Below are 98,377 nucleotides of genomic sequence, written 5' to 3'. Positions count from 1 at the left end.
CGTCCACAGATGGGAGTAGACTGAAACCGCGCGCACGCGCATGTTCACAGGCGAGTGCGTTTACAGAACCTCGGCTACGCGGTGACCGCTTACCGGGCTCAGGGCATCACGACCGACACCGCGCATGCAGTCATCGAGGCTGGAACGACGCGCGAGAACCTGTACGTCGCGATGACGCGGGGGAGAGCGTCGAATACTGCCTACGTGGTCACATCTCGTCCCGACGACAATCACTCCGCGCGTCATCCCGGCAATCGCGAGGATGCGACGGCCCGCGACGTCCTCATGGGCGTGCTTGGTCATGTGGGAGCCGAACTGTCGGCTCACGAGACGCTCGCCAGCGAGCAGGAGAGCTGGGGGTCGATAGCGCAACTCGCTGCCGAGTACGAGACGATCGCTTCGGCCGCACAACGGCCACGGTGGACGAACCTCGTCCACGCATGTGGACTTCCAGACGCATTGGCCGAGGCCGCGATCGCTTCGGACGCGTTCGGTGCACTGACTGCCGGCCTTCGACGCGCCGAAGCGCTCGGGCACAACGTCGACGCGTTGCTCCCACGCATCGCTTCTGCGCGCGGGTTCGAGGATGCTCAGGATGCCGCGGCCGTGCTCCACGAACGTCTCGAGCGAGTCCTCGCTCAGCCGTCGAGTGGCAGCTCGCGGGGGAGCGGACGCCGGTTGATCGCCGGTCTCATCCCTGCAGCGATGGGCGAGATGGATGCCGAGACGCGGCGTGCCCTCGACGAACGCGCACATCTCATCGAGCAGCGCGCGTCGAAGCTGGTCGAGGCCGCACTTGCGTCGCGAGAGAATTGGATCGCCTCGCTCGGGCGCATACCCGTCGACGCGGCGAGCGCGGGCGCTTGGCGTCGGCAAGCGAGCATCGTCGCGGCCTATCGTGACCGGTACGGCGTTTTCGAGGATGACGTGCTCGGTGCGCCCGCTACATTGTCAAACCAGCGAATGGAAGCTGCGGCCGCAGCAGCGGCGCGTGATCGCGCGCGCTGGCTATCGCGTGGTGCCCCTCCTGCACAGCCTCAGCCGACGCCAGGCCGCTCGCGACCCGTCCACAGCCTGTAGTCAAGGGTTCTATCCGCGCACCAAGATGCGGGCGTACCCTAAGCGCAGCACCAGCCCCACGCCTGAAGGAGAGGCCTGGACCATGTTCCAACTGCTCATCGCATTCGTGAGTCGCATCTACGCGTTCTTTCAGCAGAGCATGCCGACGAACATCCTGATCCGCGCCACACACACGCGCCGCGGGCTCAAATGGGGCGTGCCCGCGATGCTACTTGCCGTCGTCTACATCGTGATCGCCGCCGCACTCGCGCAGTGGGTGGCCGGCGGCGCACCGGGATGGATCAACCTGCTCGTGCTGCTGTGCCTCTGGAACGCGCTCAAGTTCTTCGTGAATGGGCCGATCGCCGCCGTCCGGCTGGCGCGCGTCCGTGCGCGCGAACGGCGCCACCGGAACGAGAGGCTCGCGGCGCAGCCTCCGGCGATGTCAGTGCACTCTAGAGCGGGGGCGTCAGAGGCGGGCTGAACAAGCCGGCGCTCGATTCAGAGACGGTAGTCGGGCATTGGTGCGTGCCGGTCACTGAGCATCACGGGCTGGACCATCGGCCCATCATGGCGATCGGCTCGGTGCGCCGCGAGGCGCGCGGGGAGGACCGTCTTGCGGGCGGTTACCGCGTCGTCCCCTGCGCGGCCCCGCGGCGGTCGCCGCGACACGACGGAGATGACTGCCGTGCCAACCTCAGACTGACCGTGGGCGTCGCCCAAATCAGCCGGTCCGCAGCGGTCGAGGCCAGCGACGCACCGTGACCCCTACCGATTCACGCGCCGCTTTGGGCTGGCTATGCCGCACCGCCAGATCGCTCTAGCCGGAGCGATCGTGCTTTTCCTCACTTCGTGCATTTCTGAGACTTCGACCGGAGAGCTCAACTAGGGGTAGAAGTCTCCGTCTGCGTGGACGATGTGCTTGAAGTTGGCGACCGCTTCGACCGCGTCGTTGAGGACACGAGCCCCCGCCGGATCTCCGTTGCGCACGAGCACAAGCCCGCGTTCAATCTCGTCGCCGAGGTCGCTGCGCGTCGACGGGAGGAAGCGAACGGTCTCCGCGCGGGCGATCAGTTCGCGATCACCTGCAGCGAGGCGCCCGAAGCCGCCAGAGGAGGATTGGTCATCGGTGTCGGCGGTCATGCGGGTGACGCCCCTTCGTCGAGTCCAGCCCACCGTATCCGCATCCGCACGCGGCCGGTGACGCAGCTCCTCATCATGGAGACGGAGAATTGATCAACCCAATCAGTCGAGGCGACTGGGCCCTCTCCCTGAGTCGTAGCAACGGATCGAACGCGCTCGCTGAGGGATCCGCTCGTGCGTGGGTGGGGTGCCGGTCGCGGTAGTGCGGCTCGCCGCCTCCGGAGTCGCTTTCGCCTCGTTGTGCTCCCTGCTGGACTGGGCGTCGTTTGGTCGGTCCAACTTCTTCGGTCCGAAGCAGCGACAACTCGCCGTCCCACTCGAGTTGTAGTCATTTAGTCGACGGTTCAGACACCTCGAGATTGCTCGAGGGCTCTCCAGAACCTTCGAACGCCGATCACGTATGCTGGAGATCACCACCGCTGGAGTGAGGCCGAAGGGCATATTCCCGGGTGTTTTGGGTACACGCGAGACCAAACGGGCCTGTGGCGCAGCTGGTAGCGCACCTGCATGGCATGCAGGGGGTCAGGGGTTCGAGTCCCCTCAGGTCCACCACGTGAAAGCCGCGAGAGATCGCGGCTTTTCGCGTTCCTGCGAGGCTCTTGACCACGATGCATCGCCGGGTGAGGCTGGAGACCCCGACGCTCGAGGAGCCCGCCATGACCGAGGTCACCCCATTCCTGTGGTTCGACAGCGGCGCCGAGGAGGCGATCCGGTTCTACGCAGCGCTGATCCCGGATTCCGGCATCCTGTCGATGTCGCACTATCCGGACGGCGTGCCGAACATGAGCGGCAAGGTCATGCACGCGCAGTTCCGCCTCGCGGGGCGGGAGTACTACGCGATGGATGCCGGGCCCCAGTTCCCCTTCACCGAGGCGATCTCGCTCTACGTCTCGTGCGCGGACCAGGCCGAGGTCGATCGATACTGGGCGGCGCTCACCGACGGCGGCGAGGAGCAGCCCTGCGGCTGGCTCAAGGATCGCTGGGGCCTCTCGTGGCAGGTCATCCCCGACCGCCTCATCGAACTCATCCGCGATCCCGATCCCGAGCGCGCACATCGCGCCGTGCAGGCGATGCTCCGCATGCGCAAGATCGACATCGCGGCGGTCGAGGCGGCGGCGGCCGCGGAGTGAAGCTCGCCAAGGCGTCCGCAGCGGTCGTGCTGGCGATGCTGATGACGGGATGCGCCGCCCAGGCGCCTCGCGATCCCGTCCCGACCTCGGCGGCGCCGTCCGCCTCGACCGATGCCGGAACCACGCGCAGTGGTGCGTGGTCGATCGGGGGAGAGCCGACCACGCTCGCGCGCCGGCTCGCCGCGCCGTGGTCGGTCGTTCCCCTCGACGGCGGGGGAGCCCTCGTCTCGGAACGCGACAGCGGGCTCATCCGCGAGCTCACCCCGAACGGGGCACTCCGCGAAGCGGGGGTCGTCCCCGGTGTCGTGTCCGGTGGCGAGTCGGGGCTGCATGGACTCGCACGTCACGACGAGTGGCTGTACGCCTACCTCGGCGCCGAGTCGGACAACCGGGTCGTCCGGATGCCGCTCACCGGCGAGGCGGGCTCGATCTCGCTGGGTGAGCCGGAAGTGATCCTCTCCGGGATCCCGCGCAACAGGACGCACAACGGCGGACGCATCGCGTTCGGCCCGGACGGCTTCCTCTACATCGCGACGGGCGACGCGCAGGACCGGGATGCCGCGCAGGATCCGGCATCCCTCGGCGGGAAGATCCTGCGTGTCACCGCGGAAGGCGATCCCGCGCCGGACAACCCCTTCGAGTCGGCCGTGTACTCGCTCGGCCATCGCAATGTGCAAGGGCTCGCGTGGACGGCCGACGGTGAGCTGTGGGCCAGCGAGTTCGGCCAGGACACGTGGGACGAGCTCAATCGGATCGAGCCGGGCGGCAACTACGGCTGGCCGATCGTCGAGGGGCAGGTGAACGACGAGCGCTATCTGGATCCGCTCCTCCAATGGTCGCCGTCCGAAGCGAGCCCGAGCGGCATCGCGGCCGTCGGCGACACGGTGTTCGTCGCGGGTCTGCGCGGCGAACGGCTGTGGGCCGTCGACACCGCCACGGGCGCGGCGGTCGTCGCGTTCGCGGGTCAGGGACGGTTGCGGGATGCCCTGGCCGCGCCGGATGGGAGCCTCTGGGTCCTGACGAACAACACCGACGGCCGCGGAGCGCCGCGCGAAGGCGACGACGTCCTGCTGCGGCTTCCTCTCGCTCCCGCGTGAGGTCGGGAGCGCTACGGTGAGACCGTGAGCTCTCAGCCCCGCTGCCCGCACTGTCGCGCGTTCGTCTATCTCGACGCCCTGATCTGCCCGAACTGCACCGCAGAGCTGGGCTACCACATCCTGACACGGCAGTTCCACGGCATCCGGAACGGCCGTGTCGTCATCGACGGCCAGAACTGGTACACCTGCTCGAACCGCGAATGGGACTGCAACTGGCTGGTCTGGGAGGACGCACCCGCAGGCAGATGCTTCTCGTGCCGGCTCACCCGCACGCGGCCGGCGTCGAACGACACCGTGGCGCTCGAGAAGCTGGTGAAGGTGGAAGAGGCGAAGCGACGGCTGCTCCTGCAGCTCGGCGACCTGGGTCTGCCCATCGTGGGGTGGGACGTGAGGAAGGGCGGACTCGGGTTCGACCTCATCTCGAGTCTCTCCGAGGGCAAGCCGGTCATGATCGGCCATGCCAGCGGCATCATCACGATCGATCTCGCCGAGAGCCTGGACGATCGACGGGAGGCGCTCCGGGTCAAGCTCGGCGAGCCGTACCGCACGATCCTCGGCCATCTGCGGCACGAGGTCGGGCACTACTACCAGAACGTGCTGCTCACCGACGACGAGATGTGGGCGCGCTGTCGCGAGATCTTCGGCGACGAGCGCACCAGCTACAAGGACGCGCTCGCGCGTCACTACAAGTTCGGCGCGCCGGAAGGATGGCATCAGAGCTTCATCTCGGAGTACGCGACGATGCATCCCTGGGAGGACTTCGCCGAGACGTTCGCCCACTACCTGCACATCACCGGGACACTGCAGACCGCGGCGGCCATCGGCATCCATCTCGATGCCGCCGTCACCAGCATGCGCGACACCGACGTGATCCCGCGCGAGTCCTACGAGAACGAGCCGATCCAGCGACTGCTCACCGACTGGGGATGGATGTCGCAGGCCTTCAACCGCATCAACCGCGCCATGGGGTTCGGCGACCTGTACCCGTTCGACCTCGTCGAGCCCGTGCGGCGCAAGCTCGCGTTCATGCACGACATCGTCACGAAGGCGCCTCTCACGATCGACGAGCAGTATGCCCTCGCCCTGGCCGTTCAGGAGGAGCCGACATGATCGGGCGCGGTCAGCGCGTCATCGGCGCGTCGACGCACTACGTCGAGAATCAGCCCCCCTGGCGTCGTGACATCGACGAGTTCGGACTCAATACGCCGCTCGTCGGCGCCGTCGACGCCTTCGGAGCACCGTGGGCGCGGGGCGATCTGCACGAGGTCGGCGCTCTCGTCGGCTCGGATGCGTTCCAGCGCGACGCCGTACTCGCGAACACGCACGCGCCCGTCGCGTGGCCCCACGATCGATGGGGATTCCGGCTCGACGAAGTCGAATACGACCCGTCCTACCACCGCATCCTCGGCGCGGCCGTCGCGCACGGTGCGCACACGTCGGCGTGGGCCGACCCGCGGCCCGGCGCGGGCGTCGCACGGGCGGCCACCTTCATGCTCTTCTCACAGGTCGAGCCCGGGCATGCATGCCCCATCTCGATGACCCACGCGGCGGTGGCGTCGATCCAGGACGCCCCGCGGGTGGCGGACGAATGGATGCCCCGGCTGCTGTCACGGGAGTACGAGCCGCGGCTGCTGCCGAATGAGGAGAAGCGCAGCGCGCTCATCGGCATGGCGATGACCGAGAAGCAGGGCGGCTCCGACGTGCGCGCCGGCACGACCGTGGGCGTGCACATGGGCGGGCACACGTATCAGATCACGGGGCACAAGTGGTTTTGCTCCGCGCCGATGTCCGACGGCTTCCTCGTGCTGGCGCACACCCGGCGCGGAGCCGTCGACGAGGGACTCACCTGCCTTTTCGTCCCGCGCATGCTCGCACGCGGGATGCGGAACGTGTTCCGCATCCAGAAGCTGAAGGACAAGCTCGGCAACCGCTCGAACGCGTCGGCCGAGGTCGAGTTCGACGGCACCGTCGGGTTCCTCGTCGGCGAGCCCGGCCGCGGTGTCCCCGCCATCATCGAGATGGTGCAGCGCACGCGGCTCGACTGCGTACTGGGCAGCGCGGCGGGGATGCGACAGTCCGTCGCCGAGGCGGTGTGGCACGCGCGGGGCCGCGCGGCGTTCGAGGATCTCCTCGTCGACCAGCCGGCGATGACCGCGGTGCTCGCCGATCTCGCTCTCGAGTCCGAAGCGGCGATGCTGACCGGCCTGCGCCTGGCACAGCTCTTCGAAGCCGAGGCATCGGATCGCGACATCGCATTGCGACGACTCGCGACGCCGGTGTCGAAGTACTGGGTCACCAAGCGCGGCCCGCACCACGCGTACGAAGCGCTCGAGTGCCTCGGCGGCAACGGCTACACCGAGACCTTCCCGCTCGCGCGGCGCTATCGCGAGCAGCCGGTCATGGCGATCTGGGAGGGCTCGGGCAACGTCATCGCGCTCGATGTGATCCGCGCGCTGACGAAGGACACCGCGTCCGCCGATGCCTTCGCCGACGAACTCGCGACGACGACGGGGGCCTCCGCCGTGCTGGATCGCCACGTCGAGCGCACGTTCGCGCTGCTGGGCACCCTGAGCTCCGACCCGGAGCCGCAGTCGCAGGCCCGGCGGGTCAGCGAGGCTCTCGCGCTCGGGTTCGAGGCATCCCTCATGCTGCGGTTCGCGCCCACGATCGATGCCGAAGCCTTCATCGCGGCGCGTCTCGGCGAGGACCGTGCTGCGCAGTACGGTGTGCTGCCGACGGGGACGGATGCGGCAGCCATCGTCGCGCGTCACTGAACTCCGTAGGCTGGGGGAGTGCGAACACCGTTCCGCTGGACGATCGCGGGTGTCATCGGCGTCGCCCTGATCGTAGGCGCCGCGGCACCGGCGACCGCTGAGCCCGCCGATGCACCCGAGCCGCAGGGAACGGTCGTCGTGCAGGCGGCCGCAGACGAGGCATTCGCAGCCGAGGCGTCCCGCCGCGTCGCGGCGATGTCGACTCGGGAGCGTGCGGCGACCGTCGTGATGGGCCACGTTCCGACCGCGGATCCCGCTGCTCTTTCCGGTTACATGCAGGCGACGGGCATCGGGGGGTTCATCCTCATGGGCGCCAACGTGCCGGGCTCGGAGGACGCACTGCGCGCTGTCACCGCGGCTCTCACCACCGATCCCGCGCTGCCGCCGCTCATCGCGATCGACCAGGAGGGCGGCGATGTCTCGCGCCTGCCGTGGGATGCGTTCCCGTCGGCGGTGACGCTCAAGGGGCAACCCGCGGCCGCAGCACAGGAGGCCTTCGCGGGCCGCGCGGCTCTCGTGCAGCGGGCCGGGATCGGCGTGAATTTCGGCGTCGTCGCCGACACGACCTCCGACCCCTCGATGTTCATCTACCGTCGTGCGCTGGGCACGAGTCCCGACGCCGCGGCCGAGCGGGTGTCCGCCGCCGTCGCCGGCGAGGGATCCGAGGCCGCCTCGACGCTCAAGCACTTCCCGGGGCACGGCTCGGCGCCCGGCGACTCGCATGCGGGCATCCCGGTGTCATCCCTCACGCTCGACGCGTGGGCGGCGACGGATGCCGCGCCCTTCGCCGCCGGGATCGACGCGGGCGCACCGCTCCTGATGTTCGGCCACCTGTCGTTCCCCGCGGTCGACGCGGCTCCGGCGACGCTCTCGGCCGAATGGCATCGGATCGCACGCGAAGAGCTCGGGTTCACCGGGGTGAGCGTCACCGACGACCTCGGCATGCTGCAGGCATCCGGGAATCCCGCGTACGCGGATCCGACCGCGAACGCGGTGGCCGCCATCGCCGCGGGGAGCGACATGGTGCTGGCCGTCGTCTATTCCAGCGCCGAGACGGCGCCGCGCATGGTCGACGGCATCGCGGCGGCGGCCGATGCCGGGACCATCCCCCCGGAGCGGCTCGAAGAGGCGGCGACACGGGTCATGGCCCTGCGTCTGCAGCTCGCGGCCGACGGCCGGGGACTCGTTCCCTGCGCTGACTGCGCCCCGGTGGGCTGAGCTACTCGGCCGGCTCGATCAGCTCGGGGGAGTTGTTGCGCACATTGCCGACGGCCCTCGACACGACATGGTCTTCCAGCGTCTCGGCGACCAAGGGGGCCGCGTCGATCGCGGCGTCCAGTACATCCCGCACATTCTCGGTCGTGGGGTCGAGCCACGCGTCGGCGTGATCGGCATCGACGAACAGCGGCATGCGATCGTGGATCGAGCCCAGCCTGCCGATCGAGTCGCGGGTGAGGATCGTGAAGCTCAGGAGCCATCTGTCGTCGGCGTCCTCGGGCTTCGAGGGATCCTTCCACCATTCGTAGAGCCCCGCGAAGAAGAGCGGCGCGTCATCGGCGGAGTGGATGTAGTGCGGGATCTTGCCGTCATCCGTCGTCTTCCACTCGTAGTAGCCGGATGCCGGCACGACCGCTCGTCTCTTCTGCAGCGCGCCGCGGAACATGGGCTTGTCTTCGAGCTCTTCGGATCGGGCATTGAACGCCCGCGCGCCGATCTTGGGGTCTTTCGCCCAGGCGGGGACGAGACCCCAGCGGGCGGGCTCGAGCCGTCGCGTCGGGGGCTCGGACTTCGCGGAGTCGAGCACGATCGCGACCCGGCTCGTGGGCGCGATGTTGTACGACGGCTCGGGCAGGTCATCGCCCTCGACGTCGACCCTCAGCACGCCGACGAGATCGGATCCGGCACTGGCCACGACGAAGCGTCCGCACATGCGGCCAGCCTACGCGCGGCCTCCGACGTCGGCGGTGATGACCCCGACGGCCTCGAGCCGCTCGAGGAGCGCCGCGCCGTCGTCACCGGTGACCCACGGGACCTCGGCGGCGGAGTGGTCGTTCACGGCCGTGCGTCCGCCGGCGAGGACCGCCTCAGTGGGGGAGAGCCGGCGGATCGCGACGGCGGTGACATTGCCCGGGTGCTCGCTCGTGAAGGTCGTGTACAGCTCGTCGTCGTGCTGACCGTCGTCGCCGATCAGGAGCCATTTGACGTCGGGGAACTCGCGCGCGAGTCGGCGCAGATTCTCGGCCTTGTGCGCTTTGCCGCTGCGGAACCACCGATCGTGGGTCGGACCCCAGTCGGTGAGCAGCATCGCGCCCGGCGGGAAGAGGTGACGGCGCAGGAAGCGGTTGAGTGTCGGGGCGATGTTCCAGGCGCCCGTCGAGAGGTAGACGAGGGGCGACCCGGGGTTGTCGCGGATGAGTCGTTCGGTCAGCACAGCCATGCCCGGCACGGGCTGACGCGCGTGCTCATCGATGACGAATGAGTTCCAGGCCGCGATGAGTGGGCGGGGCAGCGCCGTCACCATGACCGTGTCGTCGACGTCCGACACGACGCCGAACCGGACGTCGGGTCCGACGACGAAGACGCGGGACTCGACGGGCTCGCTGTGCTCGACCGACATCGTGAACGTCTGCCATCCCGGTTCGAGCGCCGCGGGGATCACCGCGTCGATGACGCCGCCGCGATCGGAGACGACGTCGTGCGTCACCTCGCCGATCGTGATCCGCACCTGCGCGTAGCCGACGGGTACCGAGGCGAAGCTGCGCCACCCGCGCACCGAGGCGTATTCACCCGTGCCGCGGAGCTTGACGGGCGGCACGATCATCGCGCGGCCGAGTACCCGCACCCAGTCGGTCCCGGCGTAGCCGGGGAAGGGAGTGACGGTCGGCTTGAGCCCGCGGGCCCGAGCGCGTCGCTCGCGCCATGTGTGGAAGCGGTATTCGAGTCGCGCGAGCCACAGCACCTTCGTGCGCGCAGGAGCAGCGGTGGTCTCGGGCATCGGATCCAGTCTTACACGTCCGAGGGAGTGGTACCGGCCTCGTGCTCCGCGGCGTCGAGATGCTTGCGCTCCGACCGCTCGATGAGCTTCTTCGCCACGAAGACGCCGACGAGGAACAGGACGATGATGGCGACGAAGATGTACGCGGCGTAGTGCAGCTGATCGGCCAGCTCGCGGTACGTGCCGGCGGCGAGGGCCGAGACGCTGATGTACAGCGCGGCCCACACGACGCACGCGGGAGTCGTCCATGCGAGGAATCTCCGGTACGAGTAGTTGCTCATGCCGACGGTGAGGGGAACGAGCGAGTGCAGCACGGGCAGGAACCGCGAGAGGAAGATGGCCGGTCCGCCCCGACGCTGCAGGTAACGTTCGGCGCGATCCCAGTTCGGGCGTCCGAGTCTGCGTCCGAGACGCGAATCGCGGATGCGGGGCCCGAGCACCCGACCGAGCCAGAAGCCGATGCTCTCCCCGATGAGCGCGCCGATCACGACGGCGACGCCCAGGAGCACACCCTCGAGCGGCGAGGCGACCGCCGTGCCGGCGACGATGACGATCGTGTCGCCGGGAACGACGAGGCCGACCAGCACGCTGGTCTCGAGCATCATCGCGAGGCCCGCCACGAGCGTGCGCACGAGCGGGTCGACGCTCTGGACGGTGTCCAGCAGCCACGACAGGATCTCGTTCACGCTCCGAGCCTAGAGGGGCTTCCTCCGCTCTAGCCTGGAACCATGTCCGAGTCCCTCGTCTGCGTCGCCCTCGACGCGTGGCGGGATCCGGCATCCGTCCACGATGTCTTCGCTGCGCGCAGCGAAGACAGCTTCTGGCTCGACGCAGGCCCCGACGCAGAGACGGGCTGGAGCTGGGTCGGCGAAGGCCGCGTCGAGCACGACCCGGCACGCGTGCGAGCTGTGCGCTGCGCGACGGGCTCGACTGGTCTCGAGGGCGGACGATTCCGAGGCGGGTGGGTCGGATGGCTCGGGTACGAGGACGCCGCGGCCCGCGCCGGTGCGCCGACGGTCCCTGCAGACGCGGCCGCGCCGCAGGTCGCCTGGCTGCGGGCACTGCGCTTCGTCGCCTTCGACCACGCCGCGCAGGTCGCGTGGGCGTTCGCACCGCCGCACGAGATCGAGGACTTCCGCGCCGATGTGCACGAGGCTGCGGCCGCGCTCGCGGCTCCGCCCGCGGAGGCACGGGGGGACGCCGTCGCCCGGCACCGTCCCGCGGAGTACGCCGCGCTCATCGAGCGCTGTCGGGACGCCATCCGGGAAGGTGATGCCTACCAGCTCTGTCTCACGACGCGCTTCGAGGTGAACGGGCCGATCGACGCAGGGGACGCCTATCGGCGCCTGCGCCGAGCGACGCCCGCACACCACGGGGGGATCGTCCGCAGGGAGGGCGTCGCACTCGCGAGCGCGAGCCCGGAGCGCTTCCTCGAGGTCGAGGGAGGCGTCGTGCGCACCCGACCCATCAAGGGCACGCGACCGAGGGGGCGGGAGGCGGCCGATGATGCGGCGCTCGCGCGCGAGCTGCGCGAGAACGAGAAGGAGCGCGCCGAGAACGTCATGATCGTCGATCTCATGCGCAACGACCTGTCGCGCGTGTGCGTGCCCGGATCGGTCTGCGTCGACGCTCTTCTGCAGGTCGAGTCGTACCCCGCCGTGCACCAGCTCGTCTCGACCGTGTCGGGCGCGATCGTGCCGGGCACGACGGTGGGGCAGCTCCTCGATGCCACCTTCCCGGCGGGCAGCATGACGGGGGCTCCCAAGCTGTCGGCCATGACGATCCTGCAGCGGCTCGAACGCGGGCCGCGCGGGGTGTTCGCGGGATGCTTCGGCTGGGTCGGCGACGACGGCGCACTGGACCTCGCGATGGTGATCCGATCCATCGTCGTGCACCCCGGAGGCGCCTACGTCGGAGCGGGCGGCGGGATCACGTGGAGATCGGATGCCGCGGCCGAGGTCAGAGAGGTCGGGGTCAAGGCTCGCGGTCCGCTCGCAGCCCTGGGAGCCACGCTGCCCCACGGCTGGTGAGGCGCCGGTCCGGTAACCTGGAAGGCGGTGCCCGCTTCGCCCGACCGGCGATGGGCGGCGCCCCCGCCATTCCACGATTGGTCCTTCCCCGTGAGTCAGACTTCTTCGCCCGACACCGCTGTGCCCGCTGACGGCTACGACGCGTACGCCATCCAGCAGAAGTGGCAGGCGCGCTGGGCGCAGGACGACCCTTTCCGCGCCGGCGGCGACGACGACACGCGCCCGCGCAAGTACGTGCTCGGCATGTTCCCCTATCCCTCCGGCGATCTGCACATGGGCCACGCCGAGAACTACGCTTACGTCGACATCGTGGCCCGGTTCTGGCGGCACCGCGGCTACAACGTGCTCAACCCGATCGGGTGGGACTCGTTCGGCCTGCCGGCCGAGAACGCCGCGATCCAGCGCGGGGCGGACCCGCGTGAATGGACCTACGCGAACATCGAGAAGCACAAGAAGAGCTTCCGCGAGTACGGCTCGTCGTACGACTGGTCCCGCATCCTGCACACGAGCGATCCCGAGTACTATCGCTGGAACCAGTGGCTGTTCCAGCGGCTGCTCGAGCGCGGCCTCGCGTACCGCAAGGCGAGCCCCGTCAACTGGTGCCCGAACGACCAGACGGTCCTCGCGAACGAGCAGGTCGTCGACGGCCACTGCGAGCGCTGCGGCGCCGAGGTGACGAAGAAGAACCTGACGCAGTGGTACTTCAAGATCACGGAGTACGCCGACCGCCTGCTCGACGACCTCAACCAGCTCGAGGGCTTCTGGCCGCAGAAGGTCATCCGGATGCAGCGCAACTGGATCGGCCGCTCCATCGGCGCCGACATCGACTTCGAGATCGAAGGCCGTGACGAGAAGGTCACCGTCTTCTCGACGCGGCCCGACACGCTGCACGGCGCGACGTTCTTCGTCGTCGCGCCCGACAGCGACCTGGCCGCCGAGCTCGTCGCGGGGTCGGACGCCGAAGTCCGGATGCGCTTCCAGGCGTACCTCGAGCAGGTCCGCAAGGAGTCCGACATCGAGCGCCAGAGCACCGACCGCCCGAAGACGGGCGTGTTCCTCGGTCGCTACGCCATCAACCCGGTCAACGGCGACCGCCTGCCGATCTGGGCCGCCGACTACGTCCTCGCCGACTACGGGCACGGCGCCGTCATGGCGGTCCCGGCGCACGACCAGCGCGACCTCGACTTCGCCCGCGCGTTCGATCTGCCGGTCAAGGTGGTCGTCGACACGACGGCGCCGATCACGGGTGCGATCCCCGTCATCGAGCTCGACGAGCAGGGCGTTCCCATCGATCCGGGTGCGGACGAGGCATCCATCCACGACCTCGAGCCGTCGAAGACGGGCGTCGCCCTCACGGGCGAGGGGCGCATGATCAACTCCGGCGCGCTCGACGGCCTGTCCAAGCGCAATGCCATAGCCCGGATGATCGAGCAGCTCACGGCGGCCGGCACGGGCCGCGCGGCGAAGTCGTTCCGCCTGCGCGACTGGCTCATCTCGCGCCAGCGGTTCTGGGGTACGCCGATCCCCGTCGTCCACACCGAGGACGGCCGCATCGTTCCCGTGCCCGACGATCAGCTGCCGCTCGAGCTCCCCGACGCCGTGGGCCTCGACCTCAAGCCGAAGGGCACGTCGCCCCTCGGCGGGGCGACCGAGTGGATGCAGACCGTCGACCCCGAGACGGGCGACCCCGCGCTGCGCGACCCCGACACGATGGACACGTTCGTCGACAGCTCGTGGTACTTCCTGCGGTTCCTCAACCCGGGTGACCCGACCAAGGCGTTCTCGACGCGCGAGGCCGACCGGTGGGCTCCCGTCGATTCGTACATCGGCGGCGTCGAGCACGCGATCCTGCACCTGCTGTATGCGCGCTTCATCACGAAGGTGCTCTTCGACATGGGCCTCATCGAGTTCACCGAGCCCTTCTCCAGCCTCATCAACCAGGGGATGGTGCTGCTGGGCGGCTCCAAGATGTCCAAGAGCAAGGGCAACCTCGTCGAGTTCGAGGCGAGCATGAAGGATCCGGGGGCGGATGCATCGCGGGTCGCGATCACGTTCGCCGGACCGGTCGAGGACGACATCAACTGGGAGGACGTCTCGACGACGGGTGCCCAGAAGTTCCTCGCCCGCGCCTGGCGTGTCGCGAGCGACGTCACGAGCGATCCCGACGTGATCTGGGCCGAGGGGGACATCGCCCTGCGTCGCGTGACGCACCGTCTGCTCGCGGACGTCTCGGGTCTCATCGAGCAGAACAAGTTCAACGTCGTCGTCGCGCGCCTCATGGAGCTCGTCAACGCCACGCGCAAGGTCATCGACACGGGTGCGGGAGCAGCCGATCCCGCTGTGCGCGAAGCCGCCGAGGTGACGGCGATGGTGCTCGACCTCTTCGCGCCGCACACCGCCGAGGAGATGTGGGAGATCCTCGGGTACGACGGATTCGTCGGTCTCGTGCCATGGCGTCAGGCCGATCCGATGCTCCTCGTCGAGGAGTCGGTGACGGCCGTCGTGCAGATCGACGGCAAGGTGCGCGCCACCCTCGACGTGCCCGCGCGCATCGGGTCGGACGAGCTCGAGAAGCTCGCACGCACGGACGAGCGCGTGCTGCGCTCGCTCGCAGACCGAGAGATCGTGCGGGCGATCGTCCGAGCTCCGAAGGTGGTGAGCTTCAGCACCCGCTGAGTCTCCTCCCCAGCGTCGCCCGGCGTCGCGTCATCCCCGGGCTGGTCATCGCACGGCATCCCGCGTTCCCCGCGCTCGTAGCGTGGGCGCGTGACACCGGACGAACCCGCTGAGCGCCCCGCCTCGCCCCTTCGACGCCTCGGTCTCGGCGCCGCGGTCGTCGCGGTTCTCGTCGTGCTGGCGGTGACGGTCGGAATCGGCGTGCTGCGGGGTGCGACGACGCCCGTCGAGGCGGTCACGGTCGACGCGGGCCCCGCGGAGCCTACCTCTGCAGGGCTCCACGTGCACGTGGCCGGCGCGGTCGCGGCGCCCGGGCTGTACGTGCTGGGCGCCGATGCACGCGTCGTCGATGCGATCGCGGCGGCGGGCGGGCTGCTCGACGGAGCCGCACGCGATGCCGTGAACCTCGCGCGACCGCTGAGCGACGGCGAGCAGCTGCTCGTGCCCGTCGCCGGTGAGGCACCGCCCGCGGGTCCGGCCGCAGCCTCGGACGGACGCGTGAATCTGAACACCGCGGATGCCGCGGCCCTCGACACACTCCCTCGGATCGGCCCGGCCCTTGCGCAGCGCATCATCGACTGGCGTGACGAGAACGGCCGCTTCACGAGTGTCGAGGATCTTCTCGCCGTGCCCGGCATCGGCGACAAGATGCTCGACGGGCTGCGCGAGCTCGTGACGATCTGATGTTCCGGCGCGGCCTCCATCTCGTGCCCGTCGTCGCGGTGGCGTGGGCGACGGCGTTCTTCGCGACGCAAGCCCCCGATGCCGCACCCGGTCTCGCCGCAGGTGGCTGGGCGCTCGCACTGTGCGGGCTGGCGGCGACGGCCGTACCCCGGTGGCGACGTCCGGCGCTGCTGCGAGCGGTCGTCGTCGTCGCGCTGGCCTGCGCCGCGGGCGGGGCCGCGGCATCCCACGTCGCCTTCGCGCAGCCCGCTCGCGTGCAGGCGTCGTCCCTCGGCGTCGACGGCGGTCGCGCGATCGAGGCCATCGTGAGCGTCGTCGGCAAGATCGAGCAGCGCTCCGACGGCTCGATCGGATTCGATGCGATCGCGTCGCGGTTCACGACCGGATCGCATGCGACGGCCGTGCGCGTCGAGGTGACGGTCGTGGTCGACCCGGCGCGCGTCGAGGCGCCGCCGGGAGCGCTCGACGTCGGTTCGACCGTGGTGGTCCGGGGCACCGCGGCGCCGGGCTGGCCGGGCGACCGCGCCGTGCTCGCGCTGCGCGCGTCGCGCGGGATCACGGTCGATGCCGCGCCCACCGGTGTGCTCGCCGTCACGGCGGGACTGCGTCAGGGGCTGGTGGCTGCGATCGACGGACTCCCCGGGCCGGGTGCCGGCCTCGTCCCCGGGCTCGCGGTCGGCGACACCTCGGCCGTGGATCCGGCACTGGATGCCGCGATGAAGCGCTCGTCGCTGTCGCACCTGACGGCCGTCTCGGGTGCCAACTGCGCGCTCGTGGTCGGCCTCGCCTTCGCGGGCGCGGCCGCGATGGGCGCCGGTCGGCGGCTGCGCGTCGTGGTCGGGCTCGCGGCTCTCGCGGGGTTCGTGCTGCTCGTGACCCCCGAGCCGAGCGTCGTGCGGGCGGGCGCGATGGCCGCGATCGCCATGGGCGGGCTCCTGCTCGGGCGCCCGGGCATCGGCACGGCGGTGCTCTGCCTCGCCGTCGCAGCGCTGCTGATCGCCGATCCTTGGCTCGCCGGGTCCCTCGGCTTCGCGCTCTCCGCCGCCGCGACCGCGTCCCTCCTGCTGTTCGCACGCCCACTGGCCGACGGTCTCGCACGCCGGCTGCCGCGCGCGCTCGCACTCGGGCTGTCGATTCCGCTGGCCGCCCAACTCGCCTGCGGGCCGCTGCTCATCCTCATCGAGCCGTCCGTGCCGGTCTACGGCGTGGTGGCGAATCTGCTGGCCGCCCCCGCTGCCCCGCTCGCGACCGTGATCGGGCTCGCCGCCTGTCTCGCGGCGCCCGTGCCCGTGCTCCAGGCCGGTCTGGCGGGCCTCGCCTGGGTACCGGCATCCTGGATCGCCACGACGGCGACGACCGTCACCCACCTGCCGGGGGACCTCGTGCCATGGGTCGACGGCTGGCCGGGATTCGCACTGCTCGCTGCCGTCGGGATCGCGATCGGCCTGCTCGTGGCGCTGCCCCGGCGGCGTACGACGGCGCGGGTCGTGTCGGGGCTCGTCGTGGCGGTCACGATCGGGGTGGTCGGCGGTGGTGCCGCGTTGGCCGGCGTCGCCGGTCGGTGGACGATCCCCGGAGAGTGGAGCATCATCGCGTGCGACGTCGGGCAGGGGGATGCCGTCCTCCTTCGATCGGAGGGTGCGGTCGCGCTCGTCGACACCGGGCCGTCGGCGGCGCCGCTGAGAGCGTGCCTCGATCGCGTGGGCGTGGACCGCATCCAGCTTCTCGTGCTGACGCATTTCGATCTGGACCATGTGGGCGGACTCGACGCCGTCCGGGGCCGCGTCGACGTCGTGATGCACGGGCCCACGGCATCGCGAGCAGACGAGCTGCTCCTCGCGCCGTTCTCCGCGGACGGAGCCCGCGTCGTCGCGGCCGAAGAGGGCATGCAGGGCGCGCTGGGCGAAGCGCACTGGCGCGTGCTCTGGCCCCGGGGGCGGAGCCGCGCGTTCCCGAGCGGCAACGACGCCAGCGTCGTGTTGGACGTCCGCGGTGGAGGGATCCCGCCCACGCTGCTCCTGGGAGATCTCTCGGCGTCGCCGCAGGCGGTGCTGACAGCATCCATCGCCCCTCCGTACGCCGTCGTAAAGGTGGCGCACCACGGGAGCGCGGATCAGGATGCCGCGCTGTACGAGACGGTTCGGCCGGCGCTCGCGCTCGTGACGGTGGGCGCCGACAACGACCACGGCCACCCGCGCGACGAGATCCTCGAGGTCCTCACCTCGCTCGGCGCCACGATCGCACGGACGGATGCGGACGGTCTCATCGCGATCTCGACGAGGTCCGACGCCCTCACGGTCTGGCGCGAGCGGGGCCCGCCCGTCGGCGCCGCTCGGTAGGCTGAGAGCATGGCACCGGCTGCGCGACGACCCGCTCGAGGATCGTCCGCGGCCTCCGCTCGCACGGCGATCCCGCAGCTGTCCTGGCGTGACCCGCAGCCGGCCCCCGTCGTTCTCGTGTCCGGCCCAGAAGAGGTCTGCGCGGAGCGCGCGATGTCGGCGCTGCGCGACTATCTGCGCGCCGAGGACGCGAGTCTCGAGGTCTCCGACATCCGTGCTGACGACTACGCCGCGGGCAAGCTCCTGGCCGTCACGTCGCCGTCGCTCTTCGGCGAGCCGCGGCTCGTGCGGGTGTCGGGCGTCGAGAAGTGCTCCGACGCGTTCCTGTCCGAGGCTCTGTCGTATCTCGAGAACCCGCAGGACGGGGCGACGGTCGTCCTGCGGCACACGGGAGCCACCGTGCGCGGGAAGAAGCTGCTCGATGCCGTCAGGTCGGGCACGGGCGGGGGAGTCGAGGTCCCGTGCGCGGCGATCAAGCGCGACTCCGACAAGTTCGACTTCGCGGCGGGGGAGTTCCGCGCGGCGCAGAAGCGCATCGCGCCGACCGCGCTGCGCACGCTCGTCTCGGCGTTCTCCGACGATGTGACCGAGCTCGCCGCCGCGTGCCAGCAGCTCATCGCCGACGTGCCGGGCGACGTGACCGATCAGGTCGTCGAGCGCTACTACGGCGGGCGTGTCGAGACTTCTGCCTTCACCGTCGCCGACACCGCGATCGCGGGTCGCTACGGTGACGCGCTGGTCGCGCTGCGTCACACCCTCGCATCGGGCACCGATCCGGTGCCGCTCGTCGCGGCGATCGCGATGAAGCTGCGCACCATGGCACGTGTCGCGGGCAGCCGCGAATCCCGCACCGCACTCGCGTCGCGACTGGGGCTCAAGGACTGGCAGGTCGACATCGCCCGTCGCGACCTCTCGGGCTGGAACGAGACGTCGCTGGGCATGGCGATCCAGGCGGCCGCCCAGGCGGATGTCGACGTCAAGGGCGGTTCCCGCGATTCCGTCTTCGCGCTCGAGCGACTCATCACCGTCATCGCGACACGCGCTCCGTACGGCGCCTGACGCGCCGGGCACGCGCGGGGATCGCGGCACCGCGGGTGCCCGGCTCGACGTTCGGTCGCGCTCTCGCGCGCCTTCGTCGTCCGGTCGGCGGTGCGGATCGAGGGTGCAGGAGCGGGCCGAGGCTCGGGCGGTGACGGGCTGGGTGGGGAAGCCACGCACCCAGTCGGGAGGCATGGCCGGCTAGGGGAGGGTGGGCGGATCGGGCCCAGTCGGCGGCGCCGCGTGTTCGGTCGGAGGATCGGCCTTCGGTAGGAGGATCGGGCGCTAATCGTCCGACCGAACGGCGATTCTCCGACGGTGAGCCGGCGCAAAGCGTCACCACGACGCGAGCGCGTCGCGATCGTGGCGCGGCCGCAGCGCTGCGTGTTCGGTCGGAGAATCGGCCTTCGGTCGGAGGATCGGGCGCGAATCGTCCGACCGAACGGCGATTCTCCGACGGAAACGCATGCGCAGAGCGCGACGCTGACCGCTCCCGCGCGCACTCGCGCGCGCGCCTGAGTTGGAGCCCCGCGTCGTGGCTCAGCGCTTGGCGCCCGACACGTCAGGCGGGCAAAGCGGAAGCCCGCCCCCTCGGGAGGGGACGGGCTTCAGCGGAAAGCGATGCGGCTCAGAGAGCGGCGACCTGCTTGGCGATGGCCGACTTGCGGTTCGCGGCCTGGTTCTCGTGGATGACGCCCTTGCTCACGGCCTTGTCGAGCTTCTTGGTCGCGGTCGCGAGCGCCTTCTCGGCAGCTGCCTTGTCGCCGGCGGCGACGGCCTCGCGGGTGCGACGGATCTCGGTCTTGAGCTGGCTCTTCACGGCCTTGTTGCGCTCGTGCGCCTTCTCGTTGGTCTTGTTGCGCTTGATCTGCGACTTGATGTTGGCCACGCTGAATGGTCCTTCGTATGAGTGTTGATGTGGATTTGTCGCGTTACGGGTAGAGGGGCCGCTCGCGACGTCGTGCGGAGGTGGGACCCCACACGCAAGCCAAACACCGAGTCTACCAGTTACCGTCGGGCGCCCGAGAATCGAGCGTCGCGATCGCGACGTCGAGCAGGGCGTTGAAGACGCGCGGCCGCATCGCCGTCACGAGATGCGTCGTCCGGGGGACCACGATCAGCTCCGCATGCTGCGCGACCCGCAGGAACAGTCTCTCGTTGACGCGCAGCTGGTCGTACTGGCCGTTGATGAACCACAGCGGCACGTCGATCCGGTGGAGTGCCGCGAGCAGGTCGAGCACCGACAGGCTCTTGAGTGCGATGTCCTGTGTGTCGAACGCGTAGCCGCCCGCGCCGAAGTCGGCCCGCGTCTCGGGCGGGAGCGTCGCGTCGAGCACGCGGTTCGTCAGCCACATGCCTCGGTCGGGCAGCGCATCGAACCGCCGGGCGAGGGCTCGATACGTCGCGAGTCCGATGCCGCGCGGAACAGCGGTGCAGGATGCCGCGATGAAGCCCGCCACCGGCGGCGGGTCGGTCGCGCCGACGTAGTCGATGCAGACGAGGCCGCCCATCGAGTGGCCGGACAGCAGCACGGGGCCGCGGGTCGCGGCATCCCGCACCGCCCCGTCGATCGTCTCGAGCGCGCCGGCGAGGGTGAATTCCTCGCTCATGCGCGAGCCGTGGCCCGGCAGATCGACCGCGGTCACGCCGATGCCGCGCGCTTCGAGATGCGCCACCTGCGCGCGCCACATCGTCGCAGACGTGCGGATGCCGTGCACGAGCACGACCTGCACGACCATGCCTCCAAACTACCCAGCGCGGCCGACGTAGCATCGACGCATGCCCGAGATCGCCGCCCACGTCGAACGGATGCCGGGGTCCGGTGTGCGGCACATCCTCGAGCGCGCGCTCCGGCGGCCGGGCACGATCATCCTCGCGGTCGGCGAGCCGGGCGAGGTCGCCGGCGCCGAGACCCGCGCAGCCGGCGCCGATGCATGGACGGCGGGCGACATCCGGTACGCGCCCAACGGCTGCATCCTTCCCCTTCGCGAGGCGATCGCGACGAAGCTCGCGCGCGAGAACGACCTGCACGTGGACGTCGAGCAGGTGTGGGTCACGGTCGGGGCGACCCAGGCGCTGCACATGGCGCTCGCTCTCACGCTCGCGCGCGGCGACGAGGTGCTGGTGCCCGATCCGGGCTACACGACCTTCACGATGAACGCTCATCTGCTGCAGGCGACGCCGGTGCCGTACACGCTTCGTCCGGAGCGAGGGTTCCAGCCCGACATCGAGGAACTCGAGGCGCTCATCACTCGCCGCACTCGAGTCCTCATCGTCAACACGCCCTCGAACCCGCTCGGGTCCACCTTCGATCGCGCGACCGTCGAGGCGCTGCTCGACGTGGCCCGCCGGCACGACCTGTGGGTCGTCAGCGACGAGGTGTACGAGCGCTTCACCTATGGCACGCCGCACGCGAGCCCGGCCGCGCTGGACCGCGACAACCGCGTGCTGAGCGTCTTCTCGATGTCGAAGACGTACGCGATGACGGGAGCCCGAGTCGGCTGGCTCGTCGTGCCGCCGGGATGGCGTCCGACGATGCTCCGCGTGCAGGAGTCGCTCGTCAGCTGCATCGACCCGCCGGCCCAGCGCGCCGCCCTCGCGGCCCTCACGGGGGACCAGGCCACTGTCGAACAGGCGAAGCGCCACTACCGCGACAACCTGTCGGCGGCGACGGCGGAACTCGACGCGCGCGGCATCCGGTACCTCCCGCCGACCGGCGCCTTCTACCTGTGGCTCGACGTCTCGCACGTGTCGGGCGGGGACGTCGGAGCGTGGTGCGAGTCCTTCCTGGACGAGCAGGGCGTCGCCGTCGCGCCCGGCACGGCTTTCGGCGCCTCGGGCGAGGGATGGATCCGCGTCTGCGTCGCGAGCGATCGGGAGTCGCTCCTCGAGGGCCTCCGGCGGATTCCCGCACCCCGACGCCGGTAGACTCGAGAGGATATGTCACCGCGCGCCCTGAAGCCTCTCGAGCCGTCGGCCACCCCGCCCGAGCTGATCCGCAACTTCTGCATCATCGCCCACATCGACCACGGCAAGTCGACGCTGGCCGACCGCATGCTCCAGATCACCGGCGTCGTCGCCGACCGCGACATGCGCGCGCAGTACCTCGACCGCATGGATATCGAGCGCGAGCGCGGCATCACGATCAAGTCGCAGGCCGTGCGCATGCCGTGGGCGACGGATGCCACGACTTTCGCGCTCAACATGATCGACACGCCCGGGCACGTCGACTTCACGTACGAGGTGTCGCGCTCGCTCGCCGCGTGCGAAGGCGCGATCCTGCTCGTGGACGCCGCGCAGGGCATCGAGGCGCAGACCCTCGCGAACCTCTACCTCGCGCTCGAGAACGACCTGCACATCATCCCGGTCCTCAACAAGATCGACCTGCCGGCCGCGGACCCCGACCGCTTCGCGAAGGAGCTCGCCAACCTCATCGGCGGCGATCCCGATGACGTGCTCCGCGTGAGCGGCAAGACGGGCGTCGGCGTCGAGGAGCTGCTCGACCGCATCGTCGAGCAGATCCCGCCTCCCAAGGGGGACGCGGATGCTCCGGCCCGCGCGATGATCTTCGACTCGGTCTACGACTCGTACCGCGGTGTGGTCACCTACGTCCGCATGGTCGACGGCAAGCTCGAGCCGCGCGAGCGCATCCAGATGATGTCGACGAAGGCGACGCACGAGCTCCTCGAGATCGGCGTGTCGAGCCCGGAGCCCGTGCCCACGAAGGGCCTCGGCGTGGGCGAGGTGGGCTATCTCATCACGGGCGTCAAGGACGTGCGCCAGTCCAAGGTCGGCGACACGATCACGAACTCCCGCAAGCCCGCCTCCGACGCCCTCGCCGGGTACACCGACCCGAAGCCCATGGTCTTCTCGGGGGTCTACCCGATCGACGGCAGCGACTTCAGCGTCCTGCGCGAAGCCCTCGACAAGCTCAAGCTGTCCGACGCCTCTCTGCAGTACGAGCCCGAGACCTCCGTCGCGCTCGGCTTCGGCTTCCGGTGCGGCTTCCTCGGGCTGCTGCACCTCGAGATCATCACGGAGCGTCTCGCGCGCGAGTTCGACCTCGACCTCATCACGACGGCGCCGTCGGTCATCTACGAAGTGCTGACCGACACGGGCCAGCAGATCACCGTCACGAACCCGAGCGAGTACCCCGACGGGCGCGTCGCGTCGGTGACGGAGCCCATGGTCAAGGCCGCGATCCTGCTGCCGAAGGACTACGTCGGCACCGTCATGGAACTCTGCCAGGGGCGCCGCGGGCAGCTGCTCGGCATGGAGTACTTCAGCGAGGAGCGCGTCGAGCTGCGCTACAACATGCCGCTCGGCGAGATCGTCTTCGACTTCTTCGATCAGCTGAAGTCGCGCACGCAGGGCTACGCGAGCCTCGACTACGAGCCCAGCGGGCAGCAGGAGGCCGATCTCGTGAAGGTCGACATCCTGCTGCAGGGGGACAAGGTGGATGCCTTCAGCTCGATCGTCCACCGCGACAAGGCCTACGCGTACGGCCAGATGATGACCGAGCGCCTGCGCAAGCTCATCCCGCGCCAGCAGTTCGAGGTGCCGATCCAGGCCGCGATCGGCGCGCGGATCATCGCGCGCGAGTCGATCCGGGCGATGCGCAAGGACGTCCTGGCGAAGTGCTACGGCGGTGACATCACGCGCAAGCGCAAGCTGCTCGAGAAGCAGAAGGAGGGCAAGAAGCGCATGAAGATGGTCGGACGCGTGGAAGTCCCTCAGGAAGCCTTCATCGCGGCGCTCTCGGGCGACGTCGAGGGCAAGGGCGCCAAGTAGGCTGGTCGCCATGCGGCGTGGAACCTTTCGGGACGGGACTGTCGACTACGCCGCCGTGGGCGCGACGCAGGCCCCCGATCTCATGCAGTATCCGCCCGAGCGCAGCGCGCCGGCCGAGGAGTCGTGGCGCATCGGCAGCGGTGAGGCCCGTTTCGCGGGAGCGGGCGAGGCACTGCTGTCCTGGGCCGCGCAGCGCGGCGCGGGGCTCTCGCTGAAGGATGTGCGTCCGGCATCCGGCCCCATGTACTCGGGCGTGAGCTTCGACGCCGAGGGCAATCCGGTCGCGCCGAGCCGCACCGAGGCCGACCAGCGCTTCGACGGCGACGGAACCCCGTTCGTCGCCGGCGGCACGACGATCACGCTCGAGGGCCGCGTGGCGGGTCTGAACGCGGGCGGCGAGCTGCGTGTCATCTTCGCGGTCGAGGAACCGCGTCGGGTCGGTTTCGCGCTCGGCACGATGGGCGGCTCGGTGGTCAGCGGCGAAGAGTCCTTCATGCTCGATTGGCGCGACAACGACGAGGTGTGGTTCACGGTGCGCGCCTTCGATGCGCCGGTCGCCGTGCTGTACCGGATGCTGCCGGCACTCGTGAGGCGCCGTCGCCGCGAACTCTTCACGCGCTACCTGCGCGCGATCTCGCCGCTGTACACGACGCCGGCGTAGCGGATGGGCTCCGCACTGCCGAGCGGCGAGTCCGTGCCGGCGGACGGATCGCTGCCGTCCGGGACGGTCGTCGACGACGCGACGGATTTCGGGGTCTATCTGCACGTGCCGTTCTGCCGCGTGCGGTGCGGCTACTGCGACTTCAACACGTACACCTCGTCGGAGCTCCGCGGCGCGCGCCAGGACGAGTACACCGACACGCTGCTGCGCGAGGTCGCCTTCGCCGAGCGGGTGCTGAGCGGACTCGGACCTCTGCGGCCCGCGAGCACGGTCTTCTTCGGCGGCGGCACGCCGACGCTCCTGCCGCCCGGCGATCTCGCGCGCATGCTCGACGGCGTGCGCGGCGCCTTCGGTGTCCACGACGGCGCCGAGATCACGGTCGAGGCGAATCCCGACACGGTGACGGACGCCGTCGCGTCGGAGCTCGCGGCATCCGGCGTCACACGCCTGTCGATCGGCATGCAGTCGGCTGTCCCGCACGTGCTCGCGGCGCTCGATCGCACGCACGCGCCCGAGAACGTCGCCACCGCCGTCGCGGCCGCCCGGAGCGCAGGGCTCGACGTCAGCGTCGACCTCATCTACGGCGCACCGGGGGAGTCGCTGGACGACTGGCGGGCATCGCTCGAGCAGGCGGTCGCGCTCGAGTCCGATCACGTGAGCGCCTACGCGCTCATCATCGAGGACGGCACGAAGCTCGCGCGGCAGATCCGTCGCGGCGAGGTCCCCGCGCCCGACGACGATCTCCAGGCCGACATGTACGAGCTCGCCGACGATCTGCTCGGTGCGGCCGGGCTCGACTGGTACGAGGTGTCGAACTGGTCGCGGGGCGCGGAGCATCGCTCGCGCCACAACCTCGCGTACTGGACGGGCACCGACTGGTGGGGTTTCGGTCCCGGTGCGCACAGCCACATCGCGGGCACGCGCTTCTGGAACGTCAAGCACCCTGCGGCCTACGCGCAGCGGCTTGCGAGCGGCGAGACGCCCGCGGCGGGGCGCGAGACCCCGGATGCCGCAGCCCGCGCGCTCGAGAGCGTGCTGCTGCGCACACGCATCCGCGAGGGGCTCCCCGTCGCAGAGCTGCTGGGCGAGGGACGGCACGCCGTCGCAGCGCTCATCGCCGACGGGCTGGTCGAGGGCGGGGACGCGGTGCGCGGTCGCATCGTGCTCACTCGCAAGGGGCGGCTGCTGGCGGATGCCGTGGTCCGCGCGCTCACCGAGTGAATCCGGATCCCGCGGGTCGGCATCGGATAGAATTGGCACTCCGGTCCGACGAGTGCCAGAGGCGGGTGACATGGTCAGCGAACGAGGTCTGCAGGTGCTGCGGGCGATCGTGCAGGACTACGTCGACACGCGCGAGCCCGTCGGCAGCAAGACGATCGTCGAACGCCACGCGTTCGGCGTGTCCGCCGCGACCATCCGCAACGACATGGCGCTGCTCGAGGATGAAGAGCTCATCGTGGCTCCGCACACCTCGTCGGGCCGTGTCCCCACCGACAAGGGCTACCGCGTCTTCGTCGACCATCTGGCCGAGCTCCGACCGCTGAGCGTCGCACAGCGGTCGGCCATCTCGTCGTTCCTCGACGGCCCCGGCGATCTCGACGACACGCTGGTGCGCACGGTACGGGCGCTCACTCAGCTCACGGGACAGGTCGCCATCGTCCAGTACCCCTCGTTCGCGCGGGCCAATGTGACGCATGTGGAGCTCGTGCAGCTCGGCGGCGGACGCATGCTGGTCATCGTCGTGACCGACACCGGCCGCGTCTCGCAGCGCATGGCATGGGTGCGTGCCGAGTTCGACGACCCCGAGGTCGCGCGCATGCGCGCCGAGCTCGGCGACCTGCTGGTCGGGCGATCGGTGCGCGAAGGACTGCAGCGCATCGACGAACGGCTGGCGGGCGACGCGGCACGGCCCCCGGCGGATGCGGCGGCCGGCGCGGCCGTCAGCGCGATCGTGCGCGTCATCGCGGAGGAGCTCGAGGAGTTCCGTCAGGATCGTCTCGTCATGGCGGGCACGGCCAACCTCGCGCGGAGCGAGGCCGACTTCCGCGGCAGCATCTATCCGCTTCTCGAGGCGATCGAGGAGCAGGTGACCCTGCTGCGGCTCATGAGCGAGATGGCGACCGACGAGCAGGGCCTCGCGGCGAGCATCGGGCGCGAGAACGAGCAGTTCGGGCTGGCCGAGGCATCCATCGTCGCCAGCGAGTACGACGCGACGGGCGCTCGCGCGCGGGTGGGCGTCATGGGGCCGATGCGGATGGACTACGCGACGAATCTCGGTGCCGTGCGTGCCGTCGCCCGCTATCTCACGCGGCTGCTCGACGAAGACGAGGCGGGCCGTTCGCACGGGGCGCCGGATGACGCGGGTCGTGCAGGCGGCGCGCAGGACGAGGCCGCGCGCTGAGGCGGCCGATGAGACGAGGTGGGGCGCTTAGGCGCCCCGGAGGCATGACGCCGATCGCGCAGGCGAAGACGGCAACGGAAGATCCCCGTGCGAGGCACGGGCGGAAAGGCGATTGTGGCTGACCACTACGAGGTCCTCGGGGTCTCGCGCGACGCGAGCGTCGATGAGATCAAGAAGGCGTATCGGCGTCTCGCGCGAGAGCTCCACCCCGACGTGAATCCGGGCGAGGAGGCGTCGGAGCGCTTCAAGGAGGTCACGCACGCCTACGACGTCCTGAGCGACCCCAAGCAGCGCGAGCGCTACGACCTCGGCGACTCGCCGTTCGGCGGCGGCGGAGGTGCAGCCGGGGGCTTCGGCGGATTCGGGGACATCTTCGAGACGTTCTTCGGCGCCGCCGGCGGCGGGCGCGGTGGCAGACCGCGATCGCGGCGCGAGCGGGGGCAGGACGCCCTCGTGCGCGTCAGCCTCGATCTCGGCGACGTGGTCTTCGGAGTGCACCGCGACCTCGAGGTCGACACCGCCATCCTCTGCGACACCTGCCAGGGTTCGTGCTGCCAGCCCGGCACCTCGCCCGTCACGTGCGACATCTGCCACGGGTCGGGCCAGATCCAGCGCCAGGTGCGCAGCCTCCTCGGCAACGTCATGACGAGCGTCCCGTGCAACGTGTGCCAGGGGTACGGCACGACCATCCCGTATCCGTGCGCGACGTGCCAGGGCCAGGGCCGGGTGCGCGCCCGCCGCACGGTCTCGCTCGACATGCCGGCGGGCGTCGAGACGGGCCTGCGTCTGCAGATGCCCGGGTCGGGCGAGGTCGGTCCGGGAGGCGGCGCGAACGGCGATCTCTACATCGAGGTGAACGTCAACCCGCATCCGATCTTCAGCCGCGACGGCGACGACCTGCTCGCGACGATCGACGTCTCGATGCCCGACGCGATCCTGGGCACGACGACGACGATCGAGTCGCTCGACGGGCCGGTGGAGCTCGAGCTGCGCCCCGGTGTGCAGGCCGGCGACATCCTCACGATCAAGGGCCGCGGGATCATGCCCTTGCGCGGCACGCAGCGCGGCGACCTCAAGGTCGGTGTGCATGTCGTGACACCGACGCGCCTCGACGGCAAGGAGCGCGCGATGATCGAGGAGTTCGCGAAGCGCACGAAGGCACCCGAGCCCAAGCTCGCCGAGTTCCATCAGGGGCTCTTCTCGAAGCTGCGGGATCGATTCCGGAACGGATGACGGATGCCGCTGCACTTCCTCGTCGATGAGCCGGTCGCTGCCGGGGTGGGCGACGACGTCGTCCTGACGGGCGCGGAGGCGCACCACGCCGCGACGGTGCGCCGCGTGCGCGCCGGCGAGGAGGTCACGATCGGCGACGGGCGCGGGGCCTGGCTGACGGGCGAGTGCGTCTCGGTCGCGCCCCGCGAGGTCGTCGTGCGGGTGACGGACCGATGGGAGACTGCGGCGCCGTCCCCACGACTCGTCCTCGTGCAGGCGCTGGCGAAGGGCGACCGCGACGAACTCGCGGTTCAGGCGGCGACCGAGCTCGGCGTCGACGAGATCGTCCCGTGGCAGGCGGCGCGCAGCGTGTCGCGGTGGGACGCGGCGAAGGCGGAGAAGGGTCGGGCTCGTTGGGCGACGATCGTGCGGGAGGCCGCGAAGCAGGCTCACCGCGCGTGGGTGCCGGACGTCTCCGCGCTCGCGAGCACGAAGCAGCTCGTGGCGCGGGCCGCGGCATCCCGCATCCTCGTCCTCGAGCCCAGCGCGTCGCAGAAGCTGTCGGACGTCGATCTCGAGGGTGACGCCGACGTCGTGCTGGTGGTCGGCCCCGAAGGCGGGATCGCCGCGGAGGAGCTCGCGGCACTCGAATCCGCCGGCGCCGCCCTCGTGCGTCTCGGCCACACGGTGCTGCGCACGTCGACGGCCGGGCCTGCGGCGCTCTCCGTCGTCTCGGTCGCCCTCGGCCGCTGGTGACGACGGCGCGCGGCGAACGGCGCCCCGACCCGGCGGGAACGCCGCTGGATAGACTGGACGCATGAGCGAGAAGTCGATCTTCACCCGCATCTACGAGGGTGAGATCCCCAGCGAGATCATCGCCGAGACCGACAACGCCTTCGCCATCCGCGACATCGCCCCCAAGGCTCCCGTGCACCTGCTCGTGATCCCCAAGAGCGGCACGTACCGCAACGTCGTCGAGCTCGCGGCGGGTGATCCCGACCTGCTCGCCGAGATGATCGGCCTCGCGAACTCGCTGGCCGCCGAGCACGCCGACGGCGACTTCCGCCTCGTGTTCAACACGGGCGAGGGCGCGGGCCAGACCGTCTTCCACGTGCACGCGCACGTCCTCGCCGGAACAATGACAGAAGAGAGCATCGGTGCCTGACGATACGAATGACGACCGCACGGTCGACCGCGTCTACGCGGACGGTGTGGCGATGGTGCAGCTCCTCGGTCCGCAGGATCGCCTGCTGAGGGTCGTCGAGAAGGAGCATCCGGGCGTCGACGTGCACGTGCGCGGCAACGAGATCACCCTGACGGGCGAAGCGGATGCCGTGGCTGCGGCGCGTTCGCTCGTCGACGAGCTGCTGGTCATGGCGCGCGCAGGTCAAGGACTCGACCCTGCAGATGTGTCGTCGTCCAACCGCATCCTCCGCTCGGAGGGCGGCCCTCGGCCCTCCGAAGTGCTCGGCGAGGCGATCCTTCAGTCGCGCGGCAAGATCATCCGCCCCAAGACCCTCGGCCAGAAGGCCTACGTCGACGCGATCGAAGAGAACACGATCGTCTTCGGCATCGGTCCGGCGGGTACGGGCAAGACCTACCTCGCGATGGCCAAGGCCGTTCAGGCGCTCCAGCGCAAAGAAGTGGACCGCATCATCCTGACGCGTCCGGCCGTCGAGGCGGGGGAGCGGCTCGGATTCCTGCCGGGCACGCTGACCGACAAGATCGATCCGTACCTGCGCCCGCTCTACGACGCACTCAACGAGATGATGGATCCCGAGATCGTGCCCAAGCTCATGGCGTCGGGGACGATCGAGGTCGCACCGCTCGCGTACATGCGCGGTCGCACGCTCAACAACTCGTTCATCGTCCTCGACGAGGCCCAGAACACGACGCCCGAGCAGATGAAGATGTTCCTCACCCGACTCGGCTTCGGCACGCAGATGGTCGTGACGGGCGATATCACCCAGGTCGATCTGCCGCAGGGCTCGTCGGGCCTGCGGCTCGTGACGCGCGTGCTCAAGGACATCGACGACATCCACTTCGCCTACCTCACGAGCGCCGACGTCGTGCGCCACACGCTCGTCGGACGCATCGTCGACGCCTACACCGAGTACGACGAGCATCGCATCGCCGCGCGCCGTGAGCGTGACGAGGCATCCGAGTTCGCCAACCGTGCCGATCGCCGGACGGGCATCCCCCGCCAGGGGCCGCGCGACCATCTCCCCAAGCGAGGACGCTCATGACGATCGAGATCGGCAACGAATCCGGCTTCCCCATCGATGAGACCGTTCTCCTGCGGCTGATGGAGCACAATCTCGGGCAGCTGCACGTGAGCCCCGACGCCGATGTCGCGATCCTCCTCGTCGACGAGGGCGCGATGGAGACTCTCCACCTGCAGTGGATGGATGAGCCGGGGCCGACCGATGTCCTGAGCTTCCCGATGGACGAACTGCGCCCCGGCACCGAGGACCAGCCGACGCCAGCGGGGCTCCTCGGCGACATCGTGCTGTGCCCGCAGGTCGCCGAGTCCCAGGCGGTGACGGCGAAGCACTCGACGATGGACGAGCTGGTGATGCTGACCACCCATGGACTGCTGCACCTGCTGGGCTTCGACCACGCCGAGCCCGAGGACGAACGCGAGATGTTCGGCCTCCAGAAGGAGCTCATCCTGAGCTTCCAGACGGCTGAGCGCCGTCGCCGAGCATGACCGCGGCACTGCTCCTTCTCGCGGCGGTCGTGCTGATCGCCTTCGGCGGTCTGATGGCCGCGATCGATGCCGCTCTCAGCGTCACTTCGCGGGCCGATCTGGCCGAACTCGCGGCGTCGGGGCGAAACGCGACCTCCCTGCGCAGGATCGCCGACGACCCGGAGGCCCACGCGACGGCGGTGGTCTTCATCCGCGTGCTGTCCGAGACCTCCGCCGCCGTCCTCGTGACGGTCGCCTTCGTGGACCTCTTCAACAGCATCTGGTGGGCGATGCTCGCCGCCGCCGTCCTCATGACGGGCATCTCGTTCGTCGTGGTGGGCGCGAGTCCGCGCACGTGGGGCCGCCAGCACTCCACGCCTCTGCTGCGGGGCTTCGCCCCAGTCGTGCGCGGCGTGCGGCTGATCCTCGGACCGCTCGCGCACGGTCTCGTGGCGTTCGGCATGCGAGTGACCCCGGGGGTGAGCCGCAACGCGTCGTTCGCGTCCGAGGAGCAGCTGCTCAGCATCATCGACGAAGCCGCCGAGAACGAGCTCATCGAAGAGGACGACCGAGAGCTCATCCACTCGGTGTTCGAGTTCACCGACACGTTCGTGCGGGCCGTCATGGTTCCGCGCAACGACATGGTGACGGTGGATGCGACGGCCTCGACCCGCGAGGCGATGTCGATCTTCCTCGAGAAGGGGGTCTCGCGCATCCCGATCGTGGACGACGACGCCGACGATGTCGTGGGCGTGCTGTACCTCAAGGACCTCGTGCAGTTCGGCTTCCGCGATGAGGCGGGATGGCGGGATGCCCCGATCAGCCGCATCGCGCGTGCCGCCGTCTTCGTGCCCGAGTCGATGAAGGCCGAGTCCCTGCTGCAGCAGATGAAGCGCGACGCCGTGCATGTCTGCCTCGTGATCGACGAGTACGGCGGGGTATCGGGGCTCGTCACCCTCGAGGACCTCATCGAGGAACTCGTGGGCGAGATCGCCGACGAGTACGACCCGCGCGCAGACGAGGTCACGGAGCTCGAACCCGGCCGTTATCGCGTGAGCGCACGTCTGGGGCTCGACGAGGTCGGCGACCTGTTCGGCGTCGAGCTGGAGGACGAGGACGTCGACTCCATCGGCGGGCTGCTCGGCAAGGCCCTCGGCCGCGTTCCCCAGCCCGGATCGACGGCCGAACTCAACGGACTCGTCATGACCGGCGGTGCCTCGCGCGGTCGCGGACGCGGTATCTCCACCGTCTTCGTCGAGCGCAGCGACTCGCTCGAGGCGGCAGACGACGCGTTCAGCAGTCGTCACCCGCAGACGGGGGAGATCCGCCTGCCGAAGACAGGTGAGGTCAAGATCGTCAAGGACGGTCGTGCCTCGAAGACCCCGGCCAAGCCCGCCAAGAGCGCGGCCAAGAAGGGCGCGAGAGCATGACCGACGACAGCCGCTCCGGGTTCGTGACGTTCGTGGGCAGACCGAACGTCGGCAAGTCCACCCTCACGAATGCGCTCGTCGGGGAGAAGGTCGCCATCACGAGCGACAAGCCTCAGACGACGCGCCGCGCGATCCGCGGCATCCTGAACCGTCCCGCAGGTCAGCTCGTGATCGTCGACACCCCCGGCATCCACAAACCCCGCACGCTCCTCGGCGAGCGTCTGAACAGCCTCGTCGAGCAGGTGCTGGGCGATGTCGACGTCATCGGGTTCTGCGTCCCGGCGACCGAGAAGGTCGGCCCCGGCGATCGACGGATCGCCGAGTCGCTCGACGGGTATCCGCGCGCCAAGAAGGTCGCCATCGTCACCAAGACGGATGCTGCGTCCCGCGACCAGATCGGTGAGCGGCTGCTCGAGGTCGACGGCCTCCGCGAGGACTGGGCCGCCGTCATCCCGCTGTCCGCGCTCACGCGCGAGCAGCTCGGCGTCCTCACGGACGAGCTGCTCGCCCTCATGCCCGTCGGGCCGCAGCTCTACCCCGACGACGTCGTGACCGATGAGTCGACCGAGGATCGCGTCGCCGAGATCATCCGCGAAGCCGCGCTCGAGGGCGTGCGCGACGAGCTGCCCCACTCGATCGCCGTCACGATCGAGGACATGGCTCCTCGCGAGGACTCGGATCTCACGGACATCTACGCGAACATCATCGTCGAGCGCGACAGCCAGAAGGCGATCATCATCGGCCACAAGGGCTCGCGCCTGGCCGACGTCGGCAAGCGTGCACGCGCGCAGATCGAACCGCTCGTCGGCACGCGCGTCTTCCTCTCGCTGCGGGTGCGCGTCGCCAAGGAGTGGCAGCGCGACCCCAAGCAGCTGGGTCGGCTCGGGTTCTAGGTCCTCGACGTCGACAGCGCCGCGTTCCACGCGAGCCAGACGAGTTCGTCGTGCGCGAGGTCGTTGTGCGCCCCGGCGGCACCCTGCAGCTCGTCGATGACGTTGCGGGCGTCGATGTTGTAGAGCGTGCCGGGCAGGAACTCGATACCCTCCGATCGGGAACCCGGGGCGAGCGGACCGAGCTCGACCGCGCCCGGCACGCCCTGGGCGCCGAACGTCCCGATCCCGCCGTACTTGGGATAGTCGTCGAGCAGGTACTGGCTCGCGAGCTTGACCGCGAGCGGATAGAACTTGCCGACGGCGTAATCCCATTTCGACCTGGTCACGACGATCGGGCCCGACACGAATGCCGGGGTCGCGACATCCGCGAAGTACCCTCGCCCGCCGCCGAAGCGAGGCGGCGCGGCCGGAGCGAAGGCCCAGAGCGACACGGCGCCCTGCACGAGGAACAGCGAGGAGACGGGTCGCGGCGGGGGCGTCGGCGTCTGTCCCGGACCGCGCACGGCCGCCGAGACGACGATCGTCCCGAAGCTGTGCCCGATGAGGTGCACACGCGCGGGGCTCGCCTTCATGATCGCGCGCACGAGCTGCGCACCGCCGCGTTCGCCGAACTCGCGCGCCTGGTTCTTGCCGTGCCAGAACGTCAGCTGCCGCAGGGGGGTGAGCACCGCCTCCCGGAGCTTGCGGAACCACCCGTCGCCGAGGAGTCCTCCGCGTCCTTCGTCGGTCGTGGAGGCGACGAAGACCGCATCAGGGTCCCATCCGCCGCCGAGAAGCGCTTCGTCCCCGGAACCGGCGGCACCGACGCGCGCGGCGATCACGCGGTACGCATCGGCGACCTCGGACGGCAGCTCGTCGCCCTCCTCGGCGTCCTGATCGGCATCGACGCGCGCCGCGTACGACAGGATCTCCGTCAGTGCAGCGCGGGTCTCGGGGGAGTCGTCGGCGAGCTGCGTCGCGTACTCGCCCACGGCGTCGTCGACCGTCATCTCATCGGGCGCGGCATCCACCCCACCGCTCAGCAGTCCGGAGGATCCGCTCTTGAGCTCGCGATCGCTCCAGGCCTTGCTCGGCCAGTGCACGCCGATGATGAACGGACGGATGCCGTCGCCCACGGCGTCGGGGTTCGCCGCGCCGATCCACCGGTCGTACTGGCTGATCGCATCGTCGTAGTCGCCCTGCCACCCGTGGCTGATGATGAAGACGTCGGTCACATCCGCCCCGGGTGCTCCGAGGTCGGCCAGGGCGGCTTCCGACGCCGAGGTGCCGTCGGCGTCCGGCACCTCCTCGCCCTTCCTGTCGTAGGCGATGAGGTGGTACTGCTGATCCGTGCCGGGGATGCGGCGCAGCGACATGACGGCTCTCCTTCGAGTCAGGCCAGAGCGGGGGTGACGACGGTGTCGACGTCGCATTGGACGCCGTAGAGCAGCCCGTAGGGATTGCGGTGCTGCTCGAGGAAGCGGCGGCGGAGCTCGAGGACGACGGTCCCCAGCGTCTTGCCCGCGAACAACTCGTCGAAGAACGCCTTCGCCCATTCGCTGGCGAAGAGACCCGGCGTCTTGCACTCCGTGCCGATGACGCCACGGGCGCCCTTCGCGAGGAAGTACGGCACGAAGCCGGCGTAGAAGTTCGCCGACAGCTCGCCCGATTCGCATGCGTTGAGGAAGACGAGCGGATGACTGGGCAAGCGGTCCTGCGGTGACGCGAAGACGCGCAGCTGTCCGAGCGTGATCGACTGCTCGCCGCTGAGGATGAGGTGCGAGTCGAGGGGATCCTTCTTCGCGACCGCGTGGCAGTACAGGTACAGCACCTTGTCGGTCGACGTCGGGGCGAGCGCGGCGCTCTTGAGTTCGTCGACCGTCGTGCCCTCGGTGAGCGCGACGCCTCGGCCCTCCCAGTAGGTGCGCTGCGCGGCGACGGGATGCGACGGCATCTGGGCGTCGATCCCGTCGTTGTAGAGCGCACGTACGGCGAGATCGGGTGCCGAGGCGATCGTGGGTGCCGGCGGTGTCTGATCGAACCATTCGAGCGGGATCTGCTCGACGACGTGACGCATGCCGATGAAGTTGTCCCAGGACAGGGGAGCCGCGTCGAACCGCTCAGCGAGGTACATGAGCGGCCACGGCACGGGGAAGCCCTTCGAGACGACCTGGAGGGTGGCGACGTCCGCGCTCAGCTCGTCGCGCAGCCAGGCGGCGACCTTCGCGAGCTCGGGCGACGGCGTCGAGCCCACGAAGATCGACTCGTAGAGCAGGAACCCCTCGAACGCGAGCTCCTTCAGGAGGGCGTCTCGCTCCGCCTCGGTGAGATCGAGGTTGAAGGCGTTCTCCTCCTTCGACACGGATGCGAGGAGCACAGCGCGCACTCCTTCGATGCGCGCCTCGAGCTCATCGGGGGTGATCCAGATCATGACGGGTTCGCTCGTCACCTGGGGTGCGAAGAGCAGGTATCCGCCCGCGACGGGTTTGAACTGCAGCGTCGCATCGCGCTTCTCGAGCACCTCGGCGGCGCCGGCGGGCCGTCCGAACTGCTCGACGGCGGGTTCGGCGACGGTGCCGACGTCGAAGGTCATGTCGAGGCGCTGCAGGAAGTTGCCCTTCACGTTCACGACGACGCTCAGCAGCGACGCGCCCTCGTGCAGCGGCGTGATCTCGAAGATCGCCCGGTTGACGGATGCGCCGTCGCGGGCCAGACGCAGGATCTGCGGCACGGGCGGCACGGTGAAGTCCGCGCTCAGCAGCTGCACCTCGAGGTCGATCGTCTGCTGTGACGCGGCGATCGGCACGCCCACGCCGATGGAGGCCACCGCGGCCCCGCTCGCGCTCTCGTCGAAGAAGACCGAGAGCTGTCGCTTCTCGCCCGTCGTCAGACGCGTGCGGTCGCCATCGAGCTCCGCGTTGAGGACGGTCGCGATCGTGTCGCCGGATGCTGACGGAGCCGCGGCATCCGGAACAGCCGGCGGAACAGCCGGGGCGGGCGGGGCGACGACCGGTGGTGGCGGGGGACCGGCTTCTCCTCCGACGGTGGGCGGCATCTGCGGCTCCCACGGCCTGACCGGCTCTTCGCCGCCGAGCAGCCCGTCGGAGGCGCCGCCTCCCGCCATGCCCAGGCCGTCGCTGCCGTACGAGGGGTCGTCCGGACCGGCGGACTCCGCGAGGTCCTGCGTCGGAAGATCGATGTGCCGGGCGGGCCTGTCGCCGAGCATCCGGGTCACCTCCGCCATCGCGGCATCCATCTCGGCGTCCTCGCCGTCGCCGAAACCCATCTCTCCCGCGTCGACCGAGGCCTGGTACGCGGCGGCGAGGTCGTCGTTCTCGTTCAGGACGTCGTCGACGACGAGTGCGGCTTCGGCGAGGGTGGCCGCCTTGTCCCATCGGGGGTCGGCGACCACGGCGTCGTACAGGGCGAGGACGGAAGGCGGGAAGTACTCCGCGATGTCTGCGCGCGCGTTCTCCCGCCGGAAGCTCATCGCCAGCACGACGACTTCGAATGCCCGCTCTTCCGTGCTCATCGCACCCCTTCGACGACACCTTCGCTCACCGTACCGAGAGGGCGCGGGTCGCCGCCAGATACCGGGTCGTGCGCGAACGGACGGGCGGAGCACCTGGATCCCGCGGGCGGGGGACCCTCGTCCCGTTGCCCTCCGCTGTGACGCCCGTCTCGTCGACTCAGCCCTCGACTGCCCGCAGAGCCGACCGCACGATCACGACGTCGTCGCCGTAGACGGCGTCCGCGACGTCCTGTCGCGTGCCGTCGTCCCAGACGACATCGATGAAGAGCCAGCCGTCCTGCACGGATGAGCTCAGGAGGTCGTCGCCGAGCAGATCGGGCAGCTCGTCCTGGATCGCGGCGAGTTCGTCCTCGGAGCCCTGACCAGGCTTGCCGTCCGTCGGGTCGGGAACCATCATCGGGTCGTACAGGGCGAGCATGATCGGCGGCTGCGTGTTCGTGAAGGTCTCGCCGTCGTACGTTCCCTGCACCGCATAGGCGCCCCACGTCACGTCGCCCGCACTCTCGGAGCCTTCGACGCCCTCCCACGACCAGCCGTCGAGAGGGATGCCCGTGCATTGCGGCGGATACGACTCCGCGATCGCGCCGAGGCAGAGCTCGATCTCGCCGCCGACATCCATCACCGTGCCCTGCGCGATCACCTCGCCTTCGGGAGGATTCGGCCACACGTCGCCGAGCCCGACTGTGCCGATCGGCGCGACGTCGCCGCCGGCACCGGTCGCGCACCCGGTGAGAAGAAGGGCGGATGCCGTCAGGAGCACGGCGGCGGTGCGGTGTCTGAGCCTCATGCCTTCGAAGTGTCGGCGGTGCGGGGATCGTCTCACGTCAGCCGGCGAGACCGCCGGAGGAGAGCGGCGCCCGCGAGCATGATGAGGGCGCCCGCAGCGGCGAGACCGCCGGCGGCGTCACTCGCGCCCGAATTGGCGAGCTCGCCCGAACCGGTGCGGACGAAGCCGTAGTCGAGCGTCAGGTCGGAGCTGTCGGCCACCGTGAGGTCGAGGACCGTGTCGGCGGATGCCTCGGCGGCGCTGGAATCATCCGCGCTCGTGCCACGACCGCTGAGGGTGACGGCGAACAGTCTCAGCGCCGGCTGGTCGAGATCGATCGTCGTGCGGTAACGCTCGCCGGGCAGGAGGACCGGGAGTCCGCAGAACCGATAGAGGCCGCTCGCGTCGGTCGTCTGCGTCACGGGTGCACCGGCCGCGGTGACCGGGGTGACTGTGCCGTCGGCGGCGATGTCGTCGAGCCCGATGACGACCCCGGGGACGCCCGGCTCTCCGGCATCCTGGATTCCGTCCCTGTCGAGGTCCTCCCACACGAGGTCGCCGATGCATACGGTGCCCGGCAGGGGCTCGTCGGCCTCGACGGTGCCGCCCGCGTCGTCGCGACGGATCTCGGCCGGCTCGACCTGCGGGGCACCGTTGAGCGCGGGCCACAGGAACGACGCGGTGTTGTCGAACGACGTACGGGTCTGGTCCGTGATCGCAACAGGGACGAGAAGCGTGTAGAACGTCCCGGCGGGGATCGAGTCCAGCTCCATCGTCAGAGCCGAGTCGCCGCAGGTGAACGTCGCTCCCGCGATCGTGTCCGGCGCCACGTACGTCTCGGCGCCGCTGGGGAAGCCGCCGACATCGATGCGCATTCGGGTCGCACCGCAGTCGAAGGTGTATCCCGCTTCGGCGGGCGGAACATCCGTCACCGTGACGGGACCGTCGAGGGCGGCGGCCGTGGATGCCGGGAAGTTGAGCACCCACGTGAACCGCAGCTGCTCGCTCGTGGCCCAGCCGCCGTACTTCGACGCGTCTCGATTCTGCAGGGCGGGACCTGCGGCGCCCTTCGTGATGGGGGGCAGCACGACTCCGCCCAGCTCGAGGTCGTTGAAGGTCGCTGCCGGCGATCCCGTGACGTCGTGATCCCACCGCACGTAGAAGAAGCCGGTCCCGTGCACACCCGTGCGCGTCGTGACGTAGGACTGGAAGGTGAATGTCGCAGTCTTGTCGGCCCAGGTGCCGCGGACGGCGAGCTCGCTCGTTCCGGCATCGACCAGATCGACCGCCCTGGTGCTCACCGGCTCGAGCTGGTCGGGGAGGGTTATGGCGAAGGTGTCCCCGGCGGCAGCGCCCGTCGGGGCCACCCACGTGAAGTCGACGCGGGCGGTGCCGGAGTGCGCGATCGTGGTCGGCTCGATCGTGACCGCGGTGATCGGCGTCGCTCCGAAGTCGACGGCGGCAGCCCGACCCGTCGGCGCCATGAGCGCGAGGACGAAACCGAGCGTGACGGCCACCACGACGAGTGCGGACGTCGTGGTGCGACGCGCGGACGACAGTGGAGACACTGAAGAACCCCCCAGTTCAGTGCAAAGGAAAGCGCCCTGCCAGTGGGCGCTGCTCACGACACTGTAGGGGGAGGCGTCGCTTCAGCGCCACCTCGGCGACCCGGGATGACGCGACATCCTGCTACCATCGCGGTATGCGCGTCGGCACGCTCCTTCTTAGTCGCCGCGGCGAGTCCTCGATCTAGGGCCTTCCTCGCCGCGGAGATTGTCGTCGGCCCGCCTCATCTGCGAGAGCCTGCTCCGCGAAACAAGAAGAAGCGACAAGATCATGGACAACACCCAGAAGCCTTCGGGCATGCCGACTCACAGGTACCGGCCCTATCACGAGCAGTTCGGCGTCCGCCTGCCCGATCGCACGTGGCCCGACGCGGTCATCACGAAGGCGCCGCGCTGGTGCGCGGTCGACCTGCGCGACGGCAACCAGGCGCTCATCGATCCGATGAGCCCCGAGCGCAAGCGCATCATGTTCGACCTGCTGGTCAAGATGGGCTACAAGGAGATCGAGGTCGGGTTCCCGAGCGCGAGCCAGACCGACTTCGACTTCGTGCGTCACCTCATCGAAGAGGACGTCATCCCCGACGACGTCACGATCCAGGTGCTGACGCAGGCGCGCGAGCACCTCATCGAGCGCACCTACGAGTCGATCGCCGGCGCCAAGCAGGCGATCGTCCACCTCTACAACTCGACCAGCACTCTTCAGCGCGAAGTCGTGTTCCGCACCGACCAGCAGGGCATCATCGACATCGCGCTCGAGGGCGCGCGCCTGTGCCGCGAGTTCGAGAAGCGCATCCCCGAGACGAAGGTCTTCTACGAGTACTCGCCCGAGAGCTACACGGGCACCGAGCTCGAGTTCGCCGTCGACATCTGCAACCAGGTCATCGAGATCTTCGAGCCGACGCCCGACCGCAAGGTCATCATCAACCTGCCGGCGACGGTCGAGATGGCGACGCCGAACGTCTACGCCGACTCGATCGAGTGGATGTCCCGCCGCCTCGCCCACCGCGAGAACGTGATCCTCTCGCTGCACCCCCACAACGACCGCGGCACCGCGATCGCGGCCGCCGAGCTGGGCTACATGGCCGGAGCCGACCGCATCGAGGGCTGCCTCTTCGGCAACGGAGAGCGCACGGGCAACGTCGACATCGTTGCGCTGGGCATCAACCTGCTGACGCAGGGGATCGACCCGCAGATCGACTTCAGCGACATCGACGACGTCAAGCGCACCGCCGAGTACTGCAACCAGCTGCCCGTGCACGAGCGCAGCCCCTGGGCGGGCGACCTGGTCTTCACCGCCTTCAGCGGATCGCACCAGGACGCCATCAAGAAGGGCTTCGAGGCGATGGATGCCCGGGCCGCGGCATCCGGAGTCACCGTCGACGAGATCGAATGGGCGGTTCCCTACCTGCCGATCGACCCGAAGGACCTCGGGCGCTCGTACGAAGCGGTCATCCGCGTCAACTCCCAATCCGGCAAGGGCGGCGTCGCCTACCTGCTCAAGACCGACCATGCGCTCGACCTGCCGCGTCGTCTGCAGATCGAGTTCTCGGGCGTCGTGCAGACCAAGACCGATGCCGAGGGCGGCGAGGTCACGAGCGACCAGATCTGGTCGATCTTCACCGATGAGTACCTGCCGGCCGACATCTCGGACGACAAGTGGGGCCGCTTCGAGCTGCTCGGCACACGTACGGCGAGCGACATGACAGGCGACGTCGAGCTGCACGTGCGGCTGCGCGACGGGGAGGCGGTGCAGGATGCCACGGGCCACGGCAACGGGCCGATCGCGGCGTTCCTCGAAGTCGTGCGCGCGCACGGTTTCGACATCTCGCTCTACGACTACGTCGAGCACACGCTGAGCGCCGGCGGCGACGCCCAGGCCGCCGCGTACGTCGAGCTGCAGGTCGACGGCGAGCGGCTGTGGGGCGTCGGCATCGATGGCGACATCTCCACGGCATCCCTCAAGGCGATCGTCTCGGGTGTGAACCGCGCGATCCGCACGCGAGAGCGCTCGGGCTCGCTCGCCGCGGTCTAGTCGTCCGCTCGTCGGCTCAGCACGGCCGCGCCGAAGAAGCAGAGCGCTCCGAGGAACGTGCCGAGGTTCGCCCACAGCTGGCTCACCATGTCTCCGCCGCTGGGGATGACGTATGCCCCGGCGGCGGAGACCGCGAAGAACACCGAACCCGCCGCGTTGAGCCATGTGCAGCGCCAGCTGCGCGCCCTCGGGTCCCAGAGGCCGTCGCGTTCGGTCGTCGCCACCACGGCGAACCCGCTCGCGACGAGGAAGCAGATCGAGCCGAACGCGTCCGGCCGCCAGCCGTCGCCGATCCGCGCGTCGGTGTTCACAGCGGTGATCAGGGCAGCCGTGGTGCTGACGTTGAAGAAGAGCGTGCCGGCGAACTGCACCGCCGCACTCCACCAGTCCGCCCGATCGCCGCGTCCGGCCCCCGCGCGTGGCGGACGCCTGCCACTGAGGGCGAGCTGGATGAACGCGGCCAGGGTGAAGAAGACCGCCCCGACGAGGAACGTCGCGTCCGCGGCGACCGTCCCCACCGCGTCGGCATAGAGCGGCACGGCACCCAGTGCGAAGAGTGCGGAGCCGATGGCGAATCCCCAGGACTCCCTGCGAAGACGGATGCTGCGCGTGGTCGCCATCGTCAGATGATAGGCGGGCGCGCCCGTCGACGATCTCACCCGCGCGGTGTGATTGTCGGGCCCCTGCCCGCGGCATAGCGTGAGAGCATGACGCGCATCCAGAACGACCCGCAGCGGCTGCACCGCCACGCGTACACCGGCATCGGCGATCAGAACCAGCTGAACCCGCTCTTCTGCCGCCCGGGAGAAGCGAGCGACTTCCCCCTCAACACGCTGCCGCCGGGGGAGTCGCTCCCCGAGACCGCCTATCAGGTCGTACACGACGAGGCCATGCTCGACGGCAACTCGCGCCTCAACCTCGCGACGTTCGTCGGGACGTGGATGGATCCGCACGCCGACCGGCTCTACTCCGAGACCGTCGACAAGAACATGGTCGACAAGGATGAGTACCCCCAGACGGCCGCGATCGAGACGCGCTGCTGGAAGATGATCGCGTCGCTGTGGAACGCCCCTGATGCGGACGGGGCGATCGGCACCTCCACGATCGGCTCATCGGAGGCGTGCATGCTCGGCGGCTTGGCGCTCAAGCGTCGCTGGCAGCTGGCGCGTCGCGCCGCCGGCGCGTCGACGGAGCGGCCGAACCTGGTCCTCTCCAGTGCGGTGCAGGTCTGCTGGGAGAAGTTCTGCAACTACTGGGACGTCGAGCCCCGCTACGTGCCGATCACCGACGAGCATCGGTGCCTCGACGGCTTCGACCTCGAGAAGTACGTCGACGAGAACACGATCGGCGTCGTCGCGATCATGGGCGTGACCTATACGGGCGTCTACGAGCCCGTCGCCGAGATCGCCGCGGCACTGGATCGGATCCAGGCCGCGACGGGTCTCGACATCCCGATCCACGTGGACGGCGCGTCGGGCGGGATGATCGCGCCGTTCCTGCAGCCGGACCTCGTGTGGGACTTCCGACTGGAGCGGGTGGCTTCGATCAGCACGTCCGCGCACAAGTACGGACTCGTGTATCCCGGCCTCGGATGGGTGGTCTGGCGCACTGTCGCCGACCTGCCGGAAGAGCTCGTCTTCGACGTCACCTACCTCGGCGGGCACATGCCGAGCTTCGCCCTCAACTTCTCGCGCCCCGGAGCCCAGGTGCTCCTCCAGTACTACCTGTTCCTCCGTCTCGGGTGGGACGGCTACTACCGTGTGCAGAAGGCCTCACAGGACGTGGCGGTGTACCTCTCGGGAGAGATCGCGAAGATGCCCGCGTTCCGACTGTGGAACGACGGCACCGATATCCCCGTGTTCGCGTGGCAGCTCGCCGCCGGATACACCGACAAGTGGAACCTCTACCACCTCTCCGAACGGCTTCGTCTGAAGGGATGGCTCATCCCGGCCTATCCGATGCCCGACGATCTGACCGACGTCGTCGTGCAGCGCATCGTCGTTCGCAACGGTCTCAGTCGCAACCTCGCCGAGAGCCTCCTCCTCGACATCCAGGACGCCGTGGCCTACCTGGATGCGCTGGAAGCTCCGATGCCGACGGAAGGGCAGGTCACGTCCTTCACGCACTGAGCGGATCAAGGCTTGATGATCGGGATCGCCGAGGTCTCGACCGCCACCTTGCGGCGATAGAGCGCCCGCTGCTCGGGCAGTGAGATGTCGAACATCACCGCCAGCAGTCGGATGACCGTCGTGACGGCGATGCAGGCGATGGATGCCGCGACCAGCGGCGCACCGAGCGCGTGCGCACCCGCCAGGACGAGGCAGCCGACGCCCGCAGCGACCGCGTAGAGCGAGCCGACGTGCATGATCGCGACCGGAAGCCCCATGAAGACGTCGCGCAGGATGCCGCCGCCGACCGCGGAGCACACGCCGACGAAGATCGCCGGCACCATCGGCAGGCCGAGGGTGAGCGCCTTGCCCGTGCCGAAGGCGCCGAAGAGTCCGATGACGATCGCGTCGAGACCGACGATGACGGCGTTGAGCCGCTGGAACACGCCGGCGAGGAGCATGCCGACCAGGGCTGCGGCGGTCGCCGTGAGCAGGTACCAGTTGCTCTGCAGTGTCACCGGGGAGACGTTGAGGAGCAGATCGCGGATGAGGCCGCCGCCCATGCCCATCACGATGCCGATGATCGCGACGCCGAGCAGGTCGAGGCGGCGTTCGCCGCGGAAACCCGACGCGAACAGCGCGCCCTGCACGCCGCCCAGGCCGACAGCCGTGAGGTCCGCCCAGAGGGGGATGACGAGGGTCGCTTCGGGCACGGCATCCATTCTCCGACGGTTCTCACGGGATGTGCGTGCGCACCGCCGCGAGGAAGCCGTCGAGATCGTCGGTCCACAGGCGAACCGCGTCGATCTCATGGTGGTCGGAGCCGAGCTGCACGTGCACGGGCGCTTCGAGCAGGACGAGCACGTTGGTCTCGTTCTGGATGCGCAGCCCGAGCGTGCGTCCGTGTGACTCTTCGACCCTCACCTTCGGGGCCTTCTCGACGACGTCGTGCGAGCGCTCGACGGACGCCACGGCTGCCCATGGAAGATCGATGTCCACCTCGGCGCCCGAGCGCACCCGGATGCCGTCCGGCCCGACGGCGTGGGGCCGGGTCAGGAAGCCGAGCAGGAGCCCCAGCATCCACGTGACGCCCCAGATCCCCGCGATGAGGAGGGGGATGCGGATCCACGGCCACGGATGCACGATGAGGTCGATGATCGGGATCTCGATCGCCGAGAGCACGATGAAGACGACGAGGATCGTGAGGATGGGGGAGTGATACGCGAAGCCGGATGCCCCGGGTGGCACCTTCGGGCGACGGAAGACGAACCGGTAGAGGCTGAGCCATACGCCGACCTCGGCCCGCCACGCGGCGCGTGCGATGCGGACGATGTGCTGAGTCGGTGTGCGCGTGGGGGGCCTCTCCAGCGTCATGCCGTGCGCTCCCGTTCGGCGGCGGCTTCGTCGACGAGCGCCGCGAACCGGGCGATGACGGTCTCGATGCGGCTCGTGACCGCCGCGACCTCGTCGTCGCTCCATCCCTGGGTGAGGGCGTCGGCGAGCCGCGTGTGATCGAGAGCCATGGTCTCCATGAGCGAGGTGCCCTTCTCGGTCAGTCGGATCTGCACCGCACGACGATCGTGGGGGTGCGGCTCGCGATAGACGAGATGGGCCTCGATGAGCTCGTCGACGAGCGTCGTGACGTGACGCTGCGTGACCTGCATCTCGTCGGCGATCTCGCGCTGCATGAGCGGCCCGCGGTGGTGCACGGCCCACATGAGGTGCGTCGTGCGGGTGTTGAGCCCGATCGCGCTGAGCTCGCGCTCCTGATCGGCCTGAAGCAGCGCTGACAGATGCAGGAGCTGATCGAAGAGCTGTTCACGGTGCATAGTGAACAGAATACAGTATGTCCCTGGTGTTGCTGAGAGAGGTCGGCAGCGCAGGCGGCGACGCGTCGTTCCGACGGAGCAAGCGATCGGCGACGTGGATGCCGCGGCAGCGCGTACGAGGCGTCGGGCGGATGCGGCGACGCGCCGGGCAGACATGTCACCACCCGGCGTGTCGACCAGAATCCCCGACGCTCTGCACATGGAGCAGGTGGCGGCCGGCGCACCACGCCGGGCCGCGGCATCCCGCCTCGCGTCCCACCCTGCCGCGATAATGGAGGGGTGCCCACTTTCCGCGACGAGGTCGTGATCCTGCGCACCCACAAACTGGGTGAAGCAGATCGCATCCTGACGATGCTGAGCCGCCGGAACGGCAAGCTCCGCGCGGTCGCGAAGGGGGTGCGGCGCACCTCGTCGCGGTTCGGGTCGCGGCTCGAGCCCTTCATGGTCGCCGACGTGCTGCTCTACAAGGGTCGGTCGCTCGACATCGTGCAGCAGGCCGAGTCGCTCGGCGCGTACGGAGCCGACATCGCGATCCACTACGACCGCTACACCTCCGCGCACGCGATGGTCGAGGCGGCCGATCGGCTCAACGAGGCCGAGGCGACGCCGCAGCAGTATCTGCTGCTTGTCGGCGGACTCCGCGCGCTCGCGCAGGGTGCCCACGCGTCGCGCAGCGTGCTCGACAGCTATCTTCTGCGGGCGATGGCGCTCAGCGGCTGGGCGCCCGGCTTGGGGGAGTGCGCCCGGTGCGGCAGGCCCGGACCGCATGACAGCTTCGTCGCCCAGCTCGGCGGCATGATCTGCGCGGAGTGCGCGCCGACCGGCGCCCCGCGGGTCGCGCCGCTGACGGTCTCGCTCCTGCAATCCCTGATGTCGGGGGACTGGGATGACGTGGATGCCGCGGCCCCGGCATCCACCGCCGCCGCGTCGGGACTCATCGCGGCGTACGCCCAGTGGCACCTCGAGCGCGGGATCCGCTCGCTCGCGCACGTCGCCGCACGAGATGACGGAGAGGGCCGATGACCCCCAAGCCCTTCACGCACAGGGACGCCGTCGCCTACAAGCCGCTCGACTGGACGGGGCTGTATCCGCCGGCGTTCCCGAAGGGCGGGGTGCCGAACCACGTCGCCATCGTCATGGACGGCAACGGCCGCTGGGCGAACCGCCGCGGGCAGACACGCGTCGAAGGGCATAAGGCGGGCGAGGCCGCGCTGCTCGATGTGGTGGCCGGCGCGATCCAGGCGGGTGTCAAGCATCTCTCGGTGTACGCCTTCTCGACCGAGAACTGGTCGCGCTCGCCCGACGAGGTGCGCTTCCTGATGGGGTTCAACCGCGACGTGCTGCATCGTCGCCGCGACCAGCTCAACGAGTGGGGAGTGCGGGTGCGCTGGGCGGGCCGCAAGCCCCGTCTGTGGGGCTCGGTCATCAAAGAATTGCAGTACGCCGAGCAGCTGACGCGTGACAACGACGTCCTGACCCTCACGATGTGCGTCAACTACGGGGGCCGCGTCGAGCTGGTCGACGCCATGCGGTCGATCGGCGACGACATCGCGGCCGGGCGCCTTCGGCCCTCGGCGATCACCGAGAAGCTCATCGCGCGACGCCTGTACCAGCCCGACATGCCCGACGTGGACCTGTTCATCCGCTCGAGCGGCGAGCAGCGCACGTCGAACTTCCTCCTGTGGGAATCCGCGTACGCGGAATTCGTGTTCCTCGACCAGCTGTGGCCCGACTTCAGCCGCACCGACCTGTGGCAGGCGATCGGGGTCTACCTCGACCGCGACCGCCGCTTCGGTGGAGCCGTCGACACACCCGAACCGCCCGCACTCTGAACAGTCGGAATACGTCGCGCCCTCTCGACCGTTGTGGTTGACATGACGGATGCCATCAAGATCGACGTGTGGAGTGACATCGCCTGCCCCTGGTGCTACATCGGCAAGCGCAATCTCGAGAACGGACTGGCCGCGGCATCCGCCGACGCCGATGCTCCGCTCGTCGAGGTGACCTACCACTCGTTCGAGCTCTCGCCCGACACGCCCGTGGACTTCGAGGGCGGCGAAGCCGACTACCTCGCGACGCACAAGGGAATCTCGTCCGAGCAGGCGCAGCAGATGCTCGAGCGCGTGACGGGCGTCGCGGCCGATGCGGGCCTGGAGTACCGCTTCGACCTGCTCCAGCACACCAACACGGTGAAGGCGCACGAGCTCCTCCACTTCGCGAAGGAGCAGGGTCGACAGCTCGAGCTCGCCGAGCGTCTCATGTCGGCCTACTTCACCGATGGCCGCCACGTCGGTCAGATCGACGAGCTCGTCGCGCTGGCAGCGGACGCCGGGCTCGACGCCGACGCGGCGCGCGAGGCACTCGAGTCGGGGCGGTTCCTCGCCGCGGTCCGCGAGGACCAGGCGCAGGCATCCGCCTACGGCATCAACGGCGTGCCGTTCTTCGTGATCAACGGCAAGTACGGCGTTTCGGGCGCCCAGCCCGCCGAAGCCTTCACGCAGATCGTGCGCCAGGTGTGGGACGAGCAGCGCGAGCCGGCTGACGCCTAAGCCGGCAGGTTCGCCTCGATGACCGACACGATCGACGGGTCGTCGGGCTTCGTCTTGGGCGAGAAGCGGCGCACGGTGCCGTCGGGCAGCACGACGAACTTCTCGAAGTTCCAGGTGACGCGGCCCGTCTCGTCCGCCGAGTCCTTGAGCTCCTTGTAGAGCGGGGCGGCGTGGCGGCCGTTGACCTTCACCTTGTCGAAGACCGGGAACGAGACGCCCCACGTCGTCGCGCAGTAGTCGAGGATCTCCTCGGTCGAACCCGGTTCCTGGAGGAACTGGTTGCTCGGGAACCCGACGACGCTGAAGCCTCGGTCGGCGTACGCCTTCTGCAGCTGCTCGAGCTGCTCGTACTGCGGGGTGAGGCCGCACTTCGAGGCGAGGTTCACGACCAGGAATACCTTGTCGCCCAGATCTGAGAGCGTCGTCGTGCCGCCGTCGGCGGTCTGGAAGGGGATTTCGCGGACATCTGTGGTCGTCGCCTCGGTCATATTCCCAGGGTAGGACCTCGCGTTCGGCGAAGGGTCGGAAAGCAATGGGAGAATGTCGGATGTGACCACCGCCATCGCTCCCGCGCGCGCCCTGCGCATCGGGCCCATCGAGCTCGACGCCCCCGTGGTGCTCGCGCCGATGGCCGGCATCACCAACACGGCGTTCCGACGCCTGTGCCGCGAGTACGGCGCGGGCCTCTACGTGAGCGAGATGATCACGACGCGCGCCCTCGTCGAGCGAAACGCCACGACGATGCGGCTGATCACGCACCACGAGTCCGAGAAGCCGCGATCGATCCAGCTCTACGGCGTCGATCCTGCGACGACGGAGGCGGCGGTGCGGATGCTCGTCGAAGAGGACCGCGCCGATCACATCGACCTCAACTTCGGGTGTCCTGTGCCGAAGGTCACCCGCAAGGGCGGAGGCGCGGCGCTTCCGTGGAAGACGGAGCTGTTCCGCGAGATCGTGACGCGCGCCGCGCGCGCGGCCGGCGACATCCCGCTCACCGTCAAGATGCGCAAGGGCATCGACTCCGATCATCTGACCTACCTCGACGCGGGACGCATCGCCGAGGACGCCGGCGTCGCGGCAGTCGCGCTACACGCGCGGACGGCGGCCGAGTTCTACTCGGGCCGGGCCGACTGGTCCGCGATCGCGGCGCTGAAAGAGGCAGTCACGAGCGTCCCGGTGCTCGGCAACGGCGATATCTGGTCGGCCGACGACGCCGTGCGCATGATGGCCGAGACCGGCTGCGACGGTGTCGTCGTCGGCCGGGGATGCCTCGGCCGCCCGTGGCTGTTCGGTGACCTCTCGCGCGCCCTCGGTGGCCCCACGGCCGCGACCGGCGCCCCCGTCGATGCGACGCTCGGCTTCGTCGCGCAGGCATTCCGCCGGCACGCGGAGCTGCTCGTCGAGTTCTTCGAGGACGAGGATCGCGGATGCCGAGACATCCGCAAGCATGTCGCCTGGTACTTCAAGGGCTATCCCGTGGGCGGCGACACACGTGCGGCACTGGCCACCGTCGAGAGCCTCGCGCAGATCGACGAGCTCCTCGCGACCCTCCAGCTCGATGCGCCCTATCCGGGCGCGGCGGCCGAAGGCCAGCGCGGCCGCGCCGGAACGCCCAAGCGCCCCGCGCTGCCCGATGGCTGGCTCGCCTCTCGCGAGCTGGGATCCGAGGCATCCCGCACCCTCGCCGAAGCGGAACTCGACCACAGTGGCGGGTGAGCCGCTGACGGCCGACGCCCTCGAGCGTCCGGCGGGCTACGACGAGCACGACGGCGAGAGGTTCCTGCGCGAGCGCCACCGCTCGCAGCGCGACGACTTCGCCCGGGACCGGGCACGCGTCCTGCACTCCGCGGCGCTGCGACGCCTCGCCGCCAAGACCCAGGTGCTGAGCCCCGCGAGCCCTGCGGACTTCGCCCGCAATCGCCTCACCCACTCGCTCGAGGTCGCTCAGGTCGGTCGCGAGCTCGCGACGGCGCTGCGCCTGTCGCCCGACGTGGTCGACACGGCGTGCCTGAGCCACGACCTCGGGCATCCGCCTTTCGGACACAACGGCGAACGCGCGCTCAACGAGTGGGCGGAGGACATCGGCGGATTCGAGGGCAACGCGCAGTCGCTGCGCATCCTGAGCCGTCTCGAGCCGAAGATCGTCGACGACGGGCGCACCTTCGGCCTCAACCTCACCCGTGCGAGCCTCGACGCGACGTGCAAGTACCCGTGGACGGCGGAGCACCCTCTGCCCGATGCGGGCGGACGCTTGAAGTTCGGGGTGTATCCCGACGACGAGGCCGTGTTCCGGTGGATGCGCGAGGGCGCGCCCGGTCGCGTCCGCTGCATCGAGGCCGAGGCCATGGACCTCTCGGACGACATCGCCTACTCCGTCCACGACTTCGAGGACGCGATCGTCAACGGGTATCTCGACCCGGCATGGCTCGCTGCGCCGACAGGCCACGAAGCCCTTCTGACGGCGATCCAGTCGTGGGTCGGCTTCGACTTCGCGCGCGACGAGCTGGCAGATGCGCTCTACCGCCTCATGCGCATGCCCGAGTGGATCGTGTCGTTCGACGGCACCCGCGGCGACCTCGCACGGCTCAAGAACCTCACGTCCGACCTCATCGGCCGCTTCGCCCGCGCTGCCGTGACCGCCACGCGCGAGGCCTACCCGGGAGCCGTCCTCACCCGCTATCGGGCCCACGTCGTCGTCCCGCGGGTCATCGAGGCCGAGATGGCCGTGCTCAAGGGCATCATCGGCGCCGCGGTCGTCTCGATCGACGGCCGCAAGCAGCTCTACAAGGAGCAGCGGCGCGTGCTCAAGCGCCTCGCGTCGGCCCTGTGGGATCGCCCCGCCGAGCTCGACCCCATGAGCGCGGAGGACTTCGAGCACGCGCAGACGGATGACGCGCGCCGCCGTGTCGTCGTCGACCAGGTCGCGAGCCTCACAGATCAGACCGCGATCGCGTGGCACGAGCGTCTCGTGGGCGAGGTGGATGCGGCATCCATCGGCATCTGGGCACCCGGTGCCCACCGGTCGACGCGGACCGGCGAGGCGACCTGATGGCGGGACGCATCCGGCAGGCCGACGTCGACGAGGTCAAGGCCCGCACCAACATCGCCGACATCATCGGGGAGCGCGTCGCGCTCAAGCCGGCCGGCGTCGGCGCGATGAAGGGTCTCTGCCCGTTCCACGACGAGCGCAGCCCGAGCTTCAACGTGCGCCCGCAGGCGGGTTTCTACCACTGCTTCGGCTGCGGCGAGTCGGGCGATGTGTACTCGTTCCTGCGTGCGATGGACCACGTGACCTTCACCGAGGCGGTCGAGCGACTCGCGGGCAAGATCGGCTACACGCTCCACTACGAGGACGGGGGAGCGGCGCCCGAGACGACGGGCCGTGCGCGCCTCTACGCGGCGAACGCGGCCGCAGCCGAGTACTTCCGCGCGCAGCTCGTCTCGCCCGAGGCCGATATCGCGCGCCGATTCCTCGGCGAGCGGGGGTTCGATGCGGGCGCTGCTGCCCACTTCGGGGTCGGCTACGCCCCGAAGGGGTGGTCCAACATGCACGCGGCGCTGCGCGACAAGGGCTTCACCGACGACATCCTCTCGGCGGCGGGGCTCGTCTCGCAGGGCCAGCGCGGGGTGTACGACCGCTTCCGCGGCCGGGTGGTCTGGCCCATCCGCGACGTGACCGGCCAGGTCATCGGCTTCGGCGCCCGGCGCCTCTTCGACGACGACAACGGGCCGAAGTACCTCAACACCCCCGAGACCGCGATCTACAAGAAGGCACAGGTGCTGTACGGCCTCGACCTCGCCAAGCGCGACATCTCGCGCGAGCACCGAGTGGTCGTCGTCGAGGGCTACACCGACGTCATGGCATGCCACCTCGCCGGGGTCACGACCGCCATCGCGACGTGCGGCACGGCCTTCGGCTCGGACCATATCACCGTGCTGCGCCGCGTGATGGGAGACGACTCGGCCGCCGGCGAGGTCGTCTTCACGTTCGATCCGGATGCCGCGGGCCAGAAGGCGGCGCTGCGCGCCTTCGCCGACGCGAAGCGCTTCAACGCGCAGACCTATGTGGCGACAGGACCCGAGGGTCTCGATCCCTGCGACCTGCGCCTGCAGCGCGGCGACGGCGCGGTGCGCACGCTGATGGAGGCGAAGGTCCCCATGGTCGAGTTCGTCATCGATCAGCGCATCACCGGTTTCGACCTCGCGTCGGTCGAAGGGCGCGTCGGTGCGCTGCGCGCCGCGGCACCCGTCGTCGCGGAGCTGCGCGACCCCCTGCTGCAGCCGGAGTACGTGCGCGTCCTCGCCCGGCGACTGGGGCTCGACACCGAGGACGTGCGCCGCGAGGTCGAACGCGCGGCGCGGGGCGCTTCGTCACGCCCCGAGCGGTCGACGAACGCGCCGACCGACGAGGCCGCTGGTGACGCTCCGGTCGTGCGGGTGACGCTGGCGTCGCTGCCGCAGAATCCGGATGCCGCGCTCGAGCGCGACGCGCTGAAGGGCTTCCTGCAGTTCGGGCATCGCCTCGATGCGGAGCTCATCGACCGCGCGCTGGCGCTGCCCATGCGGCATCCCGCGCTCGACGCCGTCCGGCAGGCCGTGGCTTCGGCACCGGACCGCACGAAGGTCGGCTGGTCGATGGATGCCGTCACCGCGGTGCGCGAGCCGTTCCGGGGGCTGGGCGGCGAGCTCCTCGCCTCGGATTTCCCCGCGCTCACCGACGACGCCGCGGTCGCCTCGACGGCATCGCTGGCGCGCCGTCTCATCCTGCGGGGGATCGAGGCCGAGAAGGCGGAGCTCCTCGGCGCGATCCAGCGGGTGCCCGCGGACTCGGTCGAGGGCCGCGGCATCCGCCTCCGTCTTCACGAACTCGACCAGGACCGCCGCCGTCTCGCCGACGAGGAGTAGAGAGCCGGCGCTGGCGCGATCGGGCGTCGACCGGCAGGATGGCGATATGGCCGCTTCACGAGACGCCGATGTCGCGATCCGCGCAATCGACCTGTCGATCGCACACGATCGCCGTGCGGGGACCCCGCGGGTCGTGGACGGGGTGTCGTTCACCCTGGCGCGCGCAGGCATGCTGGCGGTGATGGGTCCGACGGGCGCGGGCAAGTCGAGCCTCGCCGCCGTGCTCGCGGGGGAAGACCGCGGCCTCGGCGTCGTCGGGGGCGAAGCGTACGTCGAGGGGATCCGGGTGCGCCGACCGGGGCGGGACCACCGGGTCCTCACCTACGTGACCGGCTACCTGCCGCAGGCCGCGGGCGCCGGGCTGCCCGCCCGTCAGACCGTGGCCGATGTCATCGGCGCACCGATCACGAGTCGCGATCGGCACGTCAACCAGCGCGCCCTCGCCGTGCGGATCGCGACCCTGCTGGACGAGCTCATGCTTCCGCTGGGCGCCGCCAATCAGTTCCCCTACGAGCTCAGCGCGGGCATGCGCCAGCGGGTCGCCCTCGCGCGCGCCCTCGTGCTCCAGCCGAAAGTGCTCGTCGCCGATGAGCCGTTCGCGAACATGGATGTCGAGGTGCGCCGGGCTGCCCGCGACGCGATCCTGCGCCGTCGTCGGGACTACGGGATGTCGGCGCTCGTCGTGACGAACGAGCCCGACGTCGCATCCGAGCTCGGCGCTCATGTGCTCGTGCTGAGGGGCGGTCATGCGGTCGCCTTCGGCCGCAGTACGGCGGACCTCCTGTGGACGCCCAGCGGCGAGGCCGACCGGCGACTGATCACCGCCTGAGTTCACGAGCACCCCTCCGGCTTTGCTAGGATGGTCTAGTTGCCTCGCGCGAGCGAGGCTCTTCCTCGGTAGCTCAATTGGCAGAGCAGCCGGCTGTTAACCGGCAGGTTCTTGGTTCGAGTCCAAGCCGGGGAGCGAGAATCCCGCGTCATCTGCGCGGCTCTCGAATGAAGGCCCGGGCTTCCACCCCGGGCCTTCCCCGTTCCTGCCGGACTCGGCTACGCGTCGATGTCGTCGACGCCCGGCATCCACGACGATCCCGGCCGTCCCCAGCCGCGCTTGCGCGCGATCTTCTGGACCGTCTTCCAGTCGCCGTCGTCGAGGCGGTCGACGTAGAGCACGCCGTCGAGGTGGTCGAATTCGTGCTGCAGGATGCGGGCCCGCCAGCCGTCGACCTGGATGCGGACCTCGGCTCCGTCGAGGTCGATGCCGGTGATGAGCGCCTCGTCGGATCGACGCAACGGGAAGCGCTCGCTCGGGAACGACAGGCAGCCCTCGGACTCCTCGTCGGGATCCGGTGCGCCCGGCTCGAGAGGGCGGATCCACAGCTCGGGGTTGATGACGACGCCGCGCCACGGCGTGCCGTCGTCGGCGGCGTACGAGTATGTGAAGATGCGCAGCGAGACGCCCACCTGAGGCGCGGCGAGGCCCACGCCGGGGGCGCGATCCATCGTCTCGAACATGTCGGCGACGAGCGTGCGCACCTCGTCGGTGATCTCGTCGACGGGCGAAGCGGGAGCGTGCAGGACGGGATCGCCCATGATGCGAATCGGGAGAACGGCCACGCCTTCAGCCTATCGAGCGGCACTGCGGTTAGTGTCGAGGGGTGATGTGGACCGGTGAGATAGACAACATCGGGGACGTCGGCGACGCCCTCGTCGGAGTCTTCGACAACCCGGCGCTTCTGATCGGCATCCCGCTCGCCCTCATCGGCGCCGTGTTCATGTCGTTCGGCGCCCAGTATCAGCACCGTGGAGTGACGAAAGTCGAGCGGATGTCGGGCGGCGCGTCCTCGGGCGGTCTGACGGGTGCGCAGCTCGGACGACTGCTCACACGTCCTTCGTGGGTCGTCGGCACGATCATGCTGGGGCTGGCGATCGTGTGCCAGTTGGGCGCCCTGTCGTTCGCCCCGCTCATCGTCGTGCAGCCCCTCGGTGCGATCGCTCTCGTCATCACGACGCTGCTGAATGCCCGCATCAGCGGCGTCAAGCCGACGAAGCGGTCGATCCGGGCCATCGTCGAGTGCGTCGGCGGCATCTTCATCTTCGTGACGATCGCCGCCCTCGTCGCCACCGACGAGCCGGTCTCCAACGGGCAGCTCATCACGATCCTCTTCATCCTGCTCGCCGTGCTCATCGTCTTCGGCGCGCTGTGGCTGTGGCTGCGCCACCGCATGAAGGCGCTGTTCTACATCATCGGCGCCGGGGTGATGTACGGGTTCGTCGCAACGCTCGCGAAGGTGGTGCTGAGCCGCATCGGGTCGGGCGACTTCGAGTGGCTCACGGTCCTGTGCCTGGTCTCGCTCATCCTCGTCGCGGTGGTCGGCGCCTACTTCGTCCAGACGGCGTATTCCTCGGGTCCGCCCGACCTCGTCATCGCAGGGCTCACGGTGATCGACCCGATCGTCGCCATCGTCATCGGTCTCACGGTGCTGGGCGAAGCGGCCAACGCGCCGCTCTGGGCGTACATCGGGTTCGGCGTCGCGGGGGTCATCGCCGTGATCGGCGTCTGGGACCTCGCGCGCAACCATCCGCAGATCGTGAGCGACAGTCAGGAGGTGCCGATCCCGCGGGGGAGCGGCGCCGACAAGCCCCCGGGCGCGCCGAAGACGAACACCGAGAAGTTCGACGAGGCGGTCGCCAAGGTCTGGCCCAATCCGCCCGTCGACGACGATCGTCCACCACGACGCTGACGGCGAGGGATGCCGCGCGCGGCTCAGTCGCGGACGTCGATCGTGATGCGGCCGTCCTGCATCCGTCCCTTGTCGCCCGGGGTCGGCGCGGGCGCGGGGACCTCGATCTGAGCCTCCCACTGAGCGTGCGCGTCCTCCGCGCTCGGACGCCAGACCGAATCGAAGCCCGAGCCGATGCCGGACATCGTCCCCCGGCCGCGGGACTGCCGACGACGGGTGTCACGGATCATCGCGGGGATCGCGAACGCCAGGGCGACGGCTGAGAGCGCGCCGACTCCGACGGCGATCCAGGGTCCGGCATCCATAGCGGCATTCTCGCACCGTCGCCTGCCGGTAGGCTCGATGACCGCAGGGGGCGGTGGCCAAGCTGGTTAAGGCAGCGGGCTCATAACCCGACGATCGCGGGTTCAAGTCCCGCCCGCCCTACGTGGAGAGGCCGACCGCCCGCAGGGTGGTCGGCCCCTCCACATCGGTGGGTGTGGTCGCGAATGCGCTTGCGGGCGGGCCCCTGCCGCCCGAGGCTCCGCGCGCCGCGGAGCGGCGGGTGGAGTGGCGGGAGGGACAAGTCCCGCCCGCCCTACGTGATCGGACCTGTGCTCAAGTGCCCGTCCTACGTGAACGAGCCTTTGCTCAGAGGCCGGCGAGCTCGGGCAGCAGCGCCTTCGCGATGAGGAAGTAGATCAGCAGGCCAGTGCCGTCGACGATCGTCGCGATCATCGGCGCCGACACGACGGCGGGATCGACCCGCGTCTTCTGCAGCAGGAGCGGCAGGATCGACGAGATCAGCGCAGCCCACAGCACGATCGCCGCGAGCGAGAGGGACACCACGAGCATGATCTGCCAGCCGACCCCCAGTGTGAAGGCGCGGATGAGGCCGGCGCCCGCCATCGCGACCGCGATCAGGCCGGCCGTGCTGAGCTCCTTGACGACCACGCGTCCGATGTTCCGCAGGCGGACCTGACCCATGGCCATCGCGCGGACGAGCGTCGACGTGATCTGCGTTCCGGTGTTGCCGCCCGTGCCGATCAGGAGCGGGATGAAGAAGGCGAGCACGACGACCGCCTCGAGCTCGTCCTCGAACGCCTGCAGGACGCTCGAGGTGTACGCCTCGGCGACGAAGAGCACGAGTAGCCAGACGATGCGCTTGCGCCACAGCAGCCAGGGCGAGGCGCGGAGGTAGGGGACGTCGAGGGGCTGCGAACCGCCCTGGCGCTCGGCATCCTCCGTCGCCTCCTCCTCGACGATGTCGGCCGCGGCGTCGGCGGTGATGATGCCCAGGATGCGACGCTCGCCGTCGACGACGGGCACCGCCAGAAGGCGGTGATCCAGCAGCAGCCGCGCCGACTTCTCGGGGTCGTCGAGCGGCGCGACCGTGAGCACGTCGTCGTCCATCAGTTCAGCGACCAGCGCGTCGGCAGGTGCGAGCACGAGGGCGCGGAACGCGACGACACCGCCCAGACGACCGCCCGCGTCGACGACGTAGACGTAGCCACCGGACTGCGAATCGGCGCGCAGGTGCGCGGCTCCCGAGCGCACCGCGTCGATCGCCGCCGCCGCCGTCGACTGCGCCTCGACCGTGAGAACGTCCGGGATCATGTGGGCGGCGCTCGAGTGCTCCGGCCACGACAGCAGGTCACGCAGCACGTGCGCCTGGTCAGCGGGAACGGCCGACAGCAGCGTCTCTCGATCGTCGGGAGCGAGCTCTCGCAGGATGTCGGCAGCGAGGTCGGTGTTGAGCTCGTTGAGGATGAGGCCGGCCTTGAGGACGCCGATCCCCAGGAGCAGTTCGCTTGCGGCGAGCGGATCGAGCGTCGCGACGAGTTCCTCGCCGGTCTCGGCATCCAGCAGGGCGTCGAGCATCAGCAGGCGCTCCGGGCTGAGCGCGACGATCTGCTCTTCGCGTTCCACCGGATCGGGCACGACCTCGAGCCAGAGGGCGACGGCACGCGTCGTCCCGCGGTCGAGGAGCTGGGCGAGCTCGATCGTGGCAGGCGGTTGTGCAGCGCGGGCCATCGCGCCCCCTTTCATGCGGTCAGCCGCATTATGCACCCCGCCGAGCGCGGCCAGGTGAACTACATCGCGTCGCCGATATAGGAGTACTTGACGAAGACCTCGGGTGCGCTGCCGGCTTCGTCGAGGACTCCCTGCACCGCCGTGAGCATGTAGTGGAGGTCCCAGCCCATGTAGAGGAAGTTCTCGTCGTCGAGCGCGTCCCATTGGCCGTTCCATGCCATCTCGGGGTAGACGGGTCCGCCGCGGCGCGCGCTGAAGCGCACGACGCTGTCGCGGTCGTCGGCCCACAGGCGCTTGAAGACGCGGTTGAAGAGGTACTTCACGTCGGGGACTTCCCAGTGCTCGCCGCGGTACTCCGTGTAGGCGAACTCGCGCTCCCAGCCGGGCGGGAATCCGCGGCGAAGGATCGCGTCGAGGATCGGGGTGAGGCCGTCGTCGTCGATGCCGACCAGGTCGGGGCGGCGCCAGACCTCGATGAAGCGCTCTGTGAGGGCGGCGGTGCGAGCGGAGATGGATGCCGTGCTCCACGCCTCCACGTCGGCGAGGGCCCGCGTCTGGGGGATCGCGCTGCGCGCGTAGGCGACAGCGCGCTTCTCGGGGAACGACAGGTCGAGCGCGCGAAGTCCGAGGTCGTCTTCGAGGAGCGCCAGATTGCCCAGGGTCTTCGAGAGCGCACGGTGACTGTTCTGCTCGTCGTCCGTGTAGTCCGCCCAGACGCGCACGCCGTCGCCCGACCACGTCGCGTGAGGCGAGAGCGGGAACACATGGTCGACGCCGAGGTCCGAAGCGTCGTCGATATCGGCGAGGCGTGCGAGGACGTAGGCGGGATGCGGGAGCTCCGCGAACTTGAGTGCGGCGCGCATGCGCTCGTCGGACGGAGTGATGCGGGCGATCGCGTGGCGCAGGGCCGGCTCTCCTTCCGACCGTGCGCGGCACAGTCGAGCGACGAGTCGTTCCGTCGGGAGGCGGGCGACGGAACGCCGCAGCAGCAGCGCCTGGACATCCTCGAGCGTGCGCACGACGGCATCCCGGTCCACGACGCCGGCCCGCAGATCGAGGAGGGCGCGCATGGCGAGGGGATACATGCCCCGCCCGAAGGTCGACAGGTGGCGCAGCTGCCGACGGAGTGCGGCATCCGTCTCCTGCGACGGCTCGAGCAGGGTGCGGTAGACCTCGGAGCATGCGCGCCACGCGACGGCGTGCGCACGCAGGGTTGCGAGGTCGAGCCGCGGGAACCGCGCGCGGAACTCTCCGTACACGCCGTGGTCGCCGGATGCAGCGACTTCGCGTCCCGTCGTCATGACCATGTAGTGGCGCCAGAACGCGCCGATCGCGGCGCCGGTGTTCTGCTCGATCGGGATCCAGAACTCCTCTTCGACCTCGCGCTGCTCGGCGTGCGAGAGACCCATCAGGATGTAGTTGTGGATGAGCTCGTGGTCGCGCAGGGGCTCGCCGGTGGAGTTGAGGCTCGCGAAGATCTGCTGCGCGTTGGCTCCGGCGCCGAGGGTGATCGCGACGTGCTCGAGCTTCTGGAGCCCGCGCCAGATGTGCGGTGCGTCGGCGGGGCTGATCCTGCTGCGGAAGAAGGCGTAGTTGTCGTCGAAGCGCGAGTCGCGCAGCGTGCCGTCGGCCGGTCGACGGTCGAAGACCACGCTCTCGAAGACGTCGGCCCACGCCTCGTGAGGGCGGAGCTTCGTGCGGCCGTCCGGTCCGGTGAGCACACGTGCGAGTTCGGCGGCGAGCTCGGGATGCTCCGCCCGGACGGTGTGGTGGAGGGCGGCGACCAGGAGCATCAGCGTCGTGATGCGCTGCTGCCCGTCGATGAGGACGAGTTCGTTCCCGCCGCCGCTCACCGATGACAGCACCGACCCGATGAAGTGCATGTGCTGCGGATCCGAATCGGCGACCGCGCGCACGTCGGCGAGGAGCTGCTCGCAGCCGCCGATGTCCCACCGATACTGGCGCTGGTACACGGGGACGACGATCGTGGCATCCACCGTCGACAGCCACGAGATGGTGTTGACGGCCGTCGCATCGATGTTCGTGGCCGTCGTCATGTGGTGTTTCCGCTCCTTCAGTGCTGCGTCAACGAGTCTAGTCGCGGGCGGATTCTCGACCGTGGTGCCACGGGCGCGTCGGCGAGCCCGAGGTAGGCTTGCCTAAGTTGGGCCTGTTAAAACGTGCTGGCCCCCTACGAAAGGCTGATCCTCTCATGGGTTACATCAAGTCCGCCGCGCTCGAAGAGACCGGCTACGTCGTCCTCGACAGCTACAACCAGGAGCTCGATCCCAAGGAGTGGCTCGATCTCGAGTACAACGACTGGAAGTCCTCGGGCGACACCCGCTTCGCACCGCTCGCCAGCGCATTCGGCGAGATCGAATGCAACGGCTTCTGGAACCACAAGCCGCCGCGCACCGACAAGGACGGCGTCTGGATCGACTCGCAGGTCGCCAAGGCCCCGAACCTCACGCGACGCGCGCAGGAGCCGGGTGCCAACGTCGGTCGCTGCCGCGTCATCGAGCTGCAGCCGACTCCCTACGGCGAGACGCTCTACAACCTGCACCAGGACGACAACAACCGCCTGAACCCCGACGGTACCGGGTGGGTCGTCCGCGGCTTCTTCAACCTCACCGACGACAAGGACAGCTTCTTCGTCCTGCGTGAGAACCGCACCGATCCCGCGGGCGAGGTGCGCATCGCCCTCCCGGCCGGGGCGCAGCTCATCATCGACACGCAGCGCCTGTGGCACGCGGCGACGCACGTGGGCACCGAGCCCCGGTACAACCTCATCACGTCCTGGACGTCCGGGCCGGAGCTCGATGCGTACATCGAGAAGTACAACGGCCGCAACCACGTCGAGAGCGTGCACGTCGACCAGGAGATCCTCGACGCCGGCTACGCCGAGCAGGCCCGCAAGGACGCCGCGCGCGCCGCCTACTACGCCGCGAAGGGTCAGGTCGAGGTCCAGGCCATGAGCGAGGCCTGAGCGTCACCGACCTGCCAGGCGGTGGGGCCCCGGTCGACATCGACCGGGGCCACTCCTCGTCCTCGGTCGGGTCTCGTGTCGGAGCAGGATGACAGACTCGAGCGGATGAGCATCACCACCCGGACCTCTGCCCTCGAGACGCTGCGCACGCTCGTCGGTCGAGACGACGCCGACTTCCACGAGGGTCAGTTCGAGGCCGTCCAAGCGCTCGTCGACGACCGCAGCCGCGCACTCGTGGTGGAGCGCACCGGGTGGGGTAAGTCCGCCGTGTACTTCGTCGCGACGTTGCTGCTGCGCCGGCAGGGGGCCGGCCCGACCGTTCTCGTCTCGCCGCTCCTCGCGCTCATGCGCGATCAGATCTCCGCCGCCGAGCGCGCCGGCGTGCGGGCCCTCGCCATCAACTCGACGAACGCCCACGAGTGGGACGACGTCCTCGCCAGGCTGCGGGACGACGAGATCGATGTTCTGCTGCTGTCGCCCGAGCGGCTGAACAACGCGGCGTTCCGTGACGAGCAGCTGCCGTCGCTCGTGCAGCGCATGGGAATGCTGGTGGTCGACGAGGCGCACTGCATCAGCGACTGGGGGCACCACTTCCGACCCGACTACCGCCGGCTCGGCGATCTGATCGCGCGAATGCCCGACGCCGTGCCGATCCTCGCCACCACCGCCACGGCGAACAGCCGCGTGGTCACCGACATCGCCGAGCAGCTCGCCGCCGGATCCGCCGAGGTCGTCACGATCCGCGGGCCGCTCGCTCGGGCATCAGTGCGGCTGGGAGTCCTGCGCCTGCCCGACGCCCGTGCGCGTCTTGCCTGGCTGCTCACCCACCTCGCCGAACTGCCGGGGTCGGGCATCATCTACAGCCTCACGGTGAGCGGCGCGCAGGACGTCGCGCGGCTTCTTCGCGACGCGGGCTACGATGTGCGCGCCTACACCGGGCAGACCGATCCCGCAGAGCGGGAGGAGTCCGAAGCGCTGTTGAAGGGCAACAGGGTCAAGGCTCTCGTCGCCACGAGCGCGCTCGGAATGGGGTTCGACAAACCCGACCTCGGCTTCGTCATCCACATCGGCGCACCGTCTTCGCCGTCGCCTACTACCAGCAGGTGGGTCGAGCGGGGCGTGCGACCGAGAACGCCGACGTCCTCCTCCTCCCCGGAGCCGAAGATCCCGACATCTGGCGATATTTCGCGACGGCATCGATGCCGACCCGTGAGCGCGCAGAGCGCGTGATCGCCGAACTGGGGCGGGCGCCGATCTCGACCCCCGCGCTGGAGGCGCTCGTCGATGTCCGCCGCACGCCGCTCGAGCTCCTCCTCAAAGTGCTGGACGTCGACGGCGCCGTCCGTCGCGTGCGCGGTGGGTGGATCGCGACCGGGGAGCCGTGGACGTACGACTCCGAACGCTACGAGCGCATCGCCGAGGCCCGACTGAGCGAGCAGCAGCACATGCTCGAGTACGAGCGCACGAGCTCGTGCCGCATGGAATTCCTCCAGCGCACGCTCGATGATGAGACGGCCGCTCCCTGCGGGCGCTGCGACAACTGCGCCGGTCCCTGGTATCCGAGCGACATCGACGAGCACGCGGCATCGTCCGCCGAGGCGTCCCTCGAACGCGTCGGCGTGCCCATCGAGCCGCGTGCCCAGTGGCCCACGGGCGGCGATCGCCTCGGCATCCGCTCAAAGGCAACATCGCCGTCGGCGAGCGTGCCGAACCTGGTCGTGCCCTCGCCCGGTTGACCGACCTCGGGTGGGGCGGACCCTTGCGCGCGCTCCTGGAGGGTTCCGCGCCGGATGCCGCGATCGCGCCGGCACTCCGGGACGCCACGATCAGCGTCCTCGCGGACTGGGACTGGGAGCAGCGACCGGCGTCCGTGGTCTCCGTGCCATCACGTGCTCGGCCCTTGCTCGTCGAGTCCCTCGCACGCTCCCTCGCGAGCGCGGGGCGACTGCCCTACCTCGGTTCCCTTCCGACGCGCGGCGGCGGACCCCTCGGCCGGCCGGGAGGCAACAGCGTCTACCGGCTCTCGGGGCTCTGGGACCGCTTCGACGCGTCAGCGCTCGACATCCCCGAGGGTCCTGTGCTCCTGGTCGACGACATCGCCGACAGCCGCTGGACCCTCACTGTGGCAGCCCGCGAACTCCGGTCGGCCGGTGCGTCCGCGGTGCTCCCGTTCACGCTCGCCCTCCGAGCCTGAACGGGAGCGGCACGGACGACGACACGCGGGCCGGAATGACACGCTTGTCATTCCGGCCCGCTTCGGGCGATAATAGCCCCAGCACAACTGAAGACGCCACGAGATCCCGGAACCCAGGTCGTTGGGGAAGACGCACCTGACGGAACGGAGAGATCATGGCGACACCACAAGCGCGTGGGGTGGTCTTCATCCACTCTGCGCCACGAGCATTGTGCCCCCACCTCGAGTGGGCGGTCGGTCGCGCCCTGGGGCGCGCCGTGAGCTTCGAGTGGACGGAGCAGCCCGTCCTCGCGGGCAGCCGCCGAGCGGAGTTCTACTGGGAGGGCACGGCAGGCATGGGCGCGGCGCTCGCGACCGCGATCCGCGGCTGGGAGCACCTGCGGTTCGAAGTGACCGAGGACCCGACGCCCCGCAGCGACGGCGGACGCTGGTTGCACACGCCGGGTCTGGGCATCCACTTCGCGCAGACCGACACGGCGGGCAACGTCGTCATCGGCGAGGACCGCGTGCGCTACGCGATGGAAGTCGCGGCGGGCGATGCCTTCGAGCTCCAGCGCGAGCTGCACATCGCCCTCGGCGCGGCGTGGGATGACGAGCTCGAGCCGTTCCGCCATGCGAGCGACGATGCGCCCGTGGTGTGGCTCCACAAGGTCGGGTGACGGCCCACTGACTCAGGCGGAGCGAGGCGCGACTATCGACGGTCGGTGATCACGGTCCCGGACGACGCGAAAGCGAATCGCCGCCTGACACGAAAGACGCCCCCGGGTCACCGGGGGCGTCTTCGGTGTTCGGGCTCAGACCGAGGCGAAGGCCGCCACGGCGTTGTGCCCCCCGAAACCGAACGAGTTGCTGATCGCGAGCTGGGGGCCGTCGCCGAGGGCCTGAGGCTCTCCCGAGAGACGGAACGGGACCGCCGGGTCCTGCTCGGTGATGTTGATCGTCGGCGGAGCGACGCGATCGCGCAGGGCGAGCACCGTGAAGATCGCCTCGAGAGCGCCCGTACCGCCCAGCAGATGGCCGGTCGACGCCTTCGTGGCCGATACCGGGATGTCGTCGATCCGAGCGCCGAAGACGGCCTTGAGCGCCGTGTACTCGTTCGGGTCGCCGACGGGCGTCGACGTCGCGTGCGCGTTCACGTGCGTGACGTCGTCGGGCGAGGCATCCGCCATCGCCAGCGCCATGCGCACGGCGCGGGCCGCCCCCGTGCCTTCGGGGTCGTTGGCGGTGATGTGGTACGAGTCCGCCGTGACGCCGCCGCCGACGACCTCGGCGTAGATCTTGGCGCCGCGCGCCTTCGCGTGCTCTTCCGACTCCAGGATGAGCACGCCGGCTCCCTCGCCCATGACGAAGCCGTCACGGTCGATGCTGCCGGGGCGTGAAGCCGTCTCGGGGGAGTCGTTGCGGCGCGACAGCGCCTGCATCGACGCGAACGACGCGACGGTGATCGGGTGGATCGCGGACTCGGTGCCGCCGGCGATCACGATGTCGGCGTGGCCGGCACGGATGTGCTCGACGGCGTTCACGATCGACTCGGTGCTCGATGCGCAGGCGCTCGCGACCGTTCGCGCATACGCCCGCGCGTGGAAGTGCAGCGAGAGATTGCCCGCCGCCGCGTTGGGCATGAGCATGGGCACCGTCATCGGCATGACGCGACGCGGGCCCTTCTCCTTCAGGGTCTCCCAGGCGTCGAGCAGCGTCCAGACGCCGCCGATCCCGGTCGCGAAGTCGACGCCGAGGCGCTCGGGATCCACCTCGGGGCTGCCGGCATCCGCCCACGCCTCCATCGCCGCGACGAGCGCGAGCTGCGACGACGGGTCGAGGCGCTTCGCGATGGGGCGCTCGAGCACCGTGTCGGGCCGCACGAGCGCCTCGGCGGCGAACGTGACGGGCAGCTGGTACTGCTCGACCCAGTCGTGCTCGAGGGTGCGGGCGCCGGATGCTCCGGCCAGGAGCGCCGACCAGCTGTCGGTCGCGGTGCCGCCGATCGGCGACGTCGCACCGATGCCGGTGACGAAGATGCGGGTGCTGCTCATGCGTGGGGTCCTCGTGAGGTGTCCGGTGGGGGCGCGAACCCCCACCGGTGCGACTTACGCCTGGTTGGACGTGATGAAGGTGACGGCGTCGCCGACGGTCTTGAGGTTCTTGACCTCGTCGTCGGGGATCGTGACACCGAACTTCTCCTCGGCGTTGACGACGATCGTCATCATCGAGATCGAGTCGATGTCGAGGTCGTCGGTGAACGACTTCTCGAGCGCGACCTCGTCGGACGAGATGCCGGTCTCGTCGGTGATGAGCTCGGCGAGTCCGGCGAGGACCTCGTCAGTGCTGAATGCCATGGGATTCTCCTGTTTCTTTCTGAGGTACGAGAGGCCCGGATGGGGCCGTTTGTCAGTCTAGAGTCGGGCGGGACGCGGTCATGGGAGCACGACGACCTGAGCGCCGAACACGAGCCCCGCGCCGAAGCCGATCTGCAGGGCCAGTCCGCCGCTCAGCTCGGGGTGCTCCTCGAGCAGCCGGTGCGTCGCGAGGGGGATCGAGGCGGCCGACGTGTTGCCGGTGGTCTCGATGTCGCGGCCGACCACGACGGTGTCCGGTAGCTTGAGCTGCTTGGCGAACTCGTCGATGATGCGCATGTTGGCCTGGTGGGGCACGAACGCGGCGAGGTCGGATGCCTCGATCCCGGCCGCCTCGAGCGCCTGGCGCGCGACCTTGACCATCTCCCACACGGCCCAGCGGAAGACCGTCGGACCCTCCTGACGCAGGGTGGGCCACGGCACCTCGCCGTCGCGGAACTGCGTCAGCGTGCCGTTCATGCCGACGGCCTCGGCCTTCGAGCCGTCCGAGCCCCAGATCGTCGGGCCGATGCCCGGGAAGTCGCTCGGCCCCACGACGACGGCTCCGGCGCCGTCGCCGAGCAGGAACGAGATGCTGCGGTCGGCCGGGTCGACGACGTCGCTGAGCTTCTCGGTGCCGATGACGAGCGCGTAGTGCGCTGCCCCGGCGCGGATCAGCGCATCGGCCTGGGCGACACCGTAGGCGAAGCCGGCGCACGCGGCGTTGACGTCGTACGCCGCCGCGGGGTTCGAGCCCACGCGGTCCGCGACGATCGCCGAGACCGACGGCGTCTGCTTCGGATTCGAGATCGTCGCGACGATGACGGCGTCGATGGATGCGGCATCCACCCCGGACTTCTCGATCGCCTCGCGTGCAGCGTCGGTGGCCAGATCGATCGCGTCGGTGTCGTGCACCGCGCGCGTGCGGGTCACGATGCCCGTGCGCTGGCGGATCCACTCGTCGCTGGAGTCGATCGGTCCGATGAGATCCTCGTTCGGGACGGCGATCTCACCGCGGGCCGCGCCGTACGCGTAGATGCGCGTGTGGGCGGCGCCCGTGGGCTGGATGAGCGCGTGGGTCATGCGGTGCCTCCCGAGAGGAGCGTCTGGGCCGCGGCGAGGTCGTCGGGCGTCTTGACGGCGACGGTCGGCGTGCCGCGCAGGGCGCGCTTCGCGAGCCCTGCGAGTGTGCCGGCCGGCGCGAGCTCGATGATGCCCGTGACCCCGGCGTCGCCGAACGCGGTCATGCAGAGGTCCCACCGCACGGGCGAGGCGACCTGATCCACGAGGAGATCGGCGAAGGCGGCGCCCTGATCGACGGCCGAGCCGTCGCGGTTGGTCCAGATCTTCCGGCGCGGATCGCTCGTGGCGGTGGCCGCGACCGCCGCGCGGAGCGTCTCGACGGCCGGTGCCATGTAGCGCGTGTGGAAGGCGCCGGCGACCTGCAGCGGGATGACGCGGGTTCCCGCGGGGGGCTCGGACGCCAGGGTCGCGAGCGCATCGAGCGCGCCGGCGACGACGAGCTGACCGCCGCCGTTGTAGTTCGCCGGTGTGAGGTCGAGCTCCTCGAGACGGGCGACGATGGATGCCTCGTCCCCGCCGATGACGGCGGCCATGCCGGTCTGCTCCGCGGCCGCGGCATCCGCCATCGCCCGCCCGCGCAGGCCCACGAGCCGCAGGGCATCCTCTTCCGAGAGGATGCCGGCGGCGGCCGCGGCGGCGAACTCGCCGACAGAGTGACCCGCGACGCCCGCGACGGCGGAGCGGTCGTCGATCGCGTTCCACGACAGGAGGCTCGCAGCGACGATGAGGGGCTGCGCGACCTTCGTGTCGCGGATCCGGTCGGCGTCCCATTCGGTGCCGGCGGCGACGAGGTCGACGCCCGCCCACTCGGAGTACGCCTCGAGCTGCTCGCGCGCGCCGGCTCGTTCGAGCCAGGGCACGAGGAACCCGGGGGACTGCGAGCCTTGCCCGGGGAAGACAGCGATGATCACCGTTCCATCTTTCCGATCCATGTCGTCCACCCTTCTGGCGGAGATGTCACAACTATCCGACGAGGCTTTGTGCGTGGCGCACAGTCTCTAGTGCGCGCGGCGCGCCGGGGCGCGTCGTCGCGTGGCCTCGGAGCCGACCGAGCCGAGGATGAGCGCTGTCTGCAGGATGAGCGCTTCTCGCGCGCCCGTGGCATCCCATCCGATGACCTCGGACACCCGCTTCAAGCGGTAGCGGACGGTGTTGGGATGCACGAAGAGCTCGCGCGCCGTGGCCTCGAGCGATCGACCGTTGTCGAGGTAGCTCCAGAGCGTGAGCACGAGATCGGCGCTGTGGGTCTGCAGCGGGCGGTAGATGCGCTCCACGAGCGTGATCTTCGCGAGCGGATCACCCGCCAGCGCGCGTTCGGGGAGCAGATCGTCTGCTTCGACGGGTCGGGGAGCGTGGCGCCACGCGCGCGCGACGGCGAAGCCGGCGAGGGCGGCGCGGGCGCTCTGGCTCGCGTCGACGAGCGCAGGGACGGCCGGGCCGAGCACCAGGTGACCCGCGCCGAATCCGGGCTCGAGGCGCTTCGCGATCTCGAGGAACGCGAGGTCGACCTCGATGTCGTCGCGCTGCGACGTGTCTGCGCGCCCGATCACGAGGACGAGGCGCGAGCCCTGCACGCCGATGAGCACGTCGACCCCGAGCTTGCGCGCCGTGCGGCGCAGCTGGTCCACGTCGAACTGCGGGGGAGTCGTGCCGACGAGCACCGACACCTCGCCGTGACCGTGCCAGCCCAGTGCCGCGATCCGGCTCGGCAGCTCTTCATCTGCTTCGCCGGTGAGGATCGAGTCGACGACGAGCGCCTCGAGCCGGGCATCCCACAGTCCTCGCGCCTCGGCGGCACGGGCGTAGACGTCCGCCGCCGCGAAGGCCACGTCGCGCGAGTACAGGAGGATGGCGTCGCGGATGCTCGCACCCTTGTTCGCGACGCGCTCCTCGGTGACCCCCACCGTGACGCGGATGAGCTGCAGCGTCTGCTGCAGACTCACGCTGCGCAGCAGTTCGCGCGGTGCGGCCGCGAAGATGTCTGCGGCGATCCACGGGGTCGAGGTGGGGTCGTCGTACCACTGGATGAACGACGAGATTCCCGCCTGGGCGACGAGTCCGACGGCTGACCGCCGCGCAGGCGGCATGTCGGCGTACCAGGGCAGGGTGTCTTCCAGCCGCTGGATCGTGGCTGTCGCGAGGTCGCCCGAGATGCGTCGCAGCCACGCGAGCGTCTCGGCCTTGTCCATCTCGGGAGCGCCGGGCATGGGGGCGGTCAGCTCTCGCCGCCCGCGTTCCCGCTCGTACCGGCTGTCACGTCGTGCAGACGGTACTTCTCGATCGCCTGCGCCGCGAGACCCCGGTCGACCGCACCCTCGTCGGCCAGCGCCTGCAGCGTCCGCACGACGATCGACGGCCCGTCGATCTTGAAGAAGCGGCGGGCGGCCGCGCGCGTGTCGGAGAACCCGAAGCCGTCCGCACCGAGCGTCGCGAAGTTGTTCGGCACCCACGGACGGATCTGATCCTGGACCGCGTGCATGTAGTCGCTCACCGCGATCACGGGCCCGGGAACGTCGCGGATCTTCTCGGTCAGGTAGGCCGTGCGCGGCTCCTCGTGCGGGTAGAGGAAGTTGTGCTCGTCGGCGGCGAGACCGTCGCGGCGGAGCTCCGTCCACGACGTCACCGACCAGACATCCGCCTGCACGCCCCAGTCCTCGCGCAGCAGCTGCTGCGCCTCGAGAGCCCACGGCACTCCGACGCCGGACGCGAAGATCTGCGCGCGCGGGCCGTCGCCTTCCACCGACGAGATGCGATGGATGCCGCGGACGATGCCCTCGACGTCGACGTTCGCGGGCTCGGCCGGCTGGACGATCGGCTCGTTGTACACCGTCAGGTAGTACATGACGTCGGGGTCAGGATGCTGGCCCCCGTACATCCGCTCGATGCCCGAGCGGACGATGTGCGCGATCTCGTACCCGTAGGCGGGGTCGTACGACACCGTCGCGGGGTTCGTCGACGCGAGGAGGTGCGAGTGGCCGTCGGCGTGCTGCAGGCCCTCGCCTGTCAGCGTCGTGCGTCCGGCGGTGGCGCCGACGATGAATCCGCGCGCCATCTGGTCGCCCGCCGCCCACTGGGCGTCGCCCGTGCGCTGGAACCCGAACATCGAGTAGAAGACGTAGACCGGGATGAGCGGCTCGCCGTGCGTCGCGTACGACGTGCCGATACCCGTGAACGCCGCCATGGCTCCGGCCTCGTTGATGCCGACGTGGACGATCTGGCCCTGCGGGCTCTCCTTGTAGGCCAGGAGCAGCTCGCGGTCGACGGAGGTGTAGTGCTGACCGTTCGGGTTGTAGATCTTCGCCGTCGGGAAGAAGGCGTCCATGCCGAACGTGCGCGCCTCGTCGGGAATGATCGGCACGATGCGGTGGCCGAAGTCCTTCGCGCGAAGGAGGTCCTTCAGCAGTCGCACGAACGCCATCGTGGTGGCGATCTCCTGCGTCCCCGATCCCTTCTTCGGCAGCGCGTACGCGTCGTCGCCGGGAAGCGTCAGACCCACGTGGTGGGTGCGTCGCTCGGGCAGGAATCCGCCCAGCGCCTGACGACGCTCGAGCATGTACTGGATCGTCTCGTCCTGCGCTCCGGGGTTGTAGTACGGCGGTGCGTACGGGTTCTCCTCGAGCTCGGCATCCGTCACCGGGATGTGCATCGAGTCGCGGAAGAGCTTGAGGTCGTCCAGCGTCATCTTCTTCATCTGGTGCGTCGCGTTGCGCCCCTCGAAGTGCGGACCGAGGCCGTAGCCCTTGATCGTCTTGGCGATGATGACGGTCGGCTGCCCCTTGTGCTCCATGGCCGCCTTGTAGGCCGCGTAGACCTTGCGGTAGTCGTGGCCGCCGCGCTTGAGGCTCCAGATCTGATCGTCGGTGTAGTCCTTGACGAGGGCGAGCGCCCGCTCGTCGCGCCCGAAGAAGTTCTCGCGCACATAGGCGCCGTTCTCGGTCTTGAACGTCTGGTAGTCGCCGTCGGGCGTCACGTTCATCAGGTTGCGCAGCGCGCCGTCGGTGTCGCGGGCGAGCAGGTCGTCCCACTCACGACCCCACACGACCTTGATGACGTTCCAGCCTGCGCCGCGGAAGAAGCTCTCGAGCTCCTGGATGATCTTGCCGTTGCCGCGCACCGGTCCGTCGAGGCGCTGGAGGTTCGCGTTGATGACGAACGTGAGGTTGTCGAGACCCTCGTTCGCCGCGACCTGCAGCTGCCCGCGGCTTTCGACCTCGTCCATCTCGCCGTCGCCGAGGAACGCCCACACGTGCGAGTCGGCGCGGTCGGCGATTCCGCGGTTGCCGAGGTACTTGTTCGTCATCGCCTGGTAGATGGCGTTGATCGGGCCGAGACCCATCGACACCGTGGGGAACTGCCAGAAGTCCGGCATCAGGCGCGGGTGGGGGTACGACGGGATGCCGTTCGGCGCGGCCGACTTCTCCTGACGGAACCCGTCGAGCTGCTGCTCGGTGAGCCGTCCCTCGAGGAAGCCTCGGGCATACGCGCCGGGCGAGGCGTGGCCCTGGATGAAGATCTGGTCGCCGCCCGACGGGTGGTCGTGACCACGGAAGAAGTGGTTGAAGCCGACCTCGTACAGGGCCGCCGACGACGCGTAGGTCGAGATGTGGCCGCCCACGCCGATGCCGGGACGCTGTGCACGGTGCACCGTGACGGCGGCGTTCCACCGCAGCCAGCGACGGAAGCGACGCTCGAGCTCCTCGTCGCCGGGGAACTCGGGCTCGTTCTCGGGGGCGATCGTGTTGAGGTAGTCGGTCGTCGGCACCATCGGCACCCCGAGGTGCAGATCGTGCGACGTCTTGAGCAGGCTCAGCATGATCTCGCGACCACGGGCGTGACCCTTCGCGCGGACGAGCTGGTCGAGCGACTCCTGCCACTCCGACGTCTCTTCGGGATCGCTGTCGAGGTCGTCCTGCGAGTACGGATCCTGGTCGTTGACAGTCACGGAAGACCTTTCGCTATCTGGCAGATCATGCCAGGGAATCTCAACGGAAGCGGGCGCGGCTTTGTCGGCCGCGCACAACGCACCGCCGACTAGCCTACTCATGTCGACAGGCCGTCGGATGCGACGTCGGCACTCTAGACTCGAACGCGACGGGCCTTTAGCTCAGCTGGTAGAGCGCCACGTTTACACCGTGGATGTCGTCGGTTCGAACCCGGCAGGGCCCACCCCAAAGCTCGGCATCTGGATGAGATCGACCACGCTCAGACCGAGATACCGGGCGATGCGCCCCAGGTCGTCAGTGTCGAACGCGATCTCCCCGTTCGTGCGGCGGCTGATCTTGGACTGAGACATCCCGATGGCGCGGCCGAGCGCGCTGTCGCTGATGCGGCGTACTGCAAGGTGAGCCCGGATTGCGCCTGCGATCTCGTCGCGTGCCCCCCCGGGCGTGATGAGCGGGTTCACGTTGTTGGTCATGGCACGAAGCTACTGCCGAGACAGCGGGCACGTCAAGCGCTGAGCGGGTGATTATCCCGTGAGAATGCTGGATGCGACACGCCGTGGGTAAATCAGGCCTTGGCGATTAAGCGCTGAGCGGGTACTGTGTGCCACATGGCAACGGAATCAAGCGTTCAGCGGGTAGTTGAGGATCTCCGCGTCGAGATCTTCCGCCAGCGGAAGAGTCAGGAAGAGATCGCCGCGGCGGCCGGGATGTCGCAGTCGGCGGTGAGCCGGCGCCTCAACGGCGACGTCGTGCCCACGCTCGAGGAGCTCTCACGTATCGCAGATGCTGCGGGCTTCGAGATCAAGGTCGACCTCGTGGAGCGTGCCGCGTGACCGCGCTCGCCGCAGGGGCGGCCGCCCTCAGCATCGCTCTGACGATCGGAGCCCCCGCGACCGTAGACATCGCGTGGATCCTCCCGAACGGCGGCACGTCGTCGAACGTGACCTGGCCGCAGCCGGTCGCCTCGGACGAGAACCTCGCCGCGCTCCCGTGCGGCACGACCGTCACTCTGCAGATCGACACCTACCCGTACGGCACCTACGAGGAGAAGGCCCGGACCGACGCGCTCGCCGCTGACGGCTTCCTGTCGGCAGGGGAGGACCACGGCTGGGTGCGCTCCTGGCGCTACGAGGAGTACTCGACGCCGGCCTGCGAACCCGAGCCCGAGCCCACCCCGACGCCGACGCCCGAGCCCACGCCGAGCGGCGAGCCCACGCCGACCCCCACCCCCACAGTCCCGGCGGTTCCCCAGCCGCCGAAGCCCGAGGTCCCCAGCTCGGGCACCCCGGGTGCCGGGGTCCCGAATCCCCCGGCACCCGGCCTCGCCGAATCGGGCTCCGACTCGCTGCCCACGATCCTCTGGGCACTCGGGATCCTCGGACTCGGCGCCGGACTGTTCGCGTGGAGCCGGAAGGCGGAGCGCTCGTGACGCGCCTGCAGGCCGCGCACCCGGACGCTCTCGCATGAGCCTCGACGTCGTCCTCTCCGTGATCGCGATCACCCTCGCCGTCGTCGCGATCGCCATGGCGATCGCCGCGATCGTGAGCTCGGGCGCGAGACGGCCGGGGCGCCCGACGGTGTCGGGTCACCAGTCGGAGGACCAGGTGATTCTCGACTCGACGTGGTCGTCGCTCGAGGACGAGCGGTGACGGTCATGGTCGAGCTCGCACCCACCCGTCAGCTCATCCCCAGATGGCTCGGGCACGGCAACCTCCACATCCTCGTCGAGCGCGACCGGGTCTTCGTCCGCGCCGACCAGGTCGAGCAGCTCGCCGGGATCCCGCCCTGGGGTCGCGGTGAGCAGCTCCTCGACGACGACTGGTTCGAGCACGCCGGCAACCCGTACTACCCGCTCGAAGACGCCGTGTCACGCTGTGAGTTCGAAGGCACAGCCACCGCAGCCGCGTTCCTCGAGTGGCTCAGCGACACCGTCGACGAGCTGCTCATCGACGAAGTACTCGACCAGGCGCAGCACATCCCCGGCTTCATCGGATCCCACCCCGTGCGCCGCGCCGCCGAGCTGCTCGACGCCGACCCGGCCATCAGCATCGGCCGCACGTCGCTCTTCGCCCACATGCACCACATCGGCTGGATCGACCGGGAGGCCGGCGACTGGCAGATGACCACCCTCGCCCGCCGCAACGGCTGGCTCACCCTCCGCGACGTCACCATCCCCGCCGCCAACAGGCAGCGCCGCCGCACCTACCCGCAGATCTACGTCACGCCCGCCGGCCTCGCCGAGCTGCGCCGCACGCTCCATGCGCTCAACACGCACGCCCCGGTGCCGGCGACCACCCAAGCCACCCTCTTCGACTGACGGAGACCACCATGCCCACCACCCACAAGCCCGACGCGGATACCCCCACGCTCGGCACCTGGCTGCTCACCTTCGTCGTCCTCGCGGGGCTCATCTTCGGGCCGCCCGTGATAGCTGAGGCCGCCGTCACGGCACTCCTCAGCGGCAACTGACACCACCACCCGACCACCCCTTCGACGAGGAGTCGACATGAGCGAGCACACCACCGACCCGACCGACCCGCGACTCGGCCACGGCGCCGACCAGGAGCCGGCACCGCAGAACGAGGTCTACCTGATCCTCAGCGAGGAGGAGCGGGCGAAGGGCTTCGTGCGTCCCGTGCGCCGCTCGTACGTCCACGACCAGGCCAGCTGCGGCGCGGTCACCAGGATGAGCGAGGCGATCGCCGAGACGTACGCCCGCAACCCGCTGTTCTACGGATCCACCTACTGCGTCGGATGCGGGATGCACCGGCCCGTCGCCGAGTTCGTCTGGGACGGCACGACCGAACGAGTCGGCTCGTGAGCTCGCTCGAGGAGCGCGTGCAGGCGTACGCCGAGAACCTCCGCTCGATCGCCGCGCAGCTCGAGGACATCGTCACCGTCGTCGAGCGAGCCAACCCCGACACCAATCCCGGCACCGACGAGATCCGGGGAACGATCGGCTTGCACCGCGCCGTCGCCACCGACCTCGACAAGATCATCGCCGACGAGCCTCTCGCGTCGTGGGCGATCACCGGCGTCCTCCCAGGAGGCGACTGATGCCGGCGAGAGAGCCCAGCGAGATGGGCTGGGCGTTCCAACGCCGAGAGGCCGAGCGACGCCGCGACGAGGAGACGGCACAGAAGCGTGCCCGCACCGACGCCGTCACCCGCTGGTACGTCCGCCTCGAGCCCGCCGGCGACCTCGCCGAAGCCCTCGGCCGCAGCACGGTCTGGGCCGTCTACACCTACCGCGGCCGCGCTGCAGACGGCTCCCCGCTGCTCAACGTCACGCCCACGAGATTCGCCCACCTCGACGCCGCCTACCGCTTCGCACGCCGCGAAGCACGCCACCTGTACGGAGACCACCGATGACCGACTGCGACCGCCTCACCCTCGTGCAAGCCGCCGACCTCGCCGGTGACCTCAACGAGATCTGCGGTGACCTGTTCCACGGCCGCGGCAAGCACGCCAGGAAAGCCGCCGCTCGCGTCGCCAAGATCGCCGGCCGCAGCTGGCCCTATTTCGAGGGCACCTGCACCTTCTACGCCGGCCTCATCGGAGAGAACCTCCGCACCGCATTTGACCAGCAAGCTCGCGCCCTCGGCATCCCCGTCGAGCACACCGAACGCCTCTTCGCCCTCGGCGGGATCCACAGCCACGAGCCGCCCGTCATCCGCAACGTGAAGCAGATCGCCACCGCCTCCGCCAACGCCGACGTCGACACCGTCACAGCCCTCATCGGCACCCTCGAGCACTACACCCCCGAGGACCGATCCGAAGCCCTCGCCACCCTCGTCACCATCGCGATCAGCACGCACCACTCCTGGTGCGCAGGAGGCCGCGCATGAGCCTCTACGCACTCTCCTGGGCCTTCGAACAGAAGCTTCCCCCCAACGAGAAGATCGTCCTCCTCGCGCTCGCCGACTGCGAGAACGGCGAGACGCTCCGCTGCGACCCGAAGCAGGCGTACATCGCCGAGCGGGCCTCCGTCTCCGAACGCCAGGTCCGCGACATGCTCACCGCACTCGAGGAGCGAGGCCTCATCCAACGCCGCCGAAGAGGAGGCCTCGGTGGCGGTCGCAAGAGCGACGACTACCGGCTCGGCTGCCGCCCGCCAGCTGTGGATAACTCGTGGCAACCGGCAGATTCTGCCGGTGAGGCAACCGGCAGAAATCAGGGGGGTAACCGGCAAACTGCTGCCGGTATAGAGAACCGGAAAGAACCGGAAGTTAACACCGGTCAGGTCTCAGACGTCACCACAGGAGCACGGGCGCTCGCCGGGGGGACCGGACCGGGAATCACTCCGGCAACGGTTAGCGCGACGCACGGCAAGCCGTTCCAGCCGGCGGATGTGTTCGCGTCGGTCGGCCCTTGGATGCCGACGACGTTCGACGACGAGCAGCTCCACCGCCTCGCCGCCGAGATCCTCGCTGAGGCACCCGGACCCGTCCTCGATCGCACGGCGTACGTCATCGCCGCGATCCGCAACACGGTCAAGCACAGCGAACGTCAGCGCGGCCGCTGGCTCCTCCGCGCCGACGAGATCGCCTACGAGGCGATCGCCTACGCCGAGCAGGGGCGAGCGTTCTGATGGCCGAGCACACCCCGCGCACCGACCTCGAGGTCGGCGGCAACCTGCACCCGACACCGCTGTCGTGGATCATCTACTTCCCCTGGGAGAAGAACCCCCTCCCGATGAACGGCTCCCGCGGCGGCCACCGAGCGCACGCCCGCAAGGTCCGCGACATCCGCACCATCACCGGCTACTCGATCCGCAAGGCCGGCATCCCCGCCCTCGGCCGCTGCGAAGCGCAGCTCGTCTGGTGGATCGACATCCCTCGACGGCGCGATCGCGACAACCTCGGCCAGCTCGAGAAGCCCATGTTCGACGCGCTCGTCGACGCCGGCGTCGTCACCGACGACACCCCCGACTTCATGGTCAAGCCCCGCGCCGACATCCGCCACTGGCACAAGGCCGACGGGCTCCTCACCGGCCCCGGCTTCACCTTCCACGTCCGCGGCCTCGACCAGGCGGAGGAGTTCTGATGCCCGGTCGGATCCAGATGACACGCAACCGCCCGTGGCGGGCCGAGAACCCCGACGCCGTGCGCGTCGACAGAGCCACCATCTGGGGCAACCCGTTCCACGTGGGCGAAGAGATCCAGGTCACGACGCTCGACCACGAGATCGCGATGATCCGCACCACGCCGGCCATCGCCGTTGCCTGCTATCGCGACCTCATGGCCACGAGGACCTCACCCGCCGCACCCGACGATCACCCGGACGACGTCGCCGCCGTGCAGCGCTGGCACGACGCGATCGCCTCTCTGCGCGGCAAGGACCTCGCCTGCTGGTGTGCGCTCGACCAGCCCTGCCACGCCGACGTGCTCCTCGAGCTCGCGAACGGAGGTGCGTGATGGCTCTCCTGCGCACCCCGAAGCCCGTCCGGCCACCGCGTCCGACCGACGAGGAGCTGCTCGCGTTCGAAGAGAAGCACCGCACCCACACGAGCCGCAAGGAAGCCGAGATCCCACGCCAACTCGGCATCACCCCGGCCCGCTACTACATCCTCCTCGGCCGGCTCATCTGGCTCGAAGACGCCCTCCGCATCAACCCGATGCTCACCAACGCCCTCCGCCGCAAAGCCGCCAAACGCCTCACCCGATAGACCGCACCACCCCCACCCACCACCCACAGAAGGGACCGCCCCCATGGCGATCACGTACGACCCGACCACCGCCGACACCGGCACCATCCAGAAGATCCCCGCCGGCGACCTGATCATCGACCCCAACGTCCGCACGAAGATCAACCTCGACAAGAGCTTCGTCTCCTCCATCCGCGTCTACGGCTTCGAGCAGTACCCCGTCGGCTATCAGGAGGACGGCAAGACCCACATCACCATCGGACAGCGCCGCGTCTCCGCCGCACTCGAGATCGGCTGGCCACTCGTGCCCGTCGTCATCAAGCCGAAGGTCGACGCCGAAGGCGACCGCGCCGAGGAACTGCGGATCCTCACCCAGCTTGCCGAGAACGAACAGCGCACCGCGCTCGGCGACGACGAGTCCTCCGCCGCCTACAAGCAGCTCGCGCTCATCGGCGTCAGCGAAGACCAGATCGCCCGCAAGACGAACAGCCCCAAGGCCCGCATCACCACCGCGCTCAAGGTCGCCGACTCCCAGACCGCGATCGCCGCGATCGAGAAGCACCAGCTCACCCTCGACCAGGCCGCCATCCTCGTCGAGTTCGAAGACAACAAGACCGCCGTCGACGAGCTGCAGGCGATCGCCGCCGAACGACCCGATCAGCTCGAGCACGTGGCCCAGCGACTCCGCAGCGCCGAGGCCCGCCGCCGACACGGGCAGTCGATCGCCGACAAGGCGAAGGCCGAGGGCTTCGAGGTCCTCTTCCGCGACCCGAACACCTACCAGTACGGACCGCCCAACGGTTACGCACGCGTCGACGAGCTCTGGCGAGCTGATGACGAGAAGCGAACCCGCCTCACCGTGGACGACCTCGCGACCATCGAAGGTCGCGCGGTCTGGATCGACACCACCAGCCACGGCGACGAGGCCCGCGCCACCTGGTGCGTCAAGGACCACAAGAAACACGGCCTCGCCAGCTACTACGACAACAGCGGCGCAGCAAAGGGCCCGCTCACCGACGAAGAGAAAGCAGCCCGCCGCCAGAAGCGCACCGACAAGGCCGAGATGATCGACGCCACCGTCGTACGCCGCACCTGGATCCGCGACACCCTCCTCGCCCCCACAGCACGCCGCTTCCCCGACGACGCGATCGCCTGGATCACCGCCACCCTCTGGCACGCACCCGGCAACCTCAGCGACCAGTACGGCAACGGCGTCCGCTTCACCGCCGAGCACCTCCTCAGCCACCCGCTCGACAGCACCACGCACACCAAGAACCCCGAGACCGGCGAGTACTTCCGCACCATGCAAGAAGGCGAGGTCCACGCATTCCTCTCCGACCGCACCGACCACATGCGCCTCGCGCTCGCCGTGGCGATCGGCCGCACGGAGGAAGTCGCCGGCAACCCGAAGGCAGTCGGCTTCGGCCAGGACCTCCGCCTCGCCCCCTACCTCCGCCAGCTGCAGGCATGGGGCTACACGCTCGCCGACGTCGAGCAGCGCATCGTCACCGCCGCAGACAAGAACCGAAAGAATGCCGCCAAGTGAACCCCGAGCAGCCCACCCACGCCGACCTGCAGAAACTCGCCATCCAGGACGGGGCGGCCGATCAGCACGACGCCGAGGAGGTCGACAAGCTCATCGCGACCTCGGGCCGCGGCTTCCGCCAGCTGCGCCGCCTGTACGAAAGCCGCGCTCGCCGCGCAACGAAGCCCCAGGCACCGCTCACCGGACGGATGTCGGCCCGGGAGTGGTTCGCCTACCTCCGCCCGGTCCTCCTCGCCTCACGCCCGATCGTGGGGGAGCGGACCCTCCTGCACGTCCGCGACTCGAAGGGCCGCCCCAAGGTCGAGCCGATCTACGGGCCGCCCACGTTCCGCAACGTCATCGACGAGGACGGCCACCACGTATGAGCCGCGGCCCGTACCGGAAGCCATCGAAGCTCACCGTCAAGGACAAGAGCTGGCAGGTCGGCGACGTCGTCATGATCGGCCGGCGCCGCTGGATCATCCGCACCCTCAAGCCCGAGGTCACCCTCGTCGCCTCCAACAGTGGCAACCACCGCATCCGGTGGACCACCACCCTCAACAACCTCCCCAAGAAAGCACCCACCCCATGAACGATCCCACCCTCACCCAAGCCCACCGTCGACAGGCCGCTCACCGCGGCCGCCGCCGCAGCACCCACGTCCCCACACAGCGATCGCCGTTCGAACTCAAGGTGCCGCCGGCATTCATGCTCCTCGTCATCGTCTGCCTCGCCAGCAGCGTCGCCGCCATCGTCATCCGCCTCACCGGAGTCGTCGGATCATGAGCGGCGCCGACCTCTGGGAGGACGGCTACCCCCACGGCACCGTCGAGGGATACGACGGCGGATGCCGCGGCGGGTCCTGCCCCGCCGGCGTCGAACACGGACTCTCCTGCAAGCGAGCGAAGGCGCTCGCCGCCGGCGACTACCGCTACAAGCGCCTCGTGAAGGACGGCCTCAAGCCCGCCGAGATCGCCGAGGCGCTCAAGGAGGATCCGCACGTGCCGCCGCCGGCGCCGACCCGGCCATCGCGTGACATCACCCTCGAGTCGTCGCTGCTCACCACCATCCACGCCGGCAAGCAGCCCACCCCGAAGCCGGCACCTACCCCTGAGCCCACTCCCGAATCGGAGGCCCCCATGCCCGTCGACGAGCAGCCCACCCCGAAGCCGCGTAAGAAAAGTAAGCCGACCGCCGCACCCGCTGAGGTGCTCACGGCCGAGCAGTTCACCACCGGCCTCACCTACAGCCAGAAGAAGGCGAAGCTGCAGGAGATCCGCACCTGGTCGCGAGAGCACGGGCACGACGTTCCCGTCACCGGACGCATCCCGCAGGCCGCGCTCCGCGCCTACCAGCTCGCGCACCCCAGCCCTGAGCAGATGTCCTCCTTCATCCACGACGCGATCGCGCCCGACGAGCTGCTCGAACAGGGCCGCAAGCTCGCATCCGAACGCGACGACCTGGTCGCCGACGGCGTGAACCCCGCCGACCTCGACGTGCCCCTCGCACCGACGACACTCCGCCCGGACGACGGTCTCGGCCTCGTCGGCTCCATCGGCGTCGACGACGTCGTCGCAGCGCTCACGTCACCCCAAACCCTCGGGGGCGGTGAGCCGGCATCAGCGGGACCACCCGCGAGCGAACAGGAGTCGCCCGGTAGCACCGCCCCCGAGCCTACGGAAACGCCGCACGTCCACATCTGGGACAACCCCCAGGGCATGCCGATCATGAAGAACGCCGACCTGATTCCACCGCGCCCCTACGTGCTCTACTCGCCGCGCGACGACAGTCCCCTGTGGAGCGGGCCCTGCGAATGCACGTGCGGCGCGAGCATGTGGTTGACCGACGGGAAGATCCCCGCAGTCCCGGCGGCAGAGGAAGAGGTCGCGCGGTTCGAGCACATCGCCGAAGTGCTTGACGAGACCCGGGAACGTATCGCCGCACCGACGCCGCTTGAATCCGAGACGCTTCTCCAGCTGCGCCGCGACCAGAGTCCGGAGTGGGCCGACGTCACCATCCCCGAAGACGTCGGACGAGCGCGCACCCTCGCCGCGCGCCTCGAGGAAGACAACGCCCGCCTGGCAGCCCAGCTCGCAGAGAAGATCGCGGAGCTCGCCGCACTCAGCGCACATGTCCGAGATCTCCGACGCGACAACGACACTCTCACCCGGGCACTCCCCGTCGTCCTCCGCCGATGGGACGAAGCCACCACCCAGCTCGAAGCGCTCGCCGGCATCGAGCAGGACCTCGACGTCGCGGCCGACCTCGCCAACCAGCAGGAGGAGACCATCGTCCAGCTCGAACAGACGATCCAAGACGGAGCTCGACGCGGATGGCTGAAGCGAGGCGGACGCCGGTGACCGACACCACCACCGCAGCACCGGTCACGCTCGACGACATCGCCAACATCGTCCGGCTCCTGGCCATCACCACCCGCGACGACACCATCCGCCCACACGGCAACCTCATCCAGCACAGCCTCATCCACCAGCTGCGCACCAACATCACCCCCGACGGTGACGGAGGGCTCGGCGGCCGCGGCAAGCCCGCCAACGAGCGCTCGCCGATCAACGCGGCCGCGCTCACGCTGTACGAGTTCCTCGTCGGCAGGATCGGTCTGCTGTTCGAGCAGGGGACCGGCCGCACCGCGAAGGGCTCACCGGAGGAGCTGCTCGTCGCCTGGTACGTGGAGCTCGCTGTCGACGCGGCCGCGGACGAGGTCACCCAGCTGCAGTTCGATCAGCTCCACGCGAAGCTCGACGACTGGCGCACCCGGATCATGGATCACTTCTACCCGCCCGAGCGCGCTGAGATCCCCTACGCGTGCCCGGAGTGCGGGTGGAAGCAGATCCACCGCACCAACGCGGACGGCATCGAGATCCGCCAGTACGCGCTCGTCGGCTTCGAACGCGACTGGCGCGACGAAGAGGGCGTGAAGTGCCGCAGCTGCAACGTGCAGTGGGTCGGCCGCGGCCCGATGCTCGAGCTCGCCGCCGACCTCGGCATCGACCTCACCGCGGCGCTCAACCCGCCACCGAAGCCCGTCGAGACGCCGGCGCCCATCGAGCCTCTCTGGCTGTGCATGATGACCGCCGAGCAGGCGAAGGACTTCGCGAAGACGAACGAGATCAACCCCGCGAGCATCGTCATCGCGTCCAAGCCGAGCCGCACCCTCCGCACCACCACCCGCCCGATCCGGATCGCCACGACCGACGCCTACACGCCCGGCCCTCACGAGTGGGCCCGCGCCCTCGAGACGCAGCGCGTCGCGCAGCTGGTCAACGCCATGAACGGCTACACCGCCGACGGACAGCCCAAGCCCGAGGAGACCCCCGATGCCTGACATCATCCACGTCCAAGGATTCGTCGACGCCGAACGCGGCGCTCGGGGTGTGAAGGTCTCCATCCACCGAGACCAACTGATCAGTGTTGTCGCGGCCGGAGTCCTCAACGCGATCCGAGAGAGCCCGCGCACCACCGTCGACAGCACCTGGACGACCAGGTCACTGGACGGAGATCTCCGTGAGGTCGAAGCGGTCACGACCACCACCCTCGACGACGGACACGTCGGCCACATGTGGCACCTCTTCACGACCGAATCCGACCGCTGGCCGGTCGCCCCACCTGCCGAGGAGACTCCCGATGCCTGAACAGTACGACGGCTACGGGGCGCGTGCTCTGCGCGACTGGATCCTCGCGGAGAGCATGTCCACCGTCACCGAGATGCAGCTGCAGAACGCGATCTGGGACCGCCTCGCCATCGAAGACGCCCCATCGCCGATCATCGTCGCCGCCCGCGAGTACCGCCTCAGCAAGACGGACCGCGTCGACTTCCTCATCGACATGCGCGGACCATTGGCGTGGCAGTCAGTCTCCGTGGCCGTCGAAGTGAAGATCGGCGGATCCCTCGTCGACGTCACCCGGCAGCTCACCCGCTACGCCGACAGCACTGAGGTGCACGAGCTGCTCCTGGTCACCACCAAGGCCAGCCACCACCGCATCCCGCCGCTCATCAACGGGAAGCCGGTCGTTCTCTGCACGCTCGTGGAGGCCGGCCTGTGAGGACCTACGGCACCTACACGTTCCTCCCCGCCGAAACCATGATGACGCCCGCGACGGGCCGCCTGATCACGGTCGCGCCGGCGACCTGGTTGCTCGACCTCGAGCCGGCCGTCCGCGCTCGAGCGAAGCGAGTACTCGGCCGCGTCGAACAGTCCCGCACCACCTACATCACCGTCCGCCACACCATCGAGATCGCCCGCGACATCGCCTGGTTCTTCGAACGGTTCCCCGCCACCCCCACCGACCCCGAGTCCGAGCAGATGCTCACCAGCTGCTCCGAAGAGCACCGCACCATCGAAGCCCAGATCGGCAAGATCGTCGCAGGCCGCGCCCGCAAGCCACGCATCCCCGCCACCGTGCAGAAGACGCCGCGTGCGTATCAGCTGCAGGCGCTGCAGATGGTGAAAGCCCGCGGCCGCATCCTCCTCGGCGACGAGGTCGGCCTCGGCAAGACGTTCACCACCCTGCTGACCACCACACTGCCGGACGCGCTGCCGGCGCTCATCGTCCCACCCACGCACCTGCCGCCACGCTGGCTCACCGAGCTCGAGGAAGCCTTCCCCGACCTCACCACCCACGTCGCCAAGAGCACCATCCCACCCAGCACGATCTTCGACGGCATCCTCGCCGACGTCACCATCGTCCCCTACAGCAAGCTCCACGGCTGGGCCGGCGCCCTCGCACCCCACATCCGCACCGTCGCCTTCGACGAAGCCCAAGAGCTCCGCCGCGGCGCCGACGCCACCGAGAAAGGCAAAGCCGCCGCACAGGTCGCCGAGAAAGCCACCTACGTCATCGGCGCCACCGCCACCCCCGTCTACAACTACGGCTCCGAGATCTGGAACATCGCCGACATCATCGACCCCTCCGTCCTCGGATCCCGCGACGAATTCCTCCGCGAATGGGGCGGCGCCACGATGTCCAACGGCCGCGCCATCGTCAAAGACCCCCACGCCCTCGGCTCCTACCTCCGCGAAACCGGCTTCCTCCTCGCCCGCACACGCACCGAAGTCGGCCGCGAACTCCCCAAAACCATCAAGCACACCATGCACGTCGACCACGACCCCGAAGCGCTCGCCGAGGTGAAGGACGACGCGGCCGCACTGGCCCGCATGATCCTCGACGACAGCGCCGACCGGCAAGACCGGTTCCAGGCCGCGGGGGAGATCGACTGGCTCATGCGGCAAGCCACCGGCGTCGCCAAGGCCCCGTTCGTCGCCGAATTCTGCAAGCTCCTCCTGCAGTCCGAACAGAAGATCATCATCTGGGGCTGGCACCGCGACGTCTACGAGATCCTCCTCGACCGCCTCGCCGACTACCACCCGCTGCTCTACACCGGCAGCGAGACGCCCAAGCAGAAGGCCGCCGCAGAAGCCGCATTCAAAGCCCCGTACATCGACCCGAATGACCCCGCCGCGTCCAAGACCGACGTCGACGAGCAATGCCGCGTCCTGATCATGTCGCTCCGCTCAGGGTCCGGCGTCGACGGCCTGCAGAAGGTCGCGTCCGTCGGCGTGTTCGCCGAGCTCGACTGGTCACCCCAAGTCCACGAGCAGGCCATCGGCCGACTCCGCCGCGACGGCATGGACGAACACACGCCCGCCGTCGCCTACTTCCTCGTCACCGACGACGGATCCGACCCCGCCCTCATGGAAGTGCTCGGCATCAAACGCCAGCAGTCCGAACGCCTGATGTCCAAGGACGGGCAGCTGTTCAACAACTCCACCGCCGACCCCGCCCGAGCCAAGCGCCTCGCACGCCAGATCCTCGGCATCACCACCCCCAACGACGAACAGGACACCGCAGCATGACGAACACCGAAACCCCAGCCGAACTCGCGGAACGCTACGTCGCCGCCTTCATGGGCGATCACGAGTCCGCGACGGTGTACCGCGAACGACTCGTCGCCATGGTCACCAACGCCGTCAAGCACGGGCGCGACTACCTACAAACACCCGACGCGGCCGAGCGGGCACGAGTGTTCGTCGACCCATGGGCCGTCCTCTACGCCGTGCGCTACGGCCTGCCCCGTGCGACCTACGCCCACGCCGACGCGATCCGATTGATCATCGAGCACGCCCCATCCCTGCGCCAATGGGCAGACACCCTCATCCCCGACATCCGCCTCACCGAAACCAACGCCTTCCTAATGGCCTGCGCGGATCCGCACTGTCGAGCCGACCACGACCGAGCGATCGCCGCGCTCGCTGGCGAGAAGGAGACCACCGCATGAACGACAACCCCACGCCCGAGGGTGCACGCGAGCGGCTACGCGATTGGCTCGACAGCACCCTCGGAGACGTCCAGATCTACCCGGCCGACGTCAGAGCCCTCCTGGACGCCACCGAGCCCCGCCCCGCGCCGCCCTCGCCCCAGCACTACCAGCACCAGTATGAATGGCTCCTCCGCGAGCTCCACGCTGCACACGGCGGACGGCCCGGGAAGTACTTCGACTTCTGGGGAGGCAGTTGCACCTGCATCCCGGACGTCAGGACCCACCTCACGCTCCGCCAGGCGCAAGACCGATTCGACGCCCGACGAGGCAACCAAGGGAGCGTGCTCTGATGGGCGCCATCATCGGCGGATCCGCATTCGGCGTCGGCGACGCACTCATCGACACCACCGAAGCCGTGCTGCTCGACACGACGTCCGTCGCCGTCGTCGGCGCCATCCGCCAGACCGGAGCCGAGACCATCATCGCGCTCGAGCTCGGCGGCCGCGTCAACCACAGCACCGAACGCCGATCGCAGCTGTACCTCATGAACGCCGACGGCGCCGCCGGCATCATCAGCGAGCTCCTCGGCGTCGCCCACCGCGCAGACCCCACATTCCTCGACCAGCTCCTCGCCCGCATCGCCGAACTACCGAAGGACGCATCATGAGCCGCCTCGAGCCCGCCGACAAGATCGAAGCGATCGTCGGAGCGAAACGCCACGAGCGTGACCACCTCGGCCGAGCCATCAGCGCCGAGCAGCGGGTGTACATCCTCCACTCCCGTCAGTGCACACTCGCCTACGCAGATCTCCGGAAGTGCCCGTACTCGGTTGCGCTCGACCTCGGCATCGACATGAGCATCTGGACCGGCTTCGAAGACCGAGTCGTCACCCTCGCGATCGCCGACGACGACTACGGCGACCTCCTCCCGCTTATCACGAGCGACACGCCGTCCGCCGAACCCGCAGCGAGCACGTAATGGCCGCAGAGTTCTTCCGCTGCCACTGCGGAAAGCTGCACACCCAGAGCGGCATCTGGTGGTCCGGGACCGTTTGCCCCGGGTGCGGGCGTCGCCTCACAGTCTTCGGCCCCGCCGACGAGTCGGAGGCGGCGAGGACTGGCCCAGCCGAGGCAGAATGAACGTCATGGACGAGCAAGAAACCCACGAACTCACGGTGTACGCCCTTCCATCGATGCCGGGCGGCATGGTCGGCAGGCACAACGCAAAGAGCTCGACCGAGACCAGCGCCACGTGCAGCTGCGGCTGGGCCTCATCCGTCGTCGACGGCGCTCGAGCAGCACGACGAGAACACCAGCGCCACCACCAAAGTCGCCCGCGGCACAGCGAACCGCTCATACGGCGCCACGCCCGACGATGCCCGCCAGGTACTCACAAGACATCTCTCCAGCCGCGACACGCCGCCGACTGACGCGCTCGCCGAGGACACCTGACCGCTCGACCCAAAGCAGAGGCCCCCGTCGACATCACGTCGACGGGGGCCTCACTGTCACAAGGAAAGGACTATCAGGGGAACGGCAGCCAGTCGCCGAACCGAGAGCGATCGAACGTCGTCACGACAGTGCCGTTCTCGACCTCGACCACCCCGCCATCATGCTCGCCGGGCACCCGGAACCGGTAGCGGTCCACGATCCTGCGTCGAGGATCCTCCGCATCCGGGGGAGGCGGCTCCTCCGACTCGAACTCCTGACCGGCAGACGACCACCGATACTCCGGAGCCCGAGTGTGCAACGGCGTCGCGAGCACGTCCCGCGCCTCGAGCCCGAGCTCACGCAGCACCGACCCCAACCCGGGGATCCCGTCCTGCTTGCTCGCGGCCGCAGCGAGGACCTCCGACCGCACCAGAACGATCGAGCGCTCGCCGACGCGGTGTGCGGCGATCTTGCCCTCGTCGATCATCTGGCGGACGCGCTGAGGGCTCACGCCGATCAGCGCGGCCGCTTCGACCGGGCCGACGAGCTCGGGCACGTGCTGAGCCCCGTCCCGGCGTCCCATCTCGTCCTCGTCTGCGAGCTCGATGCTCACAGCGCCGTCGAGGCCGATCCCGAACCCGTGCGTGACAGCCAGCAGCGCCCCCGTGGCAGCCTGGGCGATGTTGTCGGCCGGCAGAGTGATCCGTGCCGCCTGATACCCGCGAGGGGTCACGCTGAGCGACACCGGATGCCCGGCGAGCCGATCCATGATGGCGTCGACCTCGTCGCCCGACATGTTGCCGCGCTTCGAAACCTCCACCACTGCAGTGAAGTACTTCATATCGTCTCCGAACCTATGCTGGGGATCCGGGGAACCGGGGCACTTACCTTGCCCCGGTTCCCCTTTGCGGCCTACCGGCGAGGCGGCCAGTCGAACCCAGCCCGACGTGCGTCGGAGAGCGAGTTCTTCATGGACCGCCAATCGCTCGGCGTCCCGCTGAAGACCGCGACCTGGTGGCCGTCACGGAACACGAGCATGTGCCCGCGCTTCGTGATCTCCACCTCGAAGCCCTGAGCTTCCAGAGCCTTCGCGATCTTCTTGAGATCCTTGTGCATTTGTTCTACCTCCTTTCCTTGTGACAAGTCAAGCATATCGCACGACTTGCGCTAGCGCAAGCCTCGGACGCGAGCCCCACCCACGACACGCCCACCCACAACACACCGCGCTCGCCGAGGCCGGTCGACGTGGTACATTTTCGACATGCGGTAGGAGTGTCCCTACTCGCATGTCAAAGCCCCGAGGCCATTGCCCGGGGCTTTTCCAATGCGTCCGGCATCGCGCAGCCGGCGACCGCGTCACGGCTCGCAGGGGCCGGATCGACGCTGAGCGGCTTCGTCCTTCTGGGTGGGAGGGCGAAGCCGCTCAACCTCATGACTCCCGGCGAAGCGAGACTTCTACTCGCTCGACCGGCCGAGATGGGCCAGCCGTGGCCCACATAGCCGTGCGACAGACAGCACGGATCGGGCCGGGGTGGATGCGAGTCGCCCGCATTCACCCCCGCCCGTGCAACCGAGGAGCGACGTGGGCAAGAACCACAAGAACACTCGACGGATGCACAAGCTCCGAGACGAGTTCTTCGAGGAGGGCAAGCGCCTCGATGCCGCGGGGGACCCGGCCGCGAACTGCTGGCTGTGCAAGCAGCGGATCGACTACGAGGCCGGCCAGGGCACCACGCCCGACTCCCACACCCTCGACCACTTCCACGTCGTCGACGACCGACCCGACCTCCAAGAGGACCCGAGCAACTTCCGACACGCGCACTTCAACTGCAACAGCTCCAGAGGCAAGCGCACCCCGAGCCCCGGGCTCGGTGAGCCCGCACCCTCGTGGTGGTGAGGAGACCCGCATGAACCGTTACGCAGCGCAGGGCATCGCATCCGACGCCACCCAGGGACGCCGTGTCCTCGTGGTCACGGCACACGCACGGGCCCGTCGTGAGGCGTTCGATGAGATCGCCCGCCTCACCCACGGAGCCGAGTCGATCCGGCGACTCAACGGCGCCGAGAGCATCCGTCACAGCAACGGCGGCCGCGTCGAGTTCGCCACCGAGCGGAGCCGCTCCCACCGAGGACTTTCGGTCGATGTCGTTTACCTCGACGGGGGAGTCGCGGACTCGCTCGAGACGGTCAACGAGTTCACGCCATGCCTCGCCACCAGCCGCGACGCGGAGCTCATCAAGGCCTAATCGCCTCGCCATACCCCGCCCAAAAATCCAGAGATGGGCTTGGAGGGGGACCTGCGCACCGGAGGCGCTTCCTCCCTCCCCGCGGTCGAGTCCGCGTTTTCACCACGCTGGAGGTGCACATGGCGAGCAAGAAGCACCTCATCGCCGTGAACCGCGCGATCCGCGCAGCGCATCTCGACGAGAAGGGCCTCGACGCTCCGATGATCGAGCTCATCCGAGATCTCGCGCGGCAGATGGATGCGTGCGAAGGGCCGGCGCCCGTCCGGCTGCAGGGCAACTACCTGTCGGCGACGAAGGACCTCGCTCGAGCGGCTCGAGCAGCTCGAGCGATCGCCGCACGTCAGCCCACTCCGGCGACGCCGACGAGCGGACCCAGCGGGCCGCCGGCGCTGGCGCTCGTGGAGGACCCGCCGAAGAACGAGCTCGAGAAGTTCCGGGACAAGCACCTCGCCGGCTGATCGAGCGATCCCGCCGACGACGAGGACGACCGCATGAGCGCAACGATCGAGCTCACGCGGATGCAGCGCCGTGGCATCACCGCCGAGTACTCGGAGATCGTGGATGCGATGCCGCGCAAGCGCGGCGTGCAGTACGGAGTCACCGAGCCGCGGATCTGCACGCCGCCGCTGCGGGACCTGACGCCCGAGACATCCCTCGGCTTCGAGGTCATCGAGTTCGCACGCGAGATCCTCGGCATCACCCTGTACCCGTGGCAGCGGGCGCTGCTCATCCGCGGACTCGAGCTGCGCGAGGACGGCTCCTACCGATTCCGTCGCATCATCGTGCTCGTCGCCCGCCAGCAGGGGAAGACCACACTCGCCTCCGTGCTCGCCGCGTGGTGGCTGTTCATGGACTCGATCCGCCACCCAGACCAGGTGCCGCCGTTCAAGTTCAAGGTCGTCGGCGTCGCACAGAACCTCGACATCGCCCGCGAGCCCTGGGCCGCCGTCAAGATGTGGTGCGACCCCGAGCCCGAGACCGCCGAAGAGGCCGACCTCGCAATCAGCGCCCTGCAGGCCGGCACCGCGAAGGTCTCCGACACCAACGGCAAGGAAGGCATCTTCGTCTCCAGCCGGGCGCACTACGAGATCCGCGCGGCCGCGAACGCTCGAGGCAAGCCCGCCGCCCGCGTGCTCATGGACGAGATGCGCGAACAGAAGGACTGGAAGGCCTGGAACGCCGTCTCGCAGACGCTCAAGTCGTTCTGGTCGGGGCAGCTGTGGGGCATCTCGAACGCCGGCGACGCCTCCGCCGTCGTCCTCCGACAGCAGCGCGACGTCGGACTGACCGACGTCGCCGACTGGGAGAAGTACGTCGAGGGCGGCATGCAGAGCGCCGAGGAGTACGCGAACACACACGACGTCTCGCTCGGCCTGTTCGAATGGTCAGCACCCGACGGGTGCGCACTCGAGGACGTCGACGCCATCCTGCAAGCGAACCCCTCGATCGGCTACGGCGCGATGACCATCGCGGCCGCGCTCGCCGACATCCGCGGCATGACCGACGCCGGCTACCGCACAGAGGTGCTCTGCCAGTGGGTTACCGCCGACGTCGACTCGTTCATCGACGTCAAAATGTGGCGTGCCCAGCACGTCGACGCGAAGTCCAAGAGCGGCGGCCTGCAGCTGATCACCCGCGGCATGCCGCGTCGGAAGTACTTCGTCCCGCGCGGAGCTCGCACGGTGTGGAGTGTGGACACCTCGTCGGACCGCACGACGTCGTGGATTGCCGGCGCGGTGTTCACCGACGAAGGCCTTCCGTTCGTCACGGTTCGCACCAAGCGCACGGGCATGCTGTGGGTGCCCGACTACCTCGAGCAGCTGGCCGACGAATCCGGCCACCGCGAGGTCGTCGTGCAGGGCAAGGGGTGTCCCGCGGAGGAGTTCACCGAGTCGCTCGCCGACCGTGAGCTGATCCTGCACGCGCTCGACGGATCGACGTTCGCGATCGCCACCGGCCGGATCCGAGACCGCGTCCGCGACGGGCACCTACTCATGCTCGAGCAGCCCGACGTCGACATCGCCGTCGAAGGCGGTGTCGTGCGGACCTACACCGAGAACTCGATGTGGTCGCGGCAGAGGTCCATGCCGATCGACATCGCCGGCCTCGTCGCAGAGACGTCCGCGCTCTACGGCCTCGAGGTCCTCGAGCCGCCCGCCAAGAAGGACCCTGCACCACCGCCCCCGCCGGCGCGACTGCTCACACGTGCCGACGTGGAACGTTCCGGCGAGGTCGACCTCGCAACCGCTCGATTCTGAACAGGAGGGCCCCGCCGTGGCAGAGATCGGATACCAGGCGACCGGGGGACTTCTGGGCTGGGCGGGAATGCTCTCCGAGGTCGTGCACGAAGACAACCCGGATCTGATGTGGCCGGCGTCGATCGATGTCTACGACCGGATGCGCCGCGAAGACCCCCAGGTCGGATCCGTGCTGCAGGCGGTGATGCGCCCCATTCAGCAGGTGGTGGTCACCCTCGACGCGGCTGGCGTGCGCCCGGAGGTAGCACAGCAGATCTCCGACGACCTCGGCATCGCGATCAAGGGACAGCCGTTCGTCGCGCCCGCGCGTACCAAGGGTCGGTTCTCGTGGACCGAGCACGTGCGTCTCGCCCTGCTCATGCTCGTGTTCGGCCACGCGTTCTTCGAGCAGGTGTTCGAGATCGACGCGTTCGGCCGCACCCGGCTCCAGAAGCTCGCATACCGCCCACCGCGAACGATCAGCGAGTTCGAGATCGAGCGCGACGGCGGCCTCGCCGCGATCAAGCAGCACCCTGTGGGGCTCACCACCACAACCGGTGTCGTCGCATTCACCACCGTCGGCGGAATCCGCATTCCGGTCAACCGCCTCGTCGGCTACGTGAATGAGCGCGAGGGCGCCAACTGGATGGGCGTGTCCATCCTGCGCACCGCCTACAAGATGTGGCTGCTGAAGGATCGCACGCTCCGCGTGCAGGCTCTCGCCGCAGATCGCCAGGGTCTCGGTCTGCCGATCTACACCTCACCTCCGCCCCCGGATCTCGGCGATCAGGCCGCCGTTCTGAAGTGGATGGATGAGGAGATCGAACGAGGCCTCGTCCTCGCGAAGGGGTCACGTGCGGGCGACACCGCTGGCGCATCTCTGCCCAACGGAGCCACGCTCACCTTCCAGGGCGTCGCGGGCAAGCTGCCCGACCTCGACAAGCAGATCCGCTATTACGACGAGCAGATCGGGCGCGTCGCGCTGACGCACTTCCTGAACCTCGGCGGTGACGATTCGAAGGGGTCGTACGCCCTGGGCGACACCTTCGCGAAGTTCTTCACCGGGTCGCTCAACGCGATCGCGGAGCAGATCGTCAGCACGACTCAGCAGCACGTCGTCGAGGATCTCGTCGACGCGAACTGGGGACCGGCGGAGCCCGCGCCACGCCTCGTCGCCGCACCGATCGGGGCCGAGCATCCGGCCACGGCGGAGGCCATCAAGGCGCTCCTCGAGTCCGGCGCGATCAAGTGGGACCCCACGCTCGAGGCCCACCTGCGTGCCCTCTACGGCCTGCCCGTCGTCGACGCCACAAGGGCCGACGAGGACGAGAAGAGCGCAGCTGAGAAGGCGCTCGCGGCGGCGGCGATCGCGCAGAAGGCATATCTCGCCACGGACCGTCCGCCACTCACACGCCGTGAGGTGCGCGCGCTCATCGCCGCCGGCGGTGCAGTACTCGACGTCGACGCACCCGAAGAGATGCAGGAGGCATCATGACGAAGGACGCCAAGCAGGGTCTCCGCTACTGGGGCACGCAGGCGCCGCCGAAGTCCAAGGCGGAGATCCTCAACGCCGTCACCACGCCGGCCCCTTCGGGGGAGGGCACCGTCGCGACGATCCGCATGTACGGGCCGATCGACTCGTGGGGTGGATGGTGGGGCGTCTCGGCTGAGGAGGTCGGTCAGGTCCTCGACCAGCTGCCCGACACGGTCACCGAGATCGTGCTGCGGATCAACTCGCCAGGCGGCGAGGTGTTCGAGGGCCTCGCGATCCTCAACATGTTCCGCGCCCACAAGGCGACCGTCACCGCGGTCGTCGACGGGCGTGCGTGCTCGGCCGCGTCGTTCATCGCCGCCGGCTGCGACGAGACGGTCATGTCGCCCGGCACGCAGATGATGATCCACTCGCCATCGGTGATCGCCTGGGGCAACTCCGCCGATCTGCGCAAGACGGCAGACATCCTCGACGGGATCCAGACATCGCTCATCGAGATCTACTCCGACAAGGCGGGGGAGAAGGACTGGGATCGTCTGCTCGACGAGGAGACCTGGCTCACCGCCAAGGAGGCCGTCGAGCTCGGTCTCGCCGACCGCGTCGCGGTGATCAAGGATGCCGGCGAGACGGCGACGGTCGGCGAACCCGAGACGGTGATCCTCGTCCCGGATGAGGACGAAGAGGCCGACGACCTCACCCTCCTCCGATTCGCGGCGGACGCCCGCCGCCCCCACATGCCCCCCGTCTCAGCCGAGCCGGGGTCCACCATCCGAAAGGAGAACGTCGTGGCTTACGACGACCTGAAGGCTGGCATCGCCAAGCGGCTCGGTGTGACCGATGCCGATGTCACGGACGAGATGCTGTTCGCAGCGCTCGACCAGACGCTCGCGGAGCAGCCCGAAACCCCCGCGGCCCCGGCCGCAACCCTCCCGGACGGCGTCGTTCCCATGGACGCTGCCGCCCTGCAGGAGCTTCGCGACCAGGCCGCCCTGGGCGCTCAGGCTCGCGAGGAGCAGATCAGCGATCGCCGCGACGCCATCGTCGCGAAGGCGCTCGGTGAGGGGCGGATCACGTCCGCCTCTCGCGACAAGTGGCGAGCCGCGCTCGACACGAACGAGGCCGAGGCGAAGGGTCTGCTCGAGACCATGGCCGCCAACACGGCTACCCCGGTCGCCGAGCTCGGCCACGCCGACACGGTGACCAGCACCGATGACGCCCTCTACGCGCAGGCGTGGGGCTCGACCGAGAAGGGGGCCTGACATGCCCGACTACCTGCCCAAGCACGAATCCGGTCGGCCGTTCACGCTGACCACCTCGGCCGACGTCATCGGCGGCCGCGTGCTCACCGTCTCCGGCGCCAACACCTGCGCCCACGCGGGCGCCGACGCGGTCGCAGCGACCCTCATCGGCGTGGCCGGCTTCGACGCCGCCAGCGGCGAGAAGGTCACCGTGTACCCGCTCGACGGCGCAGTGCACAAGCTCGTCGCCGGCGCGGCGATCGCGGCTGGTGCCGCGATCGGCACGCTCGCCGGCGGCAAGGTCGACGACGCGGGAACCAACCGGTTCGCCGTCGCACTCACCGCGGCGGCCGCCGACGGTGACATCATCACGGCGATCAGCTGAAAGGGGATCCCGGAACATGCCTTCGTACACCTACCCGGTGGCTCGTCCCGAGGGGACGCTCACCACGGCGCAGATCCATCTGCTGCTGAACAACCCGACCATCGTCGCCAAGCGCGTCGCCGAGCTCGCCAAGATGCGCTTCATCGCGGACTTCCTGCTCACCGGCCGCTGGGAAGCGAAGGGCGGCGGCATCTTCTACGAGACCGGCGAGGAGATCTTCACGGCCGACGCGCCCGAGTCGGTCGCCCCCGGCGCCTCGTACCCGAAGACGGTCCTCACCTCCGGTGAGATCGCGGCCGCCAAGACCGACAAGCGCGGTCTGGGCACCGACGTCACCGACGAGAAGATCTCCCGCGAGGGGATCTCCTACGTCAACAAGGGGCTGCAGCGCCTGGTCAACGGGGTGATCAAGGACGTCGACTCGATCGCCATGGCGATCGTTCTGGCGAAGGTCACGAGCACCTACACCTCGGCCGCGTGGACCACCGCCGGCGCGATGGCCGAGGCACTTCTCGCGATCTCCGGAACCCGCGCCGACCTCGGCACCGGCCTGAACCTCGACACGGTCGTGCTCAAGCCGTCGAAGTTCGCGAAGGTGATCGGCAAGCTGATCGACGACAAGGCGCTCCCGCGCGAGCAGGGCAACATCGTCATCACAGGGCAGATCCCCGTCGACGCGCTCGGCTTCACGTGGGCGACGTCGCCGTTCTACACGTCGGACAACCCGCTCCTGGTGGACCGCGAGCAGCTCGGCGGCATGGCCGACGAGAAGATCGAGTCGCCCGAGTTCCGCCCCGCCGGCGACACCGGCGTCGAGGTCGCAAGCGACCGCGCGAAGGGCAACGACAAGTACGAGCTCCGTGCTCGCCGCGTCACGGTCCCCGTCGTCACCGAGCCCCTCGCGGGCGTCACGCTCACGAGCACGGGCCTCTGATGGCTGGCACGGTGAAGGGCTACCGAGTCATCGGCGCCGCCGCGGTCATCCGCAAGAACGGCCACGAACGCTACGTCGCCCACGACGGCGTGTTCACGGCCGACCAGCTCGACGACGACAACGCCAAGCACCTGCTCAGCGTCGGTCTCATCGAGGTCATCAAGGTCGAGGCTCCCGCGAAGACGGGTGGCTCGACCATCACGGAGGCCGACGTCGCCGCTGCGGTGAAAGCCGCGGAAGCCGCGAAGGACGCCGAACTCGCAGACGGTCGCAAGGCCGTCGAGGAGGAAGCGCAGGAGGTGGCGGCCGCGAAGGCCGAGCTCGAGCAGGCCCAGCAGCAGCTCGAAGCCGACCGTGCCGAGCTGGCGACGGCTCTCGCCGACGCCACCAAGCCGACCGCAGCGAAGGCAGCGGCCGCGAAGTAACGACGAAGGGGGCGATGGAGTGATCACGCCGAAGGACATCACCGGTGTCGACGACGACCTCGCACGCGAGGTCCTCGTGCTGGCACGCTCCATCGCCCCCGGAATCGACGCTCTCGAGGGCGAACCTCGAAAGGACGCGATCGCCATCATCCGGCGCGTCGCGAGAGATTCCCCCACTGCAGGGTCTCGCCGCACCCGCTCGATGAGCCGCAACGGCACGTCGATGTCGTTCTCGTCGGGCGCGACGTTCGACGACGACGCGGTCCGCGCGCTCCTCGCGCTCTGCACGACTGCCACTGAGAGCAGGCCCGGACTCCCGCGCGGCAGCTTCCCCAAGCAGAGCCCCCTCACGAACGTCTGGCCGGAAGGCGAGTACTCGTGAGCTGGCCGGCCTTCTTCTACCCCCACGTCGTCTCTGTTAAGGCGCTTCGATCCACCGGCGGCATGGGCCTCGGATTCAGGGATCCGCGGAACGTGGACTGCGAAGTGCGGGACGATCAACGCCTGGTGCGCAACGCAGACGGCGAGGAAGTCGTCTCCTCCACACAGGTCACCGTCGCGCTCGCTGAGGACATCCCGATCGGTTCGCTCGTCACCGTGTGGCCGGGCGGAACCCGCCAGCGCGAAGCGAAGGTCATCGCGATCGGACACGAAGACAACGGCGACACGCCCCTCGACTCCTTCCAGGTGCTGTCGCTCGAGTAGGAGGCGACGATGCCCGGCGAAGTGAAGCCGATCCTGTCGATCTACGAGAAGGCCGCGCAGGACGCCAACCGTGAGATTGGGCGTGTGGTACTCAAGCGCGCCCGCGAGCTGAGCCCGACCGAGAGCGGCGCCTCGGACAAGTCCGGTTTCACCGCGACTGACGACCTCACGACGCAAGTCGGGTTCACCTCCCTGGTCTCCAAGATCCAGCACGAGAACCTCGACTACCAGCATCCCAACGGGGGCCAGGCGAAGTTCCTCGAGACGGCGGCCGCCGAAGTCGACGTCGCCAGCATTCAGGCCCGGCACCTGAAGGGAGCGCTCGGTGGATGACGAGGATGACGTCCTTCTCACCAAGACGGTCCTCGGCTTCCTCGGCGAGATCGAGGGCTGGCAGTGGGACGAGGACGTGGAGGACTACCCGGACGACGTCGTAGGTGGCTTCTACGGCGCGATCCGCTCAAAGCCTGACAGAGCCTTCGGCGTCCGGGTCTACATGACCGAGGACGACCGCATCAACTACCTCCACTGGCGACGCGTGCAACTGCGCCTGCGCGGCGCACAGTACCGCCCCGATGGGGCCGACGAACTCGCAAGCGCCGCCTACCGGCGTCTGCAAGGACTCTCCCGCGTGGGAGGGATCAGCGGCATCAGCCGCCTGTCCATGGCCCCGCTGGGTGCCGACACCAACGGCCGTGAAGAGCGGACCGAGAACTACCTCATCATCCTCGACAACCAGGAGGCCTGACCATGGGTGTACCCATCACGCTCCCTGCCGGTTCCACGATCGGCAAGAGCTACGAATACGGACTGGACGTCAATCTCGGCACCTTCGGGTCGCCGATCTGGCAGCCCTTCCGCCGCATCAGCGGGTTCCAGCCGAGCCCGACACCGACCACGCAGGACGCGCAGACCTACGACGACTACGGTGCCACGAACAGTGACGTCACCGGATGGTCGTGGACGCTCGCCTTCCTCGCACAGGTGAACCGCTCGATCACGACAGGGCTGTACCTGCCGGAGGTCGAGTACCTCAACGCGCGCACCCGTCCTTCGGCGAAGGGCGAGGCCGCAGTCGCAGACGTCCGCTGGTACCACAAGCCGGAGGTGGGCGTCGCAAACCCGACCGACGCGGGCCGTGGCTTCTGCACGGTCGCCTACACGCGACAGAACACCGGGCCTGGTGGCGAGATCGAGCAGCTGGCGTACACGCTGACCGGCAAGGGCGCCTACACGGAGATCGCCAACCCGTTCACGGTCGTCAACCCCTCCGCACCGGTGATCACCTCGATCCTCCCCTCGGGCAGGGGCGCCGGCGGCGCCGTCACCATCACGGGTGTCGGATTCCAGGGCGCGACCGCGGTCAAGTTCGCAGCCACAGACGCGGCGGCGTTCGTCGTCGTCAACGACTCGACCATCGTCGCGACGCTGCCCGCGGGCTCGGCCGGCTCGGTGAACGTGACGGTCGTGACGCCGGTCGGCACGTCGAACGCCGTCGCCTACACGCGCACGTAACCCGTGAGCGCTGTCAACTTCGAGCAGTGGGCAGTGCCGGACCTCAAGCTGCCGTTCGGGGGTCGCACCTACTCGGTGCGGCCCCCGACGGTGGAGGCCGCGAAGCAGATCCTCGCGGCCGCCGTGCTCGGCGAGGTGAAGTTCGGCCTGCACCCTGGCCCCGTCCCGGGCGAGATCGTGACGATCTTGTCCACGATCGGCGACGCGCACCCGGCGCTCGGCGACGAAGCCTATGCGGCCATGGTCGCCGACGGGGTCCCAGCTGCGTCAATCGACCGCATGTCGGTCTATGCGACGTTCTACTGGGCGCGCGGCCGCGAGTATGCCGACATCTTCGCCCGCCTGTTCTGGACGCCCCGGGATGTCGACCTCGACGAGGCAGGTGAGCCCGCCCCAAAAGACTCGTGACGGCTGAGGACTGGGCGCCGTACGGCATCGGCTCGCCCGACGAGGACGGCTGGTATCAGGACTACCGCCCCGTTCCCGCCCACCTCAAGCCGTCACCACCCGCTACGCCCACCGACAAGAAGACCGTCGAGATCGACGGGTCCATCTTCGCGCTCGTGCAGAACTGGCAACTCGTGGTCGCAGAACTCGTCGACCGAGGCATCGACCTGTACGACCCCGCGGTACTCGCGCGGCCGTGGCCCGGGATCCGCGCCGCGATCTTCTCGCTGATCGACAGCCCCACCCGGCTGCGTGAGGTGCTCATCCGGAGGTGATGAATGTCGTCGAAGCTGCGCGTCGCCGAGCTCGAGACCCTGTTCACCGCGAACGTCGACCAGATCGAAGACGCCGACCGGAAGATCAACAACACCAAGACCAAGATCGAGAAGAACCCGATCAAGGTCGGCGCCGACGCCAAGGGCGCGCTCGGCAGCATGGACCGCGTCGAGCAGGCCGCGAAGCGACTCGTGTCGAAGGACACCGCGCTCGTCATCAACGCGAACATCGACCGGGCTGACAAGAACCTCGACCGGACCCAGAAGCGCCTCGACTATCTGCGGTCCGTCGAGACGACGATGGACGTCAAGGCGGACATCGCTCGCGCCGAGGCCAGCCTGCAGCGCATTCAGCGGCAGAAGGACGCGCTCGTCAAGTCGCGTGAGTCGATGGTCGTCGACGTCGCCGACGAAGGCGCCAAGCAGAAGCTGCAGGACGTCGCCGACTTCGCAGGCGAGTCGGGCAAGCGCGGCGGCGAAGACATGGGCAACAGCCTCGTCAGCGCGCTCGCCTCCATCCCGATCGCCGGCGCGATCGCCGGCATCGCCTACGTCGCAGCACGCGCCGTGCGAGAGGGGTTCGAGGAGGGCCTGCAGATCGAGGTCCGCCAGGACCGCCTGCAGGCGCTCACCGGCATCAGCGAGGCCGACGCGATGCGTCTCGGCCACATCGCCGCGCAGGCCTACTCGAACACCTTCGGGGAGTCGATCGAGGCGAACATGGACGCCACGCGGCTCGCGCTGCAGTTCCGCCTCATCGACCCGACCGACGCGACCCGCGACAGCCAGATCGTCATCGAAGGCCTACTCGGGATCTCCGACGTCCTCAACCAGGATGTCTCCCGTGCCGCGCAGGCGGTCACGACGCTGCTCAAGACCGGCATGGCGAAGAACGCCTCCGAGGCGCTCGACATCATCGCCGCTGGCGCTCGCGAGGGCGCCGACCGCGGCGAGGACCTCCTCGACACCCTGATCGAGTACCCATCGGTCCTGACGAAGC

At 69.3% G+C, this 98,377-nt stretch carries 107 protein-coding genes, 4 tRNA genes and 1 pseudogene (1 of these 112 cut by a window edge); 84 read left to right on the top strand and 28 right to left on the bottom strand.

Annotation, left to right across the window (positions count from 1 at the left end; translation table 11 throughout):
- Positions 1–81: 81 nt before the first annotated feature.
- On the top strand, positions 82–1,080 hold the full coding sequence (locus ACTIFV_RS17005; protein ID WP_439593987.1) for a hypothetical protein: 999 nt from the start codon (positions 82–84) through the stop codon (positions 1,078–1,080).
- A gap of 82 nt (positions 1,081–1,162) precedes the next feature.
- Positions 1,163–1,543 (top strand): sulfate permease, encoded by a 381-nt coding sequence (locus ACTIFV_RS17000; protein ID WP_439593986.1) that lies wholly within the window; start codon positions 1,163–1,165, stop codon positions 1,541–1,543.
- A gap of 401 nt (positions 1,544–1,944) precedes the next feature.
- On the opposite strand, the gene ACTIFV_RS16995 is transcribed toward ACTIFV_RS17000, so the two are convergent.
- Positions 1,945–2,202 carry a hypothetical protein gene (locus ACTIFV_RS16995; RefSeq protein ID WP_439593985.1) on the bottom strand — a complete coding sequence of 86 codons (258 nt, stop codon included), beginning with the start codon at positions 2,200–2,202 and terminating at the stop codon, positions 1,945–1,947.
- A 476-nt stretch (positions 2,203–2,678) separates the two neighbouring features.
- On the opposite strand from ACTIFV_RS16995, the gene ACTIFV_RS16990 reads away from it, so the two are divergent.
- The 6 genes from ACTIFV_RS16990 (at position 2,679) to ACTIFV_RS16965 (ending at position 8,421) form a co-directional block, all read left to right on the top strand.
- Positions 2,679–2,754 (top strand) — tRNA-Ala (locus ACTIFV_RS16990).
- Between the two features lie 104 nt (positions 2,755–2,858).
- Positions 2,859–3,332, top strand: coding sequence for a VOC family protein (locus ACTIFV_RS16985; RefSeq protein WP_439593984.1), 474 nt, complete (start codon positions 2,859–2,861; stop codon positions 3,330–3,332).
- On the top strand, positions 3,329–4,429 hold the full coding sequence (locus ACTIFV_RS16980) for a PQQ-dependent sugar dehydrogenase (RefSeq protein ID WP_439593983.1): 1,101 nt from the start codon (positions 3,329–3,331) through the stop codon (positions 4,427–4,429). The genes ACTIFV_RS16985 and ACTIFV_RS16980 overlap by 4 nt, the downstream gene beginning before the upstream one ends.
- Before the next feature lie 24 nt (positions 4,430–4,453).
- Positions 4,454–5,539, top strand: coding sequence for a zinc-binding metallopeptidase family protein (locus ACTIFV_RS16975; RefSeq protein WP_439593982.1), 1,086 nt, complete (start codon positions 4,454–4,456; stop codon positions 5,537–5,539).
- Complete coding sequence (locus ACTIFV_RS16970; protein ID WP_439593981.1) at positions 5,536–7,203, top strand: acyl-CoA dehydrogenase family protein; 1,668 nt, start codon at positions 5,536–5,538, stop codon at positions 7,201–7,203. The genes ACTIFV_RS16975 and ACTIFV_RS16970 overlap by 4 nt, the downstream gene beginning before the upstream one ends.
- Before the next feature lie 18 nt (positions 7,204–7,221).
- Positions 7,222–8,421, top strand: coding sequence for a glycoside hydrolase family 3 N-terminal domain-containing protein (locus ACTIFV_RS16965; protein ID WP_439593980.1), 1,200 nt, complete (start codon positions 7,222–7,224; stop codon positions 8,419–8,421).
- 1 nt (position 8,422) lies between these two features.
- Here the strand turns inward: ACTIFV_RS16965 and ACTIFV_RS16960 are convergent, their stop codons facing one another.
- The 3 genes from ACTIFV_RS16960 to ACTIFV_RS16950 are packed head-to-tail and all read right to left on the bottom strand — an operon-like array spanning position 8,423 to position 10,884.
- On the bottom strand, positions 8,423–9,133 hold the full coding sequence (locus ACTIFV_RS16960; RefSeq protein WP_439593979.1) for an SOS response-associated peptidase: 711 nt from the start codon (positions 9,131–9,133) through the stop codon (positions 8,423–8,425).
- Between the two features lie 9 nt (positions 9,134–9,142).
- Positions 9,143–10,198: an App1 family protein gene (locus ACTIFV_RS16955; protein WP_439593978.1), complete on the bottom strand. Its 1,056-nt coding sequence runs from the start codon at positions 10,196–10,198 to the stop codon at positions 9,143–9,145.
- A gap of 11 nt (positions 10,199–10,209) precedes the next feature.
- Entirely contained in the window at positions 10,210–10,884 is a 675-nt protein-coding gene (locus ACTIFV_RS16950; RefSeq protein ID WP_439593977.1) for a DedA family protein, read from the bottom strand.
- A 42-nt stretch (positions 10,885–10,926) separates the two neighbouring features.
- Between ACTIFV_RS16950 and ACTIFV_RS16945 the strand changes: the two genes are divergently transcribed.
- The 5 genes from ACTIFV_RS16945 (at position 10,927) to holA (ending at position 18,986) form a co-directional block, all read left to right on the top strand.
- Complete coding sequence (locus ACTIFV_RS16945; RefSeq protein ID WP_439593976.1) at positions 10,927–12,228, top strand: anthranilate synthase component I family protein; 1,302 nt, start codon at positions 10,927–10,929, stop codon at positions 12,226–12,228.
- 90 nt (positions 12,229–12,318) lie between these two features.
- Positions 12,319–14,904: a leucine--tRNA ligase gene (leuS, locus tag ACTIFV_RS16940; protein ID WP_439593975.1), complete on the top strand. Its 2,586-nt coding sequence runs from the start codon at positions 12,319–12,321 to the stop codon at positions 14,902–14,904.
- A gap of 90 nt (positions 14,905–14,994) precedes the next feature.
- Positions 14,995–15,588: a helix-hairpin-helix domain-containing protein gene (locus ACTIFV_RS16935; RefSeq protein WP_439593974.1), complete on the top strand. Its 594-nt coding sequence runs from the start codon at positions 14,995–14,997 to the stop codon at positions 15,586–15,588.
- Complete coding sequence (locus ACTIFV_RS16930; RefSeq protein WP_439593973.1) at positions 15,588–17,927, top strand: ComEC/Rec2 family competence protein; 2,340 nt, start codon at positions 15,588–15,590, stop codon at positions 17,925–17,927. Before ACTIFV_RS16935 ends, ACTIFV_RS16930 begins: the two co-directional genes overlap by 1 nt.
- 9 nt (positions 17,928–17,936) lie before the next feature.
- Positions 17,937–18,986, top strand: coding sequence for a DNA polymerase III subunit delta (gene holA / locus ACTIFV_RS16925; RefSeq protein ID WP_439593972.1), 1,050 nt, complete (start codon positions 17,937–17,939; stop codon positions 18,984–18,986).
- A gap of 607 nt (positions 18,987–19,593) precedes the next feature.
- Here the strand turns inward: holA and rpsT are convergent.
- Complete coding sequence (gene rpsT / locus ACTIFV_RS16920; RefSeq protein ID WP_248149587.1) at positions 19,594–19,854, bottom strand: 30S ribosomal protein S20; 261 nt, start codon at positions 19,852–19,854, stop codon at positions 19,594–19,596.
- Positions 19,855–19,966: 112 nt separating this feature from the next.
- Complete coding sequence (locus ACTIFV_RS16915; RefSeq protein WP_439593971.1) at positions 19,967–20,704, bottom strand: alpha/beta fold hydrolase; 738 nt, start codon at positions 20,702–20,704, stop codon at positions 19,967–19,969.
- A gap of 40 nt (positions 20,705–20,744) precedes the next feature.
- Here ACTIFV_RS16915 and ACTIFV_RS16910 point away from each other — a divergent pair, with 40 nt between their 5' ends.
- From ACTIFV_RS16910 to era, 12 genes are all read left to right on the top strand, one after another.
- Positions 20,745–21,893 carry a pyridoxal phosphate-dependent aminotransferase gene (locus ACTIFV_RS16910; RefSeq protein ID WP_439593970.1) on the top strand — a complete coding sequence of 383 codons (1,149 nt, stop codon included), beginning with the start codon at positions 20,745–20,747 and terminating at the stop codon, positions 21,891–21,893.
- Positions 21,894–21,905: 12 nt separating this feature from the next.
- Positions 21,906–23,756, top strand: coding sequence for a translation elongation factor 4 (gene lepA, locus ACTIFV_RS16905; protein ID WP_439593969.1), 1,851 nt, complete (start codon positions 21,906–21,908; stop codon positions 23,754–23,756).
- A gap of 10 nt (positions 23,757–23,766) precedes the next feature.
- Positions 23,767–24,417 (top strand): DUF1990 family protein, encoded by a 651-nt coding sequence (locus tag ACTIFV_RS16900; RefSeq protein ID WP_439593968.1) that lies wholly within the window; start codon positions 23,767–23,769, stop codon positions 24,415–24,417.
- Positions 24,418–24,420: 3 nt separating this feature from the next.
- A complete protein-coding gene (gene hemW / locus ACTIFV_RS16895) occupies positions 24,421–25,638 on the top strand; it encodes a radical SAM family heme chaperone HemW (RefSeq protein WP_439593967.1) in 1,218 nt (405 codons plus the stop codon).
- Between the two features lie 70 nt (positions 25,639–25,708).
- Positions 25,709–26,818 carry a heat-inducible transcriptional repressor HrcA gene (gene hrcA, locus ACTIFV_RS16890; protein WP_439593966.1) on the top strand — a complete coding sequence of 370 codons (1,110 nt, stop codon included), beginning with the start codon at positions 25,709–25,711 and terminating at the stop codon, positions 26,816–26,818.
- A 114-nt stretch (positions 26,819–26,932) separates the two neighbouring features.
- The gene (dnaJ, locus tag ACTIFV_RS16885) at positions 26,933–28,051 is read left to right on the top strand and encodes a molecular chaperone DnaJ (RefSeq protein ID WP_439593965.1); all 1,119 of its coding nucleotides are present in this window, start codon (positions 26,933–26,935) and stop codon (positions 28,049–28,051) included.
- Between the two features lie 3 nt (positions 28,052–28,054).
- On the top strand, positions 28,055–28,786 hold the full coding sequence (locus ACTIFV_RS16880) for a 16S rRNA (uracil(1498)-N(3))-methyltransferase (RefSeq protein WP_439593964.1): 732 nt from the start codon (positions 28,055–28,057) through the stop codon (positions 28,784–28,786).
- Between the two features lie 61 nt (positions 28,787–28,847).
- A complete protein-coding gene (locus tag ACTIFV_RS16875) occupies positions 28,848–29,195 on the top strand; it encodes an HIT domain-containing protein (protein ID WP_439593963.1) in 348 nt (115 codons plus the stop codon).
- A gap of 52 nt (positions 29,196–29,247) precedes the next feature.
- Positions 29,248–30,276: a PhoH family protein gene (locus ACTIFV_RS16870; protein ID WP_439593992.1), complete on the top strand. Its 1,029-nt coding sequence runs from the start codon at positions 29,248–29,250 to the stop codon at positions 30,274–30,276.
- Positions 30,273–30,740 carry an rRNA maturation RNase YbeY gene (ybeY, locus tag ACTIFV_RS16865; RefSeq protein ID WP_439593962.1) on the top strand — a complete coding sequence of 156 codons (468 nt, stop codon included), beginning with the start codon at positions 30,273–30,275 and terminating at the stop codon, positions 30,738–30,740. The genes ACTIFV_RS16870 and ybeY overlap by 4 nt, the downstream gene beginning before the upstream one ends.
- On the top strand, positions 30,737–32,149 hold the full coding sequence (locus ACTIFV_RS16860) for a hemolysin family protein (RefSeq protein WP_439593961.1): 1,413 nt from the start codon (positions 30,737–30,739) through the stop codon (positions 32,147–32,149). Before ybeY ends, ACTIFV_RS16860 begins: the two co-directional genes overlap by 4 nt.
- A complete protein-coding gene (era, locus tag ACTIFV_RS16855; protein WP_439593960.1) occupies positions 32,146–33,042 on the top strand; it encodes a GTPase Era in 897 nt (298 codons plus the stop codon). Before ACTIFV_RS16860 ends, era begins: the two co-directional genes overlap by 4 nt.
- On the opposite strand, the gene ACTIFV_RS16850 is transcribed toward era, so the two are convergent.
- From ACTIFV_RS16850 to ACTIFV_RS16835, 4 genes are all read right to left on the bottom strand, one after another.
- Entirely contained in the window at positions 33,039–34,397 is a 1,359-nt protein-coding gene (locus ACTIFV_RS16850; protein WP_439593959.1) for a hypothetical protein, read from the bottom strand. The genes era and ACTIFV_RS16850 overlap by 4 nt on opposite strands.
- Before the next feature lie 17 nt (positions 34,398–34,414).
- Positions 34,415–36,553 (bottom strand): CHAT domain-containing protein, encoded by a 2,139-nt coding sequence (locus tag ACTIFV_RS16845; RefSeq protein ID WP_439593958.1) that lies wholly within the window; start codon positions 36,551–36,553, stop codon positions 34,415–34,417.
- A gap of 157 nt (positions 36,554–36,710) precedes the next feature.
- Entirely contained in the window at positions 36,711–37,340 is a 630-nt protein-coding gene (locus ACTIFV_RS16840; protein WP_439593957.1) for a hypothetical protein, read from the bottom strand.
- A 32-nt stretch (positions 37,341–37,372) separates the two neighbouring features.
- Positions 37,373–38,887, bottom strand: a complete 1,515-nt coding sequence (locus ACTIFV_RS16835) for an SdrD B-like domain-containing protein (protein ID WP_439593956.1) — start codon at positions 38,885–38,887, stop codon at positions 37,373–37,375.
- Positions 38,888–39,155: 268 nt separating this feature from the next.
- On the opposite strand from ACTIFV_RS16835, the gene leuA reads away from it, so the two are divergent.
- Positions 39,156–40,916 (top strand): 2-isopropylmalate synthase, encoded by a 1,761-nt coding sequence (gene leuA, locus ACTIFV_RS16830; protein ID WP_439593955.1) that lies wholly within the window; start codon positions 39,156–39,158, stop codon positions 40,914–40,916.
- Here the strand turns inward: leuA and ACTIFV_RS16825 are convergent.
- Positions 40,913–41,536 carry a hypothetical protein gene (locus tag ACTIFV_RS16825; RefSeq protein ID WP_439593954.1) on the bottom strand — a complete coding sequence of 208 codons (624 nt, stop codon included), beginning with the start codon at positions 41,534–41,536 and terminating at the stop codon, positions 40,913–40,915. The genes leuA and ACTIFV_RS16825 overlap by 4 nt on opposite strands.
- 87 nt (positions 41,537–41,623) lie before the next feature.
- Here ACTIFV_RS16825 and ACTIFV_RS16820 point away from each other — a divergent pair, with 87 nt between their 5' ends.
- Complete coding sequence (locus ACTIFV_RS16820) at positions 41,624–43,045, top strand: glutamate decarboxylase (RefSeq protein ID WP_439593953.1); 1,422 nt, start codon at positions 41,624–41,626, stop codon at positions 43,043–43,045.
- A gap of 5 nt (positions 43,046–43,050) precedes the next feature.
- Here the strand turns inward: ACTIFV_RS16820 and ACTIFV_RS16815 are convergent, their stop codons facing one another.
- Genes ACTIFV_RS16815 through ACTIFV_RS16805 form a run of 3 tightly spaced genes read right to left on the bottom strand, consistent with a single transcriptional unit; the run spans position 43,051 to position 44,853 of the window.
- Entirely contained in the window at positions 43,051–43,746 is a 696-nt protein-coding gene (locus ACTIFV_RS16815; protein ID WP_439593952.1) for a trimeric intracellular cation channel family protein, read from the bottom strand.
- Between the two features lie 13 nt (positions 43,747–43,759).
- Positions 43,760–44,398, bottom strand: a complete 639-nt coding sequence (locus ACTIFV_RS16810) for a hypothetical protein (protein ID WP_439593951.1) — start codon at positions 44,396–44,398, stop codon at positions 43,760–43,762.
- Entirely contained in the window at positions 44,395–44,853 is a 459-nt protein-coding gene (locus ACTIFV_RS16805; RefSeq protein ID WP_439593950.1) for a MarR family winged helix-turn-helix transcriptional regulator, read from the bottom strand. Before ACTIFV_RS16805 ends, ACTIFV_RS16810 begins: the two co-directional genes overlap by 4 nt.
- Before the next feature lie 279 nt (positions 44,854–45,132).
- Here ACTIFV_RS16805 and recO point away from each other — a divergent pair, with 279 nt between their 5' ends.
- The 3 genes from recO to ACTIFV_RS16790 are packed head-to-tail and all read left to right on the top strand — an operon-like array spanning position 45,133 to position 47,402.
- Complete coding sequence (gene recO, locus ACTIFV_RS16800; protein WP_439593949.1) at positions 45,133–45,876, top strand: DNA repair protein RecO; 744 nt, start codon at positions 45,133–45,135, stop codon at positions 45,874–45,876.
- Complete coding sequence (locus ACTIFV_RS16795) at positions 45,873–46,685, top strand: isoprenyl transferase (RefSeq protein WP_439593948.1); 813 nt, start codon at positions 45,873–45,875, stop codon at positions 46,683–46,685. The genes recO and ACTIFV_RS16795 overlap by 4 nt, the downstream gene beginning before the upstream one ends.
- Positions 46,686–46,727: 42 nt before the next feature.
- The gene (locus ACTIFV_RS16790) at positions 46,728–47,402 is read left to right on the top strand and encodes a DsbA family oxidoreductase (RefSeq protein ID WP_439593947.1); all 675 of its coding nucleotides are present in this window, start codon (positions 46,728–46,730) and stop codon (positions 47,400–47,402) included.
- Here ACTIFV_RS16790 and ACTIFV_RS16785 read toward each other — a convergent pair.
- A complete protein-coding gene (locus tag ACTIFV_RS16785) occupies positions 47,399–47,890 on the bottom strand; it encodes a glutathione peroxidase (protein ID WP_439593946.1) in 492 nt (163 codons plus the stop codon). The two genes, ACTIFV_RS16790 and ACTIFV_RS16785, sit on opposite strands and share 4 nt — an antisense overlap.
- A gap of 52 nt (positions 47,891–47,942) precedes the next feature.
- Here ACTIFV_RS16785 and dusB point away from each other — a divergent pair, with 52 nt between their 5' ends.
- The 5 genes from dusB (at position 47,943) to ACTIFV_RS16760 (ending at position 53,271) form a co-directional block, all read left to right on the top strand.
- Complete coding sequence (gene dusB / locus ACTIFV_RS16780; protein ID WP_439593945.1) at positions 47,943–49,118, top strand: tRNA dihydrouridine synthase DusB; 1,176 nt, start codon at positions 47,943–47,945, stop codon at positions 49,116–49,118.
- Entirely contained in the window at positions 49,108–50,451 is a 1,344-nt protein-coding gene (locus tag ACTIFV_RS16775; protein ID WP_439593944.1) for a deoxyguanosinetriphosphate triphosphohydrolase, read from the top strand. Before dusB ends, ACTIFV_RS16775 begins: the two co-directional genes overlap by 11 nt.
- Positions 50,451–52,307, top strand: a complete 1,857-nt coding sequence (gene dnaG / locus ACTIFV_RS16770) for a DNA primase (RefSeq protein WP_439593943.1) — start codon at positions 50,451–50,453, stop codon at positions 52,305–52,307. Before ACTIFV_RS16775 ends, dnaG begins: the two co-directional genes overlap by 1 nt.
- Positions 52,308–52,353: 46 nt before the next feature.
- A complete protein-coding gene (locus tag ACTIFV_RS16765; protein WP_439593942.1) occupies positions 52,354–53,136 on the top strand; it encodes an ATP-binding cassette domain-containing protein in 783 nt (260 codons plus the stop codon).
- A gap of 62 nt (positions 53,137–53,198) precedes the next feature.
- Positions 53,199–53,271: transfer RNA gene (locus tag ACTIFV_RS16760), tRNA-Asn, on the top strand.
- Between the two features lie 83 nt (positions 53,272–53,354).
- Here ACTIFV_RS16760 and def read toward each other — a convergent pair.
- A complete protein-coding gene (gene def / locus ACTIFV_RS16755) occupies positions 53,355–53,921 on the bottom strand; it encodes a peptide deformylase (protein ID WP_439593941.1) in 567 nt (188 codons plus the stop codon).
- Positions 53,922–53,965: 44 nt separating this feature from the next.
- On the opposite strand from def, the gene ACTIFV_RS16750 reads away from it, so the two are divergent.
- Positions 53,966–55,048, top strand: a complete 1,083-nt coding sequence (locus tag ACTIFV_RS16750; protein ID WP_439593991.1) for a DMT family transporter — start codon at positions 53,966–53,968, stop codon at positions 55,046–55,048.
- A gap of 23 nt (positions 55,049–55,071) precedes the next feature.
- Here ACTIFV_RS16750 and ACTIFV_RS16745 read toward each other — a convergent pair whose 3' ends face one another.
- A complete protein-coding gene (locus ACTIFV_RS16745; RefSeq protein WP_439593940.1) occupies positions 55,072–55,353 on the bottom strand; it encodes a hypothetical protein in 282 nt (93 codons plus the stop codon).
- A 47-nt stretch (positions 55,354–55,400) separates the two neighbouring features.
- Between ACTIFV_RS16745 and ACTIFV_RS16740 the strand changes: the two genes are divergently transcribed.
- Positions 55,401–55,474 (top strand) — tRNA-Ile (locus ACTIFV_RS16740).
- A gap of 204 nt (positions 55,475–55,678) precedes the next feature.
- Here the strand turns inward: ACTIFV_RS16740 and mgtE are convergent.
- Positions 55,679–57,061, bottom strand: a complete 1,383-nt coding sequence (gene mgtE / locus ACTIFV_RS16735) for a magnesium transporter (protein ID WP_439593939.1) — start codon at positions 57,059–57,061, stop codon at positions 55,679–55,681.
- Positions 57,062–57,120: 59 nt separating this feature from the next.
- Positions 57,121–59,118, bottom strand: a complete 1,998-nt coding sequence (locus tag ACTIFV_RS16730; RefSeq protein WP_439593938.1) for a DUF262 domain-containing protein — start codon at positions 59,116–59,118, stop codon at positions 57,121–57,123.
- A gap of 155 nt (positions 59,119–59,273) precedes the next feature.
- Between ACTIFV_RS16730 and ACTIFV_RS16725 the strand changes: the two genes are divergently transcribed.
- From ACTIFV_RS16725 to ACTIFV_RS16715, 3 genes and pseudogenes are all read left to right on the top strand, one after another.
- The gene (locus ACTIFV_RS16725; RefSeq protein ID WP_439593937.1) at positions 59,274–60,047 is read left to right on the top strand and encodes a hypothetical protein; all 774 of its coding nucleotides are present in this window, start codon (positions 59,274–59,276) and stop codon (positions 60,045–60,047) included.
- Between the two features lie 105 nt (positions 60,048–60,152).
- Positions 60,153–62,241 (top strand): annotated as a pseudogene (locus tag ACTIFV_RS16720) (RecQ family ATP-dependent DNA helicase).
- Positions 62,242–62,396: 155 nt separating this feature from the next.
- Positions 62,397–62,900, top strand: a complete 504-nt coding sequence (locus tag ACTIFV_RS16715) for a DUF3145 domain-containing protein (RefSeq protein ID WP_439593936.1) — start codon at positions 62,397–62,399, stop codon at positions 62,898–62,900.
- Between the two features lie 135 nt (positions 62,901–63,035).
- Here ACTIFV_RS16715 and ACTIFV_RS16710 read toward each other — a convergent pair whose 3' ends face one another.
- From ACTIFV_RS16710 to aceE, 6 genes are all read right to left on the bottom strand, one after another.
- On the bottom strand, positions 63,036–64,274 hold the full coding sequence (locus tag ACTIFV_RS16710) for a beta-ketoacyl-[acyl-carrier-protein] synthase family protein (RefSeq protein WP_439593935.1): 1,239 nt from the start codon (positions 64,272–64,274) through the stop codon (positions 63,036–63,038).
- A gap of 54 nt (positions 64,275–64,328) precedes the next feature.
- Positions 64,329–64,577, bottom strand: a complete 249-nt coding sequence (locus tag ACTIFV_RS16705; protein ID WP_439593934.1) for an acyl carrier protein — start codon at positions 64,575–64,577, stop codon at positions 64,329–64,331.
- Positions 64,578–64,655: 78 nt separating this feature from the next.
- Positions 64,656–65,657: a beta-ketoacyl-ACP synthase III gene (locus ACTIFV_RS16700; protein WP_439593933.1), complete on the bottom strand. Its 1,002-nt coding sequence runs from the start codon at positions 65,655–65,657 to the stop codon at positions 64,656–64,658.
- Positions 65,654–66,568 carry an ACP S-malonyltransferase gene (locus ACTIFV_RS16695; RefSeq protein ID WP_439593990.1) on the bottom strand — a complete coding sequence of 305 codons (915 nt, stop codon included), beginning with the start codon at positions 66,566–66,568 and terminating at the stop codon, positions 65,654–65,656. The genes ACTIFV_RS16700 and ACTIFV_RS16695 overlap by 4 nt, the downstream gene beginning before the upstream one ends.
- Before the next feature lie 87 nt (positions 66,569–66,655).
- A complete protein-coding gene (locus ACTIFV_RS16690; RefSeq protein WP_439593932.1) occupies positions 66,656–67,864 on the bottom strand; it encodes a PucR family transcriptional regulator in 1,209 nt (402 codons plus the stop codon).
- Between the two features lie 8 nt (positions 67,865–67,872).
- Positions 67,873–70,599 (bottom strand): pyruvate dehydrogenase (acetyl-transferring), homodimeric type, encoded by a 2,727-nt coding sequence (gene aceE / locus ACTIFV_RS16685; RefSeq protein WP_439593931.1) that lies wholly within the window; start codon positions 70,597–70,599, stop codon positions 67,873–67,875.
- 151 nt (positions 70,600–70,750) lie between these two features.
- On the opposite strand from aceE, the gene ACTIFV_RS16680 reads away from it, so the two are divergent.
- Positions 70,751–70,823, top strand: a tRNA-Val gene (locus ACTIFV_RS16680).
- On the opposite strand, the gene ACTIFV_RS16675 is transcribed toward ACTIFV_RS16680, so the two are convergent.
- Positions 70,783–71,073, bottom strand: coding sequence for a helix-turn-helix domain-containing protein (locus ACTIFV_RS16675; protein ID WP_439593989.1), 291 nt, complete (start codon positions 71,071–71,073; stop codon positions 70,783–70,785). The genes ACTIFV_RS16680 and ACTIFV_RS16675 overlap by 41 nt on opposite strands.
- Before the next feature lie 135 nt (positions 71,074–71,208).
- On the opposite strand from ACTIFV_RS16675, the gene ACTIFV_RS16670 reads away from it, so the two are divergent.
- From ACTIFV_RS16670 to ACTIFV_RS16545, 26 genes are read left to right on the top strand one after another with little or no spacing between them, the layout of a single operon-like run.
- On the top strand, positions 71,209–71,433 hold the full coding sequence (locus ACTIFV_RS16670; protein WP_439593930.1) for a helix-turn-helix domain-containing protein: 225 nt from the start codon (positions 71,209–71,211) through the stop codon (positions 71,431–71,433).
- Positions 71,430–72,029, top strand: coding sequence for a hypothetical protein (locus tag ACTIFV_RS16665; protein ID WP_439593929.1), 600 nt, complete (start codon positions 71,430–71,432; stop codon positions 72,027–72,029). Before ACTIFV_RS16670 ends, ACTIFV_RS16665 begins: the two co-directional genes overlap by 4 nt.
- Before the next feature lie 34 nt (positions 72,030–72,063).
- Entirely contained in the window at positions 72,064–72,249 is a 186-nt protein-coding gene (locus ACTIFV_RS16660) for a hypothetical protein (protein WP_439593928.1), read from the top strand.
- Positions 72,250–72,254: 5 nt separating this feature from the next.
- Positions 72,255–72,917 carry a phage antirepressor KilAC domain-containing protein gene (locus tag ACTIFV_RS16655; protein WP_439593988.1) on the top strand — a complete coding sequence of 221 codons (663 nt, stop codon included), beginning with the start codon at positions 72,255–72,257 and terminating at the stop codon, positions 72,915–72,917.
- 11 nt (positions 72,918–72,928) lie between these two features.
- A complete protein-coding gene (locus tag ACTIFV_RS16650) occupies positions 72,929–73,069 on the top strand; it encodes a hypothetical protein (protein WP_439593927.1) in 141 nt (46 codons plus the stop codon).
- A 37-nt stretch (positions 73,070–73,106) separates the two neighbouring features.
- A complete protein-coding gene (locus tag ACTIFV_RS16645; protein WP_439593926.1) occupies positions 73,107–73,421 on the top strand; it encodes a hypothetical protein in 315 nt (104 codons plus the stop codon).
- Complete coding sequence (locus ACTIFV_RS16640; protein WP_439593925.1) at positions 73,418–73,657, top strand: hypothetical protein; 240 nt, start codon at positions 73,418–73,420, stop codon at positions 73,655–73,657. The genes ACTIFV_RS16645 and ACTIFV_RS16640 overlap by 4 nt, the downstream gene beginning before the upstream one ends.
- Positions 73,657–73,971 (top strand): hypothetical protein, encoded by a 315-nt coding sequence (locus ACTIFV_RS16635; RefSeq protein WP_439593924.1) that lies wholly within the window; start codon positions 73,657–73,659, stop codon positions 73,969–73,971. The genes ACTIFV_RS16640 and ACTIFV_RS16635 overlap by 1 nt, the downstream gene beginning before the upstream one ends.
- Positions 73,968–74,447, top strand: coding sequence for a hypothetical protein (locus tag ACTIFV_RS16630; protein WP_439593923.1), 480 nt, complete (start codon positions 73,968–73,970; stop codon positions 74,445–74,447). The genes ACTIFV_RS16635 and ACTIFV_RS16630 overlap by 4 nt, the downstream gene beginning before the upstream one ends.
- Positions 74,444–75,190, top strand: coding sequence for a helix-turn-helix domain-containing protein (locus ACTIFV_RS16625; RefSeq protein ID WP_439593922.1), 747 nt, complete (start codon positions 74,444–74,446; stop codon positions 75,188–75,190). The genes ACTIFV_RS16630 and ACTIFV_RS16625 overlap by 4 nt, the downstream gene beginning before the upstream one ends.
- Positions 75,190–75,645, top strand: a complete 456-nt coding sequence (locus ACTIFV_RS16620; protein ID WP_439593921.1) for a hypothetical protein — start codon at positions 75,190–75,192, stop codon at positions 75,643–75,645. The genes ACTIFV_RS16625 and ACTIFV_RS16620 overlap by 1 nt, the downstream gene beginning before the upstream one ends.
- The gene (locus ACTIFV_RS16615; RefSeq protein ID WP_439593920.1) at positions 75,645–76,016 is read left to right on the top strand and encodes a DUF4326 domain-containing protein; all 372 of its coding nucleotides are present in this window, start codon (positions 75,645–75,647) and stop codon (positions 76,014–76,016) included. The genes ACTIFV_RS16620 and ACTIFV_RS16615 overlap by 1 nt, the downstream gene beginning before the upstream one ends.
- The gene (locus ACTIFV_RS16610) at positions 76,016–76,267 is read left to right on the top strand and encodes a DUF3263 domain-containing protein (protein WP_439593919.1); all 252 of its coding nucleotides are present in this window, start codon (positions 76,016–76,018) and stop codon (positions 76,265–76,267) included. Before ACTIFV_RS16615 ends, ACTIFV_RS16610 begins: the two co-directional genes overlap by 1 nt.
- 43 nt (positions 76,268–76,310) lie before the next feature.
- Complete coding sequence (locus ACTIFV_RS16605) at positions 76,311–77,792, top strand: ParB/RepB/Spo0J family partition protein (RefSeq protein ID WP_439593918.1); 1,482 nt, start codon at positions 76,311–76,313, stop codon at positions 77,790–77,792.
- Positions 77,789–78,157, top strand: coding sequence for a hypothetical protein (locus tag ACTIFV_RS16600; RefSeq protein WP_439593917.1), 369 nt, complete (start codon positions 77,789–77,791; stop codon positions 78,155–78,157). Before ACTIFV_RS16605 ends, ACTIFV_RS16600 begins: the two co-directional genes overlap by 4 nt.
- A complete protein-coding gene (locus tag ACTIFV_RS16595) occupies positions 78,154–78,363 on the top strand; it encodes a hypothetical protein (protein WP_439593916.1) in 210 nt (69 codons plus the stop codon). Before ACTIFV_RS16600 ends, ACTIFV_RS16595 begins: the two co-directional genes overlap by 4 nt.
- The gene (locus ACTIFV_RS16590; protein ID WP_439593915.1) at positions 78,360–78,557 is read left to right on the top strand and encodes a hypothetical protein; all 198 of its coding nucleotides are present in this window, start codon (positions 78,360–78,362) and stop codon (positions 78,555–78,557) included. Before ACTIFV_RS16595 ends, ACTIFV_RS16590 begins: the two co-directional genes overlap by 4 nt.
- Positions 78,554–80,131, top strand: coding sequence for an Lsr2 family DNA-binding protein (locus ACTIFV_RS16585; RefSeq protein ID WP_439593914.1), 1,578 nt, complete (start codon positions 78,554–78,556; stop codon positions 80,129–80,131). Before ACTIFV_RS16590 ends, ACTIFV_RS16585 begins: the two co-directional genes overlap by 4 nt.
- Positions 80,128–81,114, top strand: coding sequence for a hypothetical protein (locus ACTIFV_RS16580; RefSeq protein ID WP_439593913.1), 987 nt, complete (start codon positions 80,128–80,130; stop codon positions 81,112–81,114). Before ACTIFV_RS16585 ends, ACTIFV_RS16580 begins: the two co-directional genes overlap by 4 nt.
- On the top strand, positions 81,107–81,421 hold the full coding sequence (locus ACTIFV_RS16575; RefSeq protein ID WP_439593912.1) for a hypothetical protein: 315 nt from the start codon (positions 81,107–81,109) through the stop codon (positions 81,419–81,421). The genes ACTIFV_RS16580 and ACTIFV_RS16575 overlap by 8 nt, the downstream gene beginning before the upstream one ends.
- Positions 81,414–81,833, top strand: coding sequence for a hypothetical protein (locus ACTIFV_RS16570; protein WP_439593911.1), 420 nt, complete (start codon positions 81,414–81,416; stop codon positions 81,831–81,833). Before ACTIFV_RS16575 ends, ACTIFV_RS16570 begins: the two co-directional genes overlap by 8 nt.
- Entirely contained in the window at positions 81,830–83,644 is a 1,815-nt protein-coding gene (locus tag ACTIFV_RS16565; protein ID WP_439593910.1) for an SNF2-related protein, read from the top strand. The genes ACTIFV_RS16570 and ACTIFV_RS16565 overlap by 4 nt, the downstream gene beginning before the upstream one ends.
- The gene (locus ACTIFV_RS16560) at positions 83,641–84,066 is read left to right on the top strand and encodes a hypothetical protein (protein WP_439593909.1); all 426 of its coding nucleotides are present in this window, start codon (positions 83,641–83,643) and stop codon (positions 84,064–84,066) included. The genes ACTIFV_RS16565 and ACTIFV_RS16560 overlap by 4 nt, the downstream gene beginning before the upstream one ends.
- Complete coding sequence (locus tag ACTIFV_RS16555) at positions 84,063–84,398, top strand: hypothetical protein (RefSeq protein WP_439593908.1); 336 nt, start codon at positions 84,063–84,065, stop codon at positions 84,396–84,398. The genes ACTIFV_RS16560 and ACTIFV_RS16555 overlap by 4 nt, the downstream gene beginning before the upstream one ends.
- Complete coding sequence (locus ACTIFV_RS16550) at positions 84,398–84,715, top strand: hypothetical protein (RefSeq protein WP_439593907.1); 318 nt, start codon at positions 84,398–84,400, stop codon at positions 84,713–84,715. Before ACTIFV_RS16555 ends, ACTIFV_RS16550 begins: the two co-directional genes overlap by 1 nt.
- The gene (locus ACTIFV_RS16545) at positions 84,712–85,026 is read left to right on the top strand and encodes a hypothetical protein (protein ID WP_439593906.1); all 315 of its coding nucleotides are present in this window, start codon (positions 84,712–84,714) and stop codon (positions 85,024–85,026) included. The genes ACTIFV_RS16550 and ACTIFV_RS16545 overlap by 4 nt, the downstream gene beginning before the upstream one ends.
- Before the next feature lie 546 nt (positions 85,027–85,572).
- Here ACTIFV_RS16545 and ACTIFV_RS16540 read toward each other — a convergent pair.
- A complete protein-coding gene (locus tag ACTIFV_RS16540; RefSeq protein WP_439593905.1) occupies positions 85,573–86,319 on the bottom strand; it encodes a helix-turn-helix transcriptional regulator in 747 nt (248 codons plus the stop codon).
- A gap of 71 nt (positions 86,320–86,390) precedes the next feature.
- On the bottom strand, positions 86,391–86,594 hold the full coding sequence (locus tag ACTIFV_RS16535) for a hypothetical protein (RefSeq protein WP_439593904.1): 204 nt from the start codon (positions 86,592–86,594) through the stop codon (positions 86,391–86,393).
- Between the two features lie 496 nt (positions 86,595–87,090).
- On the opposite strand from ACTIFV_RS16535, the gene ACTIFV_RS16530 reads away from it, so the two are divergent.
- From ACTIFV_RS16530 to ACTIFV_RS16450, 17 genes are all read left to right on the top strand, one after another.
- Positions 87,091–87,375, top strand: a complete 285-nt coding sequence (locus ACTIFV_RS16530) for a hypothetical protein (RefSeq protein WP_439593903.1) — start codon at positions 87,091–87,093, stop codon at positions 87,373–87,375.
- 10 nt (positions 87,376–87,385) lie between these two features.
- Positions 87,386–87,724: a hypothetical protein gene (locus ACTIFV_RS16525; protein WP_439593902.1), complete on the top strand. Its 339-nt coding sequence runs from the start codon at positions 87,386–87,388 to the stop codon at positions 87,722–87,724.
- A gap of 119 nt (positions 87,725–87,843) precedes the next feature.
- On the top strand, positions 87,844–88,182 hold the full coding sequence (locus ACTIFV_RS16520; protein WP_439593901.1) for a hypothetical protein: 339 nt from the start codon (positions 87,844–87,846) through the stop codon (positions 88,180–88,182).
- Between the two features lie 33 nt (positions 88,183–88,215).
- On the top strand, positions 88,216–89,982 hold the full coding sequence (locus ACTIFV_RS16515) for a hypothetical protein (RefSeq protein ID WP_439593900.1): 1,767 nt from the start codon (positions 88,216–88,218) through the stop codon (positions 89,980–89,982).
- Between the two features lie 16 nt (positions 89,983–89,998).
- Positions 89,999–91,456, top strand: coding sequence for a phage portal protein family protein (locus ACTIFV_RS16510; protein WP_439593899.1), 1,458 nt, complete (start codon positions 89,999–90,001; stop codon positions 91,454–91,456).
- A complete protein-coding gene (locus ACTIFV_RS16505) occupies positions 91,453–92,712 on the top strand; it encodes a head maturation protease, ClpP-related (protein WP_439593898.1) in 1,260 nt (419 codons plus the stop codon). Before ACTIFV_RS16510 ends, ACTIFV_RS16505 begins: the two co-directional genes overlap by 4 nt.
- Before the next feature lies 1 nt (position 92,713).
- On the top strand, positions 92,714–93,076 hold the full coding sequence (locus tag ACTIFV_RS16500; RefSeq protein ID WP_439593897.1) for a capsid cement protein: 363 nt from the start codon (positions 92,714–92,716) through the stop codon (positions 93,074–93,076).
- Between the two features lie 16 nt (positions 93,077–93,092).
- Complete coding sequence (locus tag ACTIFV_RS16495; protein WP_439593896.1) at positions 93,093–94,010, top strand: phage major capsid protein; 918 nt, start codon at positions 93,093–93,095, stop codon at positions 94,008–94,010.
- The gene (locus ACTIFV_RS16490; RefSeq protein ID WP_439593895.1) at positions 94,010–94,435 is read left to right on the top strand and encodes a hypothetical protein; all 426 of its coding nucleotides are present in this window, start codon (positions 94,010–94,012) and stop codon (positions 94,433–94,435) included. The genes ACTIFV_RS16495 and ACTIFV_RS16490 overlap by 1 nt, the downstream gene beginning before the upstream one ends.
- 19 nt (positions 94,436–94,454) lie before the next feature.
- Complete coding sequence (locus ACTIFV_RS16485; protein ID WP_439593894.1) at positions 94,455–94,817, top strand: hypothetical protein; 363 nt, start codon at positions 94,455–94,457, stop codon at positions 94,815–94,817.
- A 125-nt stretch (positions 94,818–94,942) separates the two neighbouring features.
- Positions 94,943–95,140, top strand: a complete 198-nt coding sequence (locus ACTIFV_RS16480) for a hypothetical protein (protein WP_439593893.1) — start codon at positions 94,943–94,945, stop codon at positions 95,138–95,140.
- Between the two features lie 9 nt (positions 95,141–95,149).
- Positions 95,150–95,473, top strand: coding sequence for a hypothetical protein (locus tag ACTIFV_RS16475; protein WP_439593892.1), 324 nt, complete (start codon positions 95,150–95,152; stop codon positions 95,471–95,473).
- Positions 95,466–95,888, top strand: a complete 423-nt coding sequence (locus tag ACTIFV_RS16470; protein WP_439593891.1) for a minor capsid protein — start codon at positions 95,466–95,468, stop codon at positions 95,886–95,888. Before ACTIFV_RS16475 ends, ACTIFV_RS16470 begins: the two co-directional genes overlap by 8 nt.
- 2 nt (positions 95,889–95,890) lie before the next feature.
- Complete coding sequence (locus tag ACTIFV_RS16465; RefSeq protein WP_439593890.1) at positions 95,891–96,655, top strand: phage tail tube protein; 765 nt, start codon at positions 95,891–95,893, stop codon at positions 96,653–96,655.
- A gap of 3 nt (positions 96,656–96,658) precedes the next feature.
- Positions 96,659–97,063 (top strand): DUF7426 family protein, encoded by a 405-nt coding sequence (locus tag ACTIFV_RS16460; protein ID WP_439593889.1) that lies wholly within the window; start codon positions 96,659–96,661, stop codon positions 97,061–97,063.
- Positions 97,060–97,377 carry a hypothetical protein gene (locus ACTIFV_RS16455; RefSeq protein WP_439593888.1) on the top strand — a complete coding sequence of 106 codons (318 nt, stop codon included), beginning with the start codon at positions 97,060–97,062 and terminating at the stop codon, positions 97,375–97,377. Before ACTIFV_RS16460 ends, ACTIFV_RS16455 begins: the two co-directional genes overlap by 4 nt.
- A 3-nt stretch (positions 97,378–97,380) precedes the next feature.
- Positions 97,381–98,377, top strand: partial view of a phage tail tape measure protein gene (locus ACTIFV_RS16450; protein WP_439593887.1) — the 5' portion only. The gene runs 1,649 nt beyond the window's last position; 997 of the gene's 2,646 nt are visible here — the first part of the coding sequence; it begins with the start codon at positions 97,381–97,383; its stop codon lies beyond the right edge, outside the window.

This window comes from Microbacterium sp., from assembly GCF_051860965.1.
GTDB lineage: Bacteria > Actinomycetota > Actinomycetes > Actinomycetales > Microbacteriaceae > Microbacterium.
The sequence above is the reverse complement of the archived record's forward strand: the minus strand, read 5'-3'. Positions and strand labels throughout refer to the sequence as shown.

What these genes read in the sequence shown, in the direction of transcription:
- ACTIFV_RS16825 (WP_439593954.1), bottom strand. Translation starts at nt 41,536, where the DNA reads ATGGCGACCACGCGCAGCATCCGTCTTCGCAGGGAGTCCTGGGGATTC.
- ACTIFV_RS16870 (WP_439593992.1), top strand. Translation starts at nt 29,248, where the DNA reads ATGGTGCAGCTCCTCGGTCCGCAGGATCGCCTGCTGAGGGTCGTCGAG.
- dnaG (WP_439593943.1), top strand. Translation starts at nt 50,451, where the DNA reads ATGGCGGGACGCATCCGGCAGGCCGACGTCGACGAGGTCAAGGCCCGC.
- ACTIFV_RS16535 (WP_439593904.1), bottom strand. Translation starts at nt 86,594, where the DNA reads ATGCACAAGGATCTCAAGAAGATCGCGAAGGCTCTGGAAGCTCAGGGC.
- ACTIFV_RS16545 (WP_439593906.1), top strand. Translation starts at nt 84,712, where the DNA reads ATGAGCCGCCTCGAGCCCGCCGACAAGATCGAAGCGATCGTCGGAGCG.
- ACTIFV_RS16490 (WP_439593895.1), top strand. Translation starts at nt 94,010, where the DNA reads ATGGCTGGCACGGTGAAGGGCTACCGAGTCATCGGCGCCGCCGCGGTC.
- ACTIFV_RS16505 (WP_439593898.1), top strand. Translation starts at nt 91,453, where the DNA reads ATGACGAAGGACGCCAAGCAGGGTCTCCGCTACTGGGGCACGCAGGCG.
- ACTIFV_RS16915 (WP_439593971.1), bottom strand. Translation starts at nt 20,704, where the DNA reads ATGGTCGTGCAGGTCGTGCTCGTGCACGGCATCCGCACGTCTGCGACG.
- ACTIFV_RS16995 (WP_439593985.1), bottom strand. Translation starts at nt 2,202, where the DNA reads ATGACCGCCGACACCGATGACCAATCCTCCTCTGGCGGCTTCGGGCGC.
- ACTIFV_RS16850 (WP_439593959.1), bottom strand. Translation starts at nt 34,397, where the DNA reads ATGTCGCTGCGCCGCATCCCCGGCACGGATCAGCAGTACCACCTCATC.
- ACTIFV_RS16610 (WP_439593919.1), top strand. Translation starts at nt 76,016, where the DNA reads ATGGCTCTCCTGCGCACCCCGAAGCCCGTCCGGCCACCGCGTCCGACC.
- ACTIFV_RS16790 (WP_439593947.1), top strand. Translation starts at nt 46,728, where the DNA reads ATGACGGATGCCATCAAGATCGACGTGTGGAGTGACATCGCCTGCCCC.
- ACTIFV_RS16715 (WP_439593936.1), top strand. Translation starts at nt 62,397, where the DNA reads ATGGCGACACCACAAGCGCGTGGGGTGGTCTTCATCCACTCTGCGCCA.
- ACTIFV_RS16540 (WP_439593905.1), bottom strand. Translation starts at nt 86,319, where the DNA reads ATGAAGTACTTCACTGCAGTGGTGGAGGTTTCGAAGCGCGGCAACATG.
- ACTIFV_RS16595 (WP_439593916.1), top strand. Translation starts at nt 78,154, where the DNA reads ATGAGCCGCGGCCCGTACCGGAAGCCATCGAAGCTCACCGTCAAGGAC.
- ACTIFV_RS16805 (WP_439593950.1), bottom strand. Translation starts at nt 44,853, where the DNA reads ATGCACCGTGAACAGCTCTTCGATCAGCTCCTGCATCTGTCAGCGCTG.
- dusB (WP_439593945.1), top strand. Translation starts at nt 47,943, where the DNA reads ATGTCGGATGTGACCACCGCCATCGCTCCCGCGCGCGCCCTGCGCATC.
- ACTIFV_RS16910 (WP_439593970.1), top strand. Translation starts at nt 20,745, where the DNA reads ATGCCCGAGATCGCCGCCCACGTCGAACGGATGCCGGGGTCCGGTGTG.
- hemW (WP_439593967.1), top strand. Translation starts at nt 24,421, where the DNA reads ATGGGCTCCGCACTGCCGAGCGGCGAGTCCGTGCCGGCGGACGGATCG.
- ACTIFV_RS16515 (WP_439593900.1), top strand. Translation starts at nt 88,216, where the DNA reads ATGAGCGCAACGATCGAGCTCACGCGGATGCAGCGCCGTGGCATCACC.
- ACTIFV_RS16960 (WP_439593979.1), bottom strand. Translation starts at nt 9,133, where the DNA reads ATGTGCGGACGCTTCGTCGTGGCCAGTGCCGGATCCGATCTCGTCGGC.
- ACTIFV_RS16840 (WP_439593957.1), bottom strand. Translation starts at nt 37,340, where the DNA reads ATGAGGCTCAGACACCGCACCGCCGCCGTGCTCCTGACGGCATCCGCC.
- ACTIFV_RS16815 (WP_439593952.1), bottom strand. Translation starts at nt 43,746, where the DNA reads ATGGATGCCGTGCCCGAAGCGACCCTCGTCATCCCCCTCTGGGCGGAC.
- ACTIFV_RS16860 (WP_439593961.1), top strand. Translation starts at nt 30,737, where the DNA reads ATGACCGCGGCACTGCTCCTTCTCGCGGCGGTCGTGCTGATCGCCTTC.
- ACTIFV_RS16570 (WP_439593911.1), top strand. Translation starts at nt 81,414, where the DNA reads ATGCCTGAACAGTACGACGGCTACGGGGCGCGTGCTCTGCGCGACTGG.
- ACTIFV_RS16560 (WP_439593909.1), top strand. Translation starts at nt 83,641, where the DNA reads ATGACGAACACCGAAACCCCAGCCGAACTCGCGGAACGCTACGTCGCC.
- ACTIFV_RS16525 (WP_439593902.1), top strand. Translation starts at nt 87,386, where the DNA reads ATGAACCGTTACGCAGCGCAGGGCATCGCATCCGACGCCACCCAGGGA.
- ACTIFV_RS16575 (WP_439593912.1), top strand. Translation starts at nt 81,107, where the DNA reads ATGCCTGACATCATCCACGTCCAAGGATTCGTCGACGCCGAACGCGGC.
- ACTIFV_RS16945 (WP_439593976.1), top strand. Translation starts at nt 10,927, where the DNA reads ATGTCCGAGTCCCTCGTCTGCGTCGCCCTCGACGCGTGGCGGGATCCG.
- ACTIFV_RS16985 (WP_439593984.1), top strand. Translation starts at nt 2,859, where the DNA reads ATGACCGAGGTCACCCCATTCCTGTGGTTCGACAGCGGCGCCGAGGAG.
- ACTIFV_RS16550 (WP_439593907.1), top strand. Translation starts at nt 84,398, where the DNA reads ATGGGCGCCATCATCGGCGGATCCGCATTCGGCGTCGGCGACGCACTC.
- ACTIFV_RS16655 (WP_439593988.1), top strand. Translation starts at nt 72,255, where the DNA reads ATGGTCGAGCTCGCACCCACCCGTCAGCTCATCCCCAGATGGCTCGGG.
- ACTIFV_RS16970 (WP_439593981.1), top strand. Translation starts at nt 5,536, where the DNA reads ATGATCGGGCGCGGTCAGCGCGTCATCGGCGCGTCGACGCACTACGTC.
- ACTIFV_RS16585 (WP_439593914.1), top strand. Translation starts at nt 78,554, where the DNA reads ATGAGCGGCGCCGACCTCTGGGAGGACGGCTACCCCCACGGCACCGTC.
- hrcA (WP_439593966.1), top strand. Translation starts at nt 25,709, where the DNA reads ATGGTCAGCGAACGAGGTCTGCAGGTGCTGCGGGCGATCGTGCAGGAC.
- ACTIFV_RS17000 (WP_439593986.1), top strand. Translation starts at nt 1,163, where the DNA reads ATGTTCCAACTGCTCATCGCATTCGTGAGTCGCATCTACGCGTTCTTT.
- ACTIFV_RS16705 (WP_439593934.1), bottom strand. Translation starts at nt 64,577, where the DNA reads ATGGCATTCAGCACTGACGAGGTCCTCGCCGGACTCGCCGAGCTCATC.
- ACTIFV_RS16620 (WP_439593921.1), top strand. Translation starts at nt 75,190, where the DNA reads ATGGCCGAGCACACCCCGCGCACCGACCTCGAGGTCGGCGGCAACCTG.
- holA (WP_439593972.1), top strand. Translation starts at nt 17,937, where the DNA reads ATGGCACCGGCTGCGCGACGACCCGCTCGAGGATCGTCCGCGGCCTCC.
- ACTIFV_RS16750 (WP_439593991.1), top strand. Translation starts at nt 53,966, where the DNA reads ATGTGGACCGGTGAGATAGACAACATCGGGGACGTCGGCGACGCCCTC.
- ACTIFV_RS16650 (WP_439593927.1), top strand. Translation starts at nt 72,929, where the DNA reads ATGCCCACCACCCACAAGCCCGACGCGGATACCCCCACGCTCGGCACC.
- ACTIFV_RS16955 (WP_439593978.1), bottom strand. Translation starts at nt 10,198, where the DNA reads ATGCCCGAGACCACCGCTGCTCCTGCGCGCACGAAGGTGCTGTGGCTC.
- ACTIFV_RS16795 (WP_439593948.1), top strand. Translation starts at nt 45,873, where the DNA reads ATGACCCCCAAGCCCTTCACGCACAGGGACGCCGTCGCCTACAAGCCG.
- ACTIFV_RS16590 (WP_439593915.1), top strand. Translation starts at nt 78,360, where the DNA reads ATGAACGATCCCACCCTCACCCAAGCCCACCGTCGACAGGCCGCTCAC.
- ACTIFV_RS16930 (WP_439593973.1), top strand. Translation starts at nt 15,588, where the DNA reads ATGTTCCGGCGCGGCCTCCATCTCGTGCCCGTCGTCGCGGTGGCGTGG.
- ACTIFV_RS16745 (WP_439593940.1), bottom strand. Translation starts at nt 55,353, where the DNA reads ATGGATGCCGGACCCTGGATCGCCGTCGGAGTCGGCGCGCTCTCAGCC.
- ACTIFV_RS16875 (WP_439593963.1), top strand. Translation starts at nt 28,848, where the DNA reads ATGAGCGAGAAGTCGATCTTCACCCGCATCTACGAGGGTGAGATCCCC.
- mgtE (WP_439593939.1), bottom strand. Translation starts at nt 57,061, where the DNA reads ATGGCCCGCGCTGCACAACCGCCTGCCACGATCGAGCTCGCCCAGCTC.
- ACTIFV_RS16900 (WP_439593968.1), top strand. Translation starts at nt 23,767, where the DNA reads ATGCGGCGTGGAACCTTTCGGGACGGGACTGTCGACTACGCCGCCGTG.
- ACTIFV_RS16615 (WP_439593920.1), top strand. Translation starts at nt 75,645, where the DNA reads ATGCCCGGTCGGATCCAGATGACACGCAACCGCCCGTGGCGGGCCGAG.
- leuA (WP_439593955.1), top strand. Translation starts at nt 39,156, where the DNA reads ATGGACAACACCCAGAAGCCTTCGGGCATGCCGACTCACAGGTACCGG.
- ACTIFV_RS16710 (WP_439593935.1), bottom strand. Translation starts at nt 64,274, where the DNA reads ATGAGCAGCACCCGCATCTTCGTCACCGGCATCGGTGCGACGTCGCCG.
- ACTIFV_RS16555 (WP_439593908.1), top strand. Translation starts at nt 84,063, where the DNA reads ATGAACGACAACCCCACGCCCGAGGGTGCACGCGAGCGGCTACGCGAT.
- ACTIFV_RS16625 (WP_439593922.1), top strand. Translation starts at nt 74,444, where the DNA reads ATGAGCCTCTACGCACTCTCCTGGGCCTTCGAACAGAAGCTTCCCCCC.
- ACTIFV_RS16820 (WP_439593953.1), top strand. Translation starts at nt 41,624, where the DNA reads ATGACGCGCATCCAGAACGACCCGCAGCGGCTGCACCGCCACGCGTAC.
- ACTIFV_RS16690 (WP_439593932.1), bottom strand. Translation starts at nt 67,864, where the DNA reads ATGCCCGGCGCTCCCGAGATGGACAAGGCCGAGACGCTCGCGTGGCTG.
- ybeY (WP_439593962.1), top strand. Translation starts at nt 30,273, where the DNA reads ATGACGATCGAGATCGGCAACGAATCCGGCTTCCCCATCGATGAGACC.
- ACTIFV_RS16605 (WP_439593918.1), top strand. Translation starts at nt 76,311, where the DNA reads ATGGCGATCACGTACGACCCGACCACCGCCGACACCGGCACCATCCAG.
- ACTIFV_RS16785 (WP_439593946.1), bottom strand. Translation starts at nt 47,890, where the DNA reads ATGACCGAGGCGACGACCACAGATGTCCGCGAAATCCCCTTCCAGACC.
- lepA (WP_439593969.1), top strand. Translation starts at nt 21,906, where the DNA reads ATGTCACCGCGCGCCCTGAAGCCTCTCGAGCCGTCGGCCACCCCGCCC.
- ACTIFV_RS16530 (WP_439593903.1), top strand. Translation starts at nt 87,091, where the DNA reads ATGCACAAGCTCCGAGACGAGTTCTTCGAGGAGGGCAAGCGCCTCGAT.
- ACTIFV_RS16725 (WP_439593937.1), top strand. Translation starts at nt 59,274, where the DNA reads ATGGGTTACATCAAGTCCGCCGCGCTCGAAGAGACCGGCTACGTCGTC.
- ACTIFV_RS16700 (WP_439593933.1), bottom strand. Translation starts at nt 65,657, where the DNA reads ATGACCCACGCGCTCATCCAGCCCACGGGCGCCGCCCACACGCGCATC.
- ACTIFV_RS16465 (WP_439593890.1), top strand. Translation starts at nt 95,891, where the DNA reads ATGGGTGTACCCATCACGCTCCCTGCCGGTTCCACGATCGGCAAGAGC.
- era (WP_439593960.1), top strand. Translation starts at nt 32,146, where the DNA reads ATGACCGACGACAGCCGCTCCGGGTTCGTGACGTTCGTGGGCAGACCG.
- ACTIFV_RS16495 (WP_439593896.1), top strand. Translation starts at nt 93,093, where the DNA reads ATGCCTTCGTACACCTACCCGGTGGCTCGTCCCGAGGGGACGCTCACC.
- ACTIFV_RS16670 (WP_439593930.1), top strand. Translation starts at nt 71,209, where the DNA reads ATGGCAACGGAATCAAGCGTTCAGCGGGTAGTTGAGGATCTCCGCGTC.
- ACTIFV_RS16765 (WP_439593942.1), top strand. Translation starts at nt 52,354, where the DNA reads ATGGCCGCTTCACGAGACGCCGATGTCGCGATCCGCGCAATCGACCTG.
- ACTIFV_RS16880 (WP_439593964.1), top strand. Translation starts at nt 28,055, where the DNA reads ATGCCGCTGCACTTCCTCGTCGATGAGCCGGTCGCTGCCGGGGTGGGC.
- ACTIFV_RS16660 (WP_439593928.1), top strand. Translation starts at nt 72,064, where the DNA reads ATGAGCCTCGACGTCGTCCTCTCCGTGATCGCGATCACCCTCGCCGTC.
- ACTIFV_RS16645 (WP_439593926.1), top strand. Translation starts at nt 73,107, where the DNA reads ATGAGCGAGCACACCACCGACCCGACCGACCCGCGACTCGGCCACGGC.
- ACTIFV_RS16475 (WP_439593892.1), top strand. Translation starts at nt 95,150, where the DNA reads ATGCCCGGCGAAGTGAAGCCGATCCTGTCGATCTACGAGAAGGCCGCG.
- ACTIFV_RS16810 (WP_439593951.1), bottom strand. Translation starts at nt 44,398, where the DNA reads ATGACGCTGGAGAGGCCCCCCACGCGCACACCGACTCAGCACATCGTC.
- ACTIFV_RS16630 (WP_439593923.1), top strand. Translation starts at nt 73,968, where the DNA reads ATGACCGACTGCGACCGCCTCACCCTCGTGCAAGCCGCCGACCTCGCC.
- ACTIFV_RS16730 (WP_439593938.1), bottom strand. Translation starts at nt 59,118, where the DNA reads ATGACGACGGCCACGAACATCGATGCGACGGCCGTCAACACCATCTCG.
- ACTIFV_RS16500 (WP_439593897.1), top strand. Translation starts at nt 92,714, where the DNA reads ATGCCCGACTACCTGCCCAAGCACGAATCCGGTCGGCCGTTCACGCTG.
- ACTIFV_RS16675 (WP_439593989.1), bottom strand. Translation starts at nt 71,073, where the DNA reads ATGACCAACAACGTGAACCCGCTCATCACGCCCGGGGGGGCACGCGAC.
- ACTIFV_RS16520 (WP_439593901.1), top strand. Translation starts at nt 87,844, where the DNA reads ATGGCGAGCAAGAAGCACCTCATCGCCGTGAACCGCGCGATCCGCGCA.
- ACTIFV_RS16635 (WP_439593924.1), top strand. Translation starts at nt 73,657, where the DNA reads ATGCCGGCGAGAGAGCCCAGCGAGATGGGCTGGGCGTTCCAACGCCGA.
- ACTIFV_RS16845 (WP_439593958.1), bottom strand. Translation starts at nt 36,553, where the DNA reads ATGAGCACGGAAGAGCGGGCATTCGAAGTCGTCGTGCTGGCGATGAGC.